Source organism: Mesobacillus sp. QJM3NY_10 (assembly GCF_056173465.1).
Map to the genome: position 1 here is coordinate 17,501 of NZ_CM149675.1, position 85,000 is coordinate 102,500.

Consider the following 85,000-nt stretch of genomic DNA (forward strand, 5'->3'; position numbering starts at 1 on the left):
TACGGTAGCATTTTTTCAGATACGCTTGCGAATACTCTGCTGAAAAAAAGAGAGTGTAACTATTCCATTCCTTATAAGACGTAGACACATGAAAAACCTCCAAGTTATTTGAAAAGTCGGACAAATAATAACCTTCTTGACAGTATTTTAACCAATTGATAACCTACAAATAATATTTTCTTAAAGGGGGTCATTTTACTATGTGGGAAAGTAAATTTGCAAAAGAAGGATTAACGTTTGATGATGTGCTGTTAGTGCCAGCCAAATCCGAGGTACTGCCAAAGGATGTGAGCCTGAAGGTAAATCTGACGGAGACTTTGAGATTGAATATTCCGATCATCAGTGCCGGCATGGATACTGTAACAGAATCTGAACTAGCCATTTCAATTGCCAGGCAGGGCGGACTTGGGATCATACATAAAAACATGTCCATAGAGCAGCAGGCTGACCAGGTCGATAAAGTAAAACGTTCTGAAAGTGGAGTCATTACCGATCCGTTCTTTTTAACTCCAGAGCATCAAGTATTTGATGCTGAACATTTGATGGGGAAATACCGCATTTCTGGTGTCCCAATCGTCAATAACGAGGAAGAACAAAAGCTTGTTGGAATCATTACAAACCGAGATATGCGTTTTATCCAGGATTATTCAATAAAAATTGAAGAAGTGATGACGAAAACGGATTTGGTGACCGCTTCTGTGGGAACGACCCTTGAAGAAGCAGAGAAAATCCTTCAACGCCATAAGATTGAAAAACTCCCACTAGTAAATGACGAAGGCGTATTGAAAGGGCTCATCACCATCAAGGATATTGAGAAAGTGATTGAATTCCCGAACTCTTCGAAGGATGCGCAAGGCCGCTTGCTGTGCGGTGCTGCAGTTGGTGTCACAGGCGATACGATGAAACGGGTCGAGATGCTCGTTAAGTCACATGTAGACGTCATTGTTGTCGATACAGCACATGGCCACTCAAAGGGTGTCATTGAGACTGTAAAGCAAATTCGGGAAAGCTACCCGGAACTGAATATTATTGCCGGAAACGTTGCGACTGCAGAAGCGACAAGAGACTTGATAGAGGCAGGGGCGGATATTGTCAAGGTCGGCATTGGGCCTGGATCAATCTGTACAACGAGGGTTGTAGCTGGAGTAGGCGTTCCGCAAATTACCGCTGTATATGATTGTGCGACAGAAGCACGCAAGCACGGCAAAGCAATCATTGCAGATGGCGGTATTAAATATTCAGGAGATATCGTCAAAGCTCTTGCTGCGGGTGGGCATGCCGTCATGCTCGGAAGCTTGCTTGCAGGTGTCAGTGAAAGTCCAGGGGAAACTGAAATCTACCAGGGAAGACGCTTTAAAGTATATCGTGGAATGGGCTCAGTTGGGGCAATGGAAAAGGGCTCTAAAGACCGTTATTTCCAAGAAGATAATAAGAAGTTCGTTCCGGAAGGCATTGAAGGAAGAATTCCTTATAAAGGTCCTCTTACAGATACGATCTATCAGCTTGTAGGCGGTATTCGCTCAGGTATGGGATATTGCGGCACTGCCAATCTCGAAGAATTAAGAGAGAACGCCCAATTCATCAAAATGACTGGTGCAGGACTAAGAGAGAGCCATCCACATGATGTCCAGATCACGAAGGAAGCACCAAATTACTCTATGAGCTAAGTTTATATTTGGAAAACAGGCAGGGACTACGACTTTTTTCCTGTATACCAGCTGTTTTTTCCTTATTTTTCAATAGACAGAGTGACTATTCTCTGTCTATTTTTTTCATTTTTTTTATGGTAAACTAAACGGGTGTGATTTTTTAGGGGTCAACAAATATGAAAGTTTCATAGATATTTTATAAAATTTTGGAGGGAAAGTCGTCTTGAATCGTAAACAGAAACAGCTTTCAATGTTCTTTGCAGCATTCATTTTAACGATCACAACTATGTTTTCTGGATTTTTAATGGAAGCAGAAGCAGCAGAGGGACAATTAGGGATCGATGCTGAAGCGGCCATGCTGATTGACGCGGATACAGGAAGAGTCTTATATGAGAAAAATTCCGATGTGGTCCTTGGCGTTGCATCAATGGCTAAAATGATGACTGAATATATGGTCCTTGAAGCGGTCAAAGAAGGAAAGCTTAAGTGGAGCCAGAAGGTAAAAATCAATGAGTATGTCCACAAGCTATCCGCTGCACCTGGCCTATCCAATGTAGGATTAACTCAAGGTGAAGATTATACGGTAAAAGAATTGTATGAAGCGATGGCCATCCATTCTGGAAATGCAGCGACTGTCGCACTTGCTGAAGTTCTTTCAGGAACTGAGAAGAATCATGTTGAAAAGATGAATAAGAAAGCTGCTGAGCTTGGTTTGAAGGATTATAAATTCGTCAACTCATCAGGGTTGAATAACTCTGATTTGCTGGGCAACCATCCTGCAGGCAACCCGGATGAAGAAAACGTCATGTCTGCGCGTTCACTGGCCCAACTTGCTTACCGTCTTTTGAACGATTACCCAGAGGTTCTGGATACAGCAAAAATGCCATCTTTGAAATTCCGTGACGGACGTGAATATAAGAACTTTAACTGGATGCTTCCAGGCCTTATCTACCAGTATGATGGTGTAGACGGCTTAAAAACAGGTTCGACTGATTTTGCAGGATATGGTTTTACGGCTACTGCAATGAGAAATGACCAAAGATTCATTTCTGTGATCATGAAGGCAGACTCTAAGGACAGCCGTTTTTCGGAAACACGTAAAATCCTTGATTTTGCTTTTAGTAATTTTACAGAAGAAGAGCTTGTAAAAGATAATCATCAGATCAAAGGCAAGAAAAACCTTCCGGTAACGAAAGGGAAGGAAGACAGCGTTAAGATTCAGTCTAAAGATGCCATTACAATGACCATCAGAAATGGCGAAAAGGATGAATATGAACCGGTTCTTGTACTGGATAAAAAGAAGCTGAATGAAAATGGCGAACTGACTGCTCCTATTAAAAAAGGCGAACAGGTTGGCTATATGACTGTAAAGTCCAAAAAGGATGAGAACATCAGCTTTTTAACTGAAGCTGGACAAAAACAAATCCAGGTTCCAGTTGTCGCAGCTGAAAGTGTCGAAAAAGCGAACTGGTTCGTGCTAATGATGCGCGGTATCGGTGGTTTCTTTGGAGACCTATTTGGCGGAGTTGCTGACACAGTTAAGGGTTGGTTTTAATTAAGTTGTAATATAAAGAATATTTGGTTTCCTGCCTTGACAGGAAACCTTTTTTATTGTTTATTTTCAATAGGGATAACTAAATTCCGACTAAGTAAGTCTGGTTTTCCAGTTATTTTCAAGTGCTTACATAGTAATCCTTTTACAGGGACAAGGGGGAAAAACAATGAAGACAGGTACTGATCGAGTTAAACGCGGTATGGCAGAAATGCAAAAGGGCGGCGTCATCATGGACGTTGTTAACGCTGAGCAGGCGAAGATCGCAGAAGAGGCCGGCGCAGTTGCCGTAATGGCCCTGGAACGCGTTCCATCGGATATCCGCGCGGCAGGCGGCGTAGCAAGAATGGCTGACCCACGTATCACTGAAGAGGTAATGGGTGCTGTCACAATTCCCGTTATGGCAAAAGCACGAATCGGCCACATCGTAGAAGCGCGCGTGCTTGAAGCGATGGGTGTTGATTATATCGATGAGAGTGAAGTTCTGACTCCGGCTGATGAAGAATTCCACTTAAATAAAAGAGATTACACAGTTCCATTCGTATGTGGTTGCCGTGACCTTGGCGAAGCAGCGAGAAGGATTGGCGAAGGGGCTTCCATGCTTCGTACCAAGGGAGAGCCTGGTACAGGCAATATCGTCGAGGCTGTACGCCATATCCGCAAGGTAAATGCCCAGGTGCGCAAAGTAGTTGCGATGGATATGGATGAGCTTATGACTGAGGCCAAGCTTCTTGGAGCTCCATATGAGCTTCTGCTAGAAATCAAGCAGCTTGGACGCCTTCCGGTCGTGAACTTTGCTGCCGGCGGTGTGGCTACACCAGCAGACGCGGCATTAATGATGCAGCTAGGTGCAGACGGAGTATTTGTAGGTTCTGGTATCTTTAAATCTGATAATCCTGCGAAGTTTGCAAAGGCAATTGTTGAGGCGACGACTCACTATCAGGATTACGAACTGATTGCGAACATTTCGAAAGGTCTTGGCATTCCGATGAAGGGTATGGAAATTTCATCATTGGCACCTGAAGCCCGCATGCAGGACCGCGGCTGGTAAGGGGATAGCTATGGTGAAAATAGGAGTACTTGGCCTTCAGGGGGCTGTACGAGAGCATATATGGGCAATCGAAGCATCTGGAGCTGAAGGCAATGTCATTAAGCGTCCAGAAGAGCTAGCAGAAGTAGATGGCCTGATCATACCCGGCGGAGAAAGCACTACAATTCGCCGTCTGATTGATAAGTATGGCTTCATGGAAGAGTTAAAGAAGTTCGCTGATGATGGTAAGCCGATGTTCGGAACTTGTGCCGGATTGATCTTGCTTGCGAATGATCTGGTTGGCTATGATGCGCCGCATCTTGGTGTTATGGATGTGAAAGTGGAACGTAATTCATTTGGCCGCCAGCGCGAAAGCTTTGAAGCTGACATCAGTATTGCGGGAGTGGCTGATAATTTCTCAGCAGTTTTCATTCGGGCACCTCATATTGTGGAAGCTGGCGAGAATGTCGAAGTGCTGGCCAAGCATAACGACAGAATTGTTGCTGCTCGTGACGGACAGTTCTTAGGTTGTTCCTTCCATCCTGAATTGACCGATGATTATAGACTCATGAATTATTTTGTAAAAATGGTCGAGGAGACAAAGAGTAAAAATTTTGCATAAACCGCTTGCATGCTGAACATAATTGTAGTAAATTATGTATTAAAATTTGATAGTAAAAAAGCTATGAGAGGGAATAGTAGCTTGTGTCCATTCCGAAGAGAGCCGGTGGTTGGTGCAAACCGGTGTCTGGTGCAAATGAATCCGCCCTCGAGCAGAGTATGGAACGCCATTATGGCAAGTAAATACTTTCGGTAAAAACCGTTATTTTATGAGTGGAAAGCATGTTTGCTTTCAACTAGGGTGGCAACGCGGGTTAACTCTCGTCCCTTTTTGGGGACGGGAGTTTTTTATTTTATCAAAGACTTTTTTACTTCAGGAAAAGCTTCTTATAAAAAAAGGAGGAAATCGCAGTGTTAGACGTAAAGTATTTGAGAGCGAATTTTGAAGAAGTAAAACAAAAGCTTCAGCATCGTGGCGAAGACATGACCGACTTCGGCAAGTTTGAGGATCTGGATGTGAGGCGCAGGGAATTGATTCTTGACGCTGAACAGCTGAAGAGCAGAAGAAATGAAGTGTCCCAGCAGGTTGCGCAATTGAAGCGTGAAAAGCAGGATGCTGACCACTTGATTGCTGAAATGCGTGAAGTTGGCGATAAAATCAAGGTTTTGGATGACCAGTTGAGAGAGGTTGAGGAAGAATTGGAAGCCTTGATGCTCAGCATTCCGAATGTCCCTCATGAGAGTGTTCCTGTTGGAGAAACTGAAGATGATAATGTAGAGGTTCGCAAATGGGGAGAAATCCGTGATTTTGAATTCGAAGCGAAACCGCACTGGGATATCGCAGACCATTTGAAAATCCTTGATTTTGAACGTGCTGGAAAAGTAACCGGCAGCCGTTTTGTATTTTACAAGGGTTTAGGAGCACGTCTTGAGCGCGCTTTGATGAGCTTCATGCTGGACCTTCATGTCGACGAGCATGGCTACACAGAAGTTCTTCCACCATACATGGTTAACCGTGCAAGCATGACTGGGACGGGCCAGCTTCCTAAGTTTGAAGAAGATGCGTTCCGAATCGAGAGCGAAGATTATTTCTTGATCCCGACAGCTGAGGTTCCTGTTACAAATATGCACCGCGATGAAATTTTGAGCGGAGAAGAATTGCCAGTCAATTATGCAGCCTACAGTGCGTGCTTCCGTTCAGAGGCAGGATCTGCGGGAAGAGATACTCGCGGTTTGATTCGCCAGCATCAGTTTAACAAGGTCGAGCTTGTTAAATTCGTAAAACCAGAAGATTCTTATGAAGAGCTCGAGAAACTTACTGGACACGCTGAAAAGGTCCTACAGCTGCTCGGTCTTCCATACCGCGTATTGAGCATGTGCTCAGCAGACCTCGGATTTACTGCTGCGAAGAAATACGATATTGAAGTTTGGATACCAAGCTATGGCACCTATAGGGAAATCTCTTCTTGCAGTAACTTTGAAAGTTTCCAGGCTAGACGTGCGAATATTCGTTTCCGCCGAGAAGCCAAGGCTAAACCAGAGCATGTGCACACACTGAACGGATCTGGTCTTGCCATTGGCCGTACAGTAGCCGCAATCCTGGAAAATTACCAGCAGGCTGATGGAAGTGTCGTCATACCTGAAGCATTACGTCCATATATGGGCAACAGAGAAGTTATTGCCCCTAAATAATTTAACATTTGGGCAGGATCAAACATCCTGCCCAAAAAAAATCAAAAGAAGTGTTGACTCGAATTTCAATACATGATATTATATTTCTTGTCTCGGAGGTATACCCAAGTCTGGCTGAAGGGATCGGTCTTGAAAACCGACAGGCGGGTAACACCGCGCGGGGGTTCGAATCCCTCTACCTCCTCCATAATTTTAATATTAAGCATTAACGCATAAAAACAATTTGGAGATTGTGTAAAGAAACCCGTTACGGATGTAGCGGGTTTTTTTATGTCCTTTTTTTGGGAGTGCTTCTGAAGCTTTCTATGTGCCCTTATGTGGAATTGCTCCTCAATTTGGGCTTATAGAAAAATTCTATGTGCCCTTTTAGGGAATTCAACACCAATTTGGGCTTATAGAAAGTATCTATGTGCCCTGTTGGAGAATTCCACATCGATTCGGGCCTATAGAAAGGTTCTATGTGACTTTAAGGAGGGGACAACCCATTTTGGGCTTTTAAACCCATGTTAGCTCAATCCTAATACGCGTAGAAAACAAAAAACCGCCATTTGGCGGTTTTATTTTTTCAATAATTGAGTTTGCCTAATATGCGTAGCGATTTTCTCAACAATTGGTTCAATTGATTCCGGATTGTTGAACAAATCATAATCATTGATATTCAATCGCAGGACAGGACATGCGTTGAAGTTATTGATCCAGTTCTCATAACGTCCATGCATTTCTTCCCAATAAGTAATCGGTGTCTGCTGTTCCATCGGACGTCCTCTTAACTTGATGCGGTCAAGAATATCATCGAGTGAACCCTCAAGATAAATCAGCAAATCTGGATGTGGGAAGTATGGGGTCATGACCATCGCTTCAAAAAGGCTTTTGTATGTTTCATAGTCCACAGGTGACATTGTGCCTTTTTCGTGATGCATTTTAGCGAAGATGCCTGTATCTTCATAAATTGAACGATCCTGGATAAAGCCGCCGCCGTATTCGAAAATCCTTTTTTGCTCCTTGAAGCGCTCTGCAAGGAAGTAGATTTGCAGGTGGAAGCTCCAGCGTTCGAAATCGGCATAGAACTTATCGAGGTATGGATTTGTATCTACTTTTTCAAAGGATGTACGGAACCGAAGGGCATCCGCAAGGGCATTTGTCATTGTCGATTTACCGACTCCCACAGTACCAGCAATCGTGATGACCGCATTTGCCGGGATGTCATATTTTGTTCTTAGATTCATGGTTGTACGCTCCTTTTTCTTAATGATGCGGTTAGCTGGTCAATGATCAGCTGAAGGTCTTCTTCATTTTTAACAAAATCCAGGTCATCACCGCTGAAACGGAGGACTGGGATTTCTGGGTGGTCTTGCTCGAATCGAAGCATTGCTTGTTCATAATCAAGAGATAATTGCTCTAAATATAAAGGACTGATGTTTTTTTCAACTTCGCGGCCGCGCATCTTGATGCGCTTGAGCAATGTATCAAGACTTGCATTCAAGTAAATGATGACATTCGGCTTAGGCATATCCTTTGTCAGGATTTGATAAATCTCTAGGTATTTTTTAGACTCCTGATCATTTAAGGTACGCTGTGCGAAAATGAGGTTTTTCATGATATGGTAATCAGCAACGACAGGCTTGTTTTTGCTGAGGTAATGTTCATTAATATCTCCAAGCTGCTTATATCGATTGCAGAGGAAAAACATTTCTGTCTGGAAACTCCATTCTTCTATGTTATCGTAAAATTTCCCCAAAAATGGATTCTCATCGACAATTTCCTTTAAAAGTGCAAATTGAAACCGTTCGGAAATGGCACGTGCCAGTGACGTTTTTCCGATACCGATCGGTCCTTCAACCGTTATAAAAGGTGTTCCTTCCACAACATGTCCTCCCTCTCCGTTGTATCTATCTCTATTTTACATTTCTGTCAGTTAAATCACGCAAAATTCATTTTATCACACCACTGTATGATATGGGTATGGAATATTAAGAGGCAATTTTAGCAAAAAAGAAGACAGCCGCATAAATACTGCGCCTGTCATTTATTATCGGAATTTGTAAAATTATTTTAACAGAAAATTTTATCTTTTTACTACGTTAAAATTCTCCTGGATGAGCAGCCAGTTTTGAGGGAAGGAAAGTCCAAGCTTCCAGTAGCTCATTCCTCTCAGGTTTAATTCTTTGATTAAGTCGAATTTTGCCTGGATGGAACGTGCGTCCTCAAACCAGACTTCATGCTGCTTTCCATCTGCAGCTGTATACCGGAAGGTCGGTGCCTGTGATCTGGTGTTGTACTGGATTGGAACATTATTATCAGCAGCGATCTGGATGGCCTGCTGCGGACTGACCGCCTTCGCGATTGTTCCCTGGACAAATGGGAGAGTCCAATCATATCCATAAAGATTCTGGCCCATCATGACTTTTTGTGATGGCATTTCGCTGATGGCATACTCCAATACCTCACGAACAGGGCCAATTGGCGATACTGCCTGTGCAGGTCCGCCGCTATAGCCCCATTCATATGTCATGATGACCACGAAATCGACAATTTCCCCATGTGCTTTGTAGTCATGTGCCGTATACCAGGGCCCTGTCTGAGCTGCACTCGTTTTTGGGGCCAAGGCGGTGGAAATGAACCAGCCTTCCTGTTTAAAACGGTCCCGTGCCTTTCTCAGGAAGGTATTATAGGCTTCACGGTCTTCTGGACGAAGGAATTCAAAATCAAAATGGATATCGCGGAATCCGTATTTTTTAGCAGTCGTAACAATATTGTTCAGGAATCTGTCCTGGATAGGGATATCATTCAGGATGATCCGTCCCAGCTCATCATTGAACTGGTCGTTTTCCTGGTTGGTGATGACCATCATCAATATATTGTTGTTTGCCTCAGCAATGGCCGGAAAATTGTTCAACAGTGGTTCCTTCAGCGATCCGTCTCGCAAGGCCTGGAAGCTGAACGGCGCAAGGTATGTTAAATAAGGGGCAGCTTCCCGTGCTGCTGTTTCCAGTGCAGGTGCAACTGTGTTCCCACGAGGTTCTACGTAAGCATTGAATTCCGCGTTTGTTTTAGGACGCTGCGGAATATAAAGGCGAAAACCAACTGAAAGAGGCTGGTTGACTGAGATTCCGTTGATTCTAGCGAGTTCCTGCGGAGTGGTACCAAACCTTCTTGAAATTGCCCAGAGGCTGTCGCCTGGCTGGACAAAATAAAAGCTTCCGACAATCGGGATGACCATCGCCTGGCCGACCACAAGATTATTAGGGTTTGGCAGTTCATTCGCCTCGGTTATATCCGCAACAGATGACCCGTAAACTTGAGCAATCTGTGTCAAAGTCTGTCCTTGCTGTACCACATGAATTTGCATTTTCTTCCCTCCCTGGCATTTTAGCGCTACAACCATTGTATGAAGGAAGAAAATACAGTATGTTATAAATCAAGCTCCCTGGATGGCCTTGTTTCAGCGGACAGGACGTTTTTCATCATCGTCAGTGCATATTTATTATCTTCGCCATAGTTGGAGGCAATGAAGTCCTCCGGAATGATCAGGTTGTATTCGCGCATGTATGCATCATTCGCAGTGAAAAGCACGCAAATATTGCCTGCAATCCCCGCCAGGACTAAGGTGTCCACCTTCAGTTGCTGAAGAAGGGTATGAAGCGCCGTACCATAAAAAGCAGAATGCTTTGGTTTGATCAGGAAATAGTCCTTATTCTTTTCAGGAGCGATTTTTTTAATGATATCTTCGCTCGTTTCATTTGAGCAATAATCCATGATTTTTTCAAAATCTGCCTGCCATAGATTATAATGGTCATTAATATAGATAACGGGCATGCCCTTTTCATTGAAAGATTTCTTTAATGTTAAAATTGGATCAATGATTTTTTCAGTATTTTTTGCAAGATCTTCCCCTGCGTCAAAGTTAAAATCATTAATCATATCGATAATTAATAGAGCACTCTTTGGCATGAATAATCCTCTCCTTATCCTTTATATTTTTACCGGCGGGGGATTATTAAACCAGTTGGAAATAACTATTACTATTTTTGCGGAGGGAAAGATGGAAGCTCAACTTACCCAGGATGAACGATTTATGCTTGAGGCGATTGAAGAAGCGAAAAAGGCAGGAGAAATGGATGAGGTGCCGATTGGTGCTGTCATTGTGCTGGATGGTGAGATCATTGCCCGTGCCCATAATCTCCGCGAAACAAAGCAAAGCTCCATTGCCCATGCAGAGGTGCTGGCAATCGACGAGGTCTGTAAGAAACTCGGCACTTGGCGGCTTGAGGACGCAATCCTCTATGTAACACTGGAGCCATGCCCGATGTGCGCGGGGGCAATCATGCTGTCCCGGGTGGAAAAAGTGGTCTATGGCGCAAAGGATCCGAAGGGTGGCTGTGCAGGGACCTTCATGAATATCCTCCAGGATGAGCGCTTCAACCATCAAAGTGAAGTGGTGACAGGCGTGCTGGAAGCAGAATGCGGAGCACTGCTATCCGACTTTTTCAGGAATCTGCGGGAGAAAAAGAAGCTGAAAAAGAAACAGGCAAAAGAGGAACTGGAACAACAGACAGGAATTGACAGGGGATAAGCATTGCTTTTTAGTTCGTGAGTTAGTATACTATGTATGTGTCCTTGAGACACACCTAAATAAGGTTTCAATTTTGCCGTGCTAGTCGGGGAGGTAGCGGTGCCCTGTACCCGCAATCCGCTCTAGCGGGGATGAATCCCTTCCTGAGGCTGATTTACTGTAGGGTCTGCCTTAAGCAAGTGGTGTTGACGCCCGGGTCCTGCGCAATGGGAATCCATGAACCATGTCAGGTCCGGAAGGAAGCAGCATTAAGTGGACGCTCCCATGTGCCGCAGGGTTGCCTGGGCCGAGCTAACTGCTTAAGTAACGCTTATGGTATTCAGTCGACGGAAGGTGCGCGGCAGTTAAATATGATACATTCAACTCATCTCTTTAACAGAGATGAGTTTTTTGTCGTTTTAAAAAGCTCTTTTCTCAAACTCTGTTGCTATTGACTACGAAATAGGATTGAATGACCTATGTTTCTTCGCAAAATAAAAGCATAATATGAGAAAAGAGCTTGCACATTTATTACCGACCTACAAAACGGCTTTATATCGCGTTAAAATCGGCTTTAGGATTTTAACAATAATCTTTACGAAATCAGCATTTTAAAAAGCTTAAAAACTTCCTTAGGTAAAAGTGAAATTGAAAGTTATTTGCGTTATAATAGATAAGATAATAAAAGGAAGGGAGCGGTGTCATTGGCCTACCAAGCTTTATATCGTGTCTGGCGTCCACAACAGTTCCTTGATGTGGTCGGGCAGGAACATGTCACAACGACACTGCAAAACGCTCTGCTTCAACAAAAAATATCACATGCCTATCTTTTTTCCGGCCCCAGGGGGACTGGGAAAACGAGTGCTGCGAAAATTTTGGCAAAAGCGGTTAACTGTGAAAAAGCTCCAACGGCCGAGCCTTGCAATGAATGCGATGCCTGCCGTGGAATAACGGATGGATCGATTCCTGATGTAATTGAAATCGATGCCGCTTCCAATAACGGTGTCGAAGAAATCCGGGATATCCGAGATAAGGTTAAGTATGCACCGAACGTCGTGAAGTACAAAGTGTATATCATCGACGAAGTGCATATGCTTTCCATCGGAGCGTTTAACGCATTGCTGAAAACCCTTGAAGAGCCTCCAAAGCATGTCATCTTTATCCTCGCTACGACTGAGCCCCATAAGATTCCACTCACAATCATTTCACGATGCCAGCGATTTGATTTTAAGAGGATAACAGCTCAGGCAATCGTCGGCAGGATGAAGCAAATTGTTGAGGAATCTGGAGTGGATTGCGATGATAAAGCCCTACAGATCATTTCCAGGGCTGCAGAAGGCGGAATGCGTGATGCCTTAAGCCTGCTTGATCAAGCTATATCATTCAGCCAGGATACAGTAACAATTGAAGATGCACTCACGGTAACAGGTACCGTATCACAGAATTTCCTGAACCAGCTAGCCAGAGCGATTCATGAACGAAATGCGGCAGCTGGGTTAGAAGCTCTGGAAGAACTGCTTTTACAAGGGAAGGATCCAGCGAGGTTCATAGAGGACCTGATATTCTTCTACCGCGATATGCTTCTGTACAAGGCAGCGCCAGCGCTCGAGGAATCTATGGAGCGAGTAATGCTGGATGAGGATTTCCAGGAGCTTGCCAATCAGGTCGAGCCAGCTCAGATCTATGAATTGATAGAGGTCTTGAATAAAGCACAGCAAGAAATGCGTTGGACAAACCATCCCCGTATCTTCCTTGAGGTAGCGATCGTCAAGCTATGCCAGCTGGAAAATCAAAATCCGTCCAGCAATGTTCAGGTTGAACCATTGCTAAGAAGGATCGAGCAGCTCGAGGAAAAATTGGTACAGTTCCAGCAGAACCCTGGGATGGGGGCAAGCGAACCGGCTGCGGCTGCTAAAAAAGCGCCTCGTCCAAACCGAAAAGGCTTCCAGGCTCCGCCTGGAAAGATTAATGAGGTGCTGAAAAGTGCTACCAAGACAAATCTCCATACCATAAAGGGACGTTGGGGAGACTTGCTTGAAATGCTTGCCGCGAACCAAATGCGTTCACAGGCTGCGTTGTTGAATGAAGCGGAACCAGTAGCTGCATCTGATGAGGCAGTCGTGATAAAATTTAAATACGAGATTCACTGCCAGATGGCAATGGAAAACACCAGATTCATTGAAACTGTCAGCGGTGCGATGAATGATTACACCGGTAAAAGGATGCAAGTAATTGGTGTGCCGGAAGATCAGTGGCTAAAAATAAGGGAAAACTTTATCAGCCAGAGAGGCGATGGAGCAATGGAAGGGCAAGCTAATGCAGCCGAAGACCCACTGATTGCTGAAGCTAAAAAATTATTTGGCGATGAATTAATACAAATACAAGACTAAATTTTGGAGGTACGTTTACATGATGCGAGGAAATGGTAATATGCAAAATATGATGAAGCAAATGCAAAAAATGCAAAAGAAAATGGAAGAAGCTCAAGTCCAATTAGGAGAAGAGAAAATCGAAGGTACTGCTGGCGGCGGTATGGTAACGGTTATCGTGACTGGACATAAGGAAATTGTTGACGTTCAGATTAAGCCAGAAGTTATCGATCCTGATGATGTTGAAATGTTACAGGACCTAGTCCTTGCTGCAACGAATGATGCGTTGAAAAAAGCAGAAGAGTTAACCAATAAGACAATGGGCCAATTTACAAAGGGCATGAACCTTCCTGGGGGAATGTTCTAGGAGGAATATAAAAGAATGCATTATCCTGAACCAATATCAAAGCTGATCGACAGCTTTATGAAATTGCCAGGTATCGGCCCGAAAACGGCCGCTCGTCTGGCTTTTTTCGTATTAAGCATGAAGGAAGAAACTGTACTGGATTTTGCTAAGGCCTTGGTTAACGCTAAGCGCAACTTGACTTACTGCTCTGTCTGCGGGCATATAACCGACCAGGATCCTTGCTATATATGTGAAGACCAGCGTCGCGACCGCAGTATTGTTTGTGTGGTACAGGATCCCAAGGATGTTATTGCGATGGAAAAGATGAAGGAATTCAATGGTCTTTATCATGTACTTCATGGTGCAATTTCTCCTATGGATGGAATAGGACCAGAAGATATCAATATTCCTGACCTATTAAAGAGACTTCAGGATGAAACTGTCCAGGAAGTCATACTAGCAACAAACCCGAATATCGAAGGGGAAGCAACAGCCATGTATATCTCAAGACTGCTGAAGCCGTCAGGGATCAAGATTACAAGGATTGCGCATGGACTGCCGGTCGGTGGGGATCTTGAATATGCGGATGAAGTCACCCTTTCTAAAGCATTAGAAGGTCGCCGGGAAGTTTAACTCCATTTATAAGAAGAAACTCTACTGGGGGAGAGTCATGTTATTTCGTAAAAAGAAATGGCTTAGAAAAGAATTCGACCATAAACTATTGGAACAGCTGGACAGCATGAAGAGAACTTGGAACAATCAAAAGCTACTGGTTGAAAGAAGCTTCGATCCATCAGAAGAGTTTATCACTGAAGCAAAAATTGCCGAGGCCAAGTATTTCTTTCTTTTTAAAGAAGCTAAGCACAGGAAAATCACCATCAAGACGAAGTGATGTTTTTTCCATACAATAAGGTCTTATTTTGATAACTTGTACATAAAAATGTACAAGACATTGAAGTAAGGGGGAAGAGTATGGAACCTATAGTTGTCATATCGGTCCTTGGTGGATTGATCTTTTTGCTTCTCATTATAGGTGCACCGACAAAACCGCTCCGTTTTATTGGCCAGAATGCAGTGAAGATCTTAATTGGAGCCATCTTTTTATTTTTTCTTAACGCTTTCGGAACCAGTTTCGGTATCTATGTGCCAATCAATATTGCGACCGCAGCAGTTTCGGGTCTTTTGGGAATACCTGGTGTGTTTGCGTTGGTAGCTATTCAGACTTGGATTATATAAAGAAGGAACGCCGCTTTTGAAGCGGCGTTTTATTTTGCGGGTAAGAGTATAAATTTTCACTTCGAGAATTGTCCAGCTCCAGCGCCTAGCCCCTCGAGTCACTTGTCTAGCTGCGGCTCCTAACTCCTCGAGTCGGTTCGGTCCTGCCCATGAAGTCAAAGAACGACTTCACTGGTCGGTCCTCCGAGGCACAGGACGTGCTAGACCCGCCAGCCACACGATGTGGCGTTTTAGGCGGGCAGCACTTGTCGGGGCTGAACAAGGCGCTTATGTTTTTCTGTTTTGCGAAAAGCTATTGACCAAGCAAGCAGAAGTTGTTATTATATTAAACGTTGCTGTTGAACAGCCGTTAATAACTTTTTTAAAAAAGTGTTGACGAAATATCGACAGCATGATATATTATTTAAGTCGCCTGCGGGTGACACGGAAAAATTGCTCTTTGAAAACTAAACAAACAAGCGTCAACAAACAATAAATGATCATGTTTCTTCTATAAGAACATGAGCCAACGTTTTAACTTTATGAGCTAACTCATAACTCTTTCTTGGAGAGTTTGATCCTGGCTCAGGACGAACGCTGGCGGCGTGCCTAATACATGCAAGTCGAGCGGATCTTCATTAGCTTGCTTTTGAAGATCAGCGGCGGACGGGTGAGTAACACGTGGGCAACCTGCCTGTAAGACTGGGATAACTTCGGGAAACCGGAGCTAATACCGGATAATCCTTTCCCTCACATGAGGGAAAGCTGAAAGACGGTTTCGGCTGTCACTTACAGATGGGCCCGCGGCGCATTAGCTAGTTGGTGAGGTAACGGCTCACCAAGGCAACGATGCGTAGCCGACCTGAGAGGGTGATCGGCCACACTGGGACTGAGACACGGCCCAGACTCCTACGGGAGGCAGCAGTAGGGAATCTTCCGCAATGGACGAAAGTCTGACGGAGCAACGCCGCGTGAACGATGAAGGCCTTCGGGTCGTAAAGTTCTGTTGTCAGGGAAGAACAAGTATCGGAGTAACTGCCGGTACCTTGACGGTACCTGACCAGAAAGCCACGGCTAACTACGTGCCAGCAGCCGCGGTAATACGTAGGTGGCAAGCGTTGTCCGGAATTATTGGGCGTAAAGCGCGCGCAGGCGGTTCCTTAAGTCTGATGTGAAAGCCCCCGGCTCAACCGGGGAGGGTCATTGGAAACTGGGGAACTTGAGTGCAGAAGAGGAGAGCGGAATTCCACGTGTAGCGGTGAAATGCGTAGAGATGTGGAGGAACACCAGTGGCGAAGGCGGCTCTCTGGTCTGTAACTGACGCTGAGGCGCGAAAGCGTGGGGAGCGAACAGGATTAGATACCCTGGTAGTCCACGCCGTAAACGATGAGTGCTAAGTGTTAGAGGGTTTCCGCCCTTTAGTGCTGCAGCAAACGCATTAAGCACTCCGCCTGGGGAGTACGGCCGCAAGGCTGAAACTCAAAGGAATTGACGGGGGCCCGCACAAGCGGTGGAGCATGTGGTTTAATTCGAAGCAACGCGAAGAACCTTACCAGGTCTTGACATCCTCTGACAACCCTAGAGATAGGGCGTTCCCCTTCGGGGGACAGAGTGACAGGTGGTGCATGGTTGTCGTCAGCTCGTGTCGTGAGATGTTGGGTTAAGTCCCGCAACGAGCGCAACCCTTGATCTTAGTTGCCAGCATTCAGTTGGGCACTCTAAGGTGACTGCCGGTGACAAACCGGAGGAAGGTGGGGATGACGTCAAATCATCATGCCCCTTATGACCTGGGCTACACACGTGCTACAATGGATGGAACAAAGGGTCGCGAAGCCGCGAGGTCGAGCTAATCCCATAAATCCATTCTCAGTTCGGATTGCAGGCTGCAACTCGCCTGCATGAAGCCGGAATCGCTAGTAATCGCGGATCAGCATGCCGCGGTGAATACGTTCCCGGGCCTTGTACACACCGCCCGTCACACCACGAGAGTTTGTAACACCCGAAGTCGGTGGGGTAACCTTTATGGAGCCAGCCGCCTAAGGTGGGACAGATGATTGGGGTGAAGTCGTAACAAGGTAGCCGTATCGGAAGGTGCGGCTGGATCACCTCCTTTCTAAGGATATTGCCGTAATGGCAATCGGAACTTAGACCTTATGGTCTATGAATAACGAATCTAAAGATTCGTACTGTGGATGTAATCCACATAGTTGTACGCTTGTTTGTTTAGTTTTGAGGGAGCGATTCCTCTATATATGATATATGGGCCTATAGCTCAGCTGGTTAGAGCGCACGCCTGATAAGCGTGAGGTCGGTGGTTCGAGTCCACTTAGGCCCACCATATATCTTTCATAACGGGGCCTTAGCTCAGCTGGGAGAGCGCCTGCCTTGCACGCAGGAGGTCAGCGGTTCGATCCCGCTAGGCTCCACCATGTCGCTTTTACAGCGCATGATATTTGTTCCTTGAAAACTAGATAATCGTAAGTAAGAAGAACCAAGAAAAAAACCGAGTGATCGCCATTTTAGTTTTCTCTCTATATTAATAGAGAAATGACCTTTTAGGTTAAGTTAGAAAGGGCGCACGGTGGATGCCTTGGCACTAGGAGCCGATGAAGGACGGGACTAACACCGATATGCTTCGGGGAGCTGTAAGTAAGCTTTGATCCGGAGATTTCCGAATGGGGAAACCCACTGTTCGTAATGGAACAGTATCTTTACCTGAATACATAGGGTATTGAAGGCAGACCCGGGGAACTGAAACATCTAAGTACCCGGAGGAAGAGAAAGCAAACGCGATTCCCTGAGTAGCGGCGAGCGAAACGGGACATAGCCCAAACCAAGAGGCTTGCCTCTTGGGGTTGTAGGACACTCAACATGGAGTTACAAAGGAACGGGGTAGATGAAGTGGTCTGGAAAGGCCCGTCAGAGAAGGTAAAAACCCTGTAGTTGAAACTTCGTTCCCTCCTGAGTGGATCCTGAGTACGGCGGGACACGAGAAATCCCGTCGGAAGCTGGGAGGACCATCTCCCAAGGCTAAATACTCCCTAGTGACCGATAGTGAACCAGTACCGTGAGGGAAAGGTGAAAAGCACCCCGGAAGGGGAGTGAAATAGATCCTGAAACCGTGTGCCTACAAGTAGTCAGAGCCCGTTAATGGGTGATGGCGTGCCTTTTGTAGAATGAACCGGCGAGTTACGATTACATGCAAGGTTAAGTTGAGAAGACGGAGCCGCAGCGAAAGCGAGTCTGAATAGGGCGAATGAGTATGTGGTCGTAGACCCGAAACCAGGTGATCTACCCATGTCCAGGGTGAAGGTTGGGTAACACCAACTGGAGGCCCGAACCCACGCACGTTGAAAAGTGCGGGGATGAGGTGTGGGTAGCGGAGAAATTCCAATCGAACTTGGAGATAGCTGGTTCTCTCCGAAATAGCTTTAGGGCTAGCCTCACGTTGTAAGAGTCTTGGAGGTAGAGCACTGTTTGGACTAGGGGCCCTCATCGGGTTACCGAATTCAGACAAACTCCGAATGCCAAAGACTTATCCGTGGGAGTCAGACTGCGAGTGATAAGATCCGTAGTCAAAAGGGAAACAGCCCAGACCACCAGCTAAGGTCCCAAAGTATACGTTAAGTGGAAAAGGATGTGGAGTTGCTTAGACAACCAGGATGTTGGCTTAGAAGCAGCCACCATTTAAAGAGTGCGTAATAGCTCACTGGTCGAGTGACTCTGCGCCGAAAATGTACCGGGGCTAAACGTATCACCGAAGCTGTGGATTGACATCTTAGATGTCAGTGGTAGGAGAGCGTTCTAAGGGCGTTGAAGTCAGACCGTAAGGACTGGTGGAGCGCTTAGAAGTGAGAATGCCGGTATGAGTAGCGAAAGATGGGTGAGAATCCCATCCACCGAATGCCCAAGGTTTCCTGAGGAAGGCTCGTCCTCTCAGGGTTAGTCGGGACCTAAGCCGAGGCCGAAAGGCGTAGGCGATGGACAACAGGTTGATATTCCTGTACCACCTCTTTATCGTTTGAGCAATGGGGGGACGCAGTAGGATAGGGTAAGCGCGCTGTTGGATATGCGCGTCTAAGCAGTTAGGCTGCAAGTGAGGCAAATCCCGCTTGCGTGAAGGCTGAGCTGTGACAGCGAGGGAAATATAGTACCGAAGTTCCTGATTCCACACTGCCAAGAAAAGCCTCTAGCGAGATAAAAGGTGCCCGTACCGCAAACCGACACAGGTAGGCGAGGAGAGAATCCTAAGGTGAGCGAGAGAACTCTCGTTAAGGAACTCGGCAAAATGACCCCGTAACTTCGGGAGAAGGGGTGCTCATTTGGGTGAATAGCCTAGATGAGCCGCAGTGAATAGGCCCAGGCGACTGTTTAGCAAAAACACAGGTCTCTGCGAAGCCGCAAGGCGAAGTATAGGGGCTGACGCCTGCCCGGTGCTGGAAGGTTAAGAGGAGGGGTTAGCTCACGCGAAGCTCTGAATCGAAGCCCCAGTAAACGGCGGCCGTAACTATAACGGTCCTAAGGTAGCGAAATTCCTTGTCGGGTAAGTTCCGACCCGCACGAAAGGCGTAACGATCTGGGCACTGTCTCAACGAGAGACTCGGTGAAATTATAGTACCTGTGAAGATGCAGGTTACCCGCGACAGGACGGAAAGACCCCGTGGAGCTTTACTGTAGCCTGATATTGAATTTTGGTACAGCTTGTACAGGATAGGTAGGAGCCTGAGAAACCGGAGCGCCAGCTTCGGTGGAGGCGTCGGTGGGATACTACCCTGGCTGTATTGAAATTCTAACCCACGCCCCTGATCGGGGCGGGAGACAGTGTCAGGTGGGCAGTTTGACTGGGGCGGTCGCCTCCTAAAGAGTAACGGAGGCGCCCAAAGGTTCCCTCAGAATGGTTGGAAATCATTCGCAGAGTGTAAAGGCACAAGGGAGCTTGACTGCGAGACCTACAAGTCGAGCAGGGACGAAAGTCGGGCTTAGTGATCCGGTGGTTCCGCATGGAAGGGCCATCGCTCAACGGATAAAAGCTACCCCGGGGATAACAGGCTTATCTCCCCCAAGAGTCCACATCGACGGGGAGGTTTGGCACCTCGATGTCGGCTCATCGCATCCTGGGGCTGTAGTCGGTCCCAAGGGTTGGGCTGTTCGCCCATTAAAGCGGTACGCGAGCTGGGTTCAGAACGTCGTGAGACAGTTCGGTCCCTATCCGTCGTGGGCGCAGGAAATTTGAGAGGAGCTGTCCTTAGTACGAGAGGACCGGGATGGACGCACCGCTGGTGTACCAGTTGTCTTGCCAAAGGCATCGCTGGGTAGCTATGTGCGGACGGGATAAGTGCTGAAAGCATCTAAGCATGAAGCCCCCCTCAAGATGAGATTTCCCATAGCGCAAGCTAGTAAGAACCCTGAAAGATGATCAGGTTGATAGGTCAGAGGTGGAAGCGCGGTGACGTGTGGAGCTGACTGATACTAATCGTTCGAGGACTTAACCAAATAGATTACTCGTTTCTTCTTATTCTTCTTACACATTATCTAGTTTTGAGGGAATAAAGTTTTTTGCGAAGCAAAATAACTGTCCTTTCCTTAATTAAATAGTCTGGTGGCGATGGCGAGAAGGTCACACCCGTTCCCATACCGAACACGGAAGTTAAGCTTCTCAGCGCCGATGGTAGTTGGGGGTTTCCCCCTGTGAGAGTAGGACGCCGCCGGGCACACGAAAGAACAGCTGTAATGGCTGTTCTTTTTTTATGCGTTGATAAATGAAAGATGCCGGAAATAGTGCAGCAGATGATTATATACGATTGGCTTAAGACAGGTTTGGAGGTAAAATCCAAAAAGCTGTCAAAAGAAGAGCTAACTTAAGACAGGTTTGGAGGAAAAACACGAAAAGTTGTCAGAAGAAGAGTCAACTTCAGACAGGTTTGAAGGGGAAGTACAAAAAGCTGTCAAAAGAAGAGTCAACTTCAGACAGGTTTGGAGGTAAAGCACGTAAAGCTGTCAGAAGAAGAGCTAACTTCAGACAGGTTTGGAGGTAAAGCACGTAAAGCTGTCAGAAGAAGAAGCAACTTCGGACAGGTTTGGAGGAAAATCACAAAAAGCTGTCAGAAGAAGAGTCAACTTCGGACAAGTTTATAGGAAAAGATCGAATAGCTGTCCGAACCAGGGTCAACTTCAGACAAGTATACAAAAAAATCAAAAAGCTGTCCTAAAAATCACCAATAACCTTCAGCATCCTATTCAGAAAGCTCACTAAATCAAATTTGCACTACTTTTAAAAGTATTTTATTTAATAAACCAACCTAAATTGTTATAAGACATACAAGGAAACCGAAAGTCAATCATAAAATATAAAACAACTAAACTTTCTAAAATATTATTCGGAAAATTGTATACAAAAAAACGCTCCTGGCAACAATAGGTGTACGGAGGTGGAGAATTTGGGTTCGCTTTTAGCTAAAAATCAAATTGGGGAAACGTGTGTGATTTGCGAACAGACGAAAAGTGCTGGCATACACCTGTATACTTCTTTTATATGCACAGACTGTGAGAGCATCATGATCAAGACAGATACGAGTGATCCTAAATATAAATATTACGTAGAAAAGCTAAGGAAAGTAACGAAACCTGGCATTTACAGTTAAAAGCTCATTTTGGGCTTTTATTTTTTTTGCTAAAAAACAGTGTTAGAATAGATAGGTGTGAATTTATATATATAGGTGAGACTATGGATCAATCCAAAACACCCTTGTACTCTCAATTAGTTAGGCATATAAACGGAAGCCCTCTATCGTTTCATGTACCGGGTCACAAAAATGGGGCTTTTTTTCCTGAAGATGGACAGGCCTTTTTTAATCAAATTTTAAAATTGGATGCAACAGAAATAACGGGATTGGATGACCTTCATTCACCAGAGGGAGTTATTTTTGAAGCTGAAGAATTACTTAGGAATTTATATAAAACGGATAAAAGTTTCTTTTTAATAAATGGATCAACTGTTGGGAATCTTGCGATGATCATGGCTGCGATTAGTGAAGGGGATCTAGTGCTTGTCCAGCGCAATTCGCATAAATCCATCATGAATGCTATAAGACTCGCAAAAGTTAAGCCTGTATTCATTAGTCCTGAATTCAACGGAGAATACGGAGTAGCTGCAGGGTTAAGTATCGAAGGAGTTAAATCAGCAATCAGTCAGTATCCGAATGCAAAGGCGCTAATCCTAACGTACCCTAATTATTACGGACTGACATATGATCTTAAAACCATTATAGATTTAGCTCATGAGCATGGCATTCCTGTATTGGTGGATGAGGCTCATGGAGTCCATTTTATCGCAGGGGATTATTTTCCTGCTTCTGCTGTTGAACTTGGGGCCGATATTGTCGTACAGTCTGCGCATAAGACATTGCCAGCCATGACAATGGGAGCTTTCCTTCATTATCAGACGAATCGTGTATCACTCAGCAAGCTTACATTCTATTTGCAAGCTCTGCAGTCAAGCAGTCCTTCGTATCCATTGATGGCTTCCCTTGATTTGGCACGCCTTTATCTGGGTACTTATAGCAAGGACGATATTTCATACCTCAAGGAGGAAATAGAGAAGTTCAAGAAAAACCTGCAGACATTAGGAGCTATTCGCATTTTGCAGCTTGATGACCCATTGAAGTTAACCATCCAGTCAAATGGTGCCTGGTCTGGTTTCGAGCTGCAATCAAAATTCGAATCGAAAGGGATCTTCACGGAGCTTGCAGACCCTTATAATGTTCTGCTCGTTCTTCCTTTATTGAAGGGTGGCATGAAGCATCGCTTGCAAGAAGCAGCTGAAAAGATTGCCGAGGTTGTAAGTGCTATGCCTGATGGAAAAAATAAACCTGAATCAAGGGTCGTTCATAAAACCATTTCAACTTTAGAAGTCAGTTATAAAGAAATGGAGCTGCAGGAGACTGAGTATGTCCTACTGAAGGACGCTACAGGTAGGGTAAGTGCGGAGCAAATCATTCCGTATCCGCCGGGAATTCCACTTTGTCTACCGGGGGAAGTTGTGACAAAAGATGATATTAATACGATTTTATTTTTAAAAGGAAAAGAAGCGAAAATCCAGGGCGGGGAATATTTGCATGCTGGTAAAATAAAAGTGTTTAAGAGTTGGAGGCTTTAAAATTGGAAAAAGGAATATTTATTACGATAGAAGGTCCGGATGGTTCTGGAAAGACAACAATCCTTCAAATGCTAACTCAAAATCTTGAAAGAGAAGGATACGCAGTGGTGGCCACACGTGAGCCTGGAGGGATTGAGATTGCCGAACAAATCAGGAAAGTTATCCTTGATCCGGGAAATACAGCGATGGACCCACGTACGGAAGCACTTTTATACGCCGCGGCGAGAAGGCAGCATCTTTCTGAAAAGGTGAAGCCTGCTTTAAAGGCAGGGAAAGTCGTTTTATGTGACCGTTTTGTTGATAGCTCCCTTGCCTACCAGGGACATGCTCGTGGCCTGGGTATTGATGAGGTCTACTCAATCAACGAATTTGCGATTGAAAATATGATGCCAGCGATGACTCTGTACTTTGATGTTGCGCCGGAGATTGGGCTGGAAAGGATTAATAAAAACAAGGGACGCGAGGTCAATCGACTGGACATGGAGAAGCTGGAATTTCACCAAAAGGTCCGAGAAGGCTATATGATTATCGCCGAGAGATTCCCTGACAGGATTGCCAAAATCGATGCATCAAAGGAATTAGAAGCAGTTTATAAACAAGCTGAAGCTAAAATTAAAGAGCTATTGAATAGTTAATATCCCGAAAACAAGTCTTGGTTTCGATCAGGCTTGTTTTTTACATGGGAATTTTCCAGTTTGCGAATAGGAAATTGGATTAAGCGAGTGAACAAGGTAAGTTATGGATAAAAGATAATTTTTACGAATAAAGCACTAGAATTTGAAAAAAAAACCACTCGATATACAGATAAGTGAATTTTGACTGGAAGGCAATGGGATTTTACGTTTATATCATGTCTTGTCACATGAATCCTGTTATAATAAACATACAAATGTAACGGAGTGAAAAAACACTTTTTCGTCTGGGTTGTTGCTTTTTTGAACCAAATTGCATTTTGGCCATGAAAGCGTAACGCCTGCGAATTAACCTAGGGGGATAAGGAATGAAGTTAATTTTAGCTGTGGTCCAGGACCAGGATAGCAACCGTCTGTCCAATGCATTAGTAGATCATAATTTCCGTGCAACAAAGATGGCTAGTACTGGGGGATTCCTGAAGTCAGGAAACACCACTTTTATCATAGGAACTGAAGACATCAGGGTAGAAAAGGCATTGGAAGTCATCAGGGATAACTGTAAATCTCGTGACCAGCTTGTAGCACCTGTTTCGCCTATGGGAGGAAATGCGGATTCATATGTTCCATACCCGGTTGAAGTCGAGGTTGGCGGAGCGACTGTATTCGTATTGCCTGTTGAGCAGTTTCATCAATTTTAACGGGAAGTACCCGGAGGTTTAGCAAGAGATGAAGATTAATCAGGATATGCGCCTTAACATAGATAAAGTCCGCCAGGATCAAAAGCAGCAGCCTGGGGGCGGAATCAAGTTCAATGAACTTGTGCAGAAACAGGAACATAAAATGCAGTTTGGACAGCTGCAGCAATTAATGAAGGAAGTCGAGTCTGCTGGTGAGAGGCTTGCCCGGTCTAGGACGTTCAAGGACCTGGCCAAGTTCAAGACACTGGTTAAGCAATTCGTAAAAGAAACAGTCAACTTTGGAATGGAGCTAAAGCACTCGCATAGCTGGAACCAATATGGCGAAGGCAGGTCACTGAAGCTTGTAGAAACAATTGATGAAAAGCTCGTGGAGTTGACAGATGAGTTGATGGATAATAAAGATGGACAGATTGATATTCTCGGCAGAGTCGGGGAAATCAAAGGACTGTTGATCAATTTATATACGTAAGTGAGTGATCGCATTGGCAAAGACGTGGGACGAGCTGGAGAGACTTCAGCCGAATGTTTTGAAAATGATTAAAAACAGCATCCTGAAAAATCGAATAGCCCATGCGTATTTATTTGAAGGAATGAGGGGTACTGGCAAAAAGGAGATTAGTATTCTTCTTGCCAAGAGCATCAATTGCCAGGCTCCGGTCGATGGCTATAAGCCTTGTGAAACCTGCTTGAACTGCAAAAGGATCAACCATGGCAACCATCCGGATATCCATCTTGTCGAGCCAGATGGCCTGTCGATCAAGAAAGGGCAGATCCATCAGCTCCAGGGGGAGTTTTCAAAAACAGGTGTAGAGTCAAAGAATAAGCTTTACACGATTGTGCATGCCGATCGGATGACGACAAATGCGGCGAACAGTCTGCTGAAATTCCTTGAGGAACCGCATGCGGGAACGGTTGCCGTATTGATCACTGAGCAGGCACAGCAAATGCTGCCGACGATTTTATCGAGATGCCAATTGATCAATTTCACTCCGTTATCTCCTAAAAATATGGCAGAACAACTGATAGCCAATGGGATACAGCCGCAAATGGCACCGCTATTGGCTCAGCTAACCAATAATTTGGAAGAAGCTTTAGAGATAAGTAATGATGATTGGTTTGCACAAGCACAAAAAATAGTGTTAAAATTATATGAAGTGCTGAAAAAGAATTCACTTGAAGCTATGGTCGCGCTTCAAGAGAACTGGTTTATGCACTTTAAAGAGAAAGAACAAATCGATCGTGGTTTGGATTTATTACTTCTTATTTTTAAGGATTTATTATACATTCAGCTTGGCAAGAAAGACCAGGTTGTTTATCTAAACGAAAGCTCACGTTTAGAACAATTTGCACTACAGACATCCGGACGGCGTCTTACCGAACAAATGGCAGCCATTCTGGAGGCGAAGAGGAAGCTGCATGCCAATATGAATCCCCAGCTGCTAATGGAAGAGCTGGTGTTAAAATTGCAGGAGGGATCTACACTTGTATGATGTAGTAGGTGTCCGCTTCAAGAAAGCGGGGAAGATTTATTATTTTGATCCCGGCGATCTCTCAATTCAAAAGGACGAATTCATCATTGTCGAAACTGTAAGGGGCGTTGAGTACGGAAGAGTGGTTACTCCCCGTAAGCAGGTCGGCGAGAAGGATGTTGTCCTGCCTCTGAAAAAGGTAGTCAGAATTGCAGATCAGAAGGATCGTCTTATTGTCGAGGAAAACAAAACAGCTGCAAAGGAAGCGTACGATGTTTGCAGTGATAAAGTGAATGAACATCAGCTTGATATGAAGCTTGTTGATGTTGAATATACATTTGACCGCAATAAAGTCATTTTCTACTTCACGGCTGATGGCCGCGTCGATTTCCGGGAATTGGTCAAGGACTTGGCCTCGATTTTCCGGACAAGGATTGAACTGCGCCAAATTGGTGTCAGGGATGAAGCGAAGATGCTTGGCGGGATAGGACCATGCGGCAGAATGCTTTGCTGTTCAACGTTCCTAGGGGACTTTGATCCAGTTTCAATCAAGATGGCCAAGGATCAAAACCTCTCGCTTAACCCAACGAAAATTTCCGGCCTTTGCGGCAGGCTCATGTGCTGTTTGAAATATGAGAACGACGAATATGAATCAGCGAAAGAGCAGCTGCCTGACCTGGGTGAAATGATTGTTACACCTGATGGTACTGGTAAGGTTGTCGGGTTGAACATCCTGGAACGAGTCATGAAAGTCGATATACCTGGCCAGGAACGTGTGCTGGAATATACACTTGAGGAAATACAGGAAGCAGGAGCTGTATCGTTGCAATCATCCACAGATTAATGAGGTGGAACAGGTGGATAAAAAAGATATCTTTGACTCAGTAAGTAATATGGAATCGCAGATTGGTGATTTATACCGTCAGCTTGGTGAGTTAAAACAGCATTTGGCAGAAGTTCTGGAAGAGAATAATGCATTAAAGCTGGAAAATGAGCATATAAGACGCCGTCTGGATCAAACCATAGGTAAAAAAGATCCAACCATTAAGAAAAGCGATAAGGAAAACAGCAATCAGGCCCAGGGTGATAAAAACGTAGTCGACATCGGTGAAGGCTACGATAACCTTGCCCGTCTGTACCAGGAAGGCTTCCATATCTGCAACCTGCATTTCGGAAGCCCACGCAAAGAAGATTGTCTGTTCTGTCTATCCTTTCTTAATAAAAAATAATTGGCAGCCTTCCTTAATAGGGAAGGCTATTTTTATAATGCTCTTTTCGTAAACTGATCAGCATTTACATACTATTTACACCTGCTCGATTTGGACGCATCTTCGAAAAGAGCCCACTAAGAATGCTGATATCTATATATGACCGAAAAGGAACAACCAATGCGAAACACCCTTTTATATTAGAAATTTACAGGGTCATAACCTTTGAACATATGTGTATGGAGGAAATATCTAATGGTTAACTTACGGGAAGATGAACGATTGGATTATTTATTAGCAGAGGATTTAAGGATCATCCAGAGCCCGAATGTATTTTCATTTTCGCTGGATGCTGTCCTGCTTGCGAGGTTTGTCTGGGTACCGATTCAAAAAGGCAGGATTGTCGACCTTTGCAGCGGTAATGGTGTGATTCCATTATTTTTAAGCGCGAGGACAAAGGGAAGTATTACGGGTGTGGAAATTCAGGAGCGGTTGTACGATATGGCTGTCCGCAGTATTGATTATAATAATCTTGAAGATCGATTACATATGATTCATGGTGATCTAAAGGATGCGCCCAAAGAGCTTGGCTACGAGAAGTATGATGTCGTAACATGCAATCCTCCTTATTTTCCTACACCTTCGAAGGAAGAAATTAATCTGAATGAACATTTGGCGATTGCGCGCCACGAGATACTCTGCACACTTGAGGATGCGATTAAATCATCGAGCCAGCTTGTAAAGCAGGGCGGGAAGGTTGCCTTTGTCCACCGTCCAGGCAGGTTGATCGATATCATCGAGATCATGAGAAAATACCGGCTTGAGCCTAAGCGAATCCAGTTTGTATATCCAAAGGCCGGGAAGGAAGCGAATACGCTTTTGGTAGAGGCGATTAAGGATGGAAGCCCTGATCTTAAAATTCTTGAGCCATTGACGGTGTATGATGAAAATAATGAGTATACCCCAGTTATTAAAGAGATGTTATATGGAAGCAAATAAGCGCATAGAAACGGGTGATATACATGCAACAGCAGAAAAGCTTTGAACGGGAGCATGAAAAAGGGATTCTTTATCTTGTGCCAACTCCTATTGGGAACCTTGAGGACATGACATTCAGGGCGATCAGGATCATGAAGGAAGCCGATTTGATTGCGGCGGAGGATACGAGGAACACGAAAAAGCTATGCAATTATTTTGAGATTGAAACGCCCGTGACCAGCTATCATGAACATAACAAGGAAAGTAGCGGACATAAATTGATTGAAAAGATCAAGGAGGGAGCAAAAGTCGCGCTTGTCAGCGATGCCGGAATGCCGACCATCTCTGATCCAGGTACAGAACTGGTGACCGAAGCAATCGCTGAGGGATTGACTGTCGTACCGCTTCCAGGGGCGAATGCTGCCTTGACAGCTTTGATTGCTTCTGGCATACTTCCTCAACCTTTCTATTATTATGGATTCCTCCAGAGAGGAAAAAAGGATAAGAAGAAGGAACTTGAGCTGCTGGCGAAGCAAACTGCAACGATCGTCCTTTATGAATCTCCCCACCGTTTGAAGGAAACGCTATCGGTGATGCTTGATGGTCTCGGTGACCGCAAAATCGTCCTTTGCCGCGAACTGACGAAGAAATATGAGGAGTTCCTAAGGGGAACGATTTCTGAAGCATTGGCATGGGCAGAGGCAGAAGAAGTCCGCGGGGAATTTGTATTAATCATTGAAGGAGCTTCACTGGATTCCATTTTCGAAGACGAGAACCATTGGTGGGAAAATTTAAGCCTGGATGAGCATGTCGAACATTATATTTCCAATGAACAAATGAACTCTAAGGAAGCAATCAAGCAAACAGCCAAAGATAGAGGTATGCAAAAGCGAGAGGTATACCAGGCGTATCATATTAAAGAATAGTGCAGAAACAGCACATATAAAAAAGGCCGTGGAATTTTCCACGGCCTTGAGTATTAGATTTATGCTTTTACAGGTTCGAAGTTTCCCTGGATTTCTTGAAGAAGCTGTTCAGCACCTTCACGGCTAAGGATCAGCTTGCCGCCTGCCAATGTGATGTTGTTGTCAGAAACTTCACCAGTGATGTGGCAAGTCATGTTTGGCTTGTACTTCTTAAGGATGATGCGATCATCATCAACATAAATTTCCAAAGCATCCTTTTCTGCGATGCCAAGAGTCCTTCTAAGTTCGATTGGAATTACCACACGGCCAAGCTCATCAACTTTACGAACGATACCAGTAGATTTCATAATAAACTATCTCCTCTCATTTTCCCGTATATTTAAGTTCGTCATTTTTCGACATTTTTCTCTTATTGGTTTTATAATACCAGCGATTCCAATAACCGTCAATTATTTTATTTTTCTTCTTTTAACATATTTTAACACAACGTGATAACCTTTTCATATCAAGGGTTAGAGATGGATTAGACAAGAGAAGGTAAGGGCTGGTGCGTTTTTCTGTTTATGAGGATCCAGGAATAATATTATTGTGGGAATAGTAAACGTAGGATTATTCGACAAAATTCTACAATCTTATTCGACAAAATGTAACAAATTCGACAAAATCTTGATAACATGTACATTATTTTGTAAACAGGTATATTCTCTTAATGGATTTGGTTATGATTTTATTATGTGATGATCAATTTTTCATTTTAAAAATCGGTTATTAAGCTCCTGCCAAAAAATAAGGCGGGGCTTTTTTGTTAAAGTTATATAAAGGGCATAGTCCACATTAAATTCTCTACTGACAAAATTCGTAAACTATATAGGGAGAATGTCCGTAGTGGAAGATTTTTTTTATAAATAATTATGATTTTCCTAATTGAGTAAAATGAGATTGTCGAAACCATTAAAGTGTTATGAATCCTAGGGCATTAGCTGGTATAATAACTACTATTAGAATGAACTAGCAGTTTTAGTTAAGGAGGATCTTCATGGAAGAGAAACTGAAAACCTTTTATCTTACCACCCCGATTTATTATCCGAGCGGCAATTTACATATTGGCCATGCTTATACGACAGTAGCTGGTGATGCAATGGCTCGCTATAAGAGACTGCGCGGCTATGATGTCATGTACTTGACAGGAACGGATGAGCACGGTCAAAAAATCCAGCGTAATGCTGAGGCGAAGGGCATCACTCCGCAGCAATATGTAGATGAAATCGTCGAAGGGATCCAGGAGCTTTGGGGCAAGCTGGATATTTCCTACAATGATTTTATCCGTACGACTCAGGATCGCCACAAGCAGATTGTCGAGAAAATTTTCGCTCAGCTTCTTGAGCAGGGTGATATCTATCTTGATCAATATGAGGGCTGGTACTGTACTCCATGTGAATCATTCTACACAGACAGACAGCTTGAAGATGGCAAATGTCCGGATTGCGGCCGTCCTGTTGAAAAGGTTAAAGAAGAGTCATACTTCTTCAAAATGAGTAAATACGCGGACAGGCTGTTGAAATATTATGAAGAGAATCCGGAGTTCATCCAGCCAGAATCTCGTAAAAATGAAATGATCAATAACTTTATTAAACCTGGACTTGAGGATCTGGCTGTATCCCGGACAACATTTGATTGGGGTGTGAAGGTTCCTGGTGATCCGAAGCATGTCATTTATGTATGGATCGATGCATTGTCGAACTATATCACGGCTCTTGGCTATGGAACGGATGATGATTCCAAGTACTTGAATTACTGGCCTGCGGATGTCCATCTTGTCGGTAAAGAAATCGTCCGCTTCCATACAATTTATTGGCCGATCATGCTGATGGCTCTTGACCTTCCGCTTCCTAAAAAGGTATTCGCCCATGGCTGGCTTTTGATGAAGGACGGAAAAATGTCGAAATCCAAGGGGAATGTAGTCGACCCGGTTACACTGATTGACCGCTACGGTCTAGATGCGCTTCGATACTACCTGCTCCGTGAAGTTCCATTCGGTTCTGATGGTGTGTTCACTCCGGAAGGATTTGTTGAAAGGATCAACTTTGACCTGGCGAATGACCTTGGAAACCTGTTGAACAGAACGGTAGCGATGATCAATAAGTATTTTGATGGAGAAATCCCTGCTTACAATGGTTCCGAAGGGGAATTTGACAAGCAGCTGCTTGAAGTGAACAAGGAAACAGTTCAGAAGTACGAAGAAGCAATGGAGAAAATGGAGTTTTCCGTGGCCCTTACTTCTGTGTGGCAATTGATCAGCCGCTGCAATAAGTTCATCGATGAAACACAGCCTTGGGTGCTGGCGAAGGATGAAGAAAAGAAAGCGGCCCTCGCGGATGTGATGGTCCACCTAGCTGAATCATTGAGAAGAGTCGCTGTCCTGCTGAAGCCATTCCTGACAAGAACTCCTGATAAAATCTTTGCTCAGCTGAATGTTGGTTCCGAAGCACTTCAAACATGGGAAAGCCTCGAGGAATTTGGCCAGATTCCTGCTGGTACAAAGGTTGTTCAAGGAGAGCCGATCTTCCCACGCCTTGAATTGAAGGAAGAAGTTGAGTTCATCAAGGAAAAAATGCAGGGATCTGCCCCGGCAGCGCCTGTAGAAGATGAAAAGCCTGAACCTCAGGATGAAATCACGATTGATGACTTCATGAAAGTAGAGCTTCGTGTAGCGAAAGTCATCCATGCAGAACCAGTCAAAAAGGCTGATAAGCTTCTGAAGCTTCAATTGGATCTTGGCTATGAAAAGCGCCAGGTTGTTTCTGGCATTGCGAAGTACTATAAACCGGAAGATCTTGTCGGCAAAAAGGTGATTTGCGTGACGAACCTCAAGCCGGTCAAACTCCGCGGGGAGCTTTCCGAGGGAATGATCCTTGCAGGGGAAAAAGACGGTGTCATGTCACTGGCAACAGTTGACGATGCACTTTCTGTTGGCGCTAAAGTTAAATAAATTCAAAATGAAAACCTGGAAATGTTTCATGTGTAACATTTTCAGGTTTTTTGTGTTAAAAAAGCAGTTTTTCTTAAAGAGTGATTTATGATAGTAAGAGAGTTAGATAGCAAGCACTCCCGACGATTGTCGGGTTTTTATGAAAGCAGTTGCAAAAATTTGACCTTTACAATGAAAAAAAGTTATGATATCGACACATCTTTATCACAATAATAAGGACATCGCAGTAATTCTATTCAACCTTTTGTCAGGTATGATTAGAATGAAACTGCAGGGCAATGCTGCAAAGGAGTTTTGACATGCTTTTTGATACACACGTGCACTTAAACGCAGAACAATTCAACGAGGATCTCCAGGAGGTCATTGACCGCGCAATTGCTGAAGGTGTTACGAATATGGTGGTTGTCGGGTTCGATGAAATAACGATTAAAAAAGCACTAGAGCTCGCCGAAAGCTATGACTTTCTTTATGCGAGTGTAGGGTGGCATCCAGTCGATGCAATCGATATGACCCAGGATCATCTCGATTGGCTGAAAGAATTGGCAGGCCATCCGAAGGTCGTGGCACTTGGGGAAATGGGTCTTGATTATTATTGGGACAAGTCACCGAAGGAAATCCAGAAAGAGGTCTTCCGCAAACAAATCAGACTGGCAAAAGAAGTGCAACTTCCTATTATCATACATAATCGTGATGCAACAGCAGACATAGTAGAGATTTTAAAGGAAGAGAATGCCGGGGAAGTGGGCGGAATCATGCACTGTTTCAGCGGCAGCGTGGAAACCGCACTTGAATGCGTTGAAATGAATTTCTATATTTCGCTTGGCGGGCCTGTTACCTTTAAAAATGCAAAAAAACCGAAGGAAGTGGCGGAGGAAATCCCATTAGACCGTCTATTGGTTGAAACAGACTGCCCATACTTGACTCCGCATCCATATCGCGGAAAAAGAAATGAACCAGCCTATGTAAAATTGGTAGCCGAACAAATTGCAGAACTGAAAGGGTTAACTTTTGAGGAAGTGGCAGAAGAAACAGCCAAAAATGCAAAAAAATTATTCGGCATAAAGTGATAAGGAATGTTGTCGATTTTTCAACAAGGTTGTCCAAACTTTTTATGTTTCTAAGAAGTTCTACATGTCTCACTTGCGACATAGGATAACCGTGTCGATAACTCTTGCTTTTCTTTTTATGGAGCATCTTGCATAATAGGGACTACGCTTGGCAAGGGTGTCTGGGTTGACAAGTCGGCAACAATATCTTTATAATCACTCCGAGAAGAGGAGGCGTTTTTCATCGTGATTAATAGTATGAAAAACCTGTTTTCCAAGACTTTGAGTAAGAAGAAACTAGTGATTTTTTCTGCTAGTTTCCTAGTTTTTGCTGCTGCTCTTGGGTTCTTCATGTACGAAGGGTCCAAAAATACAGTCGCATTGACGCTGGATGGCGAAGAAAGAGTCATTAAAACACACGCAAATACTATCCAAGATATATTTAATGATCTCAATATTTCATTGCGCTCAGAGGATTATTTATCGCTGGCGGCAAACACGGAGGTTAAAAACAACCTATCGATCGTGTGGAAGCCGGCAAGACAGGTAGAGCTAATACAAGATCAGGAAAAGAAAACGTATTGGACAGCAGCCGATACTGTAGAGGAATTCCTGAAAGAACAGAATATCGCTATAAATGAACACGACAAGTTAAACCAAAACCCAGACGCTAAACTAAAGCAAGATATGAAGATTGCCATTCAAAGAGCTTTCCCGCTCAAGGTTGTAGTAGGCGGAAAAGAGCAAGATGTTTGGTCGACTTCGACTACGGTCGCTGACTTTTTATCACAGCAAGGAATCACACTGAACGAAATGGACCGTGTTGAGCCTGCATTAAAGCAGAACGTCACTAAAGATGCCGTGATTAATGTCATTCGAGTTGAAAAAGTCACCGATGTAGTGGAAGAACCAATTAGCTATGCAGTCATTACGAAAAATGACAGCAAACTGGAAAAAGGGAAACAGAAAGTCGTAACAGAAGGCCAGGAAGGCTTGCTTTCAAAGGAATATGAAGTAATCCTTGAAAATGGCAAAGAAGTATCAAGAAAACTGGTCAGTGAAAAGAAATTGAAAGAAAAACAGGATAAAGTCGTGGCAATGGGAACGAAGGTCATCGTAGCTCAAGTATCACGTGGCTCAAGTGAACCTGCAGGGAAGGAATTTTATGTTACTTCCACAGCGTATACCGCTAACTGTAACGGCTGCTCCGGCTACACAGCTACTGGTATCAATCTGAGGGCAAACCCTAACATCAAGGTCATTGCAGTAGATCCAAGAGTTATTCCTTTAGGTACCAAAGTATATGTTGAAGGCTATGGCTATGCAATAGCTGCCGATAAAGGATCAGCTATCAAAGGTAATAAGATCGATGTCTTTTTCGCCTCAAAGTCGGATGCATACCGCTGGGGCCGAAAAAAAGTCAAAATCAAAATCCTAAATTAATTTCATGATGCAGGGGAACCTTTCCTCTGCATTTTTGTTTTTTCATTTTACGTTTAAGGTATAATAAGAAAAGTGCAAGCGACTCGAGGGTCTAGGTGCTGGAGCTGAACACAAATTACATACCAAAGTTATAATTTAACTTAAGAAAAGCGTAATGGATTAAAAACTTTCACACCTATATAGACGATTATATTTCAAAAATGTTTCATTTATTTCAAAGAAAATTTTTTTCTTTGATAAATTTTTTATTCAACGAATCTAACGCTGTTTAAATAAATTGGCGTATGCATATTTAACGGAGGAACCATGAAGTTAAAAGAAATCATTGTAGTTGAGGGTAAGGATGATACGACGGCGATTAAACGTGCTGTTAATGCGGATACAATTGAAACGAATGGGTCGGCGATTAATGCGGATACGATTGAACGGATTCGGAATGCCCACGAAAAGCGGGGAGTTATTGTTTTTACCGACCCTGATTTTCCAGGTGAAAAAATCCGCAAGACTATTTCAGAGCATGTTGCAGGGTGTAAGCATGCTTTTATCCCAAAAGAGCTGGCCAAGCCTAAATCCGGGAGGGGTCTTGGTGTGGAACATGCATCTCCCGAGGTGATCCGTGAAGCGCTGAAGGATGCTCAGGTAATGGACGCAGAGGCGGTTGAGGAGATTACCCAGGACGACTTGATTGTTGCGGGTCTGATCGGCGGCCCAGGTTCCAGGGAGAGGCGTGAAAAGCTTGGCAGGCTGCTGCGTATTGGTTATACAAATGGGAAACAGCTGCATAAGCGTCTAATGATGTTTCAGGTGAAAAGACAGGATTTCGCAGATGCGCTGGCAGAAATCCTTAAGGAGGAACAAAATGCATAAAGATATTGCGACCCCGATGAGAACGAAGGAAATACTGGATAAATACGGTTTTTCTTTTAAAAAGAGCCTTGGACAGAACTTTTTGATCGATACTAATATCCTGAACCGCATCGTCGACCATGCGGAGTTAACGGACCATAGCGGTGCGATAGAAATCGGCCCTGGAATTGGAGCGTTGACTGAACAGTTGGCTAAAAGAGCGGAAAAAGTTGTTGCATTTGAAATCGATCAGCGTCTGCTGCCAATCTTGGAGGATACACTGTCCCCTTATCCAAACGTAAAGGTCATTCATAGTGATGTCCTGAAAGCAGATGTTCAAGCTGTGATGAAGCAGGAATTTGAAAAGCAAGAGGATGTTATGGTCGTTGCCAACCTGCCATATTACGTAACAACACCTATCCTGATGAAGCTGCTTGAGGAAAGGCTGCCGATTAGAGGAATCGTCTGTATGCTTCAAAAGGAGGTTGGCGATAGAATCTCTGCCAAGCCCGGAACGAAGGAATATGGTTCGCTGTCAATTGCAGTCCAGTATTATACAAAGGCTGAAACAGTGATGATTGTTCCTAAAACGGTGTTTATGCCACAGCCGAACGTAGATTCAGCTGTCATCAGATTGACATTGCATGATGAGCCGCCGGTGAAGTTGAAAGATGAAGACTTTTTCTTCCGCGTCACCAGGTCAAGTTTTGCCCAGCGAAGGAAAACAATCTTGAATAACCTGACAAGCCAGCTGCCGGATGGAAAGCAGAAGAAAGAAAATATCCAAGCTGCACTCCAGCAGGCAGGAGTCGAAGAGTCGCGCAGGGGAGAAACCCTTTCGATAGAAGAATTCGCTCAATTGAGCAATGCGCTGTATCCATATTTCCACTAAAGTCCGGATATTTTTTCCGGGCTTTTTTATTGTTACGGTAAAAAAGCCAGCGGTTTTTTTTTTTGATTTACGCAGCTTTCAAGAGCGCTAGGATTTTAAAAGTGCGAACCCATTTATTAACCCAGCCTCCATATGCCAGAAAAAGCACATGTCTATGGGTACCTGCATATTTTATGTAAGAATACCACTTAGCGCAGCCTGTGTGCGGGGCAATTGGAGTGAGGATTATGAATATTAACCTCATGGATATCGTCGGCAGGGTTTCGCATCAATGCGATATTATGTTCCGGGTTATCGATATCAGAGAGAAACATGGCAAAAAAATCGCGATATTATACGGTGAGGATTTCCGATTGATTGCGGATGCGCCCTATGAAGATTTAATTAAAATAGATCCGAGTATGCGCATGAGGCTGACAAAGGAATTCCGCTCACTTGAAGAACAGTCATATAAGCTATTCAGGCAGGATGTGGATCTGTTACAGCAAAAACAGGAATATGAAACTACTGAGGGATACAGCAAGTCATATAACTACTTTCAGATGCCTGGGAAGGTGCTCCATATTGATGGAGATCCGAACTACTTAAAAAAGTGCCTGACACTATATGAGAAAGTAGGAGTCCCTGTTTATGGATTCCATTGCAATGAAAAAGAAATGCCGGATAAAGTCGGAACGCTGATTGATTACTATCGGCCCGATATATTGGTCATTACCGGGCACGATGCCTATTCCAAGTCCAAGGGAACGATGGACGACCTGAATGCATATCGTCATTCCAAGCATTTTGTCCAGACCGTAAGAGAGGCCAGAAAGAAAGTTCCGCATCTGGACCAACTGGTCATATTTGCTGGAGCGTGCCAATCCCATTTTGAATCGTTGATCCACGCTGGAGCCAATTTTGCCAGCTCCCCGTCAAGAGTCAATATCCATGCTCTTGACCCAGTCTATATTGTTGCTAAAATCAGCTTTACGCCCTTCATGGAACGCATAAACGTATGGGATGTATTGCGAAATACATTAACGGGAGATAAGGGGCTTGGCGGCATCGAAACAAAAGGAGTATTAAGGACAGGAATGCCATATAATAAAAATTCGTCGGACTGAATAAAATACGGTCCGGCGTTTTTTATTTTTTTGGTACATATTTTACTCCATTAAAGGCTACTCTAAAATTGTTGAAATTTAGAAGAAAAAGAAGACCGAAATATATTGACTTTTAAATTTAAGTACTGTTATAATTTATGTTTTTGTTTGACTAATTAGTGTCATCGTGTTATACTTTACACAGTGAGGTGGACCGAATGCCAAAAACATTATCGGATATCAAAAAAGCGCTTGATTCAAACTTAGGAAAAAGACTCATGCTAAAGGCCAACGGAGGACGGAGAAAGACGATTGAACGTTCTGGCGTGTTAGCGGAAACTTATCCTTCTGTTTTCGTCATCGAGCTTGACCAGGATGAAAATGCTTTTGAACGTGTTTCGTACAGCTACGCAGATGTTTTAACTGAAACAGTGGAAATTACCTTCTTTGAAGATACATCAGGATCAATAGCTTTGAGCTAATTTTTTGGCTCAATGCAGTACAGGCAGTCAACTCTCGGGTTAGCTGCTTTTTATTTTGCCCAAATTTACTTAATTGAAGGATAAATAAGGAGCACATGAAAACCTCTTTTTTCAAAAATACTAAGGTAACCGTGGTGGTGAAAGGAGATGGTCGTAATGGGCAGAAGAAGAGGGATTATGTCTGAAAGGTTGAAGGAAGAGCTTGCGAAAGAACTTGGCTTCTATGATGTCGTCCAGAATGAAGGATGGGGCGGGATAAAGGCCAAAGACGCAGGTAACATGGTGAAGCGAGCGATTGAGCTGGCCGAACAGCAGCTTGCGAACCAGAACCGCTGACCCAGATAAAAATTCTTTAGAGACTGCCACACAGCTGTTTTTCGCAGTTGCCAATAAAATTCAGATCCATCGCGGTGCCGGGGCTATTGCTCCGGCTTTTTGCATGTATAGAAATCGAGGGCAAGTTCCATGTATCCTTCTGCAATTCTAATTCTTTGTGAAATTACTGTATTCGCGATTACGCAAATGATAAAATAAAGGAATGTTTCTTGCAGAGGAGTCTTACTTATTTTACTCAGAGAGTATGGTTTTAACTTAGAAAATTGTCCAGCTCCATCGACTCGAGGGGCTGACCAAGGCGCTTGCGCTTTTCTTTTCTTTTTGTGGTAAAATAGGACAAAATGTGGAATTCGTTAAAGTAGGTGGAGGTTGTGAAGGTTTTAGTGAAGGCGCCAGCAAAAATCAATTTGTCCCTTGATGTTTTGCACAAACGTCCGGACGGTTACCATGAGGTGGAAATGGTCATGACGACGATTGATTTGGCTGATCGCATTGAACTTAGTTTACTAGAAGAAGACAGGATTGTAATCCATTCCCATAATCGGTTTGTACCTGATGATCAGCGGAATCTTGCTTACCAGGCAGCGCATCTGTTGAAGGAGAGGTTCCAGGTTAAGCAAGGTGTTATTATCGGAATTGAGAAGACTATTCCGGTGGCAGCAGGGCTTGCTGGCGGCAGCAGTGATGCAGCGGCAGCGTTAAGAGGCTTGAATAAGCTATGGAAGCTTGGTCTGTCATTGGACGAGCTGGCTGTGCTCGGCGCTGAAATTGGCTCAGACGTTTCTTTCTGTGTTTACGGAGGAACTGCGCTTGCAACGGGCAGAGGGGAAATTATCGAACAACTGCCGGCACCGCCAACATGTTGGATTGTTTTGGCGAAGCCATTTATCGGTGTATCGACCGCAGAAGTATATCGCCGCCTTAATGTAGAGAAGGTTCAGCATCCGCCTACAAAGCAAATGATATCCGCGATTGAAGATGGAGATTTCAATGGAGTCTGCAACAGTGTCGGAAATGTTTTGGAAGATGTGACGCTTTCGCTTTATCCTGAGGTAGCGCAGATCAAAGACCAAATGAAGAGGTTTGGTGCTGACGCCGTTTTAATGAGCGGAAGCGGACCGACAGTATTCAGTCTTGTGGCTCATGATTCGCGGATGCATCGTATTTATAACGGCCTACGAGGGTTCTGCGACCAAGTATTTGCAGTGAGAATGCTTGGAGAGCGCCACACTCTTGATTAAATCCGTATAATGGTGGTATATTAACCTTAAATATTCGGATTTTGGAGGTTCTTGAATGAAATTTCGACGCAGCGAGCGTTTGATCGATATGACGACTTATTTACTGGAACATCCGCGCCAATTGGTACCGTTAACCTATTTTGCCGAGAAGTATGGTTCAGCAAAGTCCTCAATCAGTGAAGATCTCGGAATCATCAAAGAAACATTTGAACAGCGGGGAATCGGTGTCCTGCAGACCGTGCCAGGCGCAGCCGGTGGAGTCAAGTTCCACGTTCATGTCAGTGAGGAAAAAGCACGTAAGGCAATCGATGAACTGTGTACTATTATGGCAAGTCCTGACCGGTTGCTACCAGGCGGCTACCTTTTCATGAACGATATCCTCGGCAATCCAGCGATTGTGCAGGAAGTGGGGAGGCTGCTCGCTTCTGCTTTTGCAGAAAAAGATATCGAGGTTGTCATGACCGTGGCTACGAAGGGGATTCCTATCGCTTACGCAGTCGCAAGCCAATTGAATGTACCTGTTGTGATTGTCAGAAGGGATAGCAAAGTAACTGAAGGGTCGACTGTAAGCATCAACTACGTTTCAGGCTCATCAAAACGAATCCAGACGATGGTGCTATCAAAGCGCAGCCTTGCAGAGGGTTCGAAGGTTCTGATTGTCGATGACTTCATGAAAGCAGGCGGTACCGTTAATGGTATGATCAACTTGCTTGAAGAGTTTAATGCGGAGTTAGCAGGAATAGCGGTTCTGGTTGAATCGGAGAATATTGAAGAAAGGCTTGTCGATGAGTATCTTTCACTCGTCCGCCTTTCAGATGTAGACGTAAAAGAACGAAATATTACCGTGAGTGAAGGAAATTACTTCGCTCGCAGAGAATAGTTGTTCAAATAACAAATTGACGAGGTGACAATATGAATATTGTACAAACTTCAAACGCGCCTGCCGCAATCGGTCCATATTCGCAGGGTGTGGTTGTGAACAATCTTTTCTATAGCTCTGGCCAGATTCCTTTGACTCCAGAGGGTGTTATGGTAGAAGGGGATATCCAGGCACAGACTCATCAGGTATTCAAAAACTTGAAAGCTGTACTTGAGGCTGCGGGAGCATCACTTGAAACAGTCGTAAAAGCAACTGTCTTCATCAAAAATATGGATGAATTCGCTCAGTTGAATGAAGTATATGCAGAGTATTTCCATACACATAAACCAGCTCGCTCAACTGTAGAGGTAGCAAGACTGCCAAAGGACGCACTGGTGGAAATCGAAGTAGTAGCGCTCGTTAAATAAACGGGCGTTTTTTTTATGTTCAAAAGGGATGAGATATTGTTTGGGAAGGAAAAGGGTTTACAAGAGGAGTATATGTGCACGAAAAAGGAATGGAACAGGAGTTTCGGTCACAAGAAGGGGAAACACCTTTTAAAATAAAGGCTCTGTTAAAGCTAAGTGTTGTTTTTACATCCTGTTGATTGTAGTGGAAGGCGCGAAGACTCCTGCGGGATAGACCCCGGAGGCGCTTAAAGCGCTGAGGAGGCTCCCCGACTGCCCGCGGAAAGCGAAGCGCCTGGAACGAAAATCAACAGCCAAGTTTAACAGAGCCAAAATAAATGTTTTTTCTATAATAAGATCTCAAAAAGAAATAAAAAATAATAACTTTGTAGGAAGTCTTTTTTTACGCGTCAATAGCCAAAAAAGCCTATTTTATAGGTTTTTTTAACCGTAAAAAGGCTTGCAAAATGGAAATGTTCATAAATTCGCCCTATTTTTTCAAAAAAATTTTCTTGTAAAAGAAGGAGATTTGATTTCAACGTGGAATTATTTAACTAGAATTTTATCTATTTGTAAAGGTGGTGAACAGAATGGAAGTAACTGACGTAAGATTACGCCGCGTTAATACAGATGGACGGATGAGAGCGATCGCTTCCATCACGCTTGACAACGAGTTTGTTGTCCATGATATCAGGGTGATTGATGGAAACAACGGCCTATTTGTTGCAATGCCAAGTAAACGCACTCCTGATGGCGAGTTCCGTGATATCGCGCATCCGATCAATTCGGGTACACGCGGAAAGATCCAGGATGCTGTATTGGCAGAGTACCACCGTTTAGGTGAATTAGAAGTTGAATTCGAAGAAGCTGGCGCTTCCTAGAATATATAAGTGTATAACATCAAGAGCCTGCTGCATAAGTTAGGCTCTTTTTTATTTCCCCGGTTTGTCCCCAATTAAACCTCTTTTAAATATATCTTTTAAAATTTTTTTTATTGTTTTTTCATGAAATACTCCCCTACCTAAACTGACAAATAATTGTACTTGTTCTTCTATTCTTGAAATGGCCGGCTATTTAAGATATATTCGTAATGGATAAAAAGGTAAATTGGAGGCCTGCTAATGTCTAATCGTTATGCAATCATTTTAGCAGCCGGTCAGGGAACAAGAATGAAGTCCAAATTGTATAAGGTACTTCACCCTGTATGCGGCAAGCCAATGGTACAGCATGTAATTGACCAGGTGAAAAGTCTTAATATAAACGAAATCGTGACCATTGTCGGTCATGGGGCGGAAAAAGTGAAGGATCAGCTCGGTGAAGATAGCCAGTATGCCCTTCAGGCAGAACAGCTAGGAACCGCTCATGCTGTGCAGCAGGCAGGGGACATGCTTGCAGACAAAGAGGGAGTCACAATCGTTGTCTGTGGTGATACTCCGCTGATCAAGGATGAAACAATGGAAGCTCTTTTCAAGCATCATGAAGAGACAAACGCCAAAGCGACCATCCTGACTGCGAGAGCTGAGGATCCAACTGGATATGGCAGGATTGTCAGGAATGCGGAAGGTTTTGTTGAAAAAATCGTCGAGCATAAGGATGCCAGCGAGCAGGAAAGAAGCATCAATGAAATCAACACTGGTACATATTGCTTCGACAACAAAATGTTATTCGAGGCGATCCAGAATGTATCAAACGATAATGTCCAGGGAGAATACTATCTTCCAGATGTCATCGAAATCCTGAAAAATCAGGGTGAAATCGTTTCTGCGTATGTGACGGATAGCTTTGCGGAGACACTCGGCGTCAATGACCGTGTGGCTCTTGCGGAGGCTGAACGCACGATGAAAAAGCGGATCAACGAGTATCATATGCGCAATGGAGTATCGATTATTGATCCTGATAACACGTATATTGGACCGGATGTGAAGGTTGGACAGGATACGGTTATTTTCCCGGGTACGACGCTTTCTGGCAGCACGGTCATCGGCTCTGAATGCCAGATTGGACCTAATACTGAAATCAGCAACTGCGAGATTGGAAACAATACAGTTATTCGCCAATCAGCTGCCTTCGACAGCAAAATTGGCTCCGAAGTCAATATCGGACCTTTCGCGCACATCAGGCCAGATTCTGATATCCATGATGAAGTAAAAATCGGCAATTTTGTCGAAATTAAGAAAGCGGTATTTGGCAAAGGAAGCAAAGCTTCACACCTTAGCTATATCGGTGACGCACAAGTCGGTGCTGATGTGAATATCGGCTGCGGCTCCATCACAGTGAATTATGATGGCAAAAACAAGTTCTTGACCAAGATTGAAGATGGCGTATTCATTGGCTGTAATTCCAATCTTGTTGCACCAGTGACGATTGGGAAAGGTGCTTATGTAGCAGCCGGTTCCACCATCACTGAAGATGTTCCAGGTGAAGCATTAGCGCTTGCGCGTGCTCGTCAAGTCAACAAAGAAGATTATGTAGGGAAAATGAACGTAAAGAAATAAGAGTCTTGGAGGTCCATAATGTCAAACCAGTATCTTGACCCAAATTTGAAGGTTTTTTCACTTAACTCAAATGTTGAACTTGCCCAGGAAATCGCGAAGGTAATTGGGGTAGAGCTAGGTAAATGCTCTGTATCCCAGTTCAGCGACGGAGAAATCCAGATCAACATTGAAGAAAGCATCCGTGGCTGCGATGTATATGTCATCCAGTCAACTAGCTCTCCAGTAAATGAGAACATCATGGAATTGCTGATCATGATTGATGCATTAAAGCGTGCATCAGCTAAAACAATCAATATTGTTATGCCTTATTACGGTTATGCACGTCAGGACCGTAAAGCACGCGCGCGTGAGCCAATCACGGCTAAGCTTGTGGCGAACCTGCTCGAGACAGCTGGCGCAACTCGCGTGATCACGCTTGACCTTCACGCTCCGCAAATCCAGGGATTCTTTGATATTCCAATCGACCACTTGATGGGAGTGCCAATCCTTGCTGACCACTTCAAGAGCAAAGAACTGAACGGTGATGTTGTCATCGTATCTCCAGACCATGGCGGAGTTACACGTGCAAGAAAGATGGCCGAAAGATTGAAAGCACCGATTGCGATCATCGATAAGCGTCGTCCTAAGCCGAATGTTGCTGAAGTTATGAACATCGTTGGGAATATTGAAGGTAAGGTTGCTATTTTGATTGACGATATTATTGACACTGCAGGTACGATTACATTGGCTGCGAATGCGTTAGTTGAAAATGGGGCACTCGAAGTATACGCATGTTGTACACACCCTGTATTATCAGGTCCTGCAATTGAGCGTATCGAAAACTCCAAGATTAAAGAACTGGTTGTGACAAACTCAATCGCGCTTGCGGAAGAAAAGCGCGTAGACAAGATCCATCTACTGTCTGTTGCTCCATTGATTGGGGAAGCGATTATCCGCGTCCACGAAGAGCAATCTGTCAGCACACTTTTTGATTGATTTTAATATGGAATAACAGGCTTGCCATTAGGCAAGCCTACTCCTGTTTCTGATTGCTTTTATATACGAGCTAGGCTGACCAAGGCGCTTGCGCTTTTTTCATGCCTTACCGTAGAAGAGGCTGAGGCTGTCAAGAAAAGCTGGTTATTGTGACAGGTTTCAAGGAAACAGGGCCAAAGCTGTCAAGAAAAGCTTGTTATTGTGACAGGTTTCAAGGATACGGGATCAAAGCTGTCAAGAAAAGCTCATTATCGTGACAGGTTTCAAGGAAACAGGGTCAGAGCTGTCAAGAAAAGCTCATTATTGTGACAGGTTTCAAGGATACGGGATCAAAGCTGTCAAGAAAAGCTCATTATTGTGACAGGTTTCAAGGAAACAGGGTCAAAGCTGTCAAGAAAAGCTGGTTATTGTGACAGGTTTTGAGGATACGGGATCAAAGCTGTCAAGAAAAGCTCATTATTGTGACAAGTTTCAAGGATACAGGGTCAAAGCTGTCAAGAACCTATAGCAATTTTCCGCGGAGAGCGAAAGTGCCTGGAATGAAACTCAACAGCCATGTTTAATAGAGCCTCTAAAAAAAGTAAAACGTTTAGACCTTCCTGTTTTGGGGCATTTTTTATATAGACAAGTACTTACGAAATAGGAAGGGGACAAAACTATGAGTGCAGTATTGAAAGCAAATGAGCGCACAGGTACTCAACGTTCTACTTTGAGGAAATTACGCCAGGAGGGCAATATTCCAGCAGTTGTCTATGGAAGGACTACTGATAGTAAGTCGATTTATGTAGACAGCATCGAGTTTGTGAAGACTATTCGCGAAAATGGGCGAAATGGCGTCATTTCTCTTGATGTGGGCGGAAGCCAGCATAGCGTCATGCTGACGGATTACCAGGAAGACCACATCAAGAATGAGATTCTCCATGCTGATTTCCTTGTTGTCGATAAAAGCTCGAAGGTACATGCAAGCGTCCGAGTAAACCTCGTTGGCGATGCTGCAGGTGTCAAAGATGGCGGCGTACTTCAGCAGCCGATCCATGAAGTGAACATTACATCGACTCCAGGCAATATCCCTGAGTCAATTGATGTAGATATCACAAACCTGCAAGTTAATGAGAACCTGACACTTGCTGATATCAAAACAGGAAGTTACGAAATTAATGATGACGAAAGCACGGTCGTCGTTTCAATCCTTCCTCCGAAAGTGGAAGAAGAAATCAATTCTGGAGAAGAACAAGAACCAGGAGAGCCTGAAAATGAAGAAGGAAGAGAAACTGAAGCGAGCGAAGAATAAAGCAGCAGTAGACGTAGCCTGAAAAGGGTTACGTCTTTTGCAGTTTTCGTGTACATTAGAAATAGAAATTCTTTCTGGTTTTCCCTGAATCAAGGGGAATTAGCGATTGAATGAGATGATATGCGTTTGTTTAGGGGTGTGGAAAGTGAAGTTATTTGTTGGACTTGGGAATCCAGGAAGGCAATATGATAAAACAAGGCACAATATCGGGTTTGAAGTCATTGATGAGTTATCAAAACGGTGGAATATTCCATTGGATCAGGCAAAGCATAAAGGCTTATATGGAAAGGGATTTGTTGGTGGGGAAAAGGTTATCCTGCTTAAACCTTTAACCTATATGAACCTTTCTGGTGAATCAATAAGGGCCGTTATGGATTTTTATGATATGGACCTGGAGGATTTAGTCGTAATCTATGATGACCTCGATATGCCGACGGGCAGAATCCGATTGCGCCAAAAAGGCAGCGCTGGCGGCCATAATGGCATTAAGTCGACGATTGCCCATACTGGAACACAGGAATTCAAGCGAATCAGGGTAGGTATCAGCCGCCCTACAAACGGAATGGCGATTACGGATTGGGTTCTTGGACGTTTTACAGCGGAAGAAAACGAACAGATGGCTGAAGCTGTAATGAAGTCTGCCGATGCTTGTGAAGAATGGATGAAGAAGCCTTTCTTAGAAGTTATGAATACCTTTAATCAATAGAAGATTTTATTAAAGATGGCGAAATAAACATGCCAATCTTTTGATCAAGTAATATAATGTAAAAAAAGAATCATACAATAGGCTAAGTGCATAAGTTCCTGCCAAAGGGTCAATAATGATAATGACTTAATTTGGGAGGGACGGGCATGGCTATACACTATCATTGCCGTCATTGCGGCACGAAGATGGGCTCACTGGACAGTTTGTCTGTCCACAGTGAAAGTTTAGGGCTGCATAAGCTGACCGAGGAAGAGCGCCAGGAGATGGTTTCTTACGCAGGAAATGGTGACATCAATATAAAATCGATCTGTGAAGACTGTCAAGAAGCCCTGGAACGCAACCCAGACTTCCACCAGCATGACTACCTAATTCACTGACAAGCTTTGGATTCCTCATCCAAAGCATTTTTCTGTTTGTATTTGGCCATCATTATTAAAGGTTGTTCTCGTAAAGATTGTTGTTAAAATCCTAAAGCCGATTTTAACGTGAAAAAATCTATTTTGTAGTTCGGTATTAAGTGTGCAAGCTCTTTTCTCTTAATAATTTTTAATTTTGTAAACAATAGCAACAAAGTTTGAGAAAAGAGCCTTTTAAAAGTAAAGATTAGCATTTTTTTATAGAGAGGGAGAGGTTTGGATGCAGGGGCTGAAAGCTCTATTTAGTCATCAGGATGATGTCCAATCTGTTATATCCGGAATGGATGCGGGGCTTAGGGAACAGCTTGTCGCAGGCCTGTCTGGTTCGGCGAGGACGGTCTTTTTAGCCGCGATTTACGAACAGACGAAGCGCCCCGTCCTGATCGTCACACATAATTTATTGCAAGCGCAAAAACTATATGATGATCTTGTTAATTTAATAGGGGAAAATGATGTTTATCTTTACCCGGCAAATGAATTGATTGCCGCTGAAATAAGTATTTCAAGCCCTGAGCTGAAGGCACAGAGGATAGAAGCTCTGAATCATTGGAGCAAAAAGAAGACAGGTATTGTGATTGTCCCGATGGCTGGCCTTAGGAAGCTGCTGCCGCCAAAGGATCTATGGTCGAAATTCCAGATGACATTCAAGCTTGGTGAAGAGATTGATCTCGAATCGGTTCTTAACCGGTTTGTCAGCATGGGCTATGTTAGGGCGGAAATGGTTTCCGCTCCTGGTGAATTCAGCCTTCGCGGCGGGATTATCGACATTTATCCGCTGACATCGGCAGATCCAATCAGGATTGAGCTGTTTGATGCTGAGGTTGACTCAATCAGGACTTTCTCTCTTGAGGACCAGCGTTCGAAGGAAAAAATGAAGACAGTAGCAATTGGGCCGGCGACAGAAAACCCAATCGAGAATGAACAGCTGGATCGTCTGATCGCGGGGCTTGAAAAAGGGCTCTCGGGCAGTTTGAAGAAGCTTAAGGATGATAAAGCGAAGACTTTGATGTCGCAAAACATTGGCTATGAATTGGAACAGCTCCGCAATGGTCAAAAACCAGATCAAGTTTTCAAGTACTTGTCCATAGCGTATGAAAAACCTCAAAGTTTAATAGATTACTTGCCGTCTAATGGTTTCCTGTTCGTCGATGAAATAAGCAGGGTTCAGGAGATGAATGAGTCTCTTAGCAAGGAAGAAGCGGAATGGTATACGAGTCTCCTCGGTGAAGGGCAGATCATCCATGACCTGAAGATTTCACACCAGCTGCCTGACTTGATGAGTAAAGCCGGAAAGCCAATTGTGTATCTATCTTTATTTTTAAGGCATGTTCCAAACACGAGTCCGCAAAACATCATCAATATTTCATGCAAGCAGATGCAGAATTTCCATGGTCAGATGCATGTGCTTAAAGGCGAAGTCGACCGCTGGCGCAAAGGAAACTATGCGGTTATTTTCCTTGGTCCGGACGCCGAAAGAGTCAAAAAGCTCGAGCGTGTTCTTGAAGACTATGAAATCGATGCAGTAAAAATGAACAGCAAGCAGGAATTGCTGCCGGGAAAAGTTCAGATTATCCAGGGCAGCCTGAATACGGGCTTTGAATTCCCAATCCAGAAGATCGCCGTGATTACGGAAGAGGAACTCTTCAATAAAAAAACAAAGAAGCCTGCGAGAAGACAAAAGCTGTCGAATGCAGAGCGGATCAAAAGTTATTCTGAGCTTAAGATTGGCGATTATGTCGTCCATGTAAACCACGGGATCGGGAAATACTTGGGCATCGAAACGCTCGTGATCAATGGCGTCCATAAGGATTATCTCCATATCTGCTACCAGGGAACGGATAAGCTTTACGTCCCGGTCGAGCAGATTGACCTGGTCCAAAAATACGTCGGCTCAGAAGGTAAAGAACCTAAGGTGTATAAGCTCGGCGGCAGCGATTGGAAACGGGTCAAGAGCAAGGTTCAGTCCTCTGTCCAGGATATTGCAGACGATCTGATCAAGCTTTACGCAGAGCGTGAGGCAAGCATTGGGCACGCTTTCTCTCCTGATGGCGAGATGCAGCGCGACTTTGAATCTTCATTCCCATATCAGGAAACTGAAGACCAGGTTCGTTCAATCCATGAAATCAAGCTTGATATGGAACGTGAGCGCCCGATGGACCGCCTGCTGTGCGGGGATGTCGGCTATGGCAAAACAGAGGTGGCAATCAGGGCTGCCTTCAAGGCGATTGCTGATGGAAAGCAGGTAGCCTTCCTTGTGCCAACGACCATCCTTGCGCAGCAGCACTATGAGACCCTAAGGGAAAGGTTTCAGGACTTCCCGATTAACATTGGTTTGTTGAGCAGGTTCCGTACCCGCAAGCAGCAAACGGAGACAATCAAGGGACTGAAAGCTGGAAGTGTTGATATTGTCGTTGGGACCCACAGGCTGCTATCAAAGGAAATTACCTACATTGACCTTGGCTTGCTGATCATCGATGAAGAACAACGCTTTGGAGTAACGCATAAGGAAAAAATCAAGCAGCTTAAGACAAATGTAGATGTCCTGACTTTGACGGCGACGCCAATTCCAAGAACGCTGCACATGTCGATGCTAGGCGTAAGGGATTTATCAGTCATCGAAACGCCGCCTGAAAACCGGTTTCCTGTCCAGACATATGTCATGGAATACAACGGGGGACTTGTCCGCGAGTCGATTGAACGAGAGCTTGCCAGGGACGGACAAGTATACTTCCTATATAACCGTGTTGAGGATATCGAACGGAAGGCTGAAGAGATTTCCATGCTTGTGCCTGATGCACGTGTCACTTTTGCACACGGCCGCATGAGCGAAAATGAACTGGAATCTGTCATGCTTGGTTTCCTTGAAGGAGAATATGATGTCCTGGTCAGCACGACAATCATTGAGACAGGTGTGGATATTCCGAATGTAAATACACTGATTGTTTACGATGCAGATAAAATGGGTCTTTCCCAGCTTTATCAGCTAAGGGGACGGGTTGGACGCTCAAACAGGGTGGCCTACGCCTACTTCACATACCGAAAAGATAAGATTCTGACTGAGGTGGCGGAAAAACGCCTGCAGGCAATAAAAGAATTCACCGAGCTGGGCTCTGGTTTTAAAATCGCGATGCGCGACCTGTCAATCCGTGGTGCTGGTAATTTGCTCGGTGCCCAGCAGCATGGCTTTATCGACTCCGTCGGTTTTGATCTGTATTCACAGATGCTCAAGGAAGCAATTGAGGAGCGAAAGCCTGAAAAGGATCAAGTGCGCAAGCCTTCGATTGAAATTGATCTTGAACTTGATGCATATATACCTGATAGCTACATCTCTGATGGACACCAGAAAATCGAGATGTATAAGCGTTTCCGTGGTATAGAGACATTGAAGGATATCGATGAATTGAAAGAGGAAATTACCGACAGGTTCGGGGATTACCCTGCAGAGGTGGACACCCTATTTAAGGTAGCGGAACTTAAGGTGTATGCAATCACTGCAGGTGTGGAAACAGTTAAACAGGCTAAGCAGGATGTAACGATTCTTTTAACAGAGGAAGGAAGCAGCAGAATTGATGGACAGAAGGTGTTCAAGCTAAGCAGCCAATATAGGAATGCAGTCGGACTCGGAATGGATGGCAACAAACTGAAAATGGTTGTCCACACGAAAGGCATGAAAAACGACCGCTGGTTCGACATCACTTTTGAGATGATTAAGGGACTTCACGACTCCCAAAAAGAACAGGAAAATACAGTATCGTAACCACATGGAAATAATTTGTAATCTAAATGTAAAATGATAAGGTGTTTCAAAAAAGATAGACAAGGGTAATTTTTGTGTGTACGCAATTATTAGCTGGAAGGTTTATCCGTTTTTGGCACCTTTATCACTTCAAAGAAAATAATAATGAGAAGTGTATAGAACTTTCCATATGAAAGATACTAAGTTCAAATCTTGGTAAGGTTGATTAATAAAGGCAGTATCATTATCGAAAGCTCATTTCGTAAACTTTCGACAAATGATTATTTCCATAAAGTAAAAGTTAACGCGAAAACAACCTTATCTAAAAAAATAATCATCAGATGAAAGTGAGGCAACGTTGGATGAAAGCAACTGGTATTGTTCGTCGAATCGATGATTTAGGTCGTGTCGTAATTCCTAAAGAAATTAGAAGAACACTTCGTATTCGTGAAGGAGATCCACTCGAAATCTTTGTGGACCGTGATGGTGAAGTCATTTTAAAGAAGTATTCGCCAATAAGTGAGCTAGGCGATTTTGCGAAGGAGTATGCAGAAGCACTGTATGATAGCTTAGGCAACCCGGTATTGATTTGCGATAGAGATACTTATATCGCATTGGCAGGAGGTTCCAAGAAGGACTACTTGAATAAAAACATCAGTGAACTTGTTGAAAAGACGATGGAAGACCGTAGTTCGTCCCTTGTGAACCAGCAGTCTAACATCGCTCTCGTTGAGGGAAATGAAGAGCCTGTATCTGCTTATACAATCGGGCCAATCATTGCAAACGGAGATCCAATCGGGGCAGTAATTATCTTCTCTAAAGAAGGATCATTGGGTGACGTGGAACAAAAAGCTGTTGAAACAGCTGCAGGCTTCCTGGCAAGACAGATGGAGCAATAATCAAGATTCCTGATTTTTACCGATTTATAATCTTACCTAAAAGGGCAGCTGACAAAGCTGCCTCTTTTCGTGTTTTAGAACTATAAGCACCTTCCGGGAAGAATAGTGTCCAGCTCCAGCGCTTGTCGGGTCTGACCAAGGCGCTTGTGCTTTTCTGTGTTACATCAATCTAACAAATGGATGTTGAATGTCACACTTGGGGCAGACGCTTTTACCCTTGTGATATAATACGGTTGAAAATGAAAAATTGGAAGGAGATGGGCGATGAAGCCCGTTGCAGATTCAAAGGAACTGTTGAAGGGAGCCATGATCCTGACTATGGCAGCCCTCGTTACAAAAATTTTAAGTGCAGTTTACCGTGTCCCGTTTCAAAATATTGTCGGGGACATTGGTTTTTATATTTATCAGCAGGTTTACCCCTTTTTTGGGATTGTCATGGTTTTATCTACATATGGATTTCCAGTTGTGATATCCAAGCTTTATACGGAGCAGCAGGCTGCAGGGAATACTGGCAGGGCGGATAGGCTTTTGGCTATTTCACTTGTTTTCCTCAGCATGGTTGGAGTACTGTTCTTTTTGTTTTTCTATTTTGGTTCTGGATGGATTGCCGAAAAAATCGGTGACCCTGAACTAAAGCCTTTATTCAAGGTCGTCTCCGTGCCATTCCTGATCTTCCCGTTCACCTCTGTGTTCAGGGGATACTTCCAAGGAAAGGGAAACATGGTTCCGACTGCGATATCCCAGGTTTCTGAACAATTCATCCGTGTTGCGACCATTCTGATCCTGTCAGCGGTCCTGGTACAGCAAGGCTTCTCTCTTTATATCACTGGTGCCGGTGCTGTGTTCGGGTCAATAACCGGCGGAGTCATTTCCGTTTTCATTCTCGGTTTTTTCTATCTGAAAAATGGAGGGGCTAATCCCTTCACGCGTTTTCATATTAGGGATCTATTTAAGGACGCAGCCTGGGTCGTAAAAGCACTGATCATTCAGGGATTTGCGATCAGCATTAGTGGGATGCTGTTAATATTGCTTCAGTTGGCAGATTCGTTGAATATGTATGCCTCATTGCTGGCAACTGGACTGACGGCAGAGGAAGCAAAATCGGCCAAAGGCATTTTTGACCGAGGGCAGCCGCTCATCCAGCTTGGGACAGTTGTCGCCACCTCGATGTCATTAAGCCTTGTACCGGCGATTTCTGGTGACAAATCAAGTAATCGGCGGGAAAAAGTCCTTCCCAAAGTCAGGCTTGCTCTTCAGACAAGCCTGATATTTGGCGCTGCGGCGGCGGTTGGCTTATACAGCATTATCGTTCCAGCAAATATCATGCTGTTTGAGAATGCAAATGGATCCGATGTTCTAGGACTACTCAGCCTGATGATTTTATTTGGCTCTGTCATCCTGACGATTATGAGCATTTTACAGGGGCTTGATAAGTCCATTTTTCCGGCGGCGGTCATTCTTGCCGGATTTGGATTGAAATACATATTAAATCTATTGCTCATCCCTATTGCCGGAACAATGGGTGCAGCTATTGCCACATTTGCTGCGATGCTGGCTGTCATGTTGATCCTGATTTATAAACTAAGACGTGAGCTGGGGCAGCCTGTTCTATCGCTTGTTTTTATAGCGAAAATATTGTTTTCCTCGGCAGTGATGGCTGTCGTTTTGCGATTATTTTTATTTATAACGGATTTCGGATATGGATATATTGAACCAGACAGGCTCGGAGCTGTATTTCAGGCATTAAGCTCAGTGGCCTTGGGAGCACTTGTTTACTTTTTTATTTTGATAAAAACCAGGGCTTTGACTGAAGAAGAACTAGTAACTTTGCCATTTGGCAGCAGAATTGTCCAGTTGTTCTCTAAATAGAGCCTTGAAGGAGGAAGTGTGGATATGGCAAATAAAATATTGATCATCGGACTGGGAGCGGGTGACCTTGACCAGCTGCCGCTTGGTGTATATAAAAAGCTGAAGCAGGAGAAAAACCTGTATTTGCGGACAAAGGAGCATCCGGTAGTCGCCGAGCTCGAGAAGGAAGGATTGCAGTTTCAATCCTTCGATGACGTATATGAAAAACATGATCAGTTTTCGGATGTTTATGAAGAGATAACAGAGATTTTGCTTGCAGAAGCAGAAAAAGCGCCTGTAACCTATGCGGTTCCTGGACATCCTTTGATTGCCGAGCGAACCGTGCAGCTCCTGCTCGAACGAGGGCCAAAGCGGGATACAGAAATTGAAATTGGCGGCGGCCAGAGCTTCCTCGATGCCATGTTCCAGTCACTGGCGATTGATCCGATCGAAGGTTTTCAACTGCTTGACGGCACCGCACTGTCAAAAGAAGATTTACTGCTAAAGAGCCACACAATTATCGGACAGGTCTATGACGCGTTCGTTGCATCTGACGTCAAGCTGACGCTAATGGAAAAATTGCCAGATGATTATGAGGTATACATCGTGACTGCTGCCGGAAGCAGTGAGGAAGTCATTAAAAAAGTTCCATTATATGAACTCGACAGGGAGATGGAGCTAAGTAATTTGACATCTGTTTATGTTCCACCTGTTGAAAATGAGCAAATTTTATACAAGGATTTTCTGAAGCTGCGTGGAATTATATCAGAACTGCGCGGTCCAAATGGCTGTCCTTGGGATAAGAAGCAGACTCATCAAACATTAAAAAAGTATTTGATTGAAGAATCGTATGAATTACTAGAGGCGATTGATAACGATGATATCGATCATATGATTGAAGAGTTGGGGGATGTGCTGCTTCAAGTCATGCTGCATGCGCAGATAGGTGAGGATGAGGGCTATTTTACCATCGATGATGTCATTGAAGGCCTGTCTGCAAAAATGGTCCGCAGGCATCCTCATGTGTTCGGGGACAAAACAGCTGAAAATGAAGCTGAGGTCTTGAAAAACTGGCAGGAGATCAAGGAGCAGGAAAAGGGCGGTGCCGTAAAATCGATGCTGGAGGGAGCCGGCAAAGGGCTTCCGAATCTGCTTAAGGCATATGAGTTGCAAAAGGAAGCAGCTAAAGTAGGGTTCGACTGGAAGACGGTGGCCCCGATCCTTGATAAGGTAAAGGAAGAAATCGAAGAGCTTTCCGAAGAAATCACTACAAATGGCATTCAGGAAGATATCCAGTTGGAATACGGGGACCTATTGTTCGCGCTCGTCAACTTCGCAAGGCATTATGACATCAATCCTGAAGAGGCACTGAACAAGGCCAACCGGAAGTTCATGCGCCGCTTTGCCTATATCGAACAAAAAGCAGCAGAGAATGGCCGAAGTGTCGATGATTACACATTGAATGAATTGGATGCTTTCTGGGAGGAAGCGAAAACACAAGGTTTATAGGTAAAAGGCTGTTTACGCATTGATTGTTGCTTTTCGAACACATACAGTAATCCGTCTTCTTAGAGGTTTCGGGCTCTTGTCGAAGATGCTACCTAAATGAAAATGCGTCAGTAATCGCAAAAATCCAGAAGTCGGTTTTTACTTTGAGTCTGGAAGCAACAAATTTTACGAAAAGAGCGCAGGTAAATCAAACCAATAAGGAAAAAGGGGTTTAAATACAATGAGGCTGGATAAATTCTTAAAGGTATCAAGATTGATCAAAAGAAGAACATTGGCGAAGGAAGTATCCGACCAGGGGAGAATTTCAGTCAATGGTGTGCCTGCGAAAGCAAGTACGAATGTAAAAGCAGGTGATGAGCTGGCGATCCGGTTCGGACAAAAGGTTGTTTCCGTGAAGATCGAAAGGATCCAGGAAACTTCACGCAAGGATGAGGCTGCAGAAATGTATACAATCCTTGGGGAAGAGCGAATTCCTGGAGATGATGATGAGTAAGCTAAGCTTCCTGTGAAGGCTTGTTCTATTCTCCCTTATCCAATCATAAACATGTACAAAAGTGCATTATGATTGTGAGGGGTAATGATGAGCCAATACTATGAAACGAACCAGACAAAAAGTAATTTGCCAGACCACGATTTAGTGATGAGAGGCAGACGGACACTTGAGATTACGGGAGTAAAGCAAGTTGAAAGCTTCGACAATGAAGAGTTTTTACTAGAGACTGTCATGGGATTCCTTGCGATCAAGGGCCAGAACCTCCAAATGAAAAATCTGGATGTCGACAAAGGCATTGTATCGATCAAGGGGAAAATCTTCGACCTGGTCTATCTTGATGACCAGCACGGGGAGAAAGCTAAAGGCTTCTTTAGCAAGTTATTCCGATGACATTGTCGACCCAATTTTTGACGATGCTCGCCATGATTGGGATGGGCAGCTTATTCGGAGCTTCACTTGATACCCATAATCGTTTTCTGAAAAGGTCAAAACGAAAGTCATGGATTGTCTTTATCAATGACATCTTGTTTTGGGTGTTCCAGGGTCTGTCGATATTTTATGTCTTATTTTCAGTGAATATGGGAGAATTGCGTTTTTATATCTTCCTGGCATTGTTATGCGGCTTTGCAGCGTACCAGAGTCTTTTTAAAAATTTGTACCTTAAGTTGCTTGAGCGGGCCATTGCCATCACAATCAACGTGTATGTGTTTATCGTGAAGGCGATCAGGATGCTTGTGATTAGGCCGCTCCAGTTTCTGGCCGCCACCGCCTTATCAATTTTGCTTTTGACGGGAAGAGGCCTATACGCTCTAGCAAAATGGCTTCTTGCCGTTTTACTATGGCTGTTAAACAATTTCATTTGGAAACCAGTTAGGATGATATTCTTACTTTTTTGGAAACTTTTGCCGAAAATAGTTAAAAAAAGCGTCGAGAAGTTATATAATAAATTGGCAGGATTTCTAAATATAGTAAAGAATTATTCTACTAAGCCGATAAAATGGATAAAGAACTTTAAAAAATAAATTATAAGGAGGACTGCGGGGATGGGTGTCATCAGGAAAAAGAACATAGCCAGGATTGAAAATCAATATGTACAGCAGCGTGAAAAAGCAGGTATTGCAGAATCTAGAAAGCGAAAACTGCTTTTCAGGCGCCTCGCAGTCTTTGCTCTCTTCGCATCGGTCATCTCTTATTTGATGATCTCAACGTACATTTCACAGTCTTCAGCCCTCGAAAAGAAGCAGGTAGAAAAGGAACAGCATGAACAAAAATTAGCAAGCCTTCAAAAAAAGCAGGAGATTCTGGATGAGGAAATCGTCAAATTGAACGATGACGAATACATAGCAAAGCTTGCCCGCAAGGAATATTTCCTGTCCGAAAAGAATGAAATCATCTTCAACCTTCCCAAAGAGAAAAAGGACTCCCAAGATTCGCCTTATTGACACTCTTTTTTGATATTCTGTATAATATAATGTAAGTTTGATTTTTTATATCTTTAAGGAGGCAAAACTTTTTTATGTCAATCGAAGTAGGCAGCAAGCTACAGGGAAAGGTAACAGGTATTACAAATTTCGGGGCGTTTGTGGAACTGCCGGGAGGCTCAACTGGACTGGTTCATATCAGTGAGGTTGCAGACAACTATGTAAAAGACATTAATGACCACCTCAAAGTGGGCGACCAGGTTGAAGTAAAGGTTATCAATGTTGAAAAAGACGGTAAAATCGGTTTATCTATCAAGAAGGCTGTTGATAGACCAGAACGACCTGCAAGACCAGAAAGATCTGAATCAAGACCTTACTCACAGCGTCCACGCGGCGGCGGCGGCAGAGGAAACGACAACCGCAATGCCCGTCCGGAAAATTTCGAATCAAAAATGGCGAAATTTTTGAAGGACAGCGAAGACCGCCTGTCCACTCTTAAACGCGCTACCGAATCTAAGCGCGGCGGAAGAGGAGCTAGAAGAGGGTAACTTGCTGCTAAGTGAATATATATAATAGCAGGAATCATGCTATACCAAGACAAGTCTTTTAAAGGGCTTGTCTTTTTGTTTGGCTCTTTTCTCAAACTTTGTTGCTATTGACTACAAAATAGGATTAAATGGCCTATGTTTCTTCACAAAATTAAAGATTATTAGGAGAAAAGAGCTTGCACACTTAATACCGAACTACAAAATAGCTATTTTCACGTTAAAATCGGGTTTAGGATTTTAACAACAATCTTTACAAACAGCCTTTTGTTTTGTTTAGGGGTCCAAAAATGCACAAGAAAGAGAAAAGGGGTAAAAGTAAGGTCCTTGCAATGCCTGGAAATACATAAAAAACCTCGCTCCTTAAAAAGGAACGAGGTTTTTTTGTGATGACCCCTACGGGATTCGAACCCGTGTTACCGCCGTGAAAGGGCGGTGTCTTAACCGCTTGACCAAGGGGCCGTTATATAAAATTGTCTTAATAGGATGTCCAGCTGCGGCTCCTAGCTCCTCGAGTCACTTCGGTCCGTCCGATGAAGTCAAAGAACGACTTCACCTGCCGGCCCTCCAGTGCTTTTCGGAGCTAAGCAGTCGCCTCCGCTTTTCGTTAGTAGCGGCGGAGGGGATCGAACCCCCGACCTTACGGGTATGAACCGTACGCTCTAGCCAGCTGAGCTACACCGCCATATTGATAATGTGTTTTGAGGCACAAGAAATATAATACATAGATATTAAAATAGTGTCAATGGATTTTTAAAAGAAAAGAAGAAAATATTAATAGGTAAATTTTAGTGGAGTTTGGAGTGATAATAAAAATATTCCGTGGTATTTCGAGTAATTGCTTTATTTTCGGGGAAATGCGTCGAACGAAACTTTCATGCTTGTCCTTATTTTTGACAAACTTCTGGATTGCTCCCTTTTATAATAATCAGCAACGATAAAAAAAAACGGGGAGTGTATTTAATGCAAAAGGTAGAAAGGAATATGATGGAACCGATCGGTGAAGTTCATCTCGAGGAATCACGATTCAGGTTTGCAAAAGGCATGTCGAAGCTGCAATCCAAAATTGAAAACCTTTTCCTGAAAAAAGGCTATATCTTTCTGATCATTGGATTCTTGCTTGGCCGTGCCTTGATACTGGCTCAGTTGACCCCTTTTAGCCTTCCATTTTTTGCAGCGGTGTATCTGATCCGGAAAGACCGCGCACCAATTGCGCTGTTTGGGTTGGTTGCTGGAGCTGCAACATTGTCATTTACTGACGCCGTCTTCACGTTTGGTTCTGTATTCTTATTTTTACTGTTATACAAGCTGACGAAAAAATGGATCCAGAATTCTATGAAAGTGCTGCCGTTTTATATATTTTTTACTATTTTAATAGGCAAAATGTTGAAAGTTCTAATTTTGTCTGGAAATATCACTTTGTATGAAGGAATGATGACTGGAGTCGAAGCTGGTCTAGGTCTCGTGTTGACTTTCATCTTCATGCAAAGCATTCCATTGATGACAGCCAGCAAGCGCAAGCAATCATTGAAAACGGAGGAAATTGTCTGTTTGATCATCATGCTTGCTTCAGTAATGACAGGAACAATTGGTTGGACAATCTATGATTTGTCGGTAGAGCATGTAATGTCCCGGTATCTGGTCCTCATATTTTCATTTGTTGCCGGTGCCACAGTGGGTTCCACAGTCGGAGTCGTAACAGGGTTGATTTTCAGTCTCGCGAACGTATCGAGTTTTTACCATATGAGCCTGCTCGCCTTCTCTGGTTTGCTTGGCGGCTTGTTAAAAGAAGGTAGGAAACCAGGGGTGGCACTTGGATTGTTCATCGCCACACTGTTAATTGGTATGTATGGCGAAGGCGGAGGCGCGCTCGGCCAGACGCTGACCGAATCAGCGGCGGCAGTCTTGCTGTTCTTTCTTACTCCTCAATCACTTACGTCAAAAATCGCCAAACATATTCCAGGCACACCGGAGTATTCAGCTGAGCAGCAGCAATATATGAGAAAAATGAGAGATGTGACAGCACAGCGTGTCGTCCAGTTCTCAAATGTTTTTGAAGCGCTGTCGAAAAGCTTTTCTACACTTCAGGTGCAGGATGAAACGATTGAAACTGACCGCGATATGGATTATTTCTTGAGCAATGTCACAGAGAAAACGTGCCAGACATGCTTTAAGAAAGACCATTGCTGGACAAGGAACTTTAATACAACCTATGACTATATGAGTGAGATTATGCAAGAGATGGATCAAAATTCTGGTGCAGTGCCGCAAAAACTTTCCCGCGAATGGGACAAGCATTGCACCAGGTCGAAAAAGGTAATGGAAATCATGCAGCAGCAGCTGACCTATTATCAGGCGAACAAGAAACTCAAGAAACAGGTCCAGGAAAGCAGGCGACTTGTGGCTGATCAATTGCTTGGTGTTTCAGAGGTAATGGGGGATTTCGCTAAGGAAATCCAGCGTGAACGCGAAAATCATTCGAAACAAGAAGAACAAATACTTGAGGCCCTCCAGGAGTTTGGCATCCATATCGAGAATGTGGAAATCTATAGTCTGGAACAAGGGAATGTGGATATTGACATGACGATTCCATATTGCCAGGGGCATGGTGAATGTGAAAAGTTAATCGCACCCATGCTTTCCGATATCCTGAAAGAAAATATCGTTGTCAATTCAGAAGAATGTTCGACATTCCCGAATGGTTTTTGCCATGTGACATTCGGATCTGCTAAAGCCTATGCAGTGTCTACAGGGGTGGCGCATGCTGCCAAGGATGGGGACCTCATTTCTGGAGACAGTTATTCAATCATTGAGCTGAGCGGCGGAAAATACGCGATTGCCATCAGTGATGGAATGGGCAATGGCGAAAGAGCTCATTCCGAAAGCAGAGATACTTTATTACTGCTGCAGCAAATCCTGCAATCTGGTATTGAAGAAAAAGTAGCAATTAAGTCAGTGAATTCGATTTTATCGTTAAGGACAACTGATGAAATTTTCTCGACCCTCGATTTGGTCATGATCGACCTGCAAAATGCGTCTGCCCGATTCTTGAAAATCGGTTCGACGCCAAGCTTTATTAAGCGCGGCGGGAAAGTAATGAAGGTGCAGGCAAGCAATTTGCCGATGGGAATATTGCAGGAATTCGAGGTGGATGTTGTCGGTGAACAGCTGAAGGCAGGCGATCTGCTGGTCATGATGAGCGATGGCGTATTCGAAGGGCCTAAGCATGTCGAAAACTATGATTTATGGATGAAACGGAAAATCAATGAGCTTCAGACAGAAGATCCGCAGGCAATCGCAGACTTGATCATGGAGGATGTTATCCGTTCCCGAGAAGGTTCGATTGAGGATGACATGACTGTGGTTGTCGCAAAAATCGATCACAATATCCCAAAATGGGCTTCTATACCAGTGACCAATTATCAAAAAAGAGCATAACAGTTTAATTTGACCGATATGCTATTCCTTTATGTATATTTCCCCTTAACTTCGTCGAAAATGGTAACAAATTTATCATAGGCTTCTTTCTTTTACTAGATTGTAAAAATTGAGCCTGGAAGTGAGGGGATTGCATGAAAACAGGTACAATCAGGCAAATATTACTCATAACAGATGGCTGCTCAAACCAGGGTGAAGATCCAATTGCGATGGCTGCGCTGGCCAAGGAGCAAGGGATTACAGTCAATGTCATTGGTGTGATGGAACAGGATGTTATAGATGAACAGGGCATGACAGAAATTGAGGGAATCGCTTTATCAGGCGGTGGTGTCAGCCAGATCGTGTATGCGCAGCAATTATCACAAACAGTCCAGATGGTGACAAGGAAAGCGATGACCCAGACTCTTCAGGGAGTAGTGAACAAGGAACTTCAGCAAATCCTTGGCGGTGGCCGAACAGTGGAAGACCTTCCGCCGGAGCAGCGAGGCGAAGTGATGGAGGTTGTGGATGAGCTTGGGGAAACAGTCGAGCTCGATGTGTTGATTCTTGTCGATACAAGTGCAAGTATGAAACACAAGCTGCCCACAGTAAAAGAAGCCCTGCTGGACTTGAGTTTAAGCCTGAATGCCAGAGCCGGAGACAATCGATTCTCAGTATTTGTATTTCCCGGGAAAAGAAATGATGTCGAAAAATTGCTGGATTGGACCCCAAAGCTTGAGTCGCTCACGAGTATTTTTGCCAAGCTGACGACTGGAGGCATTACGCCAACAGGCCCTGCCATTCGCGAAGCACTTTCCCATTTTAATAAAAAACGATCTCTAAGGAGCCTATTGTCCGGTGATGATGAATCCTTCTTTGAAGAATCTGTGTAAGGTCATTCCTGGTACGATCATCGAAGGGAAATGGCATCATAATCGATATACAATCATTAAAGAGCTTGGTTTTGGAGCGAATGGGATTGTTTATCTGGCTAGATACAACAATAAACAAGTAGCATTGAAAATGAGTGACAATGGAATGTCGATCACTTCTGAGGTCAATGTGTTGAAATCTTTTGCCAAGGTCCAGGGATCTGCCCTCGGGCCTTCTTTGCTGGATGTGGATGATTGGGAACGTCCGGGCAAAAAAGTTAGCTTTTATGCGATGGAATTCATTAAAGGGCCAGATTTCCTCGCTTTCCTGCAGCAAAAAGGACCGGACTGGACAGGGGTGATGATACTCCAGTTGCTTGCTGATTTGGAGCTGCTCCATGAAAATGGCTGGGTATTTGGAGATTTGAAGCCGGATAACTTGATTGTGACTGGGCCCCCGGCAAGGATACGATGCATAGATGTCGGCGGTACGACGATGCAAGGCAGGTCGATTAAAGAGTTCACTGAGTTCTTCGACCGGGGCTATTGGGGGCTGGGCAGCAGGAAAGCAGAACCAGGATATGATTTATTCGCTGTCGGTATGATCATGGTCAACACGGCGTATCCAAAAAGGTTTACGAAAAAGTCGGGCGGAATAGGCGAAATCATGGACAAAGTGAAACAAGCCCGAGAATTGAAGAATTATGAAAAGGTAATCTATAACGCGCTTACCGGTAACTATCAATCAGCCATGGAAATGAGGTCTGATCTGTTGCAGGTACATCAGCCAGGTTCAGCATCGAAGAAAAGTACCGTACAGCATAAGACAGTGCCGCAAAAGCAAGCACAACAACATATAAATCCAAGTCCATCCAGGGCAAAATCAAGTTCAGCTGGCCGACAAACGAGGAAGGGATACAATAAGAAAAAGAAAAAATCCTCGGCCCTTGAAACAGTCACCATCATTCTGATTATCTCTTTATTATATTTTTTCTATATTTATAGCCAGATTACCTGATTTTTTGAAACCTTTTACCGCTACATCCGTACATAAGGGATACACCTCTGTTTTTTGAAAAAAGAAGGTTAAAAGTGTTAAGCTGAAAAATAATAAACTTGGTTATTTAGAAGATTAATGGTTTGCCGGCATGGGTATAGTCTTAAACCGGCAATACCAGTAAGGAAGAACAAGATGATTGAAAAAAAGGTAAAAGCCTTCCTCGAAAGGCATGGTTTTCAGCTGAATAACATATCCATTGCAGTTGGGGTTTCTGGAGGTCCGGACTCGCTTGCACTGCTCCACTTTTTATCAGAGCAGCGGAAACGGAATTCCTTGAAGATTGTGGCTGTCCACGTGGACCATATGTTCCGTGGTGATGAGTCTTATCAGGATGCCCTGTTTGTAAAAGATTTTTGTGAAAAACGGGGTATTCCTTTTGAGATGAAAAGAATCGATGTACCGGCCTATATGCGCGAGACAGGGCTAAGCTCCCAGCAGGCTGCCCGTGCGTGCCGATACAGCTTTTTCGAGCAAGTTATGGAAAAGCATCAGCTTCAGTACCTTGCATTGGGTCATCATGGTGATGACCAGGTAGAAACGGTATTGATGAGGCTCACCAGGGGAAGTTCCGGGAAAGCTAGGGCAGGAATACCTTTTTCGCGGGAATTGGGTCCGTTCACGATTTTTAGGCCATTTTTATGCCTGACAAAAGAGGAATTGGAAGAATATTGCTCAGTGAATCTTTTAGAACCAAGAATTGACCCCAGCAATGAGAAGGCATACTATAGCAGGAATCGTTTCAGAAAATCTGTACTCCCTTTTTTAAAGGAAGAGAATGCAGCGGTCCATGAGCACTTCCAGCGTTTTAGCGAGGAACTGCAGATGGATGAGGATTATCTTATTGAATTAACAAGCGAAGAATTGAATAAAGTAATGAAGAAAGAGGACAAAAGGATAAGTATTAGTATTAGTTCCTTTCAGGAAATGCCAATGCCTTTACAAAGAAGAGGGATTAAACTAATATTAAATTATCTTTACAATGATCGACCTGCTTCTCTTTCCGCTATACATATTGAAAAGATTTTTTCAATAATTCGCAATCCCCATCCATCTGGAACTCTTGATTTCCCCAGCGGTTTAAGAATCATACGATCGTATGGAAATTGTCACTTCGAATTGAATCCGCCAGAAAGGCAAAGCTATCGCTTCGAATTATCCGGGCCAGATCAGCTGAGATTGCCAAATGGTGGGGTCATTGATGCTCAATTGCTCAATGGTGCTCATGACAGGGAAATTTCCAATGATTGTTTTATCGTTGACCTGGAGCAAACAGGAACTCCAATGATCATCCGGACAAGGCGAAATGGCGACCGGATATCATTGAAGGGGATGACGGGTTCAAAAAAGGTAAAGGATATTTTCATCGATATGAAAATTCCATTAGCCCAAAGAGATGAATGGCCTATTGTCACAGACAGGGAAGACAGGATTCTTTGGCTTCCAGGCCTGAAAAAATCGAATCATGAATCAACAGAAGGAAACAGGTTATTACTATTAACTTATATAAAGTATTGATATCTTCCAGGGGGCACAAGGATCATGATGAAAAATGATATTGAAAAGGTATTGTTTACAGAAGAGGAAATCCAGGAAAAAACCAGGCAGTTGGCGGGTCAATTAACTGACGAGTACAAGGACCGCTTTCCGCTCGCAATTGGTGTTTTAAAAGGTGCAATGCCATTCATGGGCGACCTGCTAAAGCGCATGGATACGTATCTTGAGATGGACTTCATGGATGTTTCCAGCTATGGAAATGCCATGGTATCTTCCGGAGAGGTGAAAATCCTAAAGGACCTCGATACTTCAGTCGAAGGAAGAGACATCCTGATCATCGAGGACATCATCGACAGCGGTTTGACTCTCAGCTATCTAGTTGAGCTATTCAAATACCGTAAGGCAAAATCAATCAAAATCGTCACTCTTCTTGATAAACCAACAGGAAGAAAAGCCGATATTATAGCCGACTATGTTGGATTCATCGTTCCTGATGAGTTTGTTGTCGGATATGGCCTTGATTACGCGGAAAAATACCGTAACCTGCCATATATCGGTGTTCTAAAGCCAGAAGTATATTCAAATTAATACGGTTACAATTTAGTGAATGAAATTTCACATTTCGGGTAAGAAGCAAATATTCTGAATGTTAATTTCTTGTATTAGCATAAATTGCTATGATACTATTTAGTATAGTTTGTCTACCGTGGGAGGAGGTAAGGGATGAATCGGATCTTCCGTAATACCATCTTTTATTTATTGATATTTTTAGTCATTATCGGAGTTGTGAGTTTCTTTAATGGCAATAACCAGCCAACAGAACCAATCTCTTACGATGAATTCATGCAGAAACTAGAGGCAGGCAATGTTGAAGGTGATTTGACGCTGCAGCCTGAACGTGGTGTGTATGAGGTAAGAGGCCAGTTGGAAGGCCAGGAAGAAGGAAAAGGCTTCATCACATATGTCTGGAACAATCCAGAGACTCTTAACAGAATCGAACAAGCAGCTGAAGCTGCAAATGTAGAGATTTTGCCTGCTAAGGAAACAAGTGGGTGGGTGACGTTCTTTACGTCCATCATTCCGTTTATCATCATTTTCATTCTGTTCTTCTTCTTGCTGAACCAGGCTCAGGGCGGCGGAAGCCGTGTCATGAACTTCGGCAAGAGCAAAGCGAAGCTTTATAACGAAGAAAAGAAGAAAGTCCGCTTCAAGGATGTCGCGGGCGCAGATGAAGAAAAGCAAGAGCTTGTCGAGGTTGTTGAATTCCTGAAAGACCCTCGCAAGTTTGCTGACCTTGGGGCACGTATTCCAAAGGGAATCCTTTTGGTAGGACCTCCGGGTACAGGTAAGACTTTGCTTGCCCGTGCTGTTGCAGGGGAAGCTGGAGTGCCATTCTTCTCAATCAGTGGTTCCGACTTCGTAGAAATGTTTGTCGGTGTCGGTGCATCACGTGTACGTGATTTATTCGAAACAGCTAAAAAGAATGCTCCATGTATCATATTCATAGATGAAATTGATGCAGTCGGCCGCCAGCGTGGCGCTGGTCTTGGCGGAGGACATGATGAGCGTGAACAGACACTTAACCAGTTGCTTGTAGAAATGGACGGATTCGGTGCCAACGAAGGGATCATTATCGTAGCCGCTACCAACCGCCCTGATATCCTTGACCCAGCATTGCTGCGTCCAGGACGTTTTGACCGCCAGATCACAGTAGACCGTCCTGATGTTGCAGGCCGTGAAGCTGTATTGAAGGTACATGCTAGAAATAAGCCACTTGATGAGTCCGTTAACTTGAAAAGTATTGCGTCTCGTACTCCAGGTTTCTCTGGAGCGGATCTTGAAAATTTATTGAACGAAGCTGCGCTTGTTGCAGCCAGGAGAGATAAGAAGAAGATAGACATGGAAGATCTTGATGAAGCAACAGACCGCATCATAGCCGGTCCTGCCAAGAAAAATCGTGTCATCTCCAAAAAGGAAAGAAATATCGTTGCGTTCCATGAAGCTGGCCATACCGTCATCGGGGTTGTCCTTGATGAAGCGGAAATGGTCCACAAGGTAACGATTGTCCCTCGCGGACAGGCCGGCGGCTACGCCGTCATGCTTCCTAAGGAAGACCGTTACTTCATGACCAAACCAGAGCTTCTTGATAAAATAACTGGACTCCTTGGCGGCCGTGTAGCTGAAGAAATCGTCTTTGGTGAAGTAAGCACAGGTGCACACAATGACTTCCAGCGTGCGACCGGCATTGCAAGAAGAATGGTTACTGAATTCGGTATGAGTGATAAGCTCGGACCAATGCAGTTCGGTCAGGCGCAGGGTCAAGTATTCTTAGGCCGTGACCTGAACAATGAGCAGAACTACTCTGACAAGATCGCCTATGAAATCGACCTTGAAATCCAGGCAATCATTAAGGAAAGTTATGCGAGAGCGAAAAAACTGCTAACAGAGAATCGTGATAAGCTTGATATAATTGCGAACACATTGTTAGAGGTTGAAACCCTTGATGCAGAACAAATCAAGCATTTGATCGACCATGGCCGTCTACCTGAACGCAAAGTCAGCGTTGAGAGTGACGACATGAAAGTAAACATCAATAAGAAAAAAGATGACATGCCTGCAATCGAAGAGACTGATAAGAAAGTTGACTCAGTCATCGAAGATCCAAAGGCTATTGATGAAAATCCAAAACCAAAAGAGTAGAATTCATGAAGCAGGTGTTCTTAACGGAGCATCTGCTTTTTTATTTTGTTTGTATTAAAACCTATCTTTGTTCTTAATCCTGTTGATTGGAGTGGAAGGCGCGAAGACTCCTCCGAAAATGCAACGCATTTTCATCGTGCGTGGGCAGGTTCGAGGAAGTTCAATCAATGTCCTGCGGGATTAGCAAGTCAAGGGAGACCCCGCAGGCGCCAAAAGCGCCGAGGAGGCTCGCAGACTGCAAGGAAGAATTTGATGTTTGAAAAAGCCGGCAGTTGGGCCTTTTCATAATTCTTCCCCGCGGAAAGCGAAGCGCCTGGAACGGAAATCAACAGCCAAATTTAACACGGCATTTGCTGTAAGAGGGGTTTACTTTATTTAGTGAATTCCTGGTGTTTATGATATGATATTTTCAGTATTGATCCAGAAAACTATAAATAAGTTGGTGAATAGCTTGATTTTTGTTTTTGACGTCGGGAATACAAATATCGTGTTAGGTGTTTATGATAAAGAAGAGTTGAAACACCATTGGAGAATAGAAACGAACCGTCATAGAACGGAAGATGAATTTGGCATGATCGTCAAAAATCTTTTTGACCATGTTGATCTTTCTTTTTCAGATATTGATGGAATCATTATATCGTCTGTTGTTCCGCCAATTATGTTCTCACTTGAGCGGATGTGCCAGAAGTACTTCCACCACAAGCCGTTGGTTGTCGGCCCTGGCATTAAGACAGGACTGGACATAAAATATGAAAATCCAAGGGAGGTCGGAGCGGACCGTATTGTGAATGCGGTGGCGGCGATTCATGAATATGGAAGCCCGCTGGTCATTGTCGACTTTGGTACAGCTACAACTTACTGTTATATCAATGAGCATAATCAATATATGGGCGGAGCGATTGCACCAGGGATCGGCATCTCCACTGAGGCCCTCTATTCAAGGGCTGCCAAGCTCCCGCGTATTGAAATCAGCAGACCGGATGACGTGGTTGGAAAGAATACAGTTTCAGCCATGCAAGCTGGCATTCTGTATGGATATGTTGGACAAGTAGAGGGAATAGTTAAACGGATGAAAGATAAGAGTAAAGTCCTTCCTAAAGTGATCGCGACAGGCGGCCTGGCAAACCTGATTGCCCAGGAATCGAATATCATTGATGCCGTGGATCCATTTTTAACGTTAAAGGGATTGCAGCTTATTTATAAGCGCAATATCGAAAAACACAATTAAGCTTCCTTAAAGAGAGGATGCATACAATTTCACAGCACGAAGGGAGTAGAAAAATGAGTGATTATTTAGTAAGAGCACTTGCTTTTGATGGACAGGTCAGAGCATATGCAACAAAAACGACAGAAACAGTTGGGGAAGCACAGCGCCGCCATTATACTTGGCCTGTAGCATCTGCCGCACTTGGCCGGACAATGACAGCAGGCGTGATGATGGGTGCGATGCTCAAGGGCGATAATAAATTGACAATCAAGATCGAAGGTGGAGGTCCGCTGGGACTCATTCTAGTGGACAGCAATGCTAAAGGCCAGGTAAGAGGCTATGTATCGAATCCTCATGTCCACTTCGATTTGAACGAGCACGGCAAGCTTGATGTAAGACAAGGCGTCGGTACAGACGGAACGCTTACTGTCGTGAAGGATTTGGGCTTGCGCGACTACTTTACAGGGCAAGTACCGATTGTATCAGGTGAGCTTGGAGAGGACTTCACTTATTACTTCGCAACTTCTGAACAGGTCAATTCTTCGGTTGGTGTCGGTGTACTAGTTAATCCTGACAACTCGATCAAAGCGGCTGGTGGATTCATCATCCAGCTGATGCCTGGGACAACAGAAGAAACCATTACAGCAATCGAACAGCGATTGCAATCCATCCCGCCAGTATCAAAGCTGATTGAAAAAGGGTTATCTCCTGAAGAATTGCTGGAAGAATTGCTTGGAAAAGAGAATGTTAAAGTCCTTGACACGATGCCAGTAAATTTTGAGTGCAATTGCTCTAAGGACCGATTTAGCACTGCGCTGATCAGCCTTGGCACAGAAGAAATCCGGGATATGATTGAGACAGAGGGGCAGGCAGAAGCACACTGCCATTTCTGCAACGAAAAGTACATGTTCACAAAAGAAGAACTGGAAGAGATAGAGAAGGAAGCGAAATAAGCGATATCTGGGGGAAGAGAAGTGGAAAAAAAGCAGCTTTGGTACATTATTGCCGGGTTAGCCATTTTGAACGCGATAACTCTTGTGATGCTGATAGCCAAGCCTGCTATCCTCGAGGGGAACAAGGAAACTGTGGCGGAGATTGGCAAGGAGTCAATCACCCGCCAGGAGTGGCTGACTGAGCTTGAAGAAAGATACGGGCAAGAAACGCTAAGGGACCTGATTGACCAGGCGGTTGTCAAACAAATGGCCGATGAATATAACATCAAAGTGTCTGACGAGGCCGTAGAGCGTGAATTGACAATTTATAAAGCCATGTATTCTTCAGCTGTCAACGAGCCAAAAACCGAAGAAAGTTGGAAGCAGCAAATTAAATACAGTCTGCTGCTTGAAGAACTTTTAACGAAGGATGTTAAAGTATCGGAAGAGGATATGAAGTCCTTTTATGAACAGAATAATAGCCTTTTTGACACTCCTGCATCCTACCATCTGTCGCAAATAGTCGTCGGAACGAACAAGGAAGCTGAGTCAGCGGTGAAAGAGCTGAAAGATGGTTCTAGCTTCACTGCTCTGGCGATGGAGCGTTCGATCGATGAGTTTTCGGCGAATGAAGGAGGAGACATCGGCTTTGTTACGGAAGAAGATGAGCTCGTTTACCCGGAGGTAGTTCATGCAGCGAAATCGCTGAAGTCCGGAGAGTGGACAGGACCTGTAAAAGTGGAAAATGGTTATGCTATTGTTTATCTTCATGAAAAACTTGAAGGGAAAAAATATGCCTACAGCGATGTAAAGAACCAGATTCGCCGGCAGATTGCTCTTGAACAAATGGACATTCCGGTTTCTGCACGGGCATTTTGGAATGATGCGGAAGTAAGTTGGTTTTATGGAGAAAAAGAGAAGAAATAACGAACGAAGCACTGGAGAACTGAACCGGTGCTTTTCTTGTTTAGAGAAATTCAAAATAGGATAGTTTAAAAAGGATGAGGCTCTTTTCGATGATGCTTTTGAATCGGGCAGGATGATTGTGAAAGCAACATTGTACGAAAAGAGGCCTAGGCAAAAGACTGATTTTTGTTGATGTCGAAGCATACTGATTGACATAGACTTAAAGTATTGGTAAATTTTAATAAAACCAATTAAAATAGTCGGATTAAGGGGTGGGTAATTTGGTACGTATTGCAAATTCAATTACAGAGTTGATCGGCCAGACACCAATTGTGAAGCTGAACGGACTTGGTGATGACCAAAGTGCGGATATTTATTTGAAGCTTGAATACATGAACCCGGGCAGCAGCGTCAAGGATCGTATCGCTTTGGCGATGATTGAGGATGCTGAGGCAAATGGGGCCCTGAAACAAGGGGATACAATCATCGAACCAACGAGCGGAAATACGGGAATCGGACTGGCGATGGTAGCAGCAGCCAAAGGCTACAAAGCAATTCTCGTCATGCCGGAGACAATGAGTATGGAGCGCAGAAATCTGCTTCGTGCCTATGGAGCGGACCTTGTATTGACTCCTGGCCCCGAAGGAATGGGCGGCGCGATCCGCAAAGCGGAGGAACTAGCAAAGGAAAATGGTTACTTCATGCCTCAGCAGTTCGAGAATGAATCAAATCCTTCTGTCCACGAAAGAACGACCGGACCGGAAATCGTCGAGCAGATGGGTGAGCAGCTGGATGCCTTCATCGCAGGTATCGGCACAGGCGGAACGATCACAGGAGCAGGAAAAGTCCTTCGTGAAAAATACAAGAATATCAAGATTATAGCTGTTGAGCCAACAGACTCCCCGGTATTATCCGGAGGAAAACCAGGACCTCACAAGATCCAGGGAATCGGTGCAGGATTCGTTCCTGGTGTACTTGATACAAATGTGTATGATGAAATCTTCAAGGTTGAAAATGAACAGGCATTTGACTATGCTCGCCGCGCGGCGAAAGAAGCAGGAATCCTCGGCGGAATTTCTTCAGGCGCAGCCATTTATGCAGCTTTGGAAACAGCGAAGAAGCTTGGCAAAGGCAAAAAGGTGCTTGCAGTGATCCCAAGTAATGGAGAACGCTACCTGAGCACACCACTATATCAATTCGAAGATTAGTTATATGGAGAGGCAGGCTGACGAAGCTTGTCTCTTTTCTTATTCAGAAAAAATCCTGCAAAATCAACAATTTATCGAAAAAACCATTATTTTAAAAATGAAAGCGCGCCCTTCATCATGTATGATGGATTAAGAGAAAAAAATAGGGGTGAAAAGCTTGCCGCACTATAGCATTCAATCAAAAACGATTCCTTATACAGCTTCACGTTTTTTTCATCAATATGATCATATTGCACAACAATATAAAGAGCATGTCATCCTCGAAAGCGGGAGAGGCGGGCGCTACAGTATCGCCGCATTCAATCCCGAGATTGTTTTTTCGGGTAAAAATAATAAACTGATAATCACACAGGGTGGTTCGTCAAGCACGCTCGAGGGCAATCCTCTTGAGTTAATGAAAAATCAAATGGAAAAGTATCAGGTGCCTGAAGTAGAAGGCTTGCCAGATTTCCAGGGCGGCGCGATCGGCTATCTGAGCTATGATTATGCCCGTTATATCGAAAAGCTTCCAGCACTGGCTATGGACGATTCCGGAATCCCGGAGGTCTACTTCCAGCTATTCAAGGAATGGTTTGTTTTTGACCATCAGACAGAGAAGCTATGGCTAATGGCTCTATCGGAAAAAGGACACGAAAAGCAGACGGAGGACAAGCTTTCAGAGTGGAAAGACAGGTGGGACGCTGAAGTCCCGGAAATTTTTGCCGAAGCAAAGCCTGCCCGTGATGATCTGCAAGTATCGATGGATGAAACTGAATTCATCGAGGCAGTTGAAAAGGTGCAGCAATACATTGCGCAGGGGGACGTCTTCCAGGTAAATCTATCTGTCAGGCAGTCCAAGCCGGTAGAGACGGAAGCGATTGAAGTGTACCGGCAGCTGCGCAAGCTGAACCCATCTCCATATATGGGCTACCTGCATACACAAGACTTCCAGCTAGTCAGCGGTTCGCCTGAACTTTTAGCAAAAGTAAAAGGTTCGGAGGTCAGCACAAGGCCGATTGCCGGCACGAGATCGAGGGGCAGGACAGACGAAGAAGATCTGCAGCTTGCCAATGAGCTGATCAACAATGAAAAAGAGCGCGCCGAACACGTCATGCTTGTCGACCTTGAAAGGAACGACCTCGGCAGGGTGTGCAAATACGGTACTGTCGAAGTCAATGAGTTCATGGTCATTGAAAAGTACTCGCATGTCATGCATATCGTTTCCAATGTCCGGGGAGAGCTGGCAGAGGGTGAAACCTGGTTCGATGTAGTCAATGCAACCTTCCCCGGCGGCACGATTACTGGTGCCCCTAAGGTAAGGACAATGGAAATCATCGAAGAACTTGAGCCGGTGAGACGAGGGCCTTATACTGGATCGCTTGGGTGGTTCGGTTTTAACGGCAATATGGAACTGAACATCATTATCCGGACGATGCTGGTCAAGGATGGGATGGCTCATGTTCAGGCCGGAGCAGGTGTCGTCATCGACTCCATCCCTGCCAATGAATACAAAGAATCGTTAAAGAAAGCAATCGCTCTTTGGAAGGCGAAAGAGCTTGCGGAGGGTAAAGCATGATTTTGATGATCGATAATTATGATTCATTCACATATAACCTCGTTCAATATTTGGGTGAAATGGGCGAAGAGCTCAATGTCATCCGCAATGATCAGACTTCCATCAAGGGCATTGAGGAGCTTGACCCGCAGTTCTTGATGATCTCACCTGGGCCGTGCAGCCCGAATGAAGCAGGCATCAGCCTGGAAGCGATCAAGAATTTTTCAGGCAAGACGCCGATTTTCGGTGTTTGTCTCGGCCATCAGTCTATTGCCCAGATATTTGGCGGTGACGTGGTCCGTGCGGAGCGGCTCATGCATGGCAAAACTTCTTTGGTCTATCATGATGGCAAGACAATTTTTGAAGGGTTGGAAAATCCATTCCCTGCGGCTCGCTACCATTCGCTCATCGTAAAAAAAGAAACCCTTCCTGACTGCCTGGAGGTGTCAGCATGGACGGAGGAGGGCGAGATCATGGCGATCCGCCATAAAACGCTGCCTGTCGAAGGCGTCCAATTCCACCCGGAGTCCATTTTAACGACGCCAGGAAAGCAGCTACTGCGCAATTTCATTGCACACTACAAAACTGCTAAGGAAGTAAGTTTATAATGTTTGTATACATGAATGGCCAGTTCGTCTCGAAGGATGAAATCACCATTTCCCCTTTTGACCACGGCTTCCTATACGGGTTAGGTGTGTTTGAAACGTTCAGAATCTACAATGGCCATGCGTTTTTGCTTGATGACCATCTGGAGCGGCTGAATGCGAGTCTTCGTATTTTGAACATCGAAGCTGATTTTACACGGGAGGAAAGTGTTAAGATCCTCGAAGGCTTATTAGCTAAAAATAATCTCAAGGATGCCTATATCCGCTTCAATGTTTCGGCTGGGAATGGCGATATAGGTTTGCGTACAGAGAGTTACCAGGAGCCAAATGTGATCGTATTTGCGAAGCCGCTGCTGCCAGCTGGGGAGATGAGTGAGAAAAGGGCTGTTCTCCTGGACTTGAGGCGCAACACACCTGAGGGAGCAGAGCGGCTGAAATCCCACCATTATCTTAATAATGTGCTCGCCAAGCGTGAGGCAGGCCCTGCAATGGATACAGAAGGAATTTTTCTTACAAATGAAAGCTATTTGGCTGAAGGGACTGTTTCGAATATTTTCTGGTACAGGGATGATGTCCTGTATACGCCTGCTGTCGAGACAGGAATTTTGAATGGAATCACCCGCAGGTTCGTCATCGCTCTTGCCCGCAACGCAGGCATCGAGGTTCGTGAAGGCTTTTACAAAAAGGAAGAAGCCGAAGCAGCTGATGAAATGTTCCTGACTAATTCGATTCAGGAAATCGTCCCGGTCACAGATTTCTCAGGAAAAAGCTTTCCCGGGAAATCAGGCGTGTTGGCGAACAGACTGTTTGGCAAATATGCAGCTAACCGGGAAACACTATGGAGCAGAAGGAAACTGGATGGAGGAGCTCATACATGAATACCGTGATAAAAGCCGGTCCTTATACACTGGACTTCACCAATAAAACACTGATTATGGGAATATTGAACGTCACGCCTGATTCTTTTTCAGACGGCGGGAAATACAATCACCTTGATCATGCTGTCTTACATGCTAAACAAATGATCGCTGACGGAGCGGATATTCTTGACGTCGGGGGCGAATCAACAAGACCGGGACATGAACGGATCTCCGATGAAGAGGAGATTGGCAGGGTGGTACCGGCGATTGAAGCCATTTCGAAAGAAGTTCAGGTACCAATCTCCATCGATACATATAAATCAAAGGTTGCCAAAAGCGCCGTCGATGCTGGAGCGGCCATTATCAATGATATCTGGGGAGCGAAGGAGGACCCGGAAATTGCCGATGTCGCTGCAGAAACCGGAGTACCGATTATCCTGATGCACAATCGGAACGACCGCAATTATACAAACTTCATTCGTGACGTGCTCAATGACTTGTATGAAAGCATCACAATCGCTAAAAAAGCAGGGGTAAGCGACGAGCAAATCATCCTTGACCCTGGAATCGGGTTTGCAAAAGACCTTAGGGAAAACCTTGAGATGATGCGTCACCTTGATACGCTTGTGTCTTTAGGATATCCCGTTCTCCTTGGCACATCGAAAAAGTCGATGATTGGCGGCGTGCTCGATCTGCCTGTTACGGAAAGAACAGAAGGTACAGGAGCGACTGTGTGTTACGGAATCCAGAAAGGCTGCCAGATTGTCAGGATCCATGATGTGAAAGAGATGGCACGGATGGCAAAAATGATGGACGCGATGATGGGAAAGGGTGAATACAGTGGATAAAATACATGTGAACCAAATGGAGTTTTACGGCTACCACGGTGTTTTTCCTGAAGAAACAAGGTTAGGCCAGCGTTTTGCGGTAGATTTAACGGTGGAACTGGATCTTTCAAAAGCAGGGAAAAGCGATGATCTTAATGAGTCAATTAACTATGCAGATTTATATATGGTCTGCAAGGATATCGTTGAAGGCCAGCCATTTAAGCTTGTAGAAGCGATTGCTGAAAAAATTGCCGGGACGATCCTTGAACGATTTTCGCTGGTGGAAGCATGCCACGTAAAAGTCATCAAACCTGACCCGCCGATACCTGGCCATTACAAATCAGTCGCAGTTGAAATCACAAGGAGCAGATGACAGTGGAAAACAAAGCATATATTGCACTAGGGTCCAATATGGGTGACCGCTTTGGGTATTTGACACAGGCAATCATCCTCCTTGAAAGCCATGAAAATATCACAGTGGTAAATACTTCTTCCGTCTATGAAACCGACCCGGTAGGCTACACTGACCAGGATCAATTTTTAAACATGGCAATCCAGGTAAAGACGAGCCTTGAACCGGTTGAACTTCTGGATACCTGCCTTGAAATCGAATTGAAGCTTGGGAGAAAAAGGGAAATAAAATGGGGTCCCAGAACGTTAGACCTTGATATTTTGCTATATAATCAAGAAAATGTTGAAACAGAGAAGCTTACAATTCCGCACCCTCGGATGAGCGAACGCGCGTTTGTAATTCTTCCATTGCTTGAAATGGACCCAAATCTCACGCTCCCATTGATGAAGGAGCCACTGAAAAACTGTTTACTAAGTATACCGGATAGAGAAGGAGTACGAATATGGAAGCAGAAAAATGGGGAAGGCGTATTCGCGCTTATCGAAAGCTAAAGGGTTATACGCAGGAAAGCTTCGCAAAAGAGGTAGGCGTTTCGGTCTCCATCCTGGGAGAAATCGAACGCGGCAACAGAATGCCTGGTGAAAGACTGATTATCAGGATCGCAGAAGTCCTCGGTGTCGGATTAGATGAATTAACCCCACAGTAGGTTTGATATATTAATAGGACCATAAGGAGGAATGACATGCTCAAGATTGGCGATATTGAAATGAAAAACCAGGTCGTCCTCGCACCCATGGCCGGCATTTGTAACTCGGCATTCCGACTGACGGTCAAAGAATTCGGCGCTGGACTTGTATGTGCCGAAATGGTCAGCGACAAAGGAATTGTTTCTCAAAACGACAGGACACTCGATATGTTATATATAGATGAACGAGAAAAGCCGTTGAGCCTTCAGATTTTTGGCGGTGAAAGAGAAACACTTGTGCAGGCAGCGCAATACGTAGATAAAAATACGAATGCGGATATCATTGATATTAACATGGGATGCCCGGTGCCGAAGATTACGAAATGTGATGCAGGTGCGAAGTGGCTGCTAGACCCAAACAAGATTTACGAAATGGTATCAGCAGTAGTGGATGCTGTTGAAAAGCCAGTTACGGTTAAAATGCGCATGGGCTGGGATGAGGATCATATTTTCGCCATCGAGAATGCGCAAGCAGTGGAACGTGCCGGCGGTAAAGCAGTTGCTCTCCACGGGCGGACGCGTGTTCAGATGTATGAAGGAATAGCGAACTGGGATATTATCCGTGAAGTTAAGCAGGCTGTAAATATTCCTGTAATCGGCAACGGGGATGTCCAGACTCCTCAGGATGCCAAGAGAATGCTTGATGAAACAGGCGTAGATGGAGTTATGATCGGTCGTGCCGCTCTAGGAAATCCATGGATGATCTACCGTACGGTAAAGTATCTGGAAACAGGCGAATTAATGGGTGAACCAAATGCACGCGAAAAAATCGATGTTAGCATCCTGCACCTTGACCGCCTGATCGCTTTAAAAAACGAACATATTGCCGTACGCGAAATGCGCAAGCATGCAGCATGGTACCTTAAGGGCATCCGCGGAAACGCAACAGTCCGTAACGGAATCAATGAATGCAATACAAGAGACGAGCTTGTCAGTTTGCTGAAAAACTTCGCAGATGAAGTAGAAGCAAAAGAGCAAGAAGTGCACCAGGTTGGATAAAAATTGACATTAACCGTCACTTTTCCTATAATACCTTTATCCTTAAAAGTAACTGCCAGTGATCAAACTGGCAGTTTTTATTCTATTTAGGCATGAAAAAAGAGATTTTTAATGTCTGAATACGTTTGTTTGTGTAAAATAATAAAAGTATCCACCAAACATAATCAGGATTACATAATAAATCTATTATATATATTGGAGTGAAAGCGATATGAGTCATGAAGAATTGAATGACCAGCTCAGAGTCAGAAGAGACAAAATGAGTTCATTGCGTGAAAAAGGCATGGATCCTTTCGGCAAAAGATTCGAACGCACTCATCTTACTGAAGAGCTGATTAGCGAATACGGTGAATTGGAAAAAGAAGATATTGAGGCAAAAAATGTATCGGTGAAAATAGCTGGACGTATCATGACGAAGCGTGGAAAAGGAAAAGCCGGCTTTGCTCATATCCAGGACCTTGCTGGCCAGATCCAGATCTATGTTCGCCAGGATGCAGTCGGCGAAGAGCAATATGAAGTTTTTGATTCAGCTGACCTCGGTGATATCATCGGTGTAGAAGGAACACTCTTCAAAACAAAGGTTGGCGAGCTTTCAATCAAAGCTCAAGACTTTGTGTTCCTGACGAAAGCACTCCGTCCGCTTCCGGAAAAATTTCATGGGCTGAAGGATGTCGAGCAGCGATACCGTCAGCGTTATCTTGATCTGATTACCAGCAATGACAGCAAGACGACTTTCATCAACCGCAGCCGCATCATCCAATCAATGCGTCGCTATTTAGATGGACAAGGATATCTCGAAGTAGAAACGCCATTAATGCACTCAATTGCCGGCGGAGCTTCTGCGCGTCCGTTCATCACGCATCATAATGCTCTTGATATGCAGTTATACATGCGAATCGCGATCGAGCTTCACTTGAAGCGCCTGATTGTCGGCGGCCTTGAAAAAGTATACGAAATCGGCCGTGTATTCCGTAATGAAGGTGTTTCAACAAGACATAACCCAGAATTCACAATGCTTGAACTTTATGAAGCATATGCTGACTGGAGAGACATCATGTCACTTACTGAGAACATGGTTGCGTACATCGCCCAGGATGTTCTTGGAACAACAACTATTCAGTATGGCGAATATGAAATCGATCTTAAGCCGGAGTGGAAGAGAGTCCACATGGTAGATGCGATTCAGGAACATACAGGAGTGGACTTCTGGCCGCAAATGAGCACGGAAGAAGCTCGTGCACTTGCGAAGGAGCATGGAGTGGAAATCACTGAACATATGCAGTATGGCCACATCGTCAATGAATTCTTTGAACAAAAGGTAGAAGAGCACCTGATTCAGCCGACATTCATTTACGGCCATCCGGTTGACATTTCTCCACTCGCGAAAAAGAATGACGAAGACCAGCGCTTCACAGACCGTTTCGAATTGTTCATCGTAGCAAGGGAGCATGCGAACGCATTTACTGAGCTGAATGATCCGATCGACCAAAGAGAGCGTTTTGAAGCACAGCTAAAAGAAAAAGAACAAGGAAATGACGAAGCGCACGAAATGGACGATGATTTCATCGAAGCGTTGGAATATGGAATGCCTCCAACAGGCGGACTTGGAATCGGTATCGACCGATTGGTTATGCTGCTGACGAATTCCCCATCCATCAGGGATGTACTATTATTCCCATTGATGCGTCACCGTTAATAGATAGAAGGAAAGGCAAAACGGCACAGGTCGTTTTGCCTTTTTCTATTATTAATCTGGTCTAGGTTAGAGAGTTTACTTACCTACTCTTGTAAAAAAAACAATAACTTCTACAGGCAGATTGACTACAGTAATATGAATTATCTTTCTTTTAATTCCACGAATAAAAATAGCAAAAAGATATTGCTATTGTAGAATAAAGGTGCTATATTTATATCTGTTGCTACGAGCTACTTAGTTAGCAACAAAGAAAATAAAAAAAACTTATTGACATCGGGTTTTGAACCTGATAATATATAAGAGTTGCTTCTAACGGAGCAGCAGAACAAATTGTTCTTTGAAAACTAAACAAACAAGCGTCAACAAACAATAAATAATCATGGCTTCTATTATAGAAGAACATGAGCCAACGTTTTAACTTTATGAGCTAACTCATAACTCTTTCTTGGAGAGTTTGATCCTGGCTCAGGACGAACGCTGGCGGCGTGCCTAATACATGCAAGTCGAGCGGATCTTCATTAGCTTGCTTTTGAAGATCAGCGGCGGACGGGTGAGTAACACGTGGGCAACCTGCCTGTAAGACTGGGATAACTTCGGGAAACCGGAGCTAATACCGGATAATCCTTTCCCTCACATGAGGGAAAGCTGAAAGACGGTTTCGGCTGTCACTTACAGATGGGCCCGCGGCGCATTAGCTAGTTGGTGAGGTAACGGCTCACCAAGGCAACGATGCGTAGCCGACCTGAGAGGGTGATCGGCCACACTGGGACTGAGACACGGCCCAGACTCCTACGGGAGGCAGCAGTAGGGAATCTTCCGCAATGGACGAAAGTCTGACGGAGCAACGCCGCGTGAACGATGAAGGCCTTCGGGTCGTAAAGTTCTGTTGTCAGGGAAGAACAAGTACCGGAGTAACTGCCGGTACCTTGACGGTACCTGACCAGAAAGCCACGGCTAACTACGTGCCAGCAGCCGCGGTAATACGTAGGTGGCAAGCGTTGTCCGGAATTATTGGGCGTAAAGCGCGCGCAGGCGGTTCCTTAAGTCTGATGTGAAAGCCCCCGGCTCAACCGGGGAGGGTCATTGGAAACTGGGGAACTTGAGTGCAGAAGAGGAGAGCGGAATTCCACGTGTAGCGGTGAAATGCGTAGAGATGTGGAGGAACACCAGTGGCGAAGGCGGCTCTCTGGTCTGTAACTGACGCTGAGGCGCGAAAGCGTGGGGAGCGAACAGGATTAGATACCCTGGTAGTCCACGCCGTAAACGATGAGTGCTAAGTGTTAGAGGGTTTCCGCCCTTTAGTGCTGCAGCAAACGCATTAAGCACTCCGCCTGGGGAGTACGGCCGCAAGGCTGAAACTCAAAGGAATTGACGGGGGCCCGCACAAGCGGTGGAGCATGTGGTTTAATTCGAAGCAACGCGAAGAACCTTACCAGGTCTTGACATCCTCTGACAACCCTAGAGATAGGGCGTTCCCCTTCGGGGGACAGAGTGACAGGTGGTGCATGGTTGTCGTCAGCTCGTGTCGTGAGATGTTGGGTTAAGTCCCGCAACGAGCGCAACCCTTGATCTTAGTTGCCAGCATTCAGTTGGGCACTCTAAGGTGACTGCCGGTGACAAACCGGAGGAAGGTGGGGATGACGTCAAATCATCATGCCCCTTATGACCTGGGCTACACACGTGCTACAATGGATGGAACAAAGGGTCGCGAAGCCGCGAGGTCGAGCCAATCCCATAAATCCATTCTCAGTTCGGATTGCAGGCTGCAACTCGCCTGCATGAAGCCGGAATCGCTAGTAATCGCGGATCAGCATGCCGCGGTGAATACGTTCCCGGGCCTTGTACACACCGCCCGTCACACCACGAGAGTTTGTAACACCCGAAGTCGGTGGGGTAACCTTTATGGAGCCAGCCGCCTAAGGTGGGACAGATGATTGGGGTGAAGTCGTAACAAGGTAGCCGTATCGGAAGGTGCGGCTGGATCACCTCCTTTCTAAGGATATTGCCGTAATGGCAATCGGAACTTAGACCTTATGGTCTATGATGTTGTACGCTTGTTTGTTTAGTTTTGAGGGAGCAATTGCCTCAAAGCTTTTTTTGTTCCTTGAAAACTAGATAATCGTAAGTAAGAAGAACCAAGAAAAAAACCGAGTAATCGCCATTTTAGTTTTTCTCTCTATTTAATAGAGAAATGACCTTTTAGGTTAAGTTAGAAAGGGCGCACGGTGGATGCCTTGGCACTAGGAGCCGATGAAGGACGGGACTAACACCGATATGCTTCGGGGAGCTGTAAGTAAGCTTTGATCCGGAGATTTCCGAATGGGGAAACCCACTGTTCGTAATGGAACAGTATCTTTACCTGAATACATAGGGTATTGAAGGCAGACCCGGGGAACTGAAACATCTAAGTACCCGGAGGAAGAGAAAGCAAACGCGATTCCCTGAGTAGCGGCGAGCGAAACGGGACATAGCCCAAACCAAGAGGCTTGCCTCTTGGGGTTGTAGGACACTCAACATGGAGTTACAAAGGAACGGGGTAGATGAAGTGGTCTGGAAAGGCCCGTCAGAGAAGGTAAAAACCCTGTAGTTGAAACTTCGTTCCCTCCTGAGTGGATCCTGAGTACGGCGGGACACGAGAAATCCCGTCGGAAGCTGGGAGGACCATCTCCCAAGGCTAAATACTCCCTAGTGACCGATAGTGAACCAGTACCGTGAGGGAAAGGTGAAAAGCACCCCGGAAGGGGAGTGAAATAGATCCTGAAACCGTGTGCCTACAAGTAGTCAGAGCCCGTTAATGGGTGATGGCGTGCCTTTTGTAGAATGAACCGGCGAGTTACGATTACATGCAAGGTTAAGTTGAGAAGACGGAGCCACAGCGAAAGCGAGTCTGAATAGGGCGAATGAGTATGTGGTCGTAGACCCGAAACCAGGTGATCTACCCATGTCCAGGGTGAAGGTTGGGTAACACCAACTGGAGGCCCGAACCCACGCACGTTGAAAAGTGCGGGGATGAGGTGTGGGTAGCGGAGAAATTCCAATCGAACTTGGAGATAGCTGGTTCTCTCCGAAATAGCTTTAGGGCTAGCCTCACGTTGTAAGAGTCTTGGAGGTAGAGCACTGTTTGGACTAGGGGCCCTCATCGGGTTACCGAATTCAGACAAACTCCGAATGCCAAAGACTTATCCGTGGGAGTCAGACTGCGAGTGATAAGATCCGTAGTCAAAAGGGAAACAGCCCAGACCACCAGCTAAGGTCCCAAAGTATACGTTAAGTGGAAAAGGATGTGGAGTTGCTTAGACAACCAGGATGTTGGCTTAGAAGCAGCCACCATTTAAAGAGTGCGTAATAGCTCACTGGTCGAGTGACTCTGCGCCGAAAATGTACCGGGGCTAAACGTATCACCGAAGCTGTGGATTGACATCTTAGATGTCAGTGGTAGGAGAGCGTTCTAAGGGCGTTGAAGTCAGACCGTAAGGACTGGTGGAGCGCTTAGAAGTGAGAATGCCGGTATGAGTAGCGAAAGATGGGTGAGAATCCCATCCACCGAATGCCCAAGGTTTCCTGAGGAAGGCTCGTCCTCTCAGGGTTAGTCGGGACCTAAGCCGAGGCCGAAAGGCGTAGGCGATGGACAACAGGTTGATATTCCTGTACCACCTCTTTATCGTTTGAGCAATGGGGGGACGCAGTAGGATAGGGTAAGCGCGCTGTTGGATATGCGCGTCTAAGCAGTTAGGCTGCAAGTGAGGCAAATCCCGCTTGCGTGAAGGCTGAGCTGTGACAGCGAGGGAAATATAGTACCGAAGTTCCTGATTCCACACTGCCAAGAAAAGCCTCTAGCGAGATAAAAGGTGCCCGTACCGCAAACCGACACAGGTAGGCGAGGAGAGAATCCTAAGGTGAGCGAGAGAACTCTCGTTAAGGAACTCGGCAAAATGACCCCGTAACTTCGGGAGAAGGGGTGCTCATTTGGGTGAATAGCCTAGATGAGCCGCAGTGAATAGGCCCAGGCGACTGTTTAGCAAAAACACAGGTCTCTGCGAAGCCGCAAGGCGAAGTATAGGGGCTGACGCCTGCCCGGTGCTGGAAGGTTAAGAGGAGGGGTTAGCTCACGCGAAGCTCTGAATCGAAGCCCCAGTAAACGGCGGCCGTAACTATAACGGTCCTAAGGTAGCGAAATTCCTTGTCGGGTAAGTTCCGACCCGCACGAAAGGCGTAACGATCTGGGCACTGTCTCAACGAGAGACTCGGTGAAATTATAGTACCTGTGAAGATGCAGGTTACCCGCGACAGGACGGAAAGACCCCGTGGAGCTTTACTGTAGCCTGATATTGAATTTTGGTACAGCTTGTACAGGATAGGTAGGAGCCTGAGAAACCGGAGCGCCAGCTTCGGTGGAGGCGTCGGTGGGATACTACCCTGGCTGTATTGAAATTCTAACCCACGCCCCTGATCGGGGCGGGAGACAGTGTCAGGTGGGCAGTTTGACTGGGGCGGTCGCCTCCTAAAGAGTAACGGAGGCGCCCAAAGGTTCCCTCAGAATGGTTGGAAATCATTCGCAGAGTGTAAAGGCACAAGGGAGCTTGACTGCGAGACCTACAAGTCGAGCAGGGACGAAAGTCGGGCTTAGTGATCCGGTGGTTCCGCATGGAAGGGCCATCGCTCAACGGATAAAAGCTACCCCGGGGATAACAGGCTTATCTCCCCCAAGAGTCCACATCGACGGGGAGGTTTGGCACCTCGATGTCGGCTCATCGCATCCTGGGGCTGTAGTCGGTCCCAAGGGTTGGGCTGTTCGCCCATTAAAGCGGTACGCGAGCTGGGTTCAGAACGTCGTGAGACAGTTCGGTCCCTATCCGTCGTGGGCGCAGGAAATTTGAGAGGAGCTGTCCTTAGTACGAGAGGACCGGGATGGACGCACCGCTGGTGTACCAGTTGTCTTGCCAAAGGCATCGCTGGGTAGCTATGTGCGGACGGGATAAGTGCTGAAAGCATCTAAGCATGAAGCCCCCCTCAAGATGAGATTTCCCATAGCGCAAGCTAGTAAGAACCCTGAAAGATGATCAGGTTGATAGGTCAGAGGTGGAAGCGCGGTGACGTGTGGAGCTGACTGATACTAATCGTTCGAGGACTTAACCAAAATAGATTACTCGTTCTTCTTGAATTCTTCTTACACATTATCTAGTTTTGAGGGAATAAAGTTTTTTGCGAAGCAAAATAACTGTCCTTTCCTTAATTAAATAGTCTGGTGGCGATAGCGAGAAGGTCACACCCGTTCCCATACCGAACACGGAAGTTAAGCTTCTCAGCGCCGATGGTAGTTGGGGGTTTCCTCCTGTGAGAGTAGGACGCCGCCGGGCATATATATGGAGGATTAGCTCAGCTGGGAGAGCATCTGCCTTACAAGCAGAGGGTCGGCGGTTCGATCCCGTCATCCTCCACCATATATTTTCTACGAAGAAAACCACAAATGCCGGTGTAGCTCAATTGGTAGAGCACGAACGAATATGCTCCTTTGAAAAACATCAGCGTACTGATCGAGCTGCTGCTTGATTCAGCTTACTGAGATCAGGACGACGAATACTTGTCCAGGGTTCAATATTAATGATTTTTACACACTATGCCGGTGTAGCTCAATTGGTAGAGCAACTGACTTGTAATCAGTAGGTTGGGGGTTCAAGTCCTCTTGCCGGCACCTTTTGTACGAGCCATTAGCTCAGTCGGTAGAGCATCTGACTTTTAATCAGAGGGTCGAAGGTTCGAGTCCTTCATGGCTCACCATGTTTTTTTCACGACAATGAAAAAAACATCCTTAATTTTCGCGCTAGCGAAATCATTCTCATATGCGGGTGTGGCGGAATTGGCAGACGCACCAGACTTAGGATCTGGCGCCGCAAGGCGTGGGGGTTCGACTCCCTTCACCCGCACCAAAGTTTTTTGCGCTAGCAAAATAACTTTCCATAAATGCGGAAGTAGTTCAGTGGTAGAATACAACCTTGCCAAGGTTGGGGTCGCGGGTTCGAATCCCGTCTTCCGCTCCATTTCTTAGCCGGGGTGGCGGAACTGGCAGACGCACAGGACTTAAAATCCTGCGGTAGGTGACTACCGTACCGGTTCGATTCCGGTCCTCGGCACCAAGTTAGCTAAAACTATTAAATATGCGCCCGTAGCTCAATTGGATAGAGCGTCTGACTACGGATCAGAAGGTTATGGGTTCGACTCCTTTCGGGCGCGCCATTATTTTTACTCATATAACGGGGAGTAGCTCAGCTTGGTAGAGCACTTGGTTTGGGACCAAGGGGTCGCAGGTTCGAATCCTGTCTTCCCGACCATCTTAATTTAATCTGGGGCCTTAGCTCAGCTGGGAGAGCGCCTGCCTTGCACGCAGGAGGTCAGCGGTTCGATCCCGCTAGGCTCCACCATAAAAAACATTTGACCATATTATTCATACATGTTAGTATAATAAAGCTGACGTGATGAGTTGGTCGGTGAATTGTTCTTTGAAAACTAAACAAACAAGCGTCAACAAACAATAAATGATCATGACTTCTATTATAGAAGAACATGAGCCAACGTTTTAACTTTATGAGCTAACTC

General features: G+C 44.7%; 72 protein-coding genes, 14 tRNA genes, 6 rRNA genes, 1 other RNA gene and 1 other annotated feature (1 of these 94 only partly in view). Of the genes, 85 read left to right on the top strand and 8 right to left on the bottom strand.

The window, feature by feature from the left end:
• Positions 1-88 carry the 5' end (the start) of a YaaC family protein gene (locus AC0VX7_RS00075; protein WP_475426213.1) on the bottom strand. It extends 863 nt beyond the left edge of the window, so 88 of the gene's 951 nt are visible here — the first part of the coding sequence; the start codon lies at positions 86-88; its stop codon lies off the left edge, out of view.
• 112 nt (positions 89-200) lie between these two features.
• Between AC0VX7_RS00075 and guaB the strand changes: the two genes are divergently transcribed.
• The 6 genes from guaB to AC0VX7_RS00105 all read left to right on the top strand — a co-directional run bounded on the left by guaB (position 201) and on the right by AC0VX7_RS00105 (position 6,671).
• Entirely contained in the window at positions 201-1,667 is a 1,467-nt protein-coding gene (gene guaB / locus AC0VX7_RS00080; protein ID WP_475426214.1) for an IMP dehydrogenase, read from the top strand.
• A gap of 232 nt (positions 1,668-1,899) precedes the next feature.
• Entirely contained in the window at positions 1,900-3,204 is a 1,305-nt protein-coding gene (locus AC0VX7_RS00085) for a serine hydrolase (RefSeq protein ID WP_475428048.1), read from the top strand.
• Between the two features lie 166 nt (positions 3,205-3,370).
• Complete coding sequence (pdxS, locus tag AC0VX7_RS00090; RefSeq protein ID WP_215036280.1) at positions 3,371-4,252, top strand: pyridoxal 5'-phosphate synthase lyase subunit PdxS; 882 nt, start codon at positions 3,371-3,373, stop codon at positions 4,250-4,252.
• Positions 4,253-4,262: 10 nt separating this feature from the next.
• Positions 4,263-4,853: a pyridoxal 5'-phosphate synthase glutaminase subunit PdxT gene (gene pdxT / locus AC0VX7_RS00095; RefSeq protein ID WP_475426215.1), complete on the top strand. Its 591-nt coding sequence runs from the start codon at positions 4,263-4,265 to the stop codon at positions 4,851-4,853.
• Between the two features lie 54 nt (positions 4,854-4,907).
• Positions 4,908-5,124 (top strand) — a binding site (T-box leader).
• A gap of 79 nt (positions 5,125-5,203) precedes the next feature.
• Entirely contained in the window at positions 5,204-6,484 is a 1,281-nt protein-coding gene (serS, locus tag AC0VX7_RS00100; protein WP_475426216.1) for a serine--tRNA ligase, read from the top strand.
• 94 nt (positions 6,485-6,578) lie between these two features.
• Positions 6,579-6,671: transfer RNA gene (locus AC0VX7_RS00105), tRNA-Ser, on the top strand.
• 370 nt (positions 6,672-7,041) lie between these two features.
• On the opposite strand, the gene AC0VX7_RS00110 is transcribed toward AC0VX7_RS00105, so the two are convergent.
• The 4 genes from AC0VX7_RS00110 to AC0VX7_RS00125 all read right to left on the bottom strand — a co-directional run bounded on the left by AC0VX7_RS00110 (position 7,042) and on the right by AC0VX7_RS00125 (position 10,435).
• Positions 7,042-7,710, bottom strand: a complete 669-nt coding sequence (locus AC0VX7_RS00110) for a deoxynucleoside kinase (RefSeq protein WP_041967636.1) — start codon at positions 7,708-7,710, stop codon at positions 7,042-7,044.
• Positions 7,707-8,348: a deoxynucleoside kinase gene (locus tag AC0VX7_RS00115; protein ID WP_215036276.1), complete on the bottom strand. Its 642-nt coding sequence runs from the start codon at positions 8,346-8,348 to the stop codon at positions 7,707-7,709. Before AC0VX7_RS00115 ends, AC0VX7_RS00110 begins: the two co-directional genes overlap by 4 nt.
• A 201-nt stretch (positions 8,349-8,549) precedes the next feature.
• A complete protein-coding gene (locus AC0VX7_RS00120) occupies positions 8,550-9,833 on the bottom strand; it encodes a glycoside hydrolase family 18 protein (protein ID WP_475426217.1) in 1,284 nt (427 codons plus the stop codon).
• A 62-nt stretch (positions 9,834-9,895) separates the two neighbouring features.
• Positions 9,896-10,435, bottom strand: a complete 540-nt coding sequence (locus AC0VX7_RS00125; RefSeq protein ID WP_475426218.1) for a cysteine hydrolase family protein — start codon at positions 10,433-10,435, stop codon at positions 9,896-9,898.
• Between the two features lie 91 nt (positions 10,436-10,526).
• On the opposite strand from AC0VX7_RS00125, the gene tadA reads away from it, so the two are divergent.
• The 22 genes from tadA to rsmI all read left to right on the top strand — a co-directional run bounded on the left by tadA (position 10,527) and on the right by rsmI (position 29,032).
• A complete protein-coding gene (gene tadA / locus AC0VX7_RS00130) occupies positions 10,527-11,057 on the top strand; it encodes a tRNA adenosine(34) deaminase TadA (RefSeq protein ID WP_475426219.1) in 531 nt (176 codons plus the stop codon).
• Positions 11,058-11,133: 76 nt separating this feature from the next.
• An RNA gene (gene ffs / locus AC0VX7_RS00135) (signal recognition particle sRNA large type) lies at positions 11,134-11,398 on the top strand.
• A gap of 342 nt (positions 11,399-11,740) precedes the next feature.
• Positions 11,741-13,426 (top strand): DNA polymerase III subunit gamma/tau, encoded by a 1,686-nt coding sequence (dnaX, locus tag AC0VX7_RS00140; RefSeq protein WP_475426220.1) that lies wholly within the window; start codon positions 11,741-11,743, stop codon positions 13,424-13,426.
• A 19-nt stretch (positions 13,427-13,445) separates the two neighbouring features.
• Complete coding sequence (locus AC0VX7_RS00145; protein ID WP_215036271.1) at positions 13,446-13,772, top strand: YbaB/EbfC family nucleoid-associated protein; 327 nt, start codon at positions 13,446-13,448, stop codon at positions 13,770-13,772.
• 15 nt (positions 13,773-13,787) lie between these two features.
• Positions 13,788-14,384, top strand: a complete 597-nt coding sequence (gene recR, locus AC0VX7_RS00150; protein ID WP_475426221.1) for a recombination mediator RecR — start codon at positions 13,788-13,790, stop codon at positions 14,382-14,384.
• A gap of 37 nt (positions 14,385-14,421) precedes the next feature.
• On the top strand, positions 14,422-14,643 hold the full coding sequence (locus AC0VX7_RS00155; RefSeq protein WP_215036269.1) for a YaaL family protein: 222 nt from the start codon (positions 14,422-14,424) through the stop codon (positions 14,641-14,643).
• Positions 14,644-14,723: 80 nt separating this feature from the next.
• On the top strand, positions 14,724-14,987 hold the full coding sequence (locus AC0VX7_RS00160) for a pro-sigmaK processing inhibitor BofA family protein (RefSeq protein WP_041968094.1): 264 nt from the start codon (positions 14,724-14,726) through the stop codon (positions 14,985-14,987).
• 541 nt (positions 14,988-15,528) lie between these two features.
• Positions 15,529-17,079 (top strand): 16S ribosomal RNA (locus AC0VX7_RS00165).
• A 148-nt stretch (positions 17,080-17,227) separates the two neighbouring features.
• A tRNA-Ile gene (locus AC0VX7_RS00170) sits at positions 17,228-17,304 on the top strand.
• 15 nt (positions 17,305-17,319) lie between these two features.
• Positions 17,320-17,395 (top strand) — tRNA-Ala (locus AC0VX7_RS00175).
• Between the two features lie 129 nt (positions 17,396-17,524).
• Positions 17,525-20,459 (top strand): 23S ribosomal RNA (locus AC0VX7_RS00180).
• Between the two features lie 102 nt (positions 20,460-20,561).
• Positions 20,562-20,677, top strand: a 5S ribosomal RNA gene (rrf, locus tag AC0VX7_RS00185).
• Together the 16S, 23S and 5S rRNA genes with 2 tRNA genes alongside form the textbook arrangement of a ribosomal RNA operon.
• Before the next feature lie 726 nt (positions 20,678-21,403).
• Positions 21,404-21,607, top strand: a complete 204-nt coding sequence (locus AC0VX7_RS00190) for a sigma factor G inhibitor Gin (protein ID WP_102264775.1) — start codon at positions 21,404-21,406, stop codon at positions 21,605-21,607.
• A gap of 83 nt (positions 21,608-21,690) precedes the next feature.
• Complete coding sequence (locus AC0VX7_RS00195; RefSeq protein WP_475426222.1) at positions 21,691-23,121, top strand: aminotransferase class I/II-fold pyridoxal phosphate-dependent enzyme; 1,431 nt, start codon at positions 21,691-21,693, stop codon at positions 23,119-23,121.
• 2 nt (positions 23,122-23,123) lie between these two features.
• Complete coding sequence (gene tmk / locus AC0VX7_RS00200) at positions 23,124-23,756, top strand: dTMP kinase (RefSeq protein WP_475426223.1); 633 nt, start codon at positions 23,124-23,126, stop codon at positions 23,754-23,756.
• A 365-nt stretch (positions 23,757-24,121) separates the two neighbouring features.
• Positions 24,122-24,451, top strand: a complete 330-nt coding sequence (locus tag AC0VX7_RS00205) for a cyclic-di-AMP receptor (protein WP_023613337.1) — start codon at positions 24,122-24,124, stop codon at positions 24,449-24,451.
• Positions 24,452-24,479: 28 nt separating this feature from the next.
• The gene (locus tag AC0VX7_RS00210) at positions 24,480-24,920 is read left to right on the top strand and encodes a YaaR family protein (RefSeq protein ID WP_475426224.1); all 441 of its coding nucleotides are present in this window, start codon (positions 24,480-24,482) and stop codon (positions 24,918-24,920) included.
• A gap of 13 nt (positions 24,921-24,933) precedes the next feature.
• Positions 24,934-25,941 carry a DNA polymerase III subunit delta' gene (holB, locus tag AC0VX7_RS00215; RefSeq protein ID WP_475426225.1) on the top strand — a complete coding sequence of 336 codons (1,008 nt, stop codon included), beginning with the start codon at positions 24,934-24,936 and terminating at the stop codon, positions 25,939-25,941.
• Positions 25,934-26,764, top strand: a complete 831-nt coding sequence (locus AC0VX7_RS00220; protein ID WP_215034638.1) for a PSP1 domain-containing protein — start codon at positions 25,934-25,936, stop codon at positions 26,762-26,764. Before holB ends, AC0VX7_RS00220 begins: the two co-directional genes overlap by 8 nt.
• A 13-nt stretch (positions 26,765-26,777) precedes the next feature.
• Positions 26,778-27,149, top strand: coding sequence for a DNA replication initiation control protein YabA (gene yabA, locus AC0VX7_RS00225; RefSeq protein ID WP_041968004.1), 372 nt, complete (start codon positions 26,778-26,780; stop codon positions 27,147-27,149).
• A 234-nt stretch (positions 27,150-27,383) separates the two neighbouring features.
• Positions 27,384-28,127 (top strand): tRNA1(Val) (adenine(37)-N6)-methyltransferase, encoded by a 744-nt coding sequence (locus AC0VX7_RS00230; protein ID WP_215034640.1) that lies wholly within the window; start codon positions 27,384-27,386, stop codon positions 28,125-28,127.
• A 23-nt stretch (positions 28,128-28,150) separates the two neighbouring features.
• Positions 28,151-29,032 carry a 16S rRNA (cytidine(1402)-2'-O)-methyltransferase gene (gene rsmI / locus AC0VX7_RS00235; RefSeq protein ID WP_475426226.1) on the top strand — a complete coding sequence of 294 codons (882 nt, stop codon included), beginning with the start codon at positions 28,151-28,153 and terminating at the stop codon, positions 29,030-29,032.
• 59 nt (positions 29,033-29,091) lie between these two features.
• Here the strand turns inward: rsmI and AC0VX7_RS00240 are convergent, their stop codons facing one another.
• Entirely contained in the window at positions 29,092-29,379 is a 288-nt protein-coding gene (locus AC0VX7_RS00240) for an AbrB/MazE/SpoVT family DNA-binding domain-containing protein (RefSeq protein ID WP_215034644.1), read from the bottom strand.
• 689 nt (positions 29,380-30,068) lie between these two features.
• Here AC0VX7_RS00240 and metG point away from each other — a divergent pair.
• The 26 genes from metG to AC0VX7_RS00370 all read left to right on the top strand — a co-directional run bounded on the left by metG (position 30,069) and on the right by AC0VX7_RS00370 (position 56,995).
• On the top strand, positions 30,069-32,021 hold the full coding sequence (metG, locus tag AC0VX7_RS00245; RefSeq protein WP_475426227.1) for a methionine--tRNA ligase: 1,953 nt from the start codon (positions 30,069-30,071) through the stop codon (positions 32,019-32,021).
• A gap of 299 nt (positions 32,022-32,320) precedes the next feature.
• A complete protein-coding gene (locus tag AC0VX7_RS00250) occupies positions 32,321-33,088 on the top strand; it encodes a TatD family hydrolase (protein ID WP_475426228.1) in 768 nt (255 codons plus the stop codon).
• A 237-nt stretch (positions 33,089-33,325) separates the two neighbouring features.
• Positions 33,326-34,510, top strand: a complete 1,185-nt coding sequence (locus AC0VX7_RS00255) for a ubiquitin-like domain-containing protein (RefSeq protein WP_475428049.1) — start codon at positions 33,326-33,328, stop codon at positions 34,508-34,510.
• Positions 34,511-34,816: 306 nt separating this feature from the next.
• Positions 34,817-35,377, top strand: a complete 561-nt coding sequence (gene rnmV / locus AC0VX7_RS00260; RefSeq protein WP_475426229.1) for a ribonuclease M5 — start codon at positions 34,817-34,819, stop codon at positions 35,375-35,377.
• Positions 35,370-36,248, top strand: coding sequence for a 16S rRNA (adenine(1518)-N(6)/adenine(1519)-N(6))-dimethyltransferase RsmA (gene rsmA / locus AC0VX7_RS00265; RefSeq protein WP_475426230.1), 879 nt, complete (start codon positions 35,370-35,372; stop codon positions 36,246-36,248). The genes rnmV and rsmA overlap by 8 nt, the downstream gene beginning before the upstream one ends.
• A gap of 227 nt (positions 36,249-36,475) precedes the next feature.
• A complete protein-coding gene (gene yabG, locus AC0VX7_RS00270; protein ID WP_475426231.1) occupies positions 36,476-37,354 on the top strand; it encodes a sporulation peptidase YabG in 879 nt (292 codons plus the stop codon).
• Positions 37,355-37,551: 197 nt separating this feature from the next.
• Positions 37,552-37,815, top strand: coding sequence for a biofilm formation stimulator Veg (gene veg, locus AC0VX7_RS00275; protein ID WP_475426232.1), 264 nt, complete (start codon positions 37,552-37,554; stop codon positions 37,813-37,815).
• 156 nt (positions 37,816-37,971) lie between these two features.
• Complete coding sequence (locus AC0VX7_RS00280) at positions 37,972-38,151, top strand: small, acid-soluble spore protein, alpha/beta type (protein ID WP_041967995.1); 180 nt, start codon at positions 37,972-37,974, stop codon at positions 38,149-38,151.
• Between the two features lie 371 nt (positions 38,152-38,522).
• The gene (gene ispE, locus AC0VX7_RS00285) at positions 38,523-39,392 is read left to right on the top strand and encodes a 4-(cytidine 5'-diphospho)-2-C-methyl-D-erythritol kinase (RefSeq protein ID WP_475426233.1); all 870 of its coding nucleotides are present in this window, start codon (positions 38,523-38,525) and stop codon (positions 39,390-39,392) included.
• A gap of 55 nt (positions 39,393-39,447) precedes the next feature.
• Positions 39,448-40,272 carry a pur operon repressor gene (gene purR, locus AC0VX7_RS00290; RefSeq protein ID WP_215034656.1) on the top strand — a complete coding sequence of 275 codons (825 nt, stop codon included), beginning with the start codon at positions 39,448-39,450 and terminating at the stop codon, positions 40,270-40,272.
• Between the two features lie 32 nt (positions 40,273-40,304).
• Positions 40,305-40,679 (top strand): RidA family protein, encoded by a 375-nt coding sequence (locus tag AC0VX7_RS00295; RefSeq protein ID WP_475426234.1) that lies wholly within the window; start codon positions 40,305-40,307, stop codon positions 40,677-40,679.
• A 569-nt stretch (positions 40,680-41,248) separates the two neighbouring features.
• Positions 41,249-41,539, top strand: a complete 291-nt coding sequence (gene spoVG, locus AC0VX7_RS00300; RefSeq protein WP_023613316.1) for a septation regulator SpoVG — start codon at positions 41,249-41,251, stop codon at positions 41,537-41,539.
• Between the two features lie 240 nt (positions 41,540-41,779).
• On the top strand, positions 41,780-43,153 hold the full coding sequence (gene glmU / locus AC0VX7_RS00305) for a bifunctional UDP-N-acetylglucosamine diphosphorylase/glucosamine-1-phosphate N-acetyltransferase GlmU (protein WP_475426235.1): 1,374 nt from the start codon (positions 41,780-41,782) through the stop codon (positions 43,151-43,153).
• A gap of 18 nt (positions 43,154-43,171) precedes the next feature.
• Positions 43,172-44,128, top strand: coding sequence for a ribose-phosphate diphosphokinase (locus AC0VX7_RS00310; protein WP_041967989.1), 957 nt, complete (start codon positions 43,172-43,174; stop codon positions 44,126-44,128).
• Positions 44,129-44,786: 658 nt separating this feature from the next.
• Positions 44,787-45,419 (top strand): 50S ribosomal protein L25/general stress protein Ctc, encoded by a 633-nt coding sequence (locus AC0VX7_RS00315; protein ID WP_475426236.1) that lies wholly within the window; start codon positions 44,787-44,789, stop codon positions 45,417-45,419.
• 145 nt (positions 45,420-45,564) lie between these two features.
• Positions 45,565-46,125 (top strand): aminoacyl-tRNA hydrolase, encoded by a 561-nt coding sequence (pth, locus tag AC0VX7_RS00320; protein WP_475426237.1) that lies wholly within the window; start codon positions 45,565-45,567, stop codon positions 46,123-46,125.
• Positions 46,126-46,271: 146 nt separating this feature from the next.
• The gene (locus AC0VX7_RS00325; RefSeq protein ID WP_475426238.1) at positions 46,272-46,502 is read left to right on the top strand and encodes an anti-sigma-F factor Fin family protein; all 231 of its coding nucleotides are present in this window, start codon (positions 46,272-46,274) and stop codon (positions 46,500-46,502) included.
• Positions 46,503-46,761: 259 nt separating this feature from the next.
• The gene (mfd, locus tag AC0VX7_RS00330) at positions 46,762-50,298 is read left to right on the top strand and encodes a transcription-repair coupling factor (protein WP_475426239.1); all 3,537 of its coding nucleotides are present in this window, start codon (positions 46,762-46,764) and stop codon (positions 50,296-50,298) included.
• Positions 50,299-50,639: 341 nt separating this feature from the next.
• Positions 50,640-51,176: a stage V sporulation protein T gene (gene spoVT / locus AC0VX7_RS00335; RefSeq protein ID WP_215034722.1), complete on the top strand. Its 537-nt coding sequence runs from the start codon at positions 50,640-50,642 to the stop codon at positions 51,174-51,176.
• 264 nt (positions 51,177-51,440) lie between these two features.
• Positions 51,441-53,045: a putative polysaccharide biosynthesis protein gene (locus tag AC0VX7_RS00340; RefSeq protein ID WP_475426240.1), complete on the top strand. Its 1,605-nt coding sequence runs from the start codon at positions 51,441-51,443 to the stop codon at positions 53,043-53,045.
• Between the two features lie 24 nt (positions 53,046-53,069).
• Entirely contained in the window at positions 53,070-54,533 is a 1,464-nt protein-coding gene (yabN, locus tag AC0VX7_RS00345; RefSeq protein ID WP_475426241.1) for a bifunctional methyltransferase/pyrophosphohydrolase YabN, read from the top strand.
• Between the two features lie 220 nt (positions 54,534-54,753).
• Entirely contained in the window at positions 54,754-55,026 is a 273-nt protein-coding gene (locus AC0VX7_RS00350; RefSeq protein ID WP_215034674.1) for an RNA-binding S4 domain-containing protein, read from the top strand.
• Between the two features lie 87 nt (positions 55,027-55,113).
• On the top strand, positions 55,114-55,416 hold the full coding sequence (yabP, locus tag AC0VX7_RS00355) for a sporulation protein YabP (protein ID WP_214710346.1): 303 nt from the start codon (positions 55,114-55,116) through the stop codon (positions 55,414-55,416).
• Complete coding sequence (gene yabQ, locus AC0VX7_RS00360; protein ID WP_475426242.1) at positions 55,413-56,048, top strand: spore cortex biosynthesis protein YabQ; 636 nt, start codon at positions 55,413-55,415, stop codon at positions 56,046-56,048. Before yabP ends, yabQ begins: the two co-directional genes overlap by 4 nt.
• A 21-nt stretch (positions 56,049-56,069) precedes the next feature.
• Positions 56,070-56,468: an FtsB family cell division protein gene (locus AC0VX7_RS00365; protein ID WP_475426243.1), complete on the top strand. Its 399-nt coding sequence runs from the start codon at positions 56,070-56,072 to the stop codon at positions 56,466-56,468.
• Positions 56,469-56,542: 74 nt separating this feature from the next.
• Complete coding sequence (locus AC0VX7_RS00370) at positions 56,543-56,995, top strand: S1 domain-containing RNA-binding protein (RefSeq protein WP_041963897.1); 453 nt, start codon at positions 56,543-56,545, stop codon at positions 56,993-56,995.
• A gap of 387 nt (positions 56,996-57,382) precedes the next feature.
• On the opposite strand, the gene AC0VX7_RS00375 is transcribed toward AC0VX7_RS00370, so the two are convergent.
• Both AC0VX7_RS00375 and AC0VX7_RS00380 read right to left on the bottom strand, forming a co-directional pair.
• Positions 57,383-57,454: transfer RNA gene (locus AC0VX7_RS00375), tRNA-Glu, on the bottom strand.
• Positions 57,455-57,603: 149 nt separating this feature from the next.
• Positions 57,604-57,677: transfer RNA gene (locus AC0VX7_RS00380), tRNA-Met, on the bottom strand.
• A 278-nt stretch (positions 57,678-57,955) separates the two neighbouring features.
• On the opposite strand from AC0VX7_RS00380, the gene spoIIE reads away from it, so the two are divergent.
• From spoIIE to AC0VX7_RS00535, 31 genes are all read left to right on the top strand, one after another.
• Positions 57,956-60,430: a stage II sporulation protein E gene (gene spoIIE / locus AC0VX7_RS00385; protein WP_475426244.1), complete on the top strand. Its 2,475-nt coding sequence runs from the start codon at positions 57,956-57,958 to the stop codon at positions 60,428-60,430.
• 134 nt (positions 60,431-60,564) lie between these two features.
• On the top strand, positions 60,565-61,302 hold the full coding sequence (locus AC0VX7_RS00390; protein ID WP_475426245.1) for a vWA domain-containing protein: 738 nt from the start codon (positions 60,565-60,567) through the stop codon (positions 61,300-61,302).
• Entirely contained in the window at positions 61,271-62,299 is a 1,029-nt protein-coding gene (locus AC0VX7_RS00395) for a protein kinase domain-containing protein (RefSeq protein WP_475428050.1), read from the top strand. The genes AC0VX7_RS00390 and AC0VX7_RS00395 overlap by 32 nt, the downstream gene beginning before the upstream one ends.
• 174 nt (positions 62,300-62,473) lie before the next feature.
• Positions 62,474-63,856: a tRNA lysidine(34) synthetase TilS gene (tilS, locus tag AC0VX7_RS00400; RefSeq protein ID WP_475426246.1), complete on the top strand. Its 1,383-nt coding sequence runs from the start codon at positions 62,474-62,476 to the stop codon at positions 63,854-63,856.
• A 27-nt stretch (positions 63,857-63,883) separates the two neighbouring features.
• Positions 63,884-64,423, top strand: coding sequence for a hypoxanthine phosphoribosyltransferase (hpt, locus tag AC0VX7_RS00405; RefSeq protein WP_475428051.1), 540 nt, complete (start codon positions 63,884-63,886; stop codon positions 64,421-64,423).
• Between the two features lie 135 nt (positions 64,424-64,558).
• On the top strand, positions 64,559-66,535 hold the full coding sequence (gene ftsH / locus AC0VX7_RS00410) for an ATP-dependent zinc metalloprotease FtsH (protein ID WP_475426247.1): 1,977 nt from the start codon (positions 64,559-64,561) through the stop codon (positions 66,533-66,535).
• Between the two features lie 451 nt (positions 66,536-66,986).
• Positions 66,987-67,763: a type III pantothenate kinase gene (locus AC0VX7_RS00415; protein WP_215034726.1), complete on the top strand. Its 777-nt coding sequence runs from the start codon at positions 66,987-66,989 to the stop codon at positions 67,761-67,763.
• A gap of 53 nt (positions 67,764-67,816) precedes the next feature.
• Positions 67,817-68,695, top strand: coding sequence for an Hsp33 family molecular chaperone HslO (hslO, locus tag AC0VX7_RS00420; protein ID WP_475426248.1), 879 nt, complete (start codon positions 67,817-67,819; stop codon positions 68,693-68,695).
• 21 nt (positions 68,696-68,716) lie between these two features.
• Positions 68,717-69,601 carry a peptidyl-prolyl cis-trans isomerase gene (locus AC0VX7_RS00425; protein WP_475426249.1) on the top strand — a complete coding sequence of 295 codons (885 nt, stop codon included), beginning with the start codon at positions 68,717-68,719 and terminating at the stop codon, positions 69,599-69,601.
• A gap of 260 nt (positions 69,602-69,861) precedes the next feature.
• Positions 69,862-70,788, top strand: coding sequence for a cysteine synthase A (gene cysK / locus AC0VX7_RS00430; RefSeq protein ID WP_475426250.1), 927 nt, complete (start codon positions 69,862-69,864; stop codon positions 70,786-70,788).
• A gap of 157 nt (positions 70,789-70,945) precedes the next feature.
• Entirely contained in the window at positions 70,946-72,343 is a 1,398-nt protein-coding gene (locus AC0VX7_RS00435) for an anthranilate synthase component I family protein (protein WP_475426251.1), read from the top strand.
• Entirely contained in the window at positions 72,340-72,930 is a 591-nt protein-coding gene (gene pabA / locus AC0VX7_RS00440; RefSeq protein ID WP_475426252.1) for an aminodeoxychorismate/anthranilate synthase component II, read from the top strand. Before AC0VX7_RS00435 ends, pabA begins: the two co-directional genes overlap by 4 nt.
• Entirely contained in the window at positions 72,930-73,805 is an 876-nt protein-coding gene (pabC, locus tag AC0VX7_RS00445; RefSeq protein WP_475426253.1) for an aminodeoxychorismate lyase, read from the top strand. Before pabA ends, pabC begins: the two co-directional genes overlap by 1 nt.
• On the top strand, positions 73,802-74,635 hold the full coding sequence (gene folP, locus AC0VX7_RS00450; RefSeq protein ID WP_475426254.1) for a dihydropteroate synthase: 834 nt from the start codon (positions 73,802-73,804) through the stop codon (positions 74,633-74,635). Before pabC ends, folP begins: the two co-directional genes overlap by 4 nt.
• The gene (folB, locus tag AC0VX7_RS00455; protein WP_023613286.1) at positions 74,628-74,987 is read left to right on the top strand and encodes a dihydroneopterin aldolase; all 360 of its coding nucleotides are present in this window, start codon (positions 74,628-74,630) and stop codon (positions 74,985-74,987) included. The genes folP and folB overlap by 8 nt, the downstream gene beginning before the upstream one ends.
• A 2-nt stretch (positions 74,988-74,989) precedes the next feature.
• Positions 74,990-75,517 carry a 2-amino-4-hydroxy-6-hydroxymethyldihydropteridine diphosphokinase gene (gene folK, locus AC0VX7_RS00460; RefSeq protein ID WP_475426255.1) on the top strand — a complete coding sequence of 176 codons (528 nt, stop codon included), beginning with the start codon at positions 74,990-74,992 and terminating at the stop codon, positions 75,515-75,517.
• Positions 75,469-75,672: a helix-turn-helix domain-containing protein gene (locus AC0VX7_RS00465; RefSeq protein WP_475426256.1), complete on the top strand. Its 204-nt coding sequence runs from the start codon at positions 75,469-75,471 to the stop codon at positions 75,670-75,672. The genes folK and AC0VX7_RS00465 overlap by 49 nt, the downstream gene beginning before the upstream one ends.
• 36 nt (positions 75,673-75,708) lie before the next feature.
• Complete coding sequence (gene dusB, locus AC0VX7_RS00470) at positions 75,709-76,710, top strand: tRNA dihydrouridine synthase DusB (RefSeq protein ID WP_475426257.1); 1,002 nt, start codon at positions 75,709-75,711, stop codon at positions 76,708-76,710.
• A gap of 211 nt (positions 76,711-76,921) precedes the next feature.
• Positions 76,922-78,406: a lysine--tRNA ligase gene (lysS, locus tag AC0VX7_RS00475; protein WP_475426258.1), complete on the top strand. Its 1,485-nt coding sequence runs from the start codon at positions 76,922-76,924 to the stop codon at positions 78,404-78,406.
• 442 nt (positions 78,407-78,848) lie between these two features.
• A 16S ribosomal RNA gene (locus tag AC0VX7_RS00480) occupies positions 78,849-80,399 on the top strand.
• A 209-nt stretch (positions 80,400-80,608) separates the two neighbouring features.
• A 23S ribosomal RNA gene (locus AC0VX7_RS00485) occupies positions 80,609-83,543 on the top strand.
• 104 nt (positions 83,544-83,647) lie between these two features.
• Positions 83,648-83,763 (top strand): 5S ribosomal RNA (rrf, locus tag AC0VX7_RS00490).
• An 8-nt stretch (positions 83,764-83,771) separates the two neighbouring features.
• A tRNA-Val gene (locus tag AC0VX7_RS00495) sits at positions 83,772-83,847 on the top strand.
• A gap of 178 nt (positions 83,848-84,025) precedes the next feature.
• A tRNA-Thr gene (locus tag AC0VX7_RS00500) sits at positions 84,026-84,098 on the top strand.
• 10 nt (positions 84,099-84,108) lie between these two features.
• Positions 84,109-84,184: transfer RNA gene (locus AC0VX7_RS00505), tRNA-Lys, on the top strand.
• 64 nt (positions 84,185-84,248) lie between these two features.
• Positions 84,249-84,333 (top strand) — tRNA-Leu (locus AC0VX7_RS00510).
• A gap of 36 nt (positions 84,334-84,369) precedes the next feature.
• Positions 84,370-84,444, top strand: a tRNA-Gly gene (locus tag AC0VX7_RS00515).
• Between the two features lie 7 nt (positions 84,445-84,451).
• Positions 84,452-84,540, top strand: a tRNA-Leu gene (locus AC0VX7_RS00520).
• A 23-nt stretch (positions 84,541-84,563) separates the two neighbouring features.
• Positions 84,564-84,640 (top strand) — tRNA-Arg (locus AC0VX7_RS00525).
• Positions 84,641-84,658: 18 nt separating this feature from the next.
• A tRNA-Pro gene (locus AC0VX7_RS00530) sits at positions 84,659-84,735 on the top strand.
• Positions 84,736-84,749: 14 nt separating this feature from the next.
• Positions 84,750-84,825: transfer RNA gene (locus AC0VX7_RS00535), tRNA-Ala, on the top strand.
• Positions 84,826-85,000 lie beyond the last annotated feature (175 nt).

What these genes read in the sequence shown, in the direction of transcription:
- guaB (WP_475426214.1), top strand. Translation starts at nt 201, where the DNA reads ATGTGGGAAAGTAAATTTGCAAAAGAAGGATTAACGTTTGATGATGTG.
- AC0VX7_RS00085 (WP_475428048.1), top strand. Translation starts at nt 1,900, where the DNA reads ATGTTCTTTGCAGCATTCATTTTAACGATCACAACTATGTTTTCTGGA.
- pdxS (WP_215036280.1), top strand. Translation starts at nt 3,371, where the DNA reads ATGAAGACAGGTACTGATCGAGTTAAACGCGGTATGGCAGAAATGCAA.
- pdxT (WP_475426215.1), top strand. Translation starts at nt 4,263, where the DNA reads ATGGTGAAAATAGGAGTACTTGGCCTTCAGGGGGCTGTACGAGAGCAT.
- AC0VX7_RS00110 (WP_041967636.1), bottom strand. Translation starts at nt 7,710, where the DNA reads ATGAATCTAAGAACAAAATATGACATCCCGGCAAATGCGGTCATCACG.
- AC0VX7_RS00120 (WP_475426217.1), bottom strand. Translation starts at nt 9,833, where the DNA reads ATGCAAATTCATGTGGTACAGCAAGGACAGACTTTGACACAGATTGCT.
- AC0VX7_RS00125 (WP_475426218.1), bottom strand. Translation starts at nt 10,435, where the DNA reads ATGCCAAAGAGTGCTCTATTAATTATCGATATGATTAATGATTTTAAC.
- tadA (WP_475426219.1), top strand. Translation starts at nt 10,527, where the DNA reads ATGGAAGCTCAACTTACCCAGGATGAACGATTTATGCTTGAGGCGATT.
- AC0VX7_RS00145 (WP_215036271.1), top strand. Translation starts at nt 13,446, where the DNA reads ATGATGCGAGGAAATGGTAATATGCAAAATATGATGAAGCAAATGCAA.
- recR (WP_475426221.1), top strand. Translation starts at nt 13,788, where the DNA reads ATGCATTATCCTGAACCAATATCAAAGCTGATCGACAGCTTTATGAAA.
- AC0VX7_RS00155 (WP_215036269.1), top strand. Translation starts at nt 14,422, where the DNA reads ATGTTATTTCGTAAAAAGAAATGGCTTAGAAAAGAATTCGACCATAAA.
- AC0VX7_RS00160 (WP_041968094.1), top strand. Translation starts at nt 14,724, where the DNA reads ATGGAACCTATAGTTGTCATATCGGTCCTTGGTGGATTGATCTTTTTG.
- AC0VX7_RS00195 (WP_475426222.1), top strand. Translation starts at nt 21,691, where the DNA reads ATGGATCAATCCAAAACACCCTTGTACTCTCAATTAGTTAGGCATATA.
- AC0VX7_RS00205 (WP_023613337.1), top strand. Translation starts at nt 24,122, where the DNA reads ATGAAGTTAATTTTAGCTGTGGTCCAGGACCAGGATAGCAACCGTCTG.
- AC0VX7_RS00210 (WP_475426224.1), top strand. Translation starts at nt 24,480, where the DNA reads ATGAAGATTAATCAGGATATGCGCCTTAACATAGATAAAGTCCGCCAG.
- AC0VX7_RS00230 (WP_215034640.1), top strand. Translation starts at nt 27,384, where the DNA reads ATGGTTAACTTACGGGAAGATGAACGATTGGATTATTTATTAGCAGAG.
- rsmI (WP_475426226.1), top strand. Translation starts at nt 28,151, where the DNA reads ATGCAACAGCAGAAAAGCTTTGAACGGGAGCATGAAAAAGGGATTCTT.
- AC0VX7_RS00240 (WP_215034644.1), bottom strand. Translation starts at nt 29,379, where the DNA reads ATGAAATCTACTGGTATCGTTCGTAAAGTTGATGAGCTTGGCCGTGTG.
- metG (WP_475426227.1), top strand. Translation starts at nt 30,069, where the DNA reads ATGGAAGAGAAACTGAAAACCTTTTATCTTACCACCCCGATTTATTAT.
- AC0VX7_RS00250 (WP_475426228.1), top strand. Translation starts at nt 32,321, where the DNA reads ATGCTTTTTGATACACACGTGCACTTAAACGCAGAACAATTCAACGAG.
- AC0VX7_RS00255 (WP_475428049.1), top strand. Translation starts at nt 33,326, where the DNA reads ATGAAAAACCTGTTTTCCAAGACTTTGAGTAAGAAGAAACTAGTGATT.
- rnmV (WP_475426229.1), top strand. Translation starts at nt 34,817, where the DNA reads ATGAAGTTAAAAGAAATCATTGTAGTTGAGGGTAAGGATGATACGACG.
- rsmA (WP_475426230.1), top strand. Translation starts at nt 35,370, where the DNA reads ATGCATAAAGATATTGCGACCCCGATGAGAACGAAGGAAATACTGGAT.
- yabG (WP_475426231.1), top strand. Translation starts at nt 36,476, where the DNA reads ATGAATATTAACCTCATGGATATCGTCGGCAGGGTTTCGCATCAATGC.
- veg (WP_475426232.1), top strand. Translation starts at nt 37,552, where the DNA reads ATGCCAAAAACATTATCGGATATCAAAAAAGCGCTTGATTCAAACTTA.
- AC0VX7_RS00280 (WP_041967995.1), top strand. Translation starts at nt 37,972, where the DNA reads ATGGGCAGAAGAAGAGGGATTATGTCTGAAAGGTTGAAGGAAGAGCTT.
- purR (WP_215034656.1), top strand. Translation starts at nt 39,448, where the DNA reads ATGAAATTTCGACGCAGCGAGCGTTTGATCGATATGACGACTTATTTA.
- AC0VX7_RS00295 (WP_475426234.1), top strand. Translation starts at nt 40,305, where the DNA reads ATGAATATTGTACAAACTTCAAACGCGCCTGCCGCAATCGGTCCATAT.
- spoVG (WP_023613316.1), top strand. Translation starts at nt 41,249, where the DNA reads ATGGAAGTAACTGACGTAAGATTACGCCGCGTTAATACAGATGGACGG.
- glmU (WP_475426235.1), top strand. Translation starts at nt 41,780, where the DNA reads ATGTCTAATCGTTATGCAATCATTTTAGCAGCCGGTCAGGGAACAAGA.
- AC0VX7_RS00310 (WP_041967989.1), top strand. Translation starts at nt 43,172, where the DNA reads ATGTCAAACCAGTATCTTGACCCAAATTTGAAGGTTTTTTCACTTAAC.
- AC0VX7_RS00315 (WP_475426236.1), top strand. Translation starts at nt 44,787, where the DNA reads ATGAGTGCAGTATTGAAAGCAAATGAGCGCACAGGTACTCAACGTTCT.
- AC0VX7_RS00325 (WP_475426238.1), top strand. Translation starts at nt 46,272, where the DNA reads ATGGCTATACACTATCATTGCCGTCATTGCGGCACGAAGATGGGCTCA.
- mfd (WP_475426239.1), top strand. Translation starts at nt 46,762, where the DNA reads ATGCAGGGGCTGAAAGCTCTATTTAGTCATCAGGATGATGTCCAATCT.
- spoVT (WP_215034722.1), top strand. Translation starts at nt 50,640, where the DNA reads ATGAAAGCAACTGGTATTGTTCGTCGAATCGATGATTTAGGTCGTGTC.
- AC0VX7_RS00340 (WP_475426240.1), top strand. Translation starts at nt 51,441, where the DNA reads ATGAAGCCCGTTGCAGATTCAAAGGAACTGTTGAAGGGAGCCATGATC.
- yabN (WP_475426241.1), top strand. Translation starts at nt 53,070, where the DNA reads ATGGCAAATAAAATATTGATCATCGGACTGGGAGCGGGTGACCTTGAC.
- AC0VX7_RS00350 (WP_215034674.1), top strand. Translation starts at nt 54,754, where the DNA reads ATGAGGCTGGATAAATTCTTAAAGGTATCAAGATTGATCAAAAGAAGA.
- yabP (WP_214710346.1), top strand. Translation starts at nt 55,114, where the DNA reads ATGAGCCAATACTATGAAACGAACCAGACAAAAAGTAATTTGCCAGAC.
- yabQ (WP_475426242.1), top strand. Translation starts at nt 55,413, where the DNA reads ATGACATTGTCGACCCAATTTTTGACGATGCTCGCCATGATTGGGATG.
- AC0VX7_RS00365 (WP_475426243.1), top strand. Translation starts at nt 56,070, where the DNA reads ATGGGTGTCATCAGGAAAAAGAACATAGCCAGGATTGAAAATCAATAT.
- AC0VX7_RS00370 (WP_041963897.1), top strand. Translation starts at nt 56,543, where the DNA reads ATGTCAATCGAAGTAGGCAGCAAGCTACAGGGAAAGGTAACAGGTATT.
- spoIIE (WP_475426244.1), top strand. Translation starts at nt 57,956, where the DNA reads ATGCAAAAGGTAGAAAGGAATATGATGGAACCGATCGGTGAAGTTCAT.
- AC0VX7_RS00390 (WP_475426245.1), top strand. Translation starts at nt 60,565, where the DNA reads ATGAAAACAGGTACAATCAGGCAAATATTACTCATAACAGATGGCTGC.
- AC0VX7_RS00395 (WP_475428050.1), top strand. Translation starts at nt 61,271, where the DNA reads ATGATGAATCCTTCTTTGAAGAATCTGTGTAAGGTCATTCCTGGTACG.
- tilS (WP_475426246.1), top strand. Translation starts at nt 62,474, where the DNA reads ATGATTGAAAAAAAGGTAAAAGCCTTCCTCGAAAGGCATGGTTTTCAG.
- hpt (WP_475428051.1), top strand. Translation starts at nt 63,884, where the DNA reads ATGAAAAATGATATTGAAAAGGTATTGTTTACAGAAGAGGAAATCCAG.
- ftsH (WP_475426247.1), top strand. Translation starts at nt 64,559, where the DNA reads ATGAATCGGATCTTCCGTAATACCATCTTTTATTTATTGATATTTTTA.
- hslO (WP_475426248.1), top strand. Translation starts at nt 67,817, where the DNA reads ATGAGTGATTATTTAGTAAGAGCACTTGCTTTTGATGGACAGGTCAGA.
- pabA (WP_475426252.1), top strand. Translation starts at nt 72,340, where the DNA reads ATGATTTTGATGATCGATAATTATGATTCATTCACATATAACCTCGTT.
- pabC (WP_475426253.1), top strand. Translation starts at nt 72,930, where the DNA reads ATGTTTGTATACATGAATGGCCAGTTCGTCTCGAAGGATGAAATCACC.
- folP (WP_475426254.1), top strand. Translation starts at nt 73,802, where the DNA reads ATGAATACCGTGATAAAAGCCGGTCCTTATACACTGGACTTCACCAAT.
- AC0VX7_RS00465 (WP_475426256.1), top strand. Translation starts at nt 75,469, where the DNA reads ATGGAAGCAGAAAAATGGGGAAGGCGTATTCGCGCTTATCGAAAGCTA.
- dusB (WP_475426257.1), top strand. Translation starts at nt 75,709, where the DNA reads ATGCTCAAGATTGGCGATATTGAAATGAAAAACCAGGTCGTCCTCGCA.
- lysS (WP_475426258.1), top strand. Translation starts at nt 76,922, where the DNA reads ATGAGTCATGAAGAATTGAATGACCAGCTCAGAGTCAGAAGAGACAAA.